This window comes from Ruegeria sp. HKCCSP351, from assembly GCF_017872535.1.
In the GTDB taxonomy this organism is placed as follows: Bacteria; Pseudomonadota; Alphaproteobacteria; order Rhodobacterales; family Rhodobacteraceae; genus Ruegeria.
Window position 1 is genome coordinate 54149 of sequence record NZ_JAEDOV010000004.1, and the last position, 113033, is coordinate 167181.

Consider the following 113033-nt stretch of genomic DNA (forward strand, 5'->3'; position numbering starts at 1 on the left):
GAAATGCGCTTCACCGTCATAATCCGTCACCTTTGTCGTTCGAAAACTACTAAGCTCCCGCTGCCTGACCGCACCGACCCTGATGTGCGAGCGGCGGATCCCCAGCTTCATCTGGCTATAAATATCCCGGGGAGATGCCCGAAGGGCAGCGGGGGCAGAGCCCCCTGAACCGGTTCAACTGAAGTCCCACCGTCGCGGTAAAAAGCCCGGCCTCAACCCGCCGAGGCCGATTCCTTGGCCGCATCGGCATAGATGAACAGCGGCTGCGCGTCGGACATTACCGCCTCTTCGTTCACCACAACCTCGCTGACGTTTTTCATGCCCGGCAGTTCGAACATGGTGTCCAGCAGGATATCCTCGAGAATAGACCGCAAACCACGTGCACCGGTTTTGCGCTCGATGGCTTTCTTGGCAATTGCCTTCAGCGCGTCATCGGTAAAGCCCAGCTCAACATCTTCCAGCTCGAACAGGCGCTGGTATTGCTTGACCAGGGCGTTCTTTGGCTTGGTCAGGATGGTGACCAGTGCTTCCTCGTCCAGATCCTCCAGCGTTGCCAGAACCGGCAGACGACCGACGAATTCCGGGATCAGGCCAAATTTCAGCAGGTCCTCGGGTTCCAGATCTTTGAAGATCTCGCCTACGCCGCGCTCGTCATTGTCGCGCACATCGGCGCCAAAACCCATGGCCGAGCCCTTGCCGCGTTGCGCAATGATCCTGTCCAGACCCGCAAAAGCGCCGCCACAGATGAACAGGATGTTCGTGGTGTCCACCTGCAGGAATTCCTGCTGCGGGTGTTTGCGGCCGCCCTGCGGCGGAACGCTGGCCACGGTGCCTTCCATCAGTTTCAGCAGCGCCTGCTGTACGCCTTCACCGGACACGTCGCGTGTGATCGACGGGTTCTCGGATTTGCGGGTGATCTTGTCGACCTCGTCGATATAGACGATGCCGCGCTGCGCGCGTTCGACATTGTATTCGCTGGCCTGCAAAAGCTTGAGAATGATGTTTTCAACATCCTCGCCCACGTAACCGGCTTCGGTCAGCGTGGTGGCATCGGCCATGGTAAAGGGAACATCCAGTATCCGGGCCAGCGTCTGCGCAAGCAGCGTCTTGCCACAGCCGGTGGGGCCGATCAGCAGAATATTGGATTTCGCCAGTTCTATATCATTGCCTGCTTTCTGGGCGTGGTTCAGACGTTTGTAGTGGTTGTGGACCGCGACCGACAGGACGCGTTTTGCGGTGGCTTGACCGATCACATAATCGTCCAGCACCTCACAGATATCCTTGGGCGTCGGAACGCCGTCCGAAGATTTCAGCCCGCTGGCCTTGGTCTCTTCGCGGATGATGTCCATGCAAAGTTCGACACATTCATCACAGATGAAAACGGTCGGGCCTGCGATCAGCTTGCGCACCTCATGCTGGCTTTTGCCGCAGAAGCTGCAGTAGAGCGTGTTTTTCCCGTCACCGCCTGAATTCGTCGCCATGATCTACCTTTCGGGCCTCATCCCAGCACCCCCGGCGGGAATGCGTTTTCGCCTGTTTGTGCAGCTTAGGCCAGCGCTTTGGCCGCTACAATCTCAAAATGGTTCCTGCACCGGTGGTGCAGGCTCCGAAACTCAGACCTCATCCGCGTCCATTTTTGCGCGGTTTTCCACGATTTCGTCGATGTGGCCCCATTCCTTGGCCTCTTCCGGGCTCATGAAATTGTCACGGTCCAGCGCTTTTTCAACCGCCTTTTTTGTCTGCCCGGTATGACGCACATAGATATCATAAAGGCGATCCTTGAGTTTTTGCGTCTCGGCCGCGTGGATCATGATATCGCTGGCCTGACCCTGATATCCGCCGCTGGGCTGGTGCACCATGATCCGGCTGTTGGGCAGCGAAAAGCGCATCCCTTTCTCGCCGCCGGCCAGCAGAACCGATCCCATCGAGGCCGCCTGACCGATCACCAACGTGGAACATTTCGGCTTGATATACTGCATTGTATCGTAAATCGACAAACCGCTGGTCACCACGCCACCGGGCGAGTTGATGTAGATCGAGATTTCCTTGTTGGGGTTTTCCGCTTCAAGGTGCAGCAGCTGCGCCACGACCAGATGGCTCATGCCATCGTGAATCGGGCCGTTGATGAAGATGATCCGCTCTTTCAGCAGGCGGGAGAAAATATCATACGCGCGCTCGCCCCGGCTGGTCTGTTCAACGACCATGGGGACAAGCGTATTCATGTAGGTATCTACGGGATCGAACATTCGTAACCTGCCTGTTTTGCTGTGGATCGGGACATTATCCCAACAAGTGTTACCTGAGTCTTAGTGTTGGCTCCGGGGGGCTGCAAGGGGGTGTCGGTGAGAACGCGGAATGAATGTGGACCGCCGTCAATAGGATTGTCACACCTGCCGCTGTTCCGCAGCAGCACCCTATCCGTGATTACGCCCTGCCAAATGGGCTGCGGGGAAAACGGCTGCGGGTTCCCCTTTTTTCATCACGGTTTTTTGATTCATACATATAGCAATAATTGATCGAAACATGTACTGAGGTGGCTCGCAGGCGACGAGCTTTACGTAACGGAAACTATGCCCGGTCAACGGGTTCACAAGGAACACATTCGATGGCACTTCCACAGCTGTCCCAGGACATGCCGCAACACGACCTGGATCGTATGGTCGATAACGCGACACGCGCGTCCAACTTCCTCAAGGCAATCAGTCACGAAGGCCGGCTGATGATCCTGTGCCACCTGGTGTCCGGTGAGAAATCTGTCACCGAACTGGAGGAACTGCTGTCCGCCAGACAAGCCGCTGTTTCGCAACAGCTTTCCCGCCTGCGTCTGGAGGGGCTAGTGATACCGCGCAGAGAGGGCAAAACCATCTTTTACCGGTTGGCCGATGATCGCCCGCGCCGGATGCTTGAGGTGGTGTACGAGCTGTTCTGCGGTGACGACAGAGGCTAGCTCTGGCTTGGTGTCGAGAAAGGTGCTACCGAATCCGTATCGAGCACTGAGGAGACACACATGATCCGCGTAATTCTGATTGGCCTGAGCCTGTTTGCACTGACCGCCTGCGAAACCGCCAAAGGCGCGGGCAAAGATATCGAAAAGGCCGGGGATGCAATCCAGAACGCAGCTTCGGACGTGCAGGAAAGCCTGTAAGCGCGCTTATCTTGCGGGCGAGCCGGACATTAACGCAATATATGGTTGAAGATTGCGCCCACACGCAGTAGTCTAGCCCTACAGGTGCATAGACGCGGCATTGCATATCTGACACTAAATCGGGGCTCTTTCGCGCACGCAGAAGAGCCCCGTTCCCGTTCGGCAGGGGTGAGTGGTAGCCTGTATGAAACCGAATTTCGGCAAAGGAAAAGGCGTCAGGTGCGCAGACGCGGTCTTTGCATGTACCCTTTCGGATACGCCCTGACGCCTTACCGGGTCGACGTACCCCGAGGAGCACTCCGATCCAGTCGCCCCAGCCCCCTGAGAGACTGCAGCCGCCGCTTTGTCCCCTAAGGTCCATCGCGACATGCATTGGCCGTCTGAGAAGATGGCCACCCGACCTGGGTCTACGACCCATTTCCGGCTGATCACCTACCGGTAAGCCCTTGCAGCTAAACGCAAATCCTAAGATCCGCCCTTCTCTGCTCAGGCCCCCTTGGCCTTTGCGCCCCGCCCCGGTTCCGAAGACCCTGTGCGGTGAGATGACTGTTGCACCACGCCCTGCATCCGACAAGAAAATAGCACTGCAGCATGAAAATTAGACGGGGATAAGATGTTGATATCCGGCGGGAGAGTTTTGTGGATAACCCGAGAATCCCCGATCCCGCGAAGGGTTGAGGGCGGAAAAAACCGGACGTGACCCCGGCACCCGAAATTCCTGCGATGCTGCGGGTGCAAAACGCTCCGTGCGGACCGTTAGGCCGAAATTGTGCGATTTGTACAACGCTCGGACCCCCAATCTTACGAATCGTACAGACGGAGATTCGCCGATGCGCTGCACCATTTCCTACGCCCGCGCCCATCTGGGGCCGCTGATCACCCGCGCCCAGGACCCGCGCGAGGTGATCATCCTGACCCGGCACGGCAAGCCGCTGGCCGCGCTGGTCTCGATGACCGAGGCCAACCGGATCTGGCAGTTGCAGGATGACGAGGAGATCGGATGGAAACACCCGCTGTCGGGGCTGCGCGGGATGTGGTCAAAAGGGCGCAACATCCCCGGCATGGAACCGGGACCGGACGGCCGCTATGTCACCGCGCGCGAGGCCGCGCTGAAGGTCCGCGAGATCCAGATGACCCGCGCCGAGGAACGCCGCATTCTTGCGCGGGGCGGTCTGGATCCTGTCGCAGGCGGTGAACTGGCCGCCCGGCCTGTCTCCTCACTCTGGAGACGCTGGTTCCGTTTCTGAGAAGCGTTCCGGCCCGGCGGTGGTACCAACACCCCCTCCGCCGCAATCCGTGAGCAACGGCGGCTTATACCCCTTAACAACCCGACCGGGCCGGAAACGCTTCAGTTCACCTGACGTTCCAGAACGGTGCTGTAAGTCGTTCCGTTCCGCAGGCTACGGAAGTCGGCATAGATCTTGCCGTCCGCGTACCGCGCATCAATCAGCGCATTGGCCCCGATCAGCAGAGGGGCGGTTTCGACCATACCGATTTTGCCTGACTCATCGAGGCTGATGGTTCCGGTGGCCTCGTTTTCATACCATTCGGTATCGCCATCGCGGCGCCATTTGCTGGGCCCCCAGAACACATTGCCATCCTGCACCTGGACATCGAGCATCCATTCGGCCTGATTGATCCGGGGTTGATCGCCTTTGTGATAATGGCTGGGTTGAACAGTGGTATAGCTACCCGTCCATGTGCCCCGCAGATCGGGCATGGTATCGGCCAGCGCGGCCGTTCCAAGGGCGAGGGTCGTGGCCAAAGCGGCTGCTCCGGCAGTCATGTATCTGGTCATAGGCTCTCTCCTTTTGAGTTCACGGCCGTTGCTGGCCTGCTGAACAGATTGGGAGGGCGAGAGGCTGTTACAACTTACCTAAGGGAAACTTCATTAAGGGTTTATGCGCGGGAAAGGTGGGCAAGAAGAAAACCCCACCCTGCCCGGTATTGCGCATTGCGTTTTTCCTTCCAACACCGCGCGCCACAACTTAAACAGGGATTTCAAATAACTGCCCTCATCCGGGGGCGTCCGATCCAACTTGAAAAGCCCCAGACAGAACATGCGATTTCCAAAACGACAACATCGAGAGTTCAAGAGCACTGTGCGCAGGTTCCGCAACGAGTTTTCGCTGTTCGTGCTGGAACAAAGCCGCGGACAGGTGCTGTGCGGGCCGATGAAAGGGTTTCGCTTTGTCGAAAACGCGTTCTGGGGCGGGCATTCGGATACGGCCACGAAAATCTTTGGCCTGTATGAGCAGCAGAACCTGAAGGTGCTGAGCAACTCGGACAAGCCGGTGCTGGTGGATATCGGGGCGGCGGACGGCTTTTGGGGCGTCGGGCTGGTGGCCGCCGGGCAGTTCGAAAAAAGCGTGTGCTTTGAGGTTTCGGCAAAAGGCCGGGATGTGATCCGGGAAACGGCGGAACATAACGGCGTGGGCGACCGCGTGGCGGTGTTTGGGGATGCGCTGACGGACACGGTTGAAAACATCGCAAGCGTGGCCCCTGACCCGGCGGACATTTTCTTTCTGATCGATATCGAGGGTGTCGAATTCAGCCTGTTGACCGAAGATTTTCTGACGCATTTCCGCAGATCGGAATTCCTGATCGAACTGCACCCCCAGATGGTGGAGGATGGCGATGCGAAACTGAAAGCGATCGAAGCGTTCTGCGCCGGGTATTTTGATGTCGCCTATGTGGACGGAAGCGTGCGCGACACGTCCGAGATGGATGAGATTATCCGGTTGGGGGATGATTTCAAATGGCCGATCCTGTCCGAAGGTCGCGGTTTTCCGATGCAATGGTTGCATCTGGTGCCGCGCGGGTGAGGTGTGGGTCAGACGGTTGATCCGCAGACCCGAGGGCCGCAAACGGCCAGAACCCCAATGGCGCAAGCGCAGATACCAACCCCACCCCGTAGGGCGGGCTTCAGCCCGCCACCGGATACAGCCTGTCCATGCACGGTGGTTTGGGGTCGGGGAAATGGGGGAGTTGTGGATTGGCGGGCTGAAGCCCGCCCTACGGCATATCAAACCCGGTTGGGCGACAGAACAGAGGGCAGCGCCGGCCCGAGGGGGTGAGGCCCGTCTAGGAAACGGTCCAGTGGACCGTTTCAGGGCCGAACGGGCGGAGCCCCGGGGCGCAAACGCTTTTGCAACGGCTGATCAGCAGAACAGAGGGGCGCGACCGACCCGAGGGGAGGCGCAAACGCGCCGCCCCATGGGGGCGGGTCGGCGCGGCCCGGCGGTGCCGCCGGGCGGGTGGGTTGAGAAACTGGAAACGTGAAACGACGTAAGTTCTATACTTCTTCAACTGCCCCGGCCATCGATTCTACATATAGTGGCAGCACATCACAATTTATCGACATACAGAAAAATTGGGGGTTTCCTGTGGAGGAATCTGTTGACAACCCCCCTATATTGGGGCAAAACATGTTCCAAACGGCACATCTAGGGCGAATACACCGCCAATGGTGATGTTTCTGTTTTTGTTATCTTGCATATTGTAGTGTGTCGAGCCATGCTGATGTATGAGCTACAAACGAATCGCGCCGCCAAGGTGGTCAGACCAAGACGGCGCTTCGTTGTAGTACCGCACCAACCTTGGGGGGTTGCCGCGGTCAGTTTGCAACGCGTGAATCCTGACGGATTCACAAAAAACAGTCAAGGCGCCCCTCGTTGAAACATTGAACGAGGCAGCATTATGCCAAACTACTACGTTAACCAAAACCCACAGCCTGACGGCTATCACGAAGTGCACGTTGATGATGGAACGTGCACACACCCTCCTCTTCTCGCAAATCGCATACCACTTGGGTGGCATTCGACTTGCCAAAGCGCAGTGGCTGCTGCGAGGCAACAATACTTCCTGTCGGATGGTTGTGCTTATTGCGTACCATACTGTCACACTCGATAGGGAGCATGATATGGCTACTAACCCACCATCAGGTGATGGACGTCGAAACGGAATGGTCAAAGGCCGTTCGCAAACCAAGACTCCATCCGGTCACTACGTGAAACGCGACACATCAACTGGTCGCTTCATGGATGTCAAAACTTCCGACAAGAAGCCCTTCAAGGGTGTTCGAAAGGAAAAATAGTAGGTTGAGCGACTGCGGTCGCTCTCCCAACCCACCGTGTGGGCACGCAGGTTGGCTACGCCAACCGCTTTCGCCCACCGTCACTAAAAATGGACAGCCTTAGCTGTCCATTTTTAGTGCTGAAATAAACGCCTCCTGCGGGATATCGACCTTCCCGAACTGGCGCATCTTTTTCTTACCCGCCTTCTGCTTGTCCAGCAGTTTGCGTTTCCGCGTGGCGTCGCCGCCGTAGCATTTGGCGGTCACGTCCTTGCGCAGGGCGGACAGGGTCTCGCGGGCGATGACCTTGCCTCCGATGGCGGCCTGAATCGGGATTTTGAACATGTGGCGCGGGATCAGGTCCTTGAGCTTTTCGCACATCGCGCGGCCCCGCATCTCGGCCCGGTCGCGGTGAACCATGGTCGACAGCGCATCGACCGGTTCGTCATTCACAAGGATCGACATCTTGACCAGCGCGTCCTGCCGGTAGCCGGTCATCTGGTAGTCGAAGCTGGCATAGCCCTTGGTCACCGATTTCAGGCGGTCGTAGAAGTCAAAGACAACTTCGTTCAGGGGCAGGTCATAGACGACCATGGCGCGCTGGCCCGCATAGGTCAGGTCCATCTGGATGCCGCGGCGGTCCTGGCAGAGTTTCAGCACGTCGCCGAGATATTCGTCGGGCACCAGAATGGTCGCCTTGATGCGCGGTTCCTCAAGGTGGTCGACCTTGGACAGGTCGGGCATGTCGGCGGGGTTGTGCAGCTCGATCATCTCACCGTCTTTCATGTAGACGTGATAGATCACGCTGGGCGCGGTGGTGATGAGGTCGATATCGTATTCACGCTCGATCCGGTCGCGGATGACCTCGAGGTGCAGCAGGCCAAGGAAGCCGCAGCGGAAGCCAAAGCCAAGCGCGGCCGAGGTTTCCATCTCATACGAGAATGAGGCGTCGTTCAGCGCCAGCTTCTCGATCGCGTCGCGCAGGTCTTCGAATTCGGCGGAATCCACCGGGAAGAGGCCACAGAACACCACCGGCTGTGCGGGTTTGAAGCCCGGCAGTGCGACTTCGGTGCCGTTGCGGTCATTGGTGATGGTGTCGCCGACGCGGGTGTCGCGGACCTGCTTGATCGAGGCGGTGAGAAATCCGATCTCACCCGGGCCGAGGCTGTCGATCATCTGCATTTGCGGGCGGAAGACGCCGACGCGGTCGACATGGTGCAAGGTGCCGTTCGACATGAACTTGACCCGCATCCCCTTTTTCAGCGTGCCGTCCATGATGCGGACCAGAACGATGACGCCCAGGTAGGCGTCGTACCACGAATCCACCAGCATCGCCTTGAGCGGCGCGTCCAGAGTGCCCTGTGGCGCGGGCAATTTGTGCACGATCGCTTCCAGCGTCTCGTGGATGCCCTGCCCGGTCTTGGCGCTGACCTGAATGGCGTCGCTTGCGTCGATGCCGATCACGTCCTCGATCTGTTCGGCCACGCGGTCACAATCGGAGGCGGGCAAGTCGATCTTGTTCAGCACCGGCACGATCTCATGGTCGGCATCGATGGCTTGATAGACATTGGCCAGCGTCTGCGCCTCAACCCCCTGGGTACTGTCCACAACCAGCAGCGAGCCTTCGACCGCGCGCATCGACCGGCTGACCTCATAGGCGAAATCCACGTGGCCGGGGGTGTCGATCAGGTTCAGCACATATGTCTCGCCATTATCGGCGGTATAGTCGATGCGAACGGTGTTGGCCTTGATGGTGATGCCACGCTCGCGCTCGATATCCATGCTGTCGAGCAGCTGTTCCTTCATGTCACGATCCTGCACTGTCCCGGTCTCTTGAATGAGCCGGTCAGCAAGGGTGGATTTGCCATGGTCGATATGCGCGACGATGGAGAAATTGCGGATATGAGCGAGGTCTGTCATGTTCCGCGTATTAGCGGGTTTTTTAAGGCGGTCAAGGTGGAGAACGACAGCAACCTGAACCTGAGCAAAGAAACAATTGAGGCATGGCAGCTGAACGCCAGCGAATCCGTATTGCGCGATGTACTGCGCCGAAATGCCGTGAGATCAGTACCAGCCGCGACCAGTATTGCCACCCGACTGGCGGACAAAAAAAATGTGCAACGCTTACGCGCTTTCCTATGCGCCTATCTCAACCTGCTTGTCAGTGCCGTCGGAGCCCCGGAAGCACACGCACTCGTTCCCCTGAAGCCGCGGCGCGACGAATTTGATCGTGTCGCCAAAGAAGAATCCGGCGAGTTCGACTTTCGGTTCGGAGTATTGCGGGAAACGGTCTCGGGGCTGACAGGCGAACGTGAACTAAATTCCTGCAGCCGAGCGTCCATCAACAGGCTGAACAGTTATTTTCGAGGGGCCGCCGGTGCAGATGGCGAATTACGAGGAGACGCTACACGTCTGCTTCATCGCGCGGTCAAGGACGATTTCTCTGCCGAAGACCCTTTCGTCTTGAAATTGTGGTCTGAAGAAAACCCATTTGCATCATGGCGTGCCAATCGATTGATGACGATCATCACTCATGAGTTTGGCACTGATTGGTTTCGGGAATGGTACTCGGGGTTCCTTGTTGGTCGCCCGTTGGATTGGGATCAACAACTCCGGGTGGCACAAATCGACGACGCCGTGTGGAACATTGGTCCAAGAGCGGTGGCGGATGCAATTGAACGCATTCGTGCTCGATTTCAGGTCGAGAAAGCCTTGGCGGACCTGGGTAGAAGCTTGACAGTCCAAACCTCAGCACGCCACGGCATCGGGGGGAACAACCCTCCTGAGAGCATCGAAGATGAACGTTTGTCCGGCGCGATAACCTTGATCTGGGAAGCGACCGAAGAACTCTCGACGGCTTTGGAAGAGGAACGCCCTGCTCGCGAGCGGATTGAAGCAATTCTGGGCAAGTTCAAATCTGGATTGGCAGGATTTCTCAAATGGTGTGCAGGCAAAGGCGATCTTGCGGTCGATACTTTGATCAAGTGGGGAATTCCTGCGACAGGAGCAGGGTATGCTGCAAAGTATCCAGAGAAAATTGAAGCGTTGATCAAAGCCATCGAAGACTGGCTGCCGTTCCTGTCCTGACCGGTGCCGGGCTGAAGCCCGGCCTACGGGGGTGGTGGGGATGTATCGTTTCCGGATCGTGCAATCACTTTTTCGCAACGTATGATTGATCCGCGGGCCCGTTTGATTCATACTCCGCCGCAGACCGAGAGGGGCGCAAGACCCGTCCGGGCAGGCAAAAACGAGGCTCGAGTATGAAACAGTTCCTCATTATCGCATTTTGTGCGGCATCGCTGACGGCGGTGGCTCAGGTCGCGGATGCGGCGCAGATCAGGCAGGCGTGCATGGCGTCGGACCGCTCGGCCGCGACGCGGGACCGGTGCAGCTGCATTCAGCGCGTGGCGGATCAGGCGTTGACGCGCAGCGATCAGAAGACCGTGGCGAAGTGGTTCAAGGACCCCCATCAGGCGCAGGTGCTGAAGATGTCGAAAACCGCGCGCGATGATGCGCTGTGGGATCGGTACCAGAACTTTGGCCAGATGGCGCAGGCGATCTGCAGCTAACCCGTTCAGAATGCTTGACCTGATCCACGCTGCGTCCCAGAAAGGCGCAGCGAAAGGTGTGTTGCATGGTAATGAAAGGGCTGACCCTGCGGGGCCTTGAAGTGTTCGAGGCTTTGGCGCGGACGGGATCGGTGGCACAGGCCGCCGAGATCACGGGGCTCAGCCAGCCATCCGTTTCGCAGCAATTGCGCAATCTGGAAAACGCATTGGGGGCCGAGTTGGTCGACCACGGGCGGCGGCCGATGCGGCTGACGCAGGCGGGGCGCAGTTTCCTTGCGCGGGCCGAGGCGGTTCTGGCCGAGCTGCACATGGCCCAGAGCGAGCTGTCGGTCATGGATCTGGGGCACCTGACCACGCTGTCGATCGGGCTGATCGACGATTTCGACAATGACCTGACGCCACGGCTGGCCACCCTGCTGGCCGACAGCCTGACCCGGTCGAAATTCAAGCTGATCACCCTGTCGAGCCTTGATCTGTTCGAGGCGCTGGCCGAGCAGCGCCTGCATATGGCGGTCACCGCCCATAGCGGCGAAGTGCTGGAGGGGGTGGTCGAATACCCGCTGGTCCACGATCCGTTCATTCTGGTGGCGCCGCAGGGATCGGGCGGGGTCGAAGCCGTGCAGGAGCGGCTGCCGTTTCTGCGCTATGCCCGCGAGCAGCTGATCAGCCGCCAGATCGAGGCGCATCTGGCGCGCCGGTCGCAGGTGTTCGAGGAACGGTTCGAGATCGGCTCGCACATGGCGCTGATGGCCATGGTGGCGCGGGGTCTGGGCTGGGCGATCACCACGCCGCTGGGCTTCATGCGCGCGGCGCGGTTCCATGAGGGGCTGGAGGCGCACCCTGCCCCGTTCGGGGAGTTCTCGCGCAACATATCGCTGCTGGCGCGTACCGAGTGGTCCGATCAGGTCCCGCAGGAGGTTGCGGGCATGACCCGGCGTCTGATGCAGAACCAGATCGTGGACCCGGCGGTTGCCAAGCTGCCCTGGCTGAGCGGCCAGTTGCGGGTGACCGGCGGCTAGGTGTCCAGATGGGCGGCAAGCCCGTCAACCGCTGCCTCGATCAGGTCCAGCGCGCCGTCGAAATCCCGCGTGTAATACGGATCGGGTACGTGATCGGCACCGGTCTGAGGGGCGAAATCCGTCAGCAGGCGAACCGGCGTGCCGTTGCCCGGCGGGCGCAGGTCTTCGATATCGGCGATGTTTTGGGCATCCATGCCGATGATCAGGTCGAACCGGTCGAAATCCGCGGCGGTGAACTGGCGCGCGCGCAGGTCGCCGAGGTCGATGCCTCTGCGGATTGCGGCCTTCTGCATCGGGCCATTGGGCGGATTGCCCGCGTGCCAGCCCATGGTTCCGGCACTGTCGGTTGCATGATGCGGTGCGCGGGCGCGAAAGACGCCTTCGGCCGCGGGAGAGCGGCAGATATTGCCCAGGCAGACAAAGAGGATACGGTGTGTCATGGCCAAGGTGTAACGCGCGGAGGGGATATGGGAAAGATCGTCATTCTGACCGGGGCCGGGATTTCGGCAGAAAGCGGGCTGAGCACCTTCCGCGACGAAGGCGGGCTGTGGGCGCAGCACCGGATCGAGGATGTGGCCACACCCGAAGGTTTTGCGCGCGATCCCGCCTTGGTGCAGGGGTTTTACAATGCGCGCCGCGTTCAGGCCGCCGCTGTGCAGCCCAATGCGGCCCACATGGCGCTGGCGCGGTTGCAGCAGGGCTGGCCCGCAGAGGTCGTGATCGTGACCCAGAACGTCGACAGCCTGCATGAAGCGGGCGGTGCGACGGGTGTCATCCACATGCATGGCACATTGGCGGGTGCCTTGTGTTCCGGGTGTGATCATCGCTGGCCCGCCCCGCCCGAGATGGCCGTTGCCGAGCCCTGCCCCGCCTGCGGCCAGCCCACCGCCCGGCCCGATGTGGTCTGGTTCGGTGAGATGCCTTATTGCATGGACGACGTCTACGACCACCTTGCCAGCGCATCGATCTTTGCCGCCATCGGCACCTCGGGTCAGGTCTATCCGGCCGCGGCCTTTGTCCACGAGGCGCAGGCGGCGGGTGCGCGGACGGTCGAGATCAATCTGGAACCGACGACCGGGCCCTCGGGCTTTGACGAGCGCATTGTCGGCAGGGCATCCGAAACGGTTCCGCGATGGGTCGGTCAGCTTCTTGCGGAAAATTCTTAAGCTACAGACAACGCTGGCTTAATTTGTGTACACTATCTGCGATAGCGACTGGAGGATGCGCCATGACTGATCAAGACCCCCGCACCGGTGAAATCCTGGATGACGGCAGCATGGCCGGGCGCGACATGCTGGGGGAACAGCTTTCCAGCCTGTGGTGGACTTTTCTGCTGCGCGGGGTGCTGGCCGGGCTTGTGGGCATCGCGGCGCTGTTCTGGCCATCGGGCAGCATCGCGCTGCTGCTGCGGCTGGTCGGTGTTTTGCTGATCCTCGACGGTGGGCTGACGCTTTTGGGTGTTGGTCGTCGCGGGGTGCTGGGTGGTGCCGCGATCGGCGCGCTTCTGATCGGGCTTATCCTGCTGATCTGGCCGGAAGGCACGGTGAAACTGGCGTTTTTCCTGTTGGGCGCATGGGCGCTGATCATCGGGATCGGATCCCTGGCGGCTGCCGGGCAGATGCATCCAAATGACCCGCAGCGCGGTTCCATGCGCGTCTCGGGATTTGTCGCGCTTGTCGTCGGGCTTGTCCTGATGATCTGGCCAGCGGTGGCGCTGGTTGCGCTGGGATGGGGTATCGCATTCTCGGCGCTGGCCATGGCCGCTGTGATGTTCTGGCTGGCTTCGCGATTCCGGCAGGCGGGCGACCGCGTCGGTATGAAAACCATCAACAAATAGCACTGTCCGCAGCCGCGTGGAAAACAGGCCGGGCAGAGCCCGGCCTGACGCATGGATGAGGGCCGCAGCGCGGCCCAAAGACAGGCGTTGCCCTAGTTCGAATGTGATCCGTGGCCGCCTTTGTCCTGACGTTCCAGATCGACGGGAATCTCGATCTCGACCTCGCCTGCCTTTTCAAAGATCAGCGTGACCGACACCATGGCGTCCTGTTCGAACGGGGCCGTCAGACCCATGAACATCACATGGTCGCCGCCGCGTTTCAGCATGTGGGTTTCACCGGCCGGAATTGCAAAGCCTTCTTCGACATGCACCATCTTGGCCACGCCGTTTTCATCGACCTTGTGGGTGTGCAATTCCACACGCGCTGCCGCGTCCGAGGTTGCACCGATCAGCCGGTCATCGGCGTCGCCCTGATTGTGGATCATCATGAACGCGGCACCGGCGATGGCGGTCTTGCCCGAGGACCGGGCATAGGCGTCGTCAACCTTGATGGGGCCTTCGGCAAAGGCGGGGATGGCCAGCGACACGGCGGCCAGAGTTGCAAGCAGAGTGGTTTTGAGGGACATCGCGCCTCTCCTGTATGAAGGTTTGAAAAGGGTGGGTTTCAAACGCTGACAGGAGGCGCGCGGGCCGGGGTTGCGGGAACCGGCAGGGCGATCTGGTTGCCCAGATGCCGCAGCGGAGCTGGCTGCGCCCGTTCCGGCGCGGCTGGCAGTGCTGGTTGCGCGACAGCAACAGCACCCAACAGGGATATTGCATAGTCCGGGCAGTAATGCGGCGGGGCGGTGGGTTGCCCGTTTTCGTCCATATAGACGACGACCGGTCCGGTGCCCGTACACAGCACCATCTGACCCACGGCCTTGTCCATGCCGCGCGACATGGCCAGCCCCTGCCCGGTCAGAACCAGCAGCAGGGACAGCGCATAAGGCAGAAATCTGGTAACAACAGGTCTCATCCTGACCCAGCTATAGGTCAGCAGCGGGAAAAGCTTCAAGCGCCAAAGGGTCGCGCTTGAAGCTGTTTTTCAGTAATCCAGTCCGGGTCTTTTTACCGTGTCTGCGGTGAAGCTGGTATGGGACCGGTTCACCCAGCGCTGCATCCGCGTGCAGGTTGCAATCGCCTTGCGGAATACCGCGGCCAGAAACAGGAAAAGATAAAAACTTTTTAACGTCATAATGTGGCCCCCGCCTGATGAATGACAGTGACGTTAGGTCAGATTCGAAAACCTGTATGTGAAGAAGTTCACCAATGGCGAAAAATTAGTTCCAGATTGAGAACAATGGGGGCCGAAAGGGGCTGGCCCAACAGAAAAGGCCCCGCACCGAGAGGGTGCAGGGCCTGAAATTCTGTTGGTTGAAAGACCTTAGGCCGAAGCTTGCGCCTTGGCGATTTCTTTCTTCACTTTCAGAGCGTTTGCCGACAGCTCATCATCCTTGGCTTTGGCCAGGAACGCGTCCAGACCACCGCGGTGGTCAACCGAACGCAGCGCAGCCGCCGAGATGCGCAGCTTGACGCCACGGCCCAGAGTTTCGGACTGCAGGGTAACGTCATTCAGGTTCGGCAGAAAACGACGACGAGTTCTGTTTTTGGCGTGGCTGACATTGTTGCCAGTCATCGGGCCTTTTCCGGTCAGTTCGCAACGGCGCGACATGGTTTCTTCCTTTGTTTCTGGAGGCCGGGCTGGATACCCGCGGCCAAATCACAAGGGGCGCAACCCGAAGTCGCGCCCGAAAACTGGTTGGATGCGTGTAGTGGGAATCGCGCGGGGGGTCAAGACGGGCTACGCGAAATCTTTCATTTTGCCTGCCATGCAGGAATGGCCCGGACGGGCCATGCCGTTGGCGAGAGTATTTGGCAAAAGGTGAAACGGCCATGACGGCCCTTCAGCCGAGCGTGTCCAGAAGCTGACCGGCAGCGACCGCCGGGCTGAGTCGCCCTTGCGAGACTTCGTCATTCAGGCGCTCCATCTCGGCGCGGGCCTGCGGTGTGTCGAGGCGGGCGAGAAGGGCGTGGCGGACCTCCTGATCGAACCAGTAGCGGGCCTGGGCGGCGCGGTTTGCCTCCCAGATACCGGTGTCGCGGCGCCATTGGGTCAGGGTTTGCATTTCGTCCCAGGCCTGTTCCAGCCCGTGTTCTTCGACAGCGGAAACGGTCATCGCCTTGGGGAAGCCTTCGGGATCCTGTGGGCGTTTGCGCAACAGCCGCAGTGCGCCGGCATAATCCGCGCAGGTGCGGGTGGCGGTGGCTTTCAGGTCGCCATCGGCCTTGTTGACCAGAATGATATCGGCCATTTCCATGATGCCGCGTTTGACGCCCTGCAACTCGTCCCCGCCCGCCGGGGCCAGCAGAAGCAGAAACAGGTCAGACAGTTCGGACACCACCGTTTCCGACTGCCCCACACCCACGGTTTCGATCAGCACCACGTCATAGCCTGCGGCCTCGCACAGGGCGATAGCCTCGCGGGTGCGGCGGGCGACGCCGCCAAGGTGGCTCTGGCTGGGAGAGGGCCGGATGAAGGCGTTCTGCTCGCGGCTCAGGCGTTCCATCCGGGTCTTGTCGCCCAGGATCGAGCCGCCCGACCGGGCCGAGCTGGGATCGACCGCCAGAACCGCGACCCGCAGCCCCTGCCCGGTCAGCATCATGCCAAAGCTTTCGATGAAGGTGGACTTGCCCACGCCGGGCGTGCCGGACAGACCGATACGCAGCGCCTGACGGCCCGAACCGGCAAGCTGTGCCAGAAGGTCGCTGGCCTGTGCCCGGTGATCGGCACGGTTGCTTTCAACAAGGGTGATCGCACGCGCCAGCGCCCGACGCTCGCCCTTCAGAATTCTGTCGCTCAGGCTGTCTGTCTGCATTCTTGTCCCGATCCTAGAGGCAGGAACAGTTGCCGTGCTTGAGGGGCGTTTGTCCAGACCGGAGGCGGCAGGAATTGCGAAGATCGCGCAGCCTGCGTCATTTCGTGCGGGGCGATTTGCTGATGTGAGCGCGGAAACTGGACGCCACCTGCGGGATCGCGGATAAGGGCCGGATGATCCTACGCCTGCCCATAGACGACGCCATACCCGGCCTGCTGGACACCCTGCGCGCGCAGGGGCGGGCCGTGCTGCAAGCGCCACCCGGTGCGGGCAAGACCACGCGGGTTCCGCTGGCGATGCTGGAGGCGGGTCTGTGCGGCGGCAGGATCGTGATGCTGGAGCCCCGGCGGCTGGCGGCACGGGCCGCGGCAGAGCGAATGGCAGAGACGCTGGGAGAGCGCGCCGGCCAGAGTGTCGGCTATCGCGTGCGGGGCGATGCGAAAGTATCAAAAGACACAAGGATCGAGGTGGTGACCGAGGGCATTCTGACCCGGATGCTGCAATCGGACCCTGACCTGCCGGGCATCGGGGCGGTGATCTTTGATGAATTCCACGAACGCTCATTAAACGCGGATCTGGGGTTGGCGCTGTGCCTTGAGGTCACGGGCGCGCTGCGGGACGATCTGATTCTGCTGGCCATGTCGGCCACGCTGAATGCAGACCCGGTGGGGCGCCTGATGGCCGCGCCGCTGGTTACGTCGGAAGGGCGGAGTTTTCCTGTCGAGATGCGCTGGCTGGATCGGCCATTGGGGCCACAGGCGCGGCGGCTGGATGCATTGGTCGATCTGGTCGTTGAAGCCGAGCGCGAGACCCGCGCCACCGGCGGCGGGATCTTGGTGTTTCTGCCTGGTGAGGGTGAAATCCGGCGGGCTGAGGCAGCTTTGACCGGACGCCTGCCCGCCAGTTGCACGGTGCGCCCGCTGTTCGGGGCAATGCCCTTTGCGGCCCAGCGCGAAGCGATTGCCCCGGTTGAGACCGGGCGCAAGGTGGTGCTGGCGACGTCGATTGCCGAAACCTCGCTGACGATCCCCGATATCCGGGTGGTGGTGGATATGGGACAAGCGCGGCGGGCGCGGTTTGATCCGGGCTCGGGCATGTCGCGGCTGGTGACCGAGCGGGTGACACGGGCCGAGGCCACGCAACGCGCGGGTCGTGCAGGCCGTGTGGCCGAAGGGCTGTGTTACCGGCTTTGGTCAAAGGGGGAGGATGGCGCGCTGGCCGCGTACCCACCCGCCGAGATCGAAGCCGCCGATCTGACCGGGCTGGCGCTGGAGCTGGCCCTGTGGGGCGCGGATGCCGCCGATCTGGCCTTTCTGACCCCGCCACCCGAAGGCGCGATGGCCGAGGCGCGTGCCCTTCTGGCGATGCTGGGCGCGCTGGACGGCAAGGGGCGGATCACCGAACACGGGCGGGCGCTGGCGGCGCTGCCGTTGCATCCCCGGCTGGGGCATATGCTGGTGCGGGCCGGACCGAATGCCGCGCCTTTGGCCGCCTTGATGGCCGAGCGCGACCCCCTGCGCGGCGCGCCGGTGGATATCGCTTTGCGGCAAGAGGCACTGCGGGATGTGCGCACCTTTCAGCGCAACCGGGTCTGGCAGGTGAACTTGGGGGCCGTGAATCGGATCAATGCCGAGGCCAAACGGTTGACGAAACAGGCCGGAAGCAAGACGGATGATCTGAGCGCTGCCGCCATGGCCGCCCTCGCCTATCCCGACCGCATCGGGCAGCGGCGTAAGGGCGATGCGCCGCGTTATGTGCTGTCGGGGGGCAAGGGTGTCGTGCTGGACAGCGGCGATTCACTGGGGGCCGCGCCTTTTCTGGTTGTCACCGACACCGATGGCAACCCGCGCGAGGCAAAGGTGCGGATGGCCACCCAGATTTCGGAACGCGAGATCCGCGAACTGTTCACCGACCAGATCGATTGGGTCGAGGTTTGCGCCTGGTCGAAACGCGAACGGCGGGTCGTTTCCCGGCAGCAGGAGCGGTTCGGGGCGATCACGCTGGACGACCGCATCTGGAAGGACGTCCCGGACGACGCCGTGGCGCGTGCGATGCTGGACGGGGTGCGCGATCTGGGGTTGCGGCTGGACGGGGCCGCCGCACGGCTGGCCGCGCGGGTGGAACTGGTGCGTGCCGACGGGGTGGATCTGCCCGACTTTTCGGTCGAGGGTCTGATGGCCGAGCTGGACGGCTGGCTGTTGCCGATGCTGTCCGGTGTCAAAAGCGCAGAGGACTGGAAACGGTTCGACCTGCTGCCCGCCTTGCGCGCGCGGCTGGACTGGGCCCAGACCCAGGAACTGGACCGGCGCGCCCCGGGATCGTTTGAAACACCTCTGGGGCGCAAGGTGCCGATCGATTATGGCGCGGCGGTCCCCGAAATCTCGGTTCGGTTGCAGGAGCTGTTCGGCGTGACCCGGCATCCGGTGGTTGGCGGACAGCCCCTGAAGATCACGCTGCTGTCGCCGGCGCAGCGCCCGATCCAGATTACCCGCGATCTGCCGGGGTTCTGGGCCGGGTCTTATGCGGATGTGCGCAAGGATATGCGGGCGCAATACCCCAAGCACCCCTGGCCCGAAGACCCGACACAGGCCGACCCGACGCTGAGGGCCAAGCGCAGGCAGGGATAGGCCTATTGCCACGTCACTTTCAGCAAGCGGCTTGGGCTTTCGGGGCTGTTGCACGAAATCTCACAAATCACGGTAAACTTACCGAAGAACCGGTCACAATCAGAAATAAGCGGACATTTCATTGAAGTCTGGCATTATTGTTGTTACGTCACACAGGTTTCGAAGACAGAAACAGGATTTGAAGAACATCACATGAGTGCTTGGCTGCGAAATATCTGGGAAGAGGTCGGACGCCCCTTGTTCCTGCGCCCCCAAAGGGTGCAGTTTGCGGCCCTGTGCACCCGCAGGCATGAGGATCAGGACGAGGTTCTGCTGATCACCAGCCGCGAAACCGGGCGCTGGATCATCCCGAAAGGCTGGCCAGTCAATGGTCTGGACGGGTTGGAGACGGCGCTGCTGGAGGCGTGGGAAGAGGCTGGCGTGCGTGCAGATGCGGTTGACAAGGAGCCCGTCGGCCAATTCACCTATGACAAGATCTTCAAGGGGGGAACGGCCCAATCGGTCCTGACCCGTGTCTACCGGGTTTCCGTGCGCGAGCTGGCCGATGATTTTCCCGAAGTGGACAAGCGCAAACGTCAGTGGTTTTCACCGGCAGAAGCCGCCAAACGGGTTCAGGAGCCCGAGTTGCAGGCGCTGCTGCGACAGATGTAGCCGTTTCGCAACAATTTGATGGCTGCGCGCTTGCCCCTGAACCGGGAAACCGTTAGCTGCGGGCGATCTGCGAAACTTTGACAAAACCCATGTCTGACACAAACTCAAAACCGCGCTGGCAGGCGCTTGACACCGACCTGCAACGTATCTCGCGCGTCGAAATTGCCAATCTTCATGTCGCCCGCCCGCTGCTGGCGCCGGGAATCGCACTGGCGTTCATGGTGCTTGCCGGATTGATGGCGGCGGTGCTGTTCGGACGGGCCGACGGTACCTATATCGTCGTGGCTGCGGCCGCGTTCGGGGCCTATATGGCGATCAATATCGGCGCCAACGACGTGGCCAACAACATGGGTCCCGCGGTGGGTGCGAACGCGCTGACCATGGGTGGTGCCATCGTGATTGCCGCCGTTGCCGAAAGCGCGGGCGCGTTGCTTGCGGGGGGCGATGTGGTCTCGACCATCTCGAAGGGGATCATCGACCCGGCCTCGGTGCAGAACAGCAACGTGTTCATCTGGGCCATGATGGCGGCGCTGATCTCGTCCGCCATGTGGGTCAATCTGGCGACCTGGATCGGTGCGCCGGTGTCGACAACACATTCGGTTGTGGGCGGGGTCATGGGCGCGGGGATTGCCGCTGCCGGGCTGAGCGCGGTGAGCTGGGGCACGATGGGCGCGATTGCGGCCAGCTGGGTGATATCCCCGGTTCTAGGCGGCGTGATTGCGGCGGCATTCCTGGCGCTGATCAAGACCAAGATCCAGTATCAGGACGACAAGATCGCCGCCGCGCGGCGTTGGGTGCCGATCCTTGTGGCGGTGATGGCGGCAGCGTTCGCCACCTACCTGTCGGTCAAGGGTCTGAAGCGGATCGTGAAGATCGAACTGGAGGTGGCGCTGCTGATCGGTCTGGGCAGCGGTGTGCTGGTCTGGGCGCTGACGGTTCCCTGGGTGCGTCGCAAGTCCGAGGGGCTGGAGAACCGGACCCGGTCGCTAAAAACCCTGTTTGGCCTGCCATTGGTGATATCGGCCGCGTTTCTGAGTTTTGCCCATGGCGCAAATGATGTGGCCAACGCGGTCGGCCCCCTGGCGGCGATTGTCCACGCGGCAGAGTTCGGGGATTTCGCCCAAAAGGTTTCGATCCCGTTATGGGTGATGATCATCGGCGCGTTCGGGATATCGTTCGGTCTGTTCTTGTTTGGGCCCAAGCTGATCCGGATGGTCGGCAGCCAGATCACCAAGCTGAACCCGATGCGGGCGTTTTGCGTGGCGCTGTCAGCGGCGATCACTGTCATTGTGGCCAGCTGGCTGGGCCTGCCGGTCAGTTCCACGCATATCGCCGTTGGCGCAATTTTCGGCGTCGGGTTCTATCGCGAATGGCAGTCGGATCGCAGGCGGAAGCAGAACAATGGGCGAAACGCCACAGCGCTGAAGCTGGCCCCCGAAGAGTTCCGGCGGCGCAAGCTGGTGCGGCGGTCGCATTTCATGACGATCGTTGCGGCCTGGGTCGTGACCGTGCCTGCCGCCGCCGCCATGTCGGCCGTGATTTTCTGGACATTGACAAGGTTCGTCTGACGACTGCGATCAGAGCCTGATCTGTTCCGGGGACAGCGGATGATCGGGCGCGTGTTTGATCAGGTCTGACACTTTCGTACAGAGAGGGGTGGGCACCCCGGTTTCATGCCCCAGCCGAATGATATAGCCCTGAAGGCTGTCGATTTCCGTTTGCCGCTCGGCCATCAGGTCATAGGCCATCGAGGTCCGGGCGGTGGGGTCGATGGTGAGCATCCGCGCCGCGATCCGGCTGAACAAAGGTGTCGGCAGCCGCAGGATATGCGGCGTCATCCACGCCGGAAGCGGCGTTGTCGAGGCCACCGGATGCCCCGCCGCCTTGAGAACGGACAGCGCCTCGGCCATCTGATCGGCCATAAGGTTGCGCCAGTCACGGCTGAGCAGCTGATCCACAAGCGGCAGGCCCGACAGCGCGTTCAGCGCGTTGTTGAGGTTGATCACCAGCTTGCCCCATTGCACCGCCTCGATCCGGTCAGTTGCGATAACGGGCAGGTCCGGGCTGCTGAGGGCGGTGGCCAGATCGCCGGGGCCGTTCTGGATGACGATTTCGCCCGATGTGGCCCGGTGATAGCTGGCGGGGCCGTTCGGGACCACGTTGAAGGGGACCATGCCCGCGCGCACATCGCGACCGGGCAGCGCCTTGCACAGGGTTGCCGCATTCTCGATCCCGTTTTGCCAGGACAGGACGGGCGCGTCCCGACAGGCGGCGTCCGCGATATGACCGGCCATATCCGCCGTTGCCCCGGATTTGACGGTGACGATCACCAGTTCGGCCTGATCCAGGCAAGCAGGATCGGTGCTGAGTGTCAGGGCTTCCGCCGCAACATGGGCATTGAGGCCATCGTAATCCGTGACCGTCAGCCCATGTTCGCGTATGGGGTCCAGTACACGGGCACGCCCCAGCAAGGTCACCGCATGCCCTGAGCGGGCCAGTAAACCGCCGCAGTAGCAGCCGATGCTGCCCGCGCCTGCGATGACAAGTTTCATGATACCCCCTCTGGTATACCAGAAAGGATCACCGCAAACGGACGGTTACACAAGCCCACCCGCCCCTGACGCCGCACGCGGGCGGGCCAGCCGGGGCTTTGTACGCTCAAACTGTTCTGAAATGGCGATAAATTCGCGGTCATCCCCTGTCGGAAGGTGGAAGGCGCCATTGACCCAATCGGCGCTTTTCCACTCATGAATCGCCGTCTCGATCTTTTCTTTCGAGGATGAGACGAAGTTCCACCAGATATAGCGATCCTTGTTCAAAGTGGCGCCGCCCAGCAGCATCAGCCGCGCACCCTGCGCCCCTGCCCGGGCCGATAGCCTGTCACCGGGGCGGAACACCATCATGCGGCCTTCGTCGAACGTGTCGCCTGCAATCTCGATCGATCCTTGCGTGACATAAACACCGCGGTCCTCGTGGTCGTCGGGCAGCGGGAAAGACGCACCGGGGGCGAGCTGAACATCCAGATAGAAGGTCTCGGACGGCATCGTCACGGGGCTGGTTTCGCCATAAGCCGTGCCAAGGATCAGCCGTGCGCTGATGCCCTTGTCTTGGATATGGGGCAGCGCAGCCTGTTTGTGATGCTCGAAATCGGGGGCCTTATCCTCCTGCGCTTCGGGCAGGGCAAGCCAGGTCTGGATGCCGAACAGCTTGTGGCCTTTGCCGCGTGTTTCTTGGCTGGTGCGCTCGGAATGGGTCACGCCCCGGCCTGCAACCATCCAGTTGACCTCGCCGGGGTAAATCATCTGGTGGGTACCGAGGCTGTCGCGATGTTCGAATTCGCCCTGATAAAGGTAAGTGACGGTTCCCAGCCCGATATGCGGGTGCGGTCGCACGTCAATGCCGCCTTCGGTGACGAATTCTGCCGGGCCGACCTGATCAAAGAAGATGAACGGGCCAACCAGTTGGCGTTTGACCGAGGGTAGCGCGCGGCGCACCTCGAACCCGCCCAGATCGCGGGCGCGGGGAATGATGAGCGTTTCCAGCGCATTTTTTTCGGAGGCGCATTCGGGGTCATGGGTGGGGTTCCAACTCAATCCTGATCTCCTTTTTTTGATCCTGCGAGACGGGTTCATGTTCGCCCATACTCAAGGTATTGGGAAAGTGTCGCATGAAAAGTGCATTTTTGCACAGTGATCGTGAAGCCCCTGGAACGATTTGCAGATACTCACAAAGGCGTGGAAGGGTGTATTTGGTTTGCTCCTTCGCGGCTCTCGGAATCATGAACAATCGTGCTATCTTTAGACATCGGGTGTCGCCGGTTCAGGGAAGCCAGTCGAAGATGGGATTCAACCGACAGGAGTGGATGCAATGGCCCGACTTGAAATCAACCGCCGCAAGCTTGTTGCGACCGGGATTGGTACAATTGCAGCCGGTATGGCCGGTTTTATCACACCTGCGCACACCGCCGGTCTTGCGCCGACACCGTCGATGCGGGGCGGGTCTAACAATTACAGGCCCGGTGCGCCGATCGTGGAGCGCATCGGCGGTGGCGGGTTCTGGATGACCGGCACCGTGCGGCGTGCGGGCGACGGAGCCCCCCTGCCCGGCCAGCGCATCCAGATATGGGCCCACACGACCGAAGGGCATGAACGTGACCAGCGCAGCCATGGGGCGACACTAACCGATTCGAACGGAGAGTTCCGGTTGGAAATGCCTCAGATTGTGCCTGCTTTTGGTCAACCGCACGGACATCTGGCCTATGACAGCGGTGAATTTGAGACTGTGTTCCTGCGCCCTGTGATGTCGAGCGCGAAGGACAAAACCCTTGCTGCACATTTCGTGCTGCAACCTGTCTGACAGGTGTTAAAGCGCATTGCGATCTGGGCGGCATTGATCGCCGCACTTCTGGTACCGGTCGTAGCAGCGGCTTTCAGCCCCTATCTGGCGTGGCGGGAGCCGATTTACATCGTCGCCGGGTTTGCAGGCATCATCGGGATGTGTCTTCTTCTGCTGCAACCCTTGCTGGCCGGGCGCTGGCTGCTCGGACTTTCTCCGGTCAACAGCCGCCATTGGCACAGGCGGTGTGGCTTGGCCCTTGTTGCAAGCATTATGATCCATGTGACCGGCTTGTGGATCACAAGCCCGCCTGATGTGGTGGACGCATTGCTTTTCGTGTCTGCAACACCTTTTTCGACATGGGGGGTCATCGCCATGTGGGCGGGATTTGCGGCAGCGGCAATGGGGATTTTTCGGCAGCGACTAAACTTGCGGTTTCGGGTCTGGCGCTTGGGCCATGCAGGACTGGCCATGGTAACCATTTTGGGTAGCGTCATTCACGCACTGCTGATCGAAGGTACGATGGAGACGATGACCAAGGTCGCTCTGTGCGCGCTGGTGGTATTGGTGAGCGTGGGAACACTCGCCAGGTTGCGGATTTGGGAGGTGCAACGGCGTTAAACCCCCGAGGCACGCTGCCGGGTCCGCGTCAACCTGCCAGCCGCTTTGCATAGGTGGCGCGAGTCATCTCGACATCCTGCACGGTGATGCTGCCGACCTCGGGCATGGTCTGGGCCAGAACGTCCAGAATGATGGCGTTAAGCTCGGCCCGCGTGGGCTCATCGCGGCCACGCATCAATAGCAGCGTGGCATGCACGAAGGTCTGCGGTTGCGTTCCGATGTAGGAATAGGCAATCGGCGCAGCGCGGATCTTGAGCGCTGAGGCGTCGATTTCATCATGTTTTGCGAGAACGGCGTGCAGCTGCTCGCAAATCATCTGGAAATCATGGGTGTCGTCCAGAGATTTGGAGAATTCCAGCGTTACGTGAGGCATTCAGTGCTCCGGGGGTCATGAGAGAGCCTGATGGCCCTCTCTAAACTGCATGATGATCCTAAACGCCCAGACACCAGCGCATTACGGCCTTTTGTGCGTGCAGGCGGTTTTCGGCCTCGTCGAAGATGACCGAGTTCGGGCCGTCCATGACCTCGGAGGTTGCTTCTTCCTCGCGATGCGCGGGCAGGCAGTGCATGAACAGCGCGTCGGGTTTGGCATGTGACATGAGTTCCGCGTTGACCTGATAGGGGCGCAGCATGTTGTGGCGGCGTTCCTTGGCGGACTGGCTGTCATGCATCGAAACCCAGGTGTCGGCAACCACCAGATCGGCGCCCTCGACCGCTTTGTGCGGGTCCCGTTCGATGACGACTCTGGACCCCTTCTGGCGGGCAAACCCCATGAACTCTTCTTCCGGATCAAGCTGGACCGGGCCGGAGAAGGTCAGATCGAAGCCGAACTGACCGGCGGCGTGCAGGAACGAGGCGCAGACATTGTTACCATCGCCGGTCCAGACCACTTTCTTGCCTGCGATGGGGCCGCGGTGTTCCTCGAACGTCAGCACGTCGGCCATGATCTGGCAGGGATGGGTGCGGTCGGTCAGGCCGTTGATGACAGGCACGTCGGAATATTCGGCCATCTCGGTCAGGATGGTCTCATCAAAGGTGCGGATCATGATCATGTCGACATAGCGCGACAGCACACGGGCGGTATCGGCAATGGTTTCGCCGTGACCCAGCTGCATGTCCTTGCCCGACAGCACCATGGTCTGCCCGCCCATCTGGCGCACGCCCACGTCAAAGGACACGCGCGTCCGGGTCGAGGGTTTTTCGAAGATCAGCGCGACCATGCGGTCTTTCAGCGGCTGTTCGTCATCAGGGGCGGCCTTGGGACGGCCCAGACGCGCCTGTTTCATCGCGCCCGCCTGATCGATCATGGACCGCAGCGCGGTGGCATCGGTTTTGTGGATGTCGAGAAAATGGTTCATATCGCTTCGCTTTTGGCTGGTCGGGCGGTGGGGGCCAGCCCCCACACCCCCGGAGTATTTGGGAAAAGATGAAGCTCAGGCAGTTGCGAGCTGGGCTTCGATCTGATTGGCGGCCTTTTCGAGGCGGATCATGGCCTGGGCGATGTCATCCTCGGTCAGGGTCAGGGGGGGCAGCAGGCGGATGACGTTGTCGGCGGCGGGGACAGTGATGACCAGATTGTCATAGCCCGCATTGACCACGTCGATATTGAGCGCCTTGCATTTCAGGCCGAGCATCAGGCCCGATCCGCGCACGTCTTCGAAGACGTCGGGGTGATCGGCAACCAGGCCTTCGAGTTTCTGGCGCAACAGGCCGGCCTTGCGGTTGACACCTTCGAGGAAGGCGGGTGTGGCGACCTGATCGATCACAGCACAGCCCACGGCGCAGCCCAGCGGGTTGCCGCCATAGGTGGAGCCATGCGTACCTGCGGTCATGCCGGATGCCGCGTCTTCGGTTGCCAGCACGGCACCGAGAGGGAAACCGCCGCCGATGCCTTTGGCAACCATCATGATATCCGGGGTGATCCCGGCCCATTCATGGGCGAAGAGCCTGCCGGTCCGACCAACGCCGCATTGCACCTCGTCCAGGATCAGCAGCAGACCGTGTTCGTCACAAATGCCGCGCAGGGCCCTGAGTTCGGTATCGGGTACGGGGCGGATGCCGCCCTCGCCCTGAATCGGTTCGATCAGGATGGCTGCGGTCTTTTCCGTGATGGCGTTGGTGACACCATCGAGATCGCCAAAGGTGACGTGGACAAAGCCCGGCAAAAGCGGACCAAAGCCTTTGGTCATCTTCTCGGACCCGGCCGCTGCGATGCCCGCCGACGACCGGCCATGGAAGGAGCCGTCGAAGGTGATGATCTCAACCCGTTCGGGCTGGTCTTTGTCATAGAAATACTTGCGGGCCATTTTCACGGCCAGTTCACAGGCTTCGGTACCGGAATTCGTAAAGAATACCGTATCCGCAAAGGTGTGTTCGACCAGCTTGTCTGCCAGTGCCTGCTGTTGCGGGATGTTGTAGAGGTTCGAGACATGCCACAGCGCGTGGGCCTGTTCCGTAAGGGCGGCCACCAGTGCCGGATGGGCGTGGCCCAGCGCGTTCACCGCGATCCCTGCGCCGAGGTCCAGAAAACGTCGGCCATCCGCCTCGGTCAGCCAGGCGCCTTCGCCCTTTACAAATGACAGGGGCGCGCGGTTATAGGTCGGCAGAACGGACGGGATCATGGGATCATCCTTTTCGGGTCGTTTGAGCCTCGTGAGTGATACACGAAGGCCCGGTTCGTCAACAGATTTGGTGAGATTTGTGCCAATTTGGCAGGCACATGGGATCAAACAGGCCGATTACGCAGAGAGGCGTCGGCGTCGGAGCAGCTGGATATGTGCGCGTTTGATCATGGCCGCTCTATAGACGTGAAAAGACAGCCTGAAAACCCTATTATTGCCGCAGGGTCAAAATTGCCGCCGGATCATCCCGCCGAGCGCCAGCGGTCGAGCTTGCCCATACCGCGGGTGAAAGCCCAGGCAAGGATGCGGGGCATGCCTTTGGCGACGAGGGCATCGACGCAATGAGACTGGAACTCTTCCAGCGATGCGTCGGGATGGCGGAATGCACCGTTTTCGTAACACAGTGAGCAGTAACGCGTGCTGCGCCCGCCGTCAGCTTCGGATCCGCCGCCCTGGGGATCTTTTGACAGCGGCATGCCGCAACTTTGGCATTTGGGACCCATGGTGCTTGTCCTTGCAGAGAATGACTGTCTGACATAGGATCGAAACCATGGAGTTAAGTCAACGGTTTTGAAACATGCGGATCGGGGAACTTGCACGGCGCAGCGGGCTGAGCCGTGACACGCTGAGGTTTTATGAACGCCAAGGGCTGATCCGGTCAGGTCCGGGGCCGGACAACACCAACAGCTATCGCGACTATCCCGAAGACGCGCTGATCACGCTGGAACAGGTTGCTGATGCACAGGCGGCAGGCATCAGCATTGCAGAACTGGTCATGTTGCTGGGGCAGTTGGAAGCCGCCGATCCCGACAGCTTTGACGGCGAGGCGTTTCTGCAGGACCGGATCGACGAGGTCGAAGCGCGGATTGTGCGGGCAGAGCGGTTTTTGGACAGCCTCAAACAAGCCAAGGCGGCGCTGGCGGCCCCTCCGGTTTTGCGCTGAGCGCAGAATTGCGTCTTGCCATGGCCCCCGTTTTGGCGCACCGCTTTCGCCCATGTTCACCCCGAAGGCGCAAAATCCTGCTCTGGCCGCAGGGCTGATCTTTGTCGCGACCGCCTTTATCGCGGCGACGACGCTGCTGGCCAAGGCCTTGGGGACGGATACACTCGGGCCACCCTTGCACGCGATGCAGATCAGTCACGGGCGGTTTCTGTTTGCCCTGCTTGCCATCCTGTCGGCGGTCGCGGTGCTTCGTCCCCGGCTGGGGCGGCCCCATTGGGGGCTGCATATCGGGCGAACCAGCTTTGGCTGGGCCGGGGTGACGTTGATGTTCGCGTCTGTTGCGTTCATTCCGATGGCGGATGCGACCGCGATCTCCTTTCTGAACCCGGTCTTTGGCATGGTCCTGGCCATTCCATTATTGGGGGAGCGGGTCGGCCCGTGGCGCTGGCTGGCGGCGGCCGTGGCCCTTGTGGGTGCAGTGATCCTGCTGCGCCCGACAGCTGCAAGTTTTCAGCCCGCCGCCCTTCTGGCGCTGGCGGCGGCGGCGTTTATCGGGATGGAGCTGATCTTTATCAAGAAACTGTCGGGGCGCGAGGCCCCGATCCAGATTCTGCTGATCAACAACACGATGGGGCTGGTGATCGCTTCGGTCGCGGTCAGCTTTGTGTTTCACATGCCGACACCGCAGCAATGGGTTGCGCTGGTGGGGATCGGCCTGCTGATGGCCTGCGCGCAGGTTTGTTTCATCAACGGCATGTCACGGGCGGACGCGTCATTCGTGGCCCCGATCAGCTATGCCACGTTGATTTTTGCCGCGCTGTACGATTTTGCGGTGTTTGATGTGATCCCCGACCGGATCAGCCTGATTGGCGCGGTCACGATTCTGACCGGAGGGCTGATCCTGGTCTGGCGCGAGGCGGTAAACCGCCGGACCTGACAGAAAAAACCGCCCTTGCGGTTCAGGGGCGACCTTTGTGTCGCAAATCCCCATGAATGGCGAGGTGACCGGCGCATTCTGGGCTGAGTTGATTTGCGAGTTTGTTATGCATGAACGCCGAATACCTGAATGGGTACGCCACGCGCCTGCCCCATCGGTGCGCGATTTCGGGATTCTGGCCGGGATTGAAGCCGTGGTGCGCGGTATTCTGATTTCGGTCTTTCCGCTGGCGATGTACCGGGCGCTGGGCGACGCCTCATCCGTGTCATTCCTGTATTTCCTGATTGGCATCCTGTCCCTTCTGGTCGGGTTGATGGTGCCGTTCCTGATCCGTTTTGTACCGCGCAGATGGGCCTATTCCACCGGTTGCGTCATGTTCATCTGTGGCGCATCGCTGGCGATCGTGGGCAGCCCCGAGGCCGTTGTCGGCGCATTGGCCCTGAATACCATGGCCGCGGTTGTCACTTTCATCTGCTTCAACACCTATGTGCTGGATTACATCAGCAAGATCGAACTTGGCCGGTGCGAGACCAGCCGCATGTTCTACAGCGCTTTGGGATGGACGGGCGGCCCAATGGCCGGAGTCCTGCTGATGGAGTTTTGGCGCCCTGCCCCGTTTGTCATCAGTGCCGGTGCGGCGCTGGTCATGCTGGCGCAGTTCTGGCGCATGCGTCTGGGCAATGGCAAGCTGATCACCAAGGCCCGTGGTCCGGCCAACAACCCGTTGGCCTTTCTTCCCCGGTTCTTTGTCCAACCCCGACTGGTTGCCGGATATCTGTTTGCAATGATCCGGTCCTGCGGGTGGTGGATATATGTGGTCTACCTGCCCATTTTCGCCATCCAAAACGGGCTGGGAGAACAACTGGGTGGCATCCTTCTGTCGTGCACAAACGCCATGCTGCTGGCCGCCCCATTAATCCTGCGCTGGGTCCAGACGCGGTCGCTCAGGTCGGCTGTTCGCATCGGGTTTGTTGCCGCGGGGGGCTGCTTTTTCGCAGCCGGATTGGTCGCGGGATGGCCGGTTGCCTCGGTCGCTGCGCTGGTTCTGGGGTCTGTCTGGCTGATCGTTCTGGATATTTGCGCCGGATTGCCCTTCCTAATGGCTGTAAAGCCGTCTGAGCGAACCGAGATGTCGGCGATTTATTCCAGTTACCGCGATGTCTCGGGCATTCTGACGCCCGGTGTTGCATCTCTGGTCTTGCTGGTGGCGCCGGTGGCCGGTGTGTTCGCGGCAGGCGGGATTGCCCTGTTTGGCGCTTGGGCTGTGTCGGCCCGCTTGCATCCGCGGCTGGGCGAATCCAAGCCTTCCCTGCCGCCAGATAGGCTGGCAGAGACCGGTTAAGCCTTTAGCCGATAACCGGTACGCAGCATTTGCCAGGTGATCAGCCCGATGGCCAGCGTGGCAAAACCACAAACCGCCATGCCCAACCACGGTGAGCTGTCGGACACGCCGATCATGCCGTAACGCAGCCCATCGATCAGGTAGAAGACCGGGTTCAGATGGGTCAGGCGGTTCAGGACAGGAGGCAGCGCCTCGACCGAATAGAAGGTGCCCGACAGGAAAGCCAGAGGTGTGACGATGAAGTTGGTGATCGCGGCCATCTGATCGAATTTGTTTGCAAAGATCCCGGCAAAGAGGCCCAGTGCGCCCATGAAGGCACCCCCCAGAACAACAAAGATCAGTGCAATCAACGGATGCTGGGGCGCGATGGACAACAGGACCAGCAACGCAACCGAAATCACCAGCGCGATCATCAGGCCACGGGCGATGCCACCGGCGAGATACCCCAGCAGAATCTCGAGCGGGGACAGCGGCGGCATCAGCGTGTCGACGATATTGCCCTGCACCTTGGCAATCACCATCGAAGAGGAGGTATTGGCAAAGGCGTTCTGGATCACCGTCATCATCAGGATCCCCGGTGCCAGAAACACCACAAACGGCACGCCCATGACGTCAGGGCGGCTGGGCCCAATGGCGATGGTGAAGATCAGCAGGAACAGGCCAGCCGTGACCAGAGGCGCCAGAACGGTCTGGGTCCAGACCGAAAGAAAGCGGCGGATTTCGCGCTGCGCCAGCGTGTAAAGCCCCATCCAGTTGACCGCCCCAAAGCTGCGTGCGGTTTGTTCTGCGGGATTCTGCATGCTTTGCCCTCAACCTGATTCGAAGACAGCTTGTAACTCGGGCTGCAGTGTTTAGAATAGGGGGCTGAGACGAATTCCCAAGGCGGCCCGAATCCGGGGCCGCTTTCCGCTTTTGAAAGGCTGACGATGTCCTGGACAGACGAGCGCGTAGAACTGCTGAAGAAGATGTGGGGCGAAGGCCAATCGGCCAGCCAGATCGCAAAGGAACTGGGTGGCGTGACCCGCAATGCGGTGATTGGCAAGGTCCACCGCCTGGGCCTGTCCAACCGGACAGCAGGCGCAGCCCCGGCCAAGTCCGAACCGAAAGAGAAACCGGCACCCGCGCCCAAGGCCGAAGCCAAGCCCAGGCCCACGCCAAAGACAGAACCGGCGCGCCCGGCTGCTGCTGCCGAGGCGAAACCCGCCGTTCCGGCGCGCCGCCAGATCATCCCGGCCGGCCAGCCGCTGCCACCACAGCCCTCGGCCAACGAGATCAGCCCCGAGGCGCTGGCAAAGGTCAACGAGATCGAGAAGAAAGCCAAGAAGCTGACGCTGATGGAACTGACCGAGAAAACCTGCAAATGGCCTGTGGGCGACCCCGCGACCGAGGATTTCTGGTTCTGCGGCCTGCCGGTTGAAGCAGGTAAACCCTATTGCGAGGCGCATGTGGGCGTGGCCTTTCAACCCATGAGCTCGCGCCGGGATCGTCGGCGGTAATTGCGAACACCAGAACCTAAGTTATTACTATAGAACGTGAAAAGGGCGCAGGCGTTTCGCCACGCCTCTTGCCGGAGGCGTTGTATAGTCAAAAACGACGCAAGACGTGACGAGCTCTTACAAGGAAAACACCCTCGCGGAATGCTGCGAGGATGTTTTAGTTCGGAGCGTCAACTTTGCGGACAAAGTGTTCATTCTCCGTGTTTGAGTTTGTAGCTGCTTTGGTGCGCTTTGCAGACCTTCACTTTGAATTGCGCTAAGTTTGCTCGGCTCCAGTCGTTATGGCACCGATGCCAAAAAACGCCTTTACGATCCGCCATCGCTTCTAAATCGCTCTCAAACGTCCGTGCTGAACCCATGATGGAAGGGACTGGTATCAAACTGTCTACATAGGCGTTTGCCAGACAACCTTTCGTTCGTATTATATACTTACAAGAGGCTAGATCATCCTCCAGATACGTTCAAACTTTCAGAGACTGTGGCAATTCCGTCCAATTGAAGTCGATCTGTAGGTGCGTGAAGAAGGGTGTTGAAGAACAGCCCTCCGCCAATCACAAGAACGCATATTGCACCTGCAAGACGCGCACCTTTAGCGAAGCGTTCTCGCGTTGGCTGATCAGATGCGAAGCGGCGTTCTGCCCAACCACGGCCCCAGAGCGCAGCGACCCCCAGCGCGGACATGGCGACCGCCATACCGGCCGAGATCGCGACCACCATCAGAATAGCCGGCCAGATCAGGTCATTCGCAAGGCCGAACAGCATCACGATCAATGCCCCGGTGCATGGGACGACACCCACGGCAGCCGCGATCCAGCCACCTCCCCCACGCGCCTCGTGCGCATTGCAGCCTGCGCAAGCACCATGGGCGTGATCGGCATGATGATGGTCGTGCTTGTGCTGAACGGCTTCGGGCGTTTGCTGCCGCATGGAGCGAATGGCCTGCCAGAGCATCACGGCACCGATGGCGACAATCAGCGAATAGCTGAGAAGGCGGATCATCCTGTAATCGGAGGGGGCAGCTCCTGTCGTTTGCCGCACAGCGAGATCGAGAAGAAAGACGACCATGATCGCCGACGCGACGTGAAAGATGGCGATGCGTGCCCCCATGGCGAGCCCGCGCCGAAGGCTGCCGCCTGTACCGACGAAGTAAGAGATCACAACCGCCTTGCCATGGCCCGGTCCCAGCGTGTGAAGTGCCCCGTATCCAAAGGCCAGAAGAACAGCAAGGAGGATTGCTTGTGCAGACCCGTCCTTGCCGATTTCTGACATTCCCGATGTGAAGAGCGTGTTGACCCAGATCTGCGCTCTGATAAGGGCCGGAACATCGGACGCGGAGGCCGCAACGATTTCATCCGGCTGACCGGCTAGTGCTGCACCGTCGAGGCCGTATGAGGCGGGGATCTGCCGGCTTCCATCGATCAGGAACAGCGCGTGCTCTGCGGGCCGATGGCGCATCGTTCCTTCCAATCGGACCGCCTCGAACCGCCGCTCCAGTTTCAGTCCCTCGGGGAAGGCGACGTGAACAATCTGATTAGGCGGCGGAGGTGGCGTGTGGATGCAGGCACCGACCCAGGGCACGAGCAGGAATTCGACAACGCGATCGCCGTCCCAAACGAGGGGCAGAACGAAACCGTCGAGAAGGACCCGTTGGTCGAGGAAGGTCGACGTCACGCCGGTCGCCTCTTCGCGGCGCCGTTCCATCACGACCAGCCTCTGAACAAGGAGGTAATCCGGGTCGAGACCGGCAGCTTCGAGCCTGATGCGGGCCGCGCTGGCGGCACCCCTCAGCTCCAGCGAGCCGCTCCCGGCGGTCTCGGCTTCCCGGGAAAGCAGGACATCTCGCAGGTCCCGTTTCTGCTCCAGTGTCATGGCGAGGAAAGGGTCATCGAACGGCTCCACGGTGGGAGCGAGCGCATCCCAACTCGCGAGAGGTGAACTCGTATCCTCAGACGCTGCGGCGGCGAGGGATTGGGTGGCGATGAAAACGATGACCGACAGACTGCGCAGCCAGAGAAGCGACCGAAGCATACCGCACCCCCTACAAGTCGTTCTTGTAGATGGTCCCGCCCTTCATGATCAGGTCGAGCACGGTTTCATAGTCTTCGAGGATGGAAATGTCCTCGAGCGGATTTCCATCGATCAGCAGCAGGTCTGCATGCGCGCCTTCGACGAGCCGGCCGACGATGCCGGTATAGGGGCTGCGATCGCCGGAGAGTTGAAGCAGCTCGCCCGAGTTCGCGGTGGCCTGGGTCAGGATCTCGGCCGGCGTGAACCAGTCCAGGCGGGCCGCGAACTCCCTGTTCTGATCGGCGCAGGCTTCGGGGTTCACGACGACGTCGGTGCCGAAGGCGATCTTGATCCCGTATTCCTTGGCCAGCGTGAACATGGTGTCGAGCCCTGCCTCGACCATGCGCCCCTTGGCCAGACGCACCGGTCCGAGATCAGGCGAGAAGGTGCGGTAGACCAGAACCTGCGGGCTCAGCCAGATGTCGTTGTCGGCCATCATCTGGGCAATCTCATCGTTGATGAGGTTGCCGTGCTCGATGGAGCGGACGCCGGCCTCGATCGCCTGCTTGATGCCATCCACGGTGTAGACATGCGCGGTCACGTAGGTGCCGAAGCCGTCCGCGACCTCGACCGCGGCTTCGATTTCCTCCTTGATGAACTGGCGCCCGTCGATCGGGTCGAACTCGGTTCCCACGCCACCGGCCAGGTGCATCTTGATCTGACTTGCCCCGCGCTTGAGGTTCTCCCGCGCGGCAACGAGCACGTCGTCACGCCCGTTGACGATCCGGCTGTAGCCCAGCCGTTCGAGGTTGTTTTCCGGCCCGCCGAACTCGCGCGGGTTCATGAACCGGGGATTAGCATCCCCATGCCCACCGAACTGGGAAATCGCCCGAAGCGACGGCCAGACGCGCGGCCCGGCAATCTCTCCCCGGTCTGCGGCCAGCTTGGCACCCCATGACGCGCCACCGACGTCGCGCAGGCTCGTGAAGCCGCGCATGAGCGCATCCTCCGCGGCGCCTGCCGCCTTGATCCCAATGTAATCGAGGTCCGGCGCGTAGGATCCGGCCATGTCGGCCACCGGCACCGTGCAGAGGCTGAGATGGTAGTGCATGTCGATGAAGCCTGGGGTCATGACGCGCCCCTCGGCGTCGATGACCGTGGCCCCCTCGGGCACATCGAGTCCGGCCCCGATGGCCGCGATCATGCCGTCCTGAATCAGAACGTCCTGCCCCTCGATCAGGTCGGGACCAAGCCCGTCGAAGATACGCGCCCCAGTGATCACTGTGCCAGGATCGGCGTCGTCCTGGGCGACCGCCGGTGCAGACACGGCCAAGATGGAAAAAGTTGCGGCAAGGAAATACTTTGAAAACATGGAGCTCTCCGTTTTGGGTCGACTGCGGGTCCGGCGGCACAGCCAGAAAAAAGATTCCTTGTCAGTTCAATTCTGACCGCACCGTGACTTTCAATCCAGGTCGAAGAAGTCGCTCTGGGTTCGGGAATTCGCCCCACACCGTGATCTTCTGCGTCTCTTCTTCGAACGTATAGCCGCCCGAGACGAGCCTTCCTTGGTGCGGGTACAGCTCAACATTCGGCAGGACGAGCGAGAGCACGAGCCCTTCGATCAAGACTTCGTCCGAGCCAAACATCTTCTGCCGCGCCGCATATACGTCATAGGGAACCTCACCCATGACCTGGATCGGATCGAGTTGCGTGATGATGGCCATGGTGATGTCGCCGTCGCCGACATCCTGCCACCCGTTTTCACGCACCATCGGCGCACTCATCACTCCCGAGAACGGCGCCTTCTGGGTCATCTGCATCACCCCGAGTTCGGCGAGACCGACATTGGCCTCGGCCTGCGCGACGTGGGCAGAGGCGATATCGCGAAGCGCTTCGGCCTTCTCCAGGTCGACAGCGGAAACGACATCGCGATCCTTGAGTGTCTCGGCACGTTTCACGTCTGCGATCGCTTCCAGCAATTGCGCACGCGCGGCATCGAGCTGCGCCATGGCGAGTTGCAACCGGAACTCCGCAGGCGGTTTTGCGAATACGAACAGGACGTCCCCTTCCTCGACCAACTGACCTGGCGAGAACGTAATCTCCCGTAACCAAGCGCTGACGATTGGCGTAATCTCGGCTTCACGTGCCGGCACGACCGTGCCCTCGAATTCTGCAACATCGAGAGTTTTTTCTTGCGCGCCTGCAATATTGGGAGATGCGATCTCGAGAGAACTCACGAATACGACCATCAACATCGCAAAGAGGCGCGCGCGCCCACCAGATGCATTGTCTTTTGTGCAGGTAAAACTGGATGACTTCATACCGTGTCGTCCTTCTTGAACAATCCAAACAGCGCGATCACATTCAGAACTGTTCCAAAGCCATTGATCAGAACAGCGATCAGAAACGCCGGAACACCCGCGTAGTTCTCCAACCCACTCTGAAAATATCGAAGGACATTCCCGGCAACTCCGCCGCCCCCGAACAGGATGAGCGCCGGGATCATGCCGATCCGGTACCAGCCGATATGCTCCGAACGGCCGAGCCACAGAATGCCCAGATAGGCGATGAACATCGCGATGGAGGGAGCGATGGCCGCCGCGCTCAGCGCCTCGCCCGTGGTCTCGCGACGGATCAGGCTGACGACGAGATAGGTGAGCGAGGCCGCCGCGAAAATCGACTGAAGCAACAGCAGACGGTTTAACGACAGCATCAGTTTGCCCACCTCACTCGATCTCGTTTTTATAGATCACACCATCTTTCATGATGAGATCGAAGTTTTCATGCGGATCGGCGATCAGATCAATGTCCTCAAGCGGATTGCCATCGACAAGGATCAGATCGGCGTAGGCGCCTTCCGCGATGACTCCCAAGGGACCAGCTTGATAGGGGTGCCGCGGGCCAGCGAGTTCCAGCAGTTCCGCATTGTCCGAAGTGGCCTGTTTCAGAACCTCGTAGGGCGTGTACCACCTTTGAAGCTTTGCCAGAAACGCGCCCTGACGCTCGGCAAGCGCGGGGTCGAACAGGATGTCGGTGCCAAAGGCCACCTTGACCCCTACCTCTTTTGCAGTCGTGTAAGTGAAATCGGTGCCGTTCGTGACATCGATCCACTTCTGCTGGCTGACAGGGTCGTCGAAGGTGAACCCGTCCTCATCGTCGAGCAGTGGCTGGACAGAGAGCCAGACATCGTTGTCTCGCATCAATTCCATCGTCTCGCGGCTCATAAGAAAGCCATGCTCGATGGTTTTCACGCCGGCCTCGACCGAGATGCGTACGGCCTCGTCAGTGAAAGTATGCGATGCCACGTAGGTATTGTAAGTATCCGCGACCTCGACGAAGGCCTCGATTTCGGCCCTGGTGTATTGGCGCACGTCCAGCGGATCGTAGGTCGAGGACACACCCCCGCCGGTCGAGATTTTCAGCTGCGTCGCCCCCATACGCATGATTTCGCGGGCGCGCTTGGTCACCTCCGGCACACCATCCGCCATTGCCATGACGCCGACACTGAACCAGTACCACTGCGAATCCGCTGGATTGGTAGGCACCGCCTGGTAAGGACGGTAGTCAAAATGCCCACCAGTCTGCGTCACGGGCGGTCCCGATGGCAGGATGCGTGGACCTTTCAGCTCTCCCCGGTCGATCATGCGCTTGATTGCGAAGGAGTTTCCGCCCACGTCGCGGGTGGTGGTAAAACCTCGCATCAACGTCTTTTCGGCACCTTGTGCGCCCCGGATGGCAATTTCCAGGACGTCGCCAGTCACCACAACACTTTGCGGGTTGCAGCAATAAAGTGTGTGCCAATGAACGTCGATCAGTCCGGGGATCAGCGTGCGACCGCCGCCGTCAATCACGCGACCTCCTGCCATGGCGAGATCGTCGGTCGAGATAGCGGTGATCAAGTTGTCCGTGACGACCACATTGGCGTTTTCGATAAGCGCCTCGTTGACGCCGTCGAAAACATTGACGTTGGTAATCAAAATGGGACCATCCGCATCTTGTGCGCAAACTGCAGAAGCACCTATTGCAAAGATGGCAAGGGCAAAGTGACTAACTTTCATCATTGTCTCCTATCGGTTACCCAAGAGACTATTACCTTTCATTACAGTGTGTGGCCACAAACGTATGCAGAAATTAAAAAAAACAGAATATTTTCTGCAAAAACCGAGATGCTTTCGGTTCTCAAGCAGAATCAATGTTTTGATGAACGAGGGGCTTCTGCAGGGTCAGATCGTGCAGTACTCGCCGGGCGAGGGCATCGATCAGGTGATTGGGTTCAAATCGGACCGCGTCGGACTCGTCCATACACGTTTTCCGCACGAAGCTTGCATACGCACCGGGCAACCCCAAGGCTATGTCACCTTTACGTTACCAGTCATAGATGCAAGTGATTGGAAACTGAACGGTGCCTCCGGCAGCCAACGGACTTTGTTCCTGAACTTCGGCTGGGACGAAACGGAGCTTTTTGCGCCAAGCCGCAATCTCTTTGCGGGCAGCGTGGACACCGAGTTTCTACTCAAAGTAATGGCGGCTCTTGTAGGATACGATCCCGATGAGACTGATATCCCAAAAGGGCCTATATCGCTTGAGCCGAACACATTCGGCACCCTATTATCGGTGCTTGCAAATGCTGTTTACGGTTCAACGGACTTTGATGACCCGGAAGCTGTAGAGCAGTCCGTGGCTGTGGCCTTAGCTACTGCATTAATTGGCGAGAGAACGTCGCATACACCGCAAGTTTGCCGTTCGTATGAAACATTTCGTACCGCGCAGCAGTATCTGATGCAAAGCCAAGGCACCGTAGTTAGCCTGGACGAATTATGCGGTTTATGCGGGGTCAGCGCACCAACATTAACTGCGGTTTTTTATCAAGTAACCGGCCTTTCTCCAGCAAGATTCGCTAGGCACTTAAGACTATCGCGTGTTCACAAAGAACTGTCCTTAGGCGAGGAAGAAAAACTGACTGTGAAGGTAGCTGCCCGACGGGCGGGATTTTCAGAGCTTGGGCGCTTCAGCGGGTTTTACAAACGAGTGTACGGAGAACTGCCGTCGCAGATACTGGTGCGCTAGTGCTCACATTGACTGGCACAGGTCTTCGATCATGTCTTCGTCTCCAACATAGATGAAATCGGACAAAGAACGTCGACCTTCATGCGACCGCCATAATATGGATCTGTCCTTATCGTCGGTAGCAAGTAGCGAATTCTTAGGTTTTTCGAATCAAATGCGACAAGACAGGCGAAGTTATCTTCGAGACTGGTTTCAAACCGTTGCTGAATGTCAGCTAAGCCATTGCCTTCGGAAATTGATGCTATCCGCAGCATTCAGTAGTTTGGGCTCGAACCTGACATTGAAGTGCCGGTGATCTTGGTGTCAGTGGCACATGGTAGCCTTTCACTGCGCGGGATGTGTCGGCAGGTTCGGCATCGCCACCCAGCCCGGCAATTCATCCGGTGCGACCGAGACATGCAGGCGTTCTGACTGGTCCCGCCCGACCTTGCGGTGTTTGCGCAGCAGAAAGATCTTGCCCCAACCGCGCCAGGTTCCAACCGATTGCGCATGGGCATCCGTTGGGAAACGGGTGCGCCAGCCTTCGGGCATCGGCAGCCCGTGCATCTCGGCCTTGTCCAGCATCCAGATCAACGAGATATTGCTGAGCGGTCGGGCCTCTTCATACCCGTTCAGCTGGCCGCCGATATCGCCATGGGTGCCACGGAACCAGACCTGTTCCACATGGCCCTTGAACTCGGGCTTGCATCGCCACAGAACCGGCTCGAACACCTCGCGCGTTTCGTCGAGGGCCAGTGCGTGATAGCCATGGAGCGTTGCCGGGCCCAGCTGGTGGTTGTGAAAGGCATGACGATCCTCGGCCCAGCGCCACAGAAGCGGCAGGCGCAGGCCCAGCGCCTTGACCGTGTCCCAGACACCGACCATCTCGATCTTGACGTTGTCATGGCAGAACTTGCGGCGGAAATCGCGGGCGGCGGTGCCGCTGACATTGCATTCATAGTGGCGGTAGGCTTGCAGGATGTTCCGCTCGGTCGCGTGTTCGGCCTTGAGCAGGCCGATCATGTCGATCACCCCGGCCAAGCTGCGCACGCCGTAGGCGCCACGGGAATAACCGATGAAATAAATGCGGTCACCGGGCTTGTAGCGCGACGCCAGATAGCCATAGGCGCGGCGAATCTGGCGGTTGATGCCCCGGCCCATCATCACGTCCATGGTGGATTTCCAGCTTTCCCACTGCACGCCTGCCTCGTAGAACACCGACACCTTGCTGCCCATTTCGCAGCACAGGCGATAGGTCTGTCCGGCATGGGTTTCGAACCCCGGTTCGAGGGTGGACATGGTGCCATCTAGAATAATGACGTGGCTGATCGGCTCACGGTGCCGCGTTTCGGCGGAGTGCTCGGACCGTAAGGGCCGCCCGAGCCATCCCAGAACCTTCCTACTTAGCCGCGACAGATTCATGCGTCAGCAATTCCCAAACCTTGTGAGGTGTGAAAGGCATATCCGCCTGCCGCACCCCGTGATCCCAGAGCGCGTCCTGAACCGCGTTTGCCACAGCGGCCAGAGCGCCCACCGTGCCGGCCTCGCCGCATCCTTTCATCCCCATCGGGTTGGAAGTTGACGGCACCGGCGCCGAGGTAAACTTTATCATGGGTACGTCCACCGCGCGGGGCAAGGCGTAATCCATAAACGATGCCGTGAGCAGCTGTCCGTGATCATCATGCACCACATGTTCCGACAGCGCCTGCCCGATGCCCTGAACCACCCCGCCATGCACCTGCCCTTCGGCCAGCATCGGGTTGATAAGATTTCCGAAATCATCAACCACGGTGTAGCGGTCCACACGGGTTTCGCCGGTGACGGAATCGATCACGACCTCGGCAACATGCGCGCCGTTGGGATAGCTGCGGGCATCCAGTTGCGCGCGGGACTCATGCGTCAGCAAGTCCAAACGCCCGTCGGCGCGCGCCATGGCCGCGGCTTCGGTCAGGGTTGGCGTCAGGTTCGAGCCCGGTGCGCGGAATGTTTCATGGTCAAATCGCACATCACTGTCCTCGACCCCCATCTTATCGGCCAGATAAGGCGTGAATGCGGCGATCATCTTGTCAATGGTGGCGAGGGTCGCGGTACTTTGCACCGTCACCGAGCGCGAGCCACCGGTTCCGCCGCCATGGCCAAGCCGGTCGGTATCACCCTGAATGACGGTGATCCTGTCCATCGGGACGCCGGTCTGATCGGACAGGAACTGGGCATAAACCGTCTCGTGCCCCTGCCCGTTCGATTGTGTGCCGACATAAAGGTTCACCGTGCCATCCTCGCAAAACTCGACCTTCGAGTTCTCGGAAGGGTCCCCCAAAATACTTTCGATATAGTAACAAAGACCCTGCCCCCGGATCAGACCGCGTTCGGCATCGGCGGCCTTGCGGGCTTCGAACCCGCTGGTCTGGCTGGCCGCGCGGCGCAGGACCATGTCGAAATCGCCGACATCATAGGTTTCACCCGTGGCAGAGGTGTAGGGGAAATCGCCGGGTCTGATGAAGTTTTTGCGCCGCAACTCCCACGGGTCAACGCACAGTTCGCGTGCGGCGCGGTCCATCACGCGTTCCAGCACATAGATCGCCTCGGGGCGTCCGGCACCGCGATAGGCGTCGACCTGTGTTGTCGTGGTATAGAACCCCTCGACCCGGAGATAGGTGGTCTGAACGTCATAGACCCCCATCAGCACCTTGCTGAACAGGCTTGTCTGGATCGCCTGCGCGAAATGGCTGTTATAGGCACCAAGGTTGACTTTGCTGTGGACGCGGTAGGCGGTGATCCGGTGGTCGGCATCAAAGGCCAGCTCGGCCAGAGAGGTCAGGTCGCGGCCGTGGTGATCGGACAGCATTGCCTCGGACCGGTCGGACATCCAGTGCACGGGCTGGCACAGTTTCATCGCAGCCACGGCCACGCAGAAATATTCGGGATATGGCATCACCTTCATGCCGAACCCGCCCCCCACATCCGGGGTGGTGACACGGATCGCATCCGCATCGAGTTTCAGCTTTTGCGCCAGCTGTGCCTTCATCGCCCAGACACCCTGCCCGCCATAGGAAAAGTGCAGACGCCCGCCAGACCAATCGGCCTGACAGCCCCGTGGCTCGAGCGAGCTGATGATGACACGGTTGTCGTGCACGTTCAGCGACACGGTATGGGCGGCGGCCTGAAAGGCGGCCTTGGTCGCGGCCTCATCACCCAGACCCCAGTCAAACGCGCGATTGTCGGGCGCTTGCGGGTGCAGGGCCTCACCCCCCGCTTTCACGTCCAGCTTGGCGGGGCGTTCCCGGATATCCATCCAGATCAGCTCGACCGCGTCCTGCGCCTGTACCAGCGTATCAGCGATGACAACGGCCACGGGTTCGCCCACAAAGCGCACACGGTCCTTGGCCAGCATTTGCCGATCCGGCGCGGCAGAGCCGGTCCCGTCGCGGTTGGTCAAGGTTGCTGCATTCATCACCGTGTCGATGCCCGAGGCGGCAAGATCGTCCAATGTCAGGACCAGCCGCACCCCGTCAGCATCCCGCGCGGATTCAAGATCCAGCGCAGTGATATCGCCATGGGCCACTGGGCTGCGGAAGAAAGCGGCAAACAGCGCATTGTCGGGCACGGCATCGTCCATATAGCGCCCCTGCCCGGTCAGGAACCGCTGATCCTCGGTCCGTTTGACGGGCTGGCTTTTGCCGAATTTTTCCATGGGATGCTCCTGTCGCTGCCTTGATGGCGACACTAGCCCTGTGCTTGCTTATGTCCAGCGCCTTGCTTGAAAGCGTGTGGCGACACCGATGTCGTAAACAGGATTGCGGGAGCCGCAGAGGGATTCGTAGGCTGTTTTAAGATACAGCCTGCCGGAGGTCCCCCATGCCCGAACCCATTTCCCTGTCACAGGGCCGTCTGGACGCCCCATCGGTCGACGCGTATTGGCAAGACGGGTTTGCCTTTCCCATCACTGTCTTCTCGCCGGATGAGACCGCACAGTTCCGGGCCGAGCTGGAGCAGATCGAGGAGACCTGGCGCGTGGCTGACCTTCCGCTGCCGCTGAACATGTACAAGCGCCTGAACGCCCATGTGGTGATGCCGCTGGTCGCCCGTATCGCATTGGATCCAAGGGTTCTGGACGTCGTCGAAGGAATACTGGGACCGGATTTGCTGCTGTGGTCTGCGGAACTGTTCATCAAAGAGCCACGCACGACGCAGGTTGTTGGAATGCATCAGGACCTGACCTATTGGGGGATGGGCGAAACACCGGATCAGATGACCGCGTGGATCGCATTGTCGCCTGCCACGGTAGCAAGCGGCTGCATGGACTTTGTCAGAGGCAGCCACAAAAACCCGATCCTGCCCCATAACGATACGTTTTCAGACAACAACCTGCTGTCGCGCGGGCAGGAGGTGGCTGTCGATGTGGCAGACGAGGACAAAACGCATATCGAATTGCAGCCGGGTCAGATGTCGCTGCACCATGGCCTCACGATCCATGGCTCGGGGCCGAATATGTCGGACGATCGGCGGATCGGGCTGGCAATCCGGTATCTGAACCCGAACGCACAGCAAAAAGTGGCGGACCGCGATTACGCGGTCTTGGCGCGGGGTGAAGACCGTATGGGCAATTTCATCCTCATCGAACCGCCGACCGAGTTGTTCTCGCCGCCAGCCTTGGCGCTTCATGCCCGCATCCGGGAGGATCAGGCCAAGGCGATGACACAAGGCGCGGCGCAAAGCACGCACCTTTACGGAAACGAGGCGACCGGCACGGGGTGACTTCGGCAATCGTCGCCGCACAGGGCCTTCCCCTTCCTGTCTCCATTCGCTATTGCAGGCGCTGACCCGAATTTGTTGACGCAGGACGCATCCCATGGCGATGGAAAAGACATTCAACGCGGCCGAGGCCGAGGCCCGTATCTATGAGGCCTGGGAACAGGCCGGAGCCTTCAAGGCAGGCGCGAACCGTTCGCGCGAGGAAAGCTTTACCATCATGATCCCGCCGCCCAACGTGACGGGCGCGCTGCATGTGGGTCATGCGTTCAACAACACGTTGCAGGATATCCTGATCCGCTGGCACCGGATGCGGGGCTTTGACACGCTGTGGCAGCCCGGTCAGGACCACGCGGGCATCGCCACGCAGATGCAGGTGGAAAAGATGCTGGCCGCCACCCAGCAGCCCAGCCGTCGGGAACTGGGGCGCGAGGCGTTTCTGGACAAGGTCTGGGAGTGGAAAGGCCAGTACGGCGGCACGATCATCGAACAGCTGAAGCGTCTGGGTTCAAGCTGCGACTGGTCGCGCAATGCCTTTACCATGGCAGGCGCGCCGCGCGATCCGCGCACGGGTCACGAGAACTCGGCCAATTTCCATGACGCGGTGATCAAGGTCTTTGTCGATATGTACGAAAAGGGGCTGATCTATCGCGGTAAGCGACTGGTCAACTGGGACCCGCATTTCGAGACCGCGATATCAGACCTTGAGGTCGAGAATATTGAAACGCCGGGCCACATGTGGCACTTCAAGTACCCCTTGGCGGGCGGCGAGACATATGAGTATTTGGAAAAAGATGAAGATGGGAATGTGATCTTTCGCGAAGAGCGGGATTATATTTCCATTGCAACCACGCGGCCCGAAACCATGCTGGGCGATGGTGCTGTGGCCGTGCATCCGTCGGATGAGCGCTACGCGCCGATCGTCGGCAAACTGTGCGAAATCCCGGTTGGACCGAAAGAGCATCGCCGCCAGATCCCGATCATCACCGATGAGTATCCCGATCCCGATTTCGGCTCGGGTGCGGTGAAGATCACCGGCGCGCATGACTTCAACGACAATATGGTCGCCAGGCGCGGCGGTATTCCCATGTACCGCCTGATGGACACCAAGGGCGCGATGCGGGCTGATGGCGCGCCTTACGCCGAAGAGGCGGGCAAGGCGCAGGAATATGCGCGCGGCAAGCCGTTCACCGAGAATGAGATCGACGCAATCAACCTGATCCCGGATCACCTGCGCGGACTGGACCGGTTCGAGGCGCGCGCCAAGGTGGTCGAAGAGATCACCAGCGAAGGTCTGGCTGTCATGTGTCCAGCGGACGATCCGCGTCTTGGATCAAGCCGGGCTGAAGCCCGGCCTACAGAGGACGATGACGGTGGGCCGGGCTTCAGCCCGGCACTTGTCCCATTGGTCGAGAGCAAGCCGATCATGCAGCCGTTTGGCGACCGCTCGAAAGTCGTGATCGAGCCGATGTTCACCGATCAGTGGTTCGTCGACGCCGAAAAGGTCGTCGGCCCGGCGCTGGACGCGGTCAAGGACGGCACGGTCAAGATTATCCCCGAGTCGGGCGAGAAGACCTATTACCACTGGCTGGAAAACATCGAGCCCTGGTGCATCTCGCGCCAGCTGTGGTGGGGGCATCAGATCCCGGTTTGGTATGGACCTAAGAAATCTGAAGACGGCAAATCAATTGATCTGCCAATCTCTGACGATGAAAACCGCAGCAGATTGATAGAGTGGGAGCGCTTCTGCGCATCATCAGAAGAAGAAGCTATTGAATTGGCGCAGGCGTATTATCGTGCTGATGATTGGAACGGCAAAATCGTCATCGTTTCTGATGCAAAGGAAGCATCATCCATCTACGACAACGTTGATTTTGACCCCTCTGCACCACCGCTTCCGCTATTTCGCGACCCCGACGTTCTCGACACGTGGTTCTCCTCCGGCCTCTGGCCCATTGGCACGCTGGGTTGGCCCGAAGATACCGAGGAGATGCGCCGCTATTTCCCGACCAGCGTATTGATCACCGGCGCGGATATCCTGTTCTTCTGGGTCGCCCGGATGATGATGATGCAGCTGGCCGTGGTAAACGAGGTTCCGTTCCACACCGTCTACCTGCACTCGCTCGTCCGCGACGAGAAGGGCAAGAAAATGTCCAAGACTACCGGCAACGTCATCGACCCGCTTGAAATCGTGGACGAATTCGGCGCCGACGCGCTGCGGTTCACCAACGCCTCTATGGCGGCGATTGGCGGCGTGCTGAAACTGTCGCGTGAACGCATCACCGGCTATCGCAACTTTGGTACCAAGCTTTGGAATGCCGTCCGCTTTGCCGAGATGAATGAGGTCTTTACCGACGCTGTGCCGCAGCTGGATGTGGCAGACCTGAAACCTAAGGCCGCCGTCAACCGCTGGATCATCGGCGAAACCGCCCGCGTGCGGGAAGAGGTCGACGCGGCGCTGGAAAGCTATCGCTTCAACGATGCCGCCAACGGGCTTTATGCCTTTGTCTGGGGCAAGGTCTGCGACTGGTACGTGGAACTGTCCAAACCGCTGCTGCAAGGCGACGACGCCGCGGCGCAGACCGAGACCCGCGCCACCATGCGCTGGGTTCTGGATCAGTGCATGGTCCTTCTGCACCCGATCATGCCCTTCATCACCGAAGAGCTGTGGGGCCTGACCGGCAACCGCGCGAAAATGGTCGTCCACGCCGACTGGCCGACCTACGGCACCGAACTGGTCGACGCCGACGCGGATCGTGAAATGAACTGGGTGATCTCGGTGATCGAGAACACCCGCTCGGCCCGTGCCCAGATGCGGGTTCCTGCTGGCCTCTACGTACCGATGCTGGTGACCGAGATCGACGCCAACGGCCAAGCCGCGTGGGACCGCAACGAGGCGCTGATCAAACGTCTGGCCCGCATCGACAGCCTGACCAGAGCAGACACGCTGCCCAAGGGCACCATCTCGATTGCCGCCCCCGGAGCCTCCTTCGGCCTGCCGCTGGCGGATATCATCGACATCGGCGCGGAAAAGGAGCGGCTGGAGAAAGCCAAGGGCAAGCTGGCCAAGGAACTGGGTGGCTTGCGCGGGCGTCTGAACAACCCCAAATTCGTGGCCTCGGCCCCGGACGAGGTGGTCGAGGAAGCCAAAGCCAACCTCGCCGCCCGCGAGGAAGAAGAAGCCAAGCTGAACGAGGCGCTGGCCCGTCTGGCCGAGATCGCCTGATCTTCATCTTTTCAAAAATACTCATACCCCGAACCCCGCCGCTGATCCGGCGGGGTTTTCTTTTGCGCGTTCAGACCTTGCCCGCCCCTGCCGCCGCTTGTTAGCAATCACCAACCCCAACCGCCCGAGGCTGTCATGACCCAGTTTGCCCCACCGCTCCAGACAGTCTCGACCGGGCTGGTTGTCGCCATTGTCGGGTTCTTCAGTTCCTTTCCGATCGTGTTGCAGGGGCTGGCCGCGATGGGGGCGTCTCCGGCGCAGGCGGCCTCGGGTCTGATGATGGCGGCCATCGCAATGGGACTGACCGCCATTGTGCTGAGCCTGTGGTACCGGCAACCGATCAGCGTCGCCTGGTCGACGCCAGGGGCGGCGCTGCTGGCGGTGTCCGCGACACCGGCGCTGGGGTTTGCCGAGGCAACGGGCGCCTTCCTGTGTGCAGGGGCGCTGACGGTGCTGGCCGGGCTCTGGCGGCCACTGGGGCGGCTGGCGGCCGCCATTCCGACGACACTGGCGCAGGCCATGCTGGGCGGCGTTCTGCTGCCGCTTTGCATTCTGCCCTTTCAGGCCGCAGCCGAATTGCCCGCGCAAGCCCTGCCGGTGATCCTGACATGGTTCATCGCGGGCCGGATCAACCGGCTGTTCGCCGTTCCGGCGGCCGTTGTCTCCGCCGCGCTGGTTGTGGTGCTAAACGCAGGCGACGCATCGGTGACCCCGGCGCGATGGCTGGCGGCACCGGTCTGGACCACGCCCAGTTTCTCGCTGGCCTCGACCATCGGGATCGCCATCCCGCTGTTCATTGTCACGATGGCGACCCAGAACATCCCCGGCATCGCGGTGATGCGCAGCTTTGGCTATACCCCGGCTCCGGGCAGGCTGTTTTCATCCGTGGGTGGGGCGAGCCTGTTATCGGCACCATTTGGTGCACCTGCCACCTGCCTTGCGGCGATCACGGCTGCGATGTGTTCCAACGAAGACAGCCACCCCGATCCCGCGCAACGGTACTGGTCGGCCATCATGAGTGGTGTGTTCTATGGTGTATTCGGTATCTTTGCCGTGGCGATTACCGGCTTTGCATCCCATGCCGATCCGCTGTTGATGGGGACACTGACCGGTGTCGCCCTGATCGGCGTGCTGGCCAATTCGATTTTCGCCGCACTTGAGGTTCCGGCCGAGCGTGAGGCCGCGATGCTGACCTTTGCGATCACCGCATCGGGTATCTCGGTCTTTGGGCTGGGCGCGGCGGTCTGGGGCCTGCTGGTCGGCGGGCTGGCCTATCTGGTGAGCACCAGAATACGGTAACCGCTTTCGCATCCCGCCCTTACCGGGACTAATCGCCCCTTGGTTGGCTCGGTAGAACGCAAAGCCGAGATGACGGAAAACGACTATTTTTTAATGCGTTACAACATGTCCCGCGATGCGCGGCGGGCTTTCATGCGGTGATCACTTGAACTCGGGCTTGCGGCCCTGCATCTGCGCCATCACGACCTCCATCTGATGAGGTTTGCCGATCAGCTCTACCTGCTCGGCGGATTCCGCCTTGAGAACATCCGCGCGGGGCTGGGTTTCGGCCACTTCGATCAGCCGCTTGGCGGCACGGATGGCCGAGGGGCTTTGACCGGCGATATTCTCGGCAATGGCCAGAGCTTCGGTCAGCGGATCATCTGAAAGCTGCGTGACCAGCCCCCAATCCATCGCCTGCTGCGCGCCGATGGGCCGGGCCGTGTACGTCAGCAGACGCAGAACGTCCGAACGCACAAGCCGGGGCAACAGAACCATGCCGCCCATATCGGGGATGATACCCCATTTCATCTCCATCACCGCCAGTTTCGCCTCGGGGTGCGCGATACGGATATCCGCGCCCAGCGCGATTTGCAGGCCACCGCCATAGGCGACGCCCTGAATGGCGCAGATCACCGGCACCGGTACGCGACGCCATATCAGCGCCAGCTCCTGCATTTCGTTGGCATCTTCGTGGCTGCGGGTCATCAGCCATTCGGTGGGGTCCATATGGGCCATCTTGGCAAAGCTTGCCATGTCGAGCCCGGCGCAGAAGCTTTTCCCCTCGCCCGACAAAACCACGGCGCGGGCGTCCGAGGCGGCGACCTCTTGCCCGGCTGAGAGCAATGCCTTGACCATCGCGTCATCCAGCGCGTTCATCTTGTCACCCCGGGTCAGGGTGACATGGGCAACATGGTCTTGATAGGTAACGGATACGCGTGACATGGGGGACCTCCCGAAATTCAGTTGCGGCGACCATGCCCGGACGGGACGCCGATTTCCACTGCGACGTCAGGGCATATCGCTGACAGGCATCCGCCCGAACCAGGGGGAATCAAGCGTCATGACATAAAACTGATCGCCCACGATCCGGCCCCCTGTCGTGATGCCAATACGGCCCTGCGGATCCTGTAGCGTGCGCAGGATCGTGCCTTCACCGTCGAACTGCACCAGCATACCCCGGTGGATCGGCGCGGGGCGCACAGCCGGGCCCAGCCGCCAGACCACCTTGCGCAGGAAGGGGTATGGCATCAGCGCCTCGGACGGAACGCGCGGGCTGGCAAAGGCCATCCAGTAGGTGCCATCGCCCTGTGCTTCGAGATTGTCGGGATAGCCCGGCAGGTTGTCCAGCAGGACCTCTTGCTGACCGGCTTTCGGCCCGCTGAGCCACAGCTTGTGCACCCGTGCGCGGCCGGTTTCGGCGATCAACAGGAAATCTGCGTCAGGTGAGAGCGCAATGCCATTGGTATAGACGAACCCAGTGGCAATCTTTTCGGTGCGGCCATCGGGGTTGTGACGCGCGACATAGCCTGTATCGGATTGTTCCCAGATGGTCAGGACCGAGGTCGGCTTGGTTCCGCCCATGGTTTCGGGATCGAACCGGTCAGAGGAGTTCGAAAAATAGATCGTGCCGTCCTGTGCCACGTCCAGTTGGTTTGCATAGACCACGGGCGCACCGTCGATATCGGCCACCACGGATTCAAACGTGCCCGGCCCGGTCCAGCGCATCACCCCGCGAAAGCTGTCGGCTATATAGAGCGCGCCATCCGGCCCGGCCCTGAGGCCCAGAGGACGCCCGCCAAGCTGGTCGACCACAACAGGGTCAGCCCCGTCTATGCGATAGAGCGTGCCGGACCGGCTGGTCGTATAGACCGCGCCGCCGGGCAGGATGGCGATGTCTTCGGGGCCGGTTTCCCCATCCGGCAGGCGGATCAGCTGCGCGGCATCCAGCGCTGTGTTCTCGGCGAAATCTCCTGTGAAACCTGCATCTTCCGGCATCTCAACGGCGACGGGGATAACGGGAACGGGCCAGAACAGAAGATAGGCAAGGCCCAGAAGAACAATGGCAGACAGTATGCGCATCTGCGCTCCTTACTTATGTTTCAATACGCTCTGACGCGCGGAATGAGGTGCGCGCTTGCCCGAAGCCCGGGCTTGGGGTTATCTGCAGGCATGACAGGACCTCGATACACCCCGCTTGCCCAATCCCTGCCCGCCACCGTGCCCTTTGTGGGCCCCGAAACGCAAGAGCGTCAGCGCGGCGCGGCGTTCATTGCCCGTCTTGGGGCCAATGAGAGCGTGTTTGGCCCCTCGCCCCGCGCGATCCGGGCTATGGAGCAGGCCGCGTCTGATATCTGGATGTATGGCGATCCCGAGAACCACGATCTGCGCCAAGCTTTGGCCGAGCATCATGGGGTAACCCCCGAAAATATCGTCGTAGGCGAAGGGATTGACGGGCTTCTGGGTTATCTTGTGCGTCTGATTGTAGGGCCCGGGGATGCGGTTGTGACCTCGGACGGGGCGTATCCGACGTTCAATTATCATGTGGCCGGGTTCGGTGGCGTTCTGCACAAGGTCCCTTATGCCGGGGATCACGAAGACCCGGCGGCCCTGTTTGCGAAGGCGGCCGAGGTGGGTGCAAAACTGGTCTATCTGGCCAATCCGGACAATCCGATGGGCAGCTGGCATTCCGGCGCGGATATCGTGGCGGCGATGGACGCCCTGCCCGACGGTTGCCTGCTGATTCTGGACGAGGCTTATGTGGAATGCGCGCCAGAAGGGACTGCGGCACCTGTCAGCGCAGACGACCCCCGCGTGATCCGGATGCGGACATTTTCCAAGGTCTATGGCATGGCGGGAGCACGGGTTGGCTATGCCATGGGAGCGCCCGACCTGATTGCAGCCTTCAACAAGGTGCGCAACCATTTCGGCATGAACCGCGCGGCGCAGGCCGGGGCGCTGGCCGCGTTGCAGGATGGCGCCTGGCTGGAGCACATTCAAACACAGATCGCAGAGGCGCGTGAGCGGATAGGAACGATTGCCCGCGAGAACGGATTGGAGCCCCTGCCCTCGGCCACCAATTTCGTGGCGATTGATTGCGGGCGGGATGGCGATTTCGCCAAAGCGGTACTGGAGGCTTTGGTTGCGCGGGGCCTGTTTGTCCGGATGCCGTTTGCAGCGCCCCAGAACAGGTGCATCCGGGTAAGCTGTGGTGACACAGCAGATCTGGATGCTTTTGCGGTCGCCTTGCCCAAGGCGCTAGCGGAAGTGCGGGCAAAAACGGGCTAGCGCTGGTCTGTCTTGCCATCGGGTCAAAGGGGGGGCTGTCTGCCCCCCCATCGCGCAAAGCGCGATCCCCCCGAGGATATTTTTGGCCAGATGAAGGGGCGGATCGGTGCTGTTCGTCTGAGGCGTGTCAGGCGGCCAGGACGGCAGCTGCGGCCTCGAGCGCGCCTTTGCCACGGGGGATATCAAGCGCGGTCATGGCCGTTTCCATACCGCCCAGCATCGCCATCACCATCTGCCCGTTGACATGACCCATATGCCCGAGGCGGAAACAGCTGTCGTAGTCCTCCATCCCAAGACCAATGCCCAGTGTCAGACCCAGCTGATGTTCGGTGAACGCGCGCAGGGCCGTGCCGCGGCCTCCGGTCAGGCGCAGGGCAGTGACGGCGTGACTGCGGCGGGCGCGGTCGGCAACGTTCAGATGCAGCGCGCCGCCTTCGGCCCATGTTTCGCAGGCCGCCCAGATGGCGGTGGCCAGACGTTCATGGCGGGCCCAGACCTGTTCGATCCCTTCCGCATGGATCAGGTCGAGCGCAGCACGCAGACCATAGAGGTGATGTGTCGGCGCGGTACCGTCGAAATACTGGTAGAACAGGTCAGGGTTAGCGCGCGGCTGCCAGTCCCAATATCGTGACACACGCGGCATGGCGGCCCGCTTGGCCTGTGCTTTGTCGTTGAAAAAGACAAAGCCTGTGCCTGCGGGGGTCATCAGGCCTTTCTGGCAGGCGGTGACCGTGACATCGACGCCCCATTCATCCATCTCGAACCGGTCGCATCCCAGCGAGGCGATGCAATCGGCCATCAACAGCGCCGGGTGGTCCAGATCGTCGAGAAGTTTGCGCAGCGCCGGGATATCGTTGCGGATCGAGCTTGATGTGTCCACATGAACCGCGAGAACAGCCTTGATCTGGTGGCCTTTATCCGCGCGCAAAGCGTCGGCAATCCGGTCGAGATCCCAGGCAGATGAGGTGCCGAATTCGATCAGTTGCACCTTTGCCCCGATGCCTTCGGCCATCTCGGCCCAGCCATGGGTGAACCGGCCCGAGGCAGGAGCCAGAACGGTTTCGCCGGGGGCGATCACGTTGGACAGAGCGGCCTCCCACGTGCCGTGACCATTGGCAATGTAGATGGCAACGTCATGGCCTGTACGAGCAACCCGGCGCAGATCGCGGGTCAGGTCGGGCATCATGTCGATGAGCGCGCCATCGTAGATATTGGGCGACGGGCGATGCATCGCCTGCAGGACCGCGTCCGGCATCACCGAGGGGCCCGGGATTGCCAAATAAGTTCGCCCCTGGGAGAGGGCAGATGTCTGTGTCATGGGGTCAGCCTGTCTGAGGTGACGCCCACATTACCGAGGGGCTTCGCGGCGTCAATCCGCCAGCTTTGATGCCTCGCGCGCAAGTGTTTCGATCCCGGCCCAGTCACCGCTTTCGACCATCTGCTTGGGCGCGACCCAACTGCCACCGGCGCAGACCACGTTGGACAGGGACAGATAGTCACGGGCGTTGGACGGCGACACCCCGCCTGTCGGGCAAAAACTGATCTGCGGCAGGGGCGCACCGATGGCTTTGAGCGCGGGCGCGCCGCCCGAGGCCTCGGCCGGGAAGAATTTCAGCATGTCATAGCCTTTTTCCAGCAATGCCATCGCTTCACTGGCCGTGGCCGCGCCGGGCAGCAGGGGCAGGCCCTCGGCCTCGCACGCCGCGATGAGCGCGTCGGTTGCGCCCGGAGAGACGCCGAACTGCGCGCCCGCCTCTTTGGCGGCGCGGACGTCTTCGGGTGTGACCAGCGTACCTGCGCCGACCACGCCGCCGGGCACCTTGGCCATCGCGCGGATCGCGTCGAGCGCGGCGGGCGTGCGCAAGGTGACCTCGAGCGCTGGCAGACCGCCGGCGACCAATGCCTCGGCCAGCGGGCGGGCCTGCGCAACGTCATCGACGACCAGAACCGGAACGATCGGCGCCAGTGCGCAGATTTCACGGGTGCGTTGGGATTTGGACATGAGGTTAAACTCCGAAAATGCTGGCACCGGTGTCGGCCGAGCCGACATTCTGGCGGAACGCGCCAAAAAGATCGCGCCCTGCGCCGTGTTGATTGGCGGATAGATCGGTGGTGACGGGCGCGCGGTCCAGAACGCCTGCGGTGAGGATTTCCAGATCACCCCTGACCGCGTCAACACGCAGGATGTCACCGTCCTGAAGGTATGCAATGGGGCCGCGGTCGAGCGCCTCGGGGACAACATGGATGGCGGCGGGCACTTTACCGGAAGCGCCAGACATGCGGCCATCGGTGACCAGCGCCACTTTCTGGCCCCGGCCCTGGAGGATCGACAGCATGGGCGTCAGCGAGTGCAGTTCCGGCATCCCGTTGGCCTTGGGGCCTTGAAACCGGACCACGACGATGACGTCACCGGTGAATTCTCCGGCTTTGAACGCGGCTTTCACCTCATCCTGATCGTGGAACACCCGCACGGGCGCTTCGACGACCTGATGTTCTGGCGCGACGGCTGATACTTTCATGACCCCGGTGCCCAGATTTCCGGTCAGGCGCGACAGGCCGCCGGTGGGCTGGAACGGGTCGCGGGCGGGGCGGACAATCTTGTCATTCAGGCTGTGGCCCGCGCCGTCTTGCCAGGTCAGCTCACCATCGATCAGCTTGGGCTCGCGCGTGTAATTGTGCAGGCCCTGCCCGGCAACGGTCAACGTATCGGGGTGCAGCAAACCTTCTTCGAGCAACGTGCCAATGGTGAACCCAAGTCCGCCTGCGGCGTGGAAGTGATTCACGTCGGCCAGACCGTTGGGATAGACCCGCGCGACCAGCGGGACCACGGCGGAGATATCGGAAAAATCCTGCCAGTCCAGAACGATACCACCAGCGCGCGCCATGGCAATCAGGTGGATCAGCAGATTGGTCGAACCTCCGGTCGCCATAAGGCCGACGATGCCGTTCACAAAGGCCCGTTCGTCGAGCACCTGATAAACAGGGGTATAGCTGTTTCCCAGCGCACTGAGCGACAGGGCGCGGCGCGCGCCCTCTTGTGTCAGCGCGTCGCGCAAGGGCGTGTTGGGATTGACGAAGCTGGAGCCCGGCAAGTGCAGGCCCATGAATTCCATCAGCATCTGGTTGGTGTTGGCGGTGCCGTAGAAAGTGCAGGTGCCGGGACCGTGATAGGCCGCCATTTCGGCGGCCATCAGTTCGTCGCGCCCGACCTCTCCGGCAGCGAATTTCTGGCGGACCTTGGCCTTTTCGTCATTAGGCAGGCCGCTGGTCATTGGCCCTGCGGGCAGGAACACGGCAGGCAGATGGCCGAACGCCTGCGCGCCGATGATAAGACCGGGGACAATCTTGTCGCAGACGCCGAGGAAGACTGCCGCGTCATAGGTGTTGTGGCTGAGTGCTACGCCAGTTGCCAGAGCGATCACGTCGCGTGAAAACAGCGACAATTCCATCCCTGCTTCGCCCTGGGTGACACCGTCGCACATGGCTGGCACGCCACCCGCGACCTGAGCAGTGCCTCCGGCGGCGCGGATCGCGTCGCGGATCAAGGCGGGGTACCGTTCAAAGGGCTGATGGGCGGACAGCATGTCGTTATAGGCGGTAACGATGCCCAGATTGCCCGCCGTGCCGGTGGCCATGGATTGCTGGTCTTCACCCGCACCCGCATAGGCATGGGCCTGACCACTGCAGGACAGGTGCGCACGGGCGGGACCTTTGGATCTGGCCTGTTCCATCCGGTCGATATGGGGACCACGCAGATCGGCGCTGCGGTCGATGATCCGTTTGGTGACGTCGGAAATGACAGAGTGAACCATGATTACCCTCCGATCTGACGCCAGCGACGCCCATCGCGATGCATCAGCATCAGTGCTTCTTCGGGGCCTGAACTGCCCTGATCGTACTTGGCGGGTTTGTCCCCGCGCTGTTCCCAGCCGTGAATGATGGGATCGACCCAGGCCCAGGCGGCCTCGGCCTCGTCCCCACGCATGAACAGGGTCTGATCGCCCCGGATGACATCCATGATCAGGCGTTCATATGCGTCCGGGGATTGCGAGTCATCACCCAACGCGTCGGCAAAACTCATGTCCAGAGCAACATCGGACAGGCGGAACCCGCCCTGCCCCGGTTCCTTTATCGTTGTGCGCAGGGTGATGCCTTCGTCAGGTTGCAAGCGGATCACCAGTACGTTGCCATGCAACGGGCCGACATTGGGAAAGATCGTGTGTGGCGGGTCGCGGAAGAACACCGCGATTTCAGAGGCACGGGCGCGCAGGCGTTTGCCTGTGCGCAGGTAGAACGGCACCCCGGCCCAGCGCCAGTTGCCGATATGGACCTTGAGTGCAATGAAGCTTTCGGTGCGGCTGGCCGGCTTGCCAACGTGATCAAGGTATCCGTCACCGCCCTTGCCCGTGCGATACTGACCACGGGCGATGTCCCTGGGTTCGACTGGTTCCAGCGCCTCGATCACCTTGACCTTCTCGTCACGCACTGCATTGGGAGAGAACTTTGACGGAGGTTCCATCGCGGTCAGGCACAGCAATTGCACCAGATGGTTCTGGATCATGTCCCGCATCGCGCCGGATTGATCGTAATAGGCCCCGCGCCCTTCGACCCCGACGGTTTCCGCCACTGTGATCTGCACATGATCGACATGGGTCGAGTTCCAAAGCGGCTCGAACAGGGAATTCGCAAAGCGCAGCGCCATCAGGTTCTGCACGGTTTCCTTGCCCAGATAATGGTCGATCCGGTAAATCTGGTGTTCCTTGAAACACGCCCGCAAGCCTTCGTTCAGCGCCTTGGCCGAGGCCAGATCATGGCCGAAAGGCTTTTCGACAACGATGCGGCTGTCCGGCGTAGCCAGACCGGCATCATGCAGGCGCTGCGCAATGCCCGAAAATAGGCTGGGACCCACTGACAGGTAAAAGGCCCGCACCACGTCGGGGCGCAGCACCTTGGACAGATCGGACCATCCGGCATCGCCCAGTGCATCTACCGGCACGTATTCAACATGGGACAGAAACCGGTCCAGCGTGTCCTTTTTGAACTTCGGTGCGAATTCCTGCATCGACGCGCGGACCTGATCGCGAAACCCGTCGCTGTCGATATGCGAGCGCGCCGTGCCGATGATCCGCGCCCCATCGGGCATCTGGCCGACCTCGAACCGGTGGTACAGGCCCGGCAGGATCTTACGTTGCGCCAGATCCCCGGTCGCGCCGAACAACACAAGATCGAACGGCTCTACCGGAATTACGCGTGAAACCATCACAGGCTCCTTCTCGAGTTTGCCGATATCAGTCAGCACGGCATGAAACGGCTCTGCGGCACACTGTTACCGCTAACATTGCCTGCGTGATAAAAAGCCCGCGCGAAAAAATCAAGCATAGTTTCCCAAAAAGCGAGGTTTTGCGGGCTATACCTGACTGCGCAGCCATTCCATCACGGCCGGGCGCACGGATTGTTCGCCACGATGGCGTGCGTCCGCGATGATTTTGCGTACCTCCATCAGGTCACACCGCAGCAACAGGCTTTTGACCGGACCAATCGACGCCGGGCGCATCGACAGGGTGCGAATACCCATGGCCGCAAGGCACAGCGCCTCGACCGGGCGGCCCGCATCCTCGCCACAGAAGCTGAGCGGGGTGTCCGAAAGCCCGCACCGTTCGACAATGCGTTCCATCAGGCTCAGGAAACTGACATTCAACGTGTCATAGCGCCGGCGGACCAGTTCATTTTCGCGGTCAGCCGCAAAAAAGAACTGCTTGAGGTCATTCCCGCCGATCGAGATGAAATCGACCTCGTCAAAGAACTTTTGCGGCGCAAAGGCCAGAGATGGAGTTTCCAGCATCGCGCCGACTTCAAGCGTTTCGGGCAGAACATGGCCCAGTCGCTTTTCGCGTTCGATGGTTTTGTTCACCTCCCAGCGGGCTTCGCGATATTCCTCGGCCTGCGCGACAAAGGGGAACATGATGGTCAGCGGGCGGCCATTGGCGGCGCGCAGAAGGGCCTGCAACTGCATCCGCATCACACCGCGTTTGTCCAGACCGACTCGAATGGCGCGCCAACCCAGGGCCGGGTTGGGTTCGGCCACGTGTTTCATATAGGGCAGCACCTTGTCGGACCCGATATCCAGTGTGCGGAACACCACCCTTTTGTCACCTGCCGCATCCAGAACCCGCTGATACTGGGTGACAAGCTCGGACCGTTTGGGCATCTGATTGCGGATCAGGAATTGCAGCTCGGTTCGGAACAGGCCAACACCTTCGGCACCTGATGTTCCCAGCGACGGCAGGTCGGCCATAAGGCCTGCGTTCATCACCAGATTGATGCGCGTTCCGTCGCGTGTGATACAGGGCGTTTCGCGGATCGAGGCATAGCGTTCCTGCGCTTTGGCCTGCATCGCGATCTTGTCGCGGAAGGCGCCGACCACGCTGTCTTCGGGGCGCAGGTGAACAACGCCCTGATCGCCATCCACCAGCACGTGGTCGCCATTCAACGCTTCGGTCGTGATCCGGCCCACATGGACCACCAGAGGGATCGCCAGCGCACGGGCCACAATGGTGGCGTGACTGCCGACTGAACCTTCTTCGAGGATGATCCCCTTCAGCGCCCGCCCGTATTCCAGCAAGTCGCCGGGGCCGATATTGCGTGCGACCAGAATCGGGTCGGGCGGCAGATCGGCGCTGTCGGTTTTTCCCTGCCCGGTCAGAATGCGCAACAAACGGTTGCTGAGATCGTCAAGATCCGCCAGCCGTTCGCGCAGATAGGGATCAGACACCTGCCCCATCCGGGCGCGCGCCTGGGATTGTTCTTTCTCGACCGCGGCTTCGGCGCTTAGCCCCAGGGCAATGTCCTCTTCCATCCGGCGCATCCAGCCTTTGGAATTGGCAAACATCCGGTAGGCTTCCAGCACCTTGAGCTGTTCAGTGTCACCATCCCGGGAAATCTCGAGCATCTTGTCGACGCCGACGCGCAGCTCTTCCACCGCCTCATTCAGTCGTTCGCGTTCCCGGTGCGGGTCCTCGGCGATCGGATTGGTGACAACCACGCGGGGTTCATGTAGCCAGACATGGCCTTCGGCGGAGCCTTCCTGCGCCGGGCCGCCGCGCAGCAGGACCGATTGCTGGTGCCGTGGCGACAGGGCCGCGCCTTCGCCGACAAAGGCGCCCAGTTCGGCCATTTCGGCCAGCACCATGGCCACCACTTCCAGCGCATAGATCTCGTCGGCGGAAAATTCACGCGCTTTGCGGGACTGGACAACCAAAACACCCAGCTTTTCCCCAAGGCGCTGCACCGGCACGCCGAGAAAGGACGAAAACCGCTCTTCCCCGGTTTCCGGCATATACCGGAACCCTTTTTCAGACGGCGCGTCCGGGGTGTTGACCACCTTGCCGGTCTTGGCGACCCGGCCCACCAGCCCCTCGCCCATGCGCATCCGGGTCTGGTGTACCGACTCAGGCGCAAGTCCCTGGGTCGCGCAGAGTTCCAGGGTCTCATCATCGCGGAACAGATAGATCGAGCACACTTCGCTGCGCATGCTGTCAGCGATCAGATGGGTGATCTGATCAAGACGCTCCTGCCCAGCGGCTTCGCTGGCCATCGCCTCGCGCAACCGCCCCAGCAGCTTGCGGGATTCTGTTTCCGTGCCGTCTGCCATGGCCCAACCAATTCAGTGCGTCAGGCGAAACCCTTGGCCGATCAGCTCAGGCCGCCTTGTCCAGTTCAAAGGCATCATGCAGTGCCTGAACGGCAAGTTCCATGTATTTCCTGTCGATAAGAACGGAAATTTTGATCTCGGAGGTTGTGATGACCTTGATGTTGATCCCCTCATCCGAGAGTATCTTGAACATTTTGGCTGCGACACCCGATTGCGAACGCATACCGATTCCCACCACCGAAACTTTGCAGACACCGGTATCAGCGACCAGTTCAGCATAATTGAGCTCGCCCTTGTCCTTGATCGCCATCAGCGCTTTTTCGGCGCGGACCACCTGATCGGTGGGGCACGAGAAGGTCATGTCCGTGCGCCCCTCGTCCGAGATGTTCTGCACGATCATATCGACATTGACGCCCTCATCGCTGAGCGCGGTGAAGATGGTCGAGGCGATACCGGGACGGTCCGCCACTGAAACGACGGTCATCTTGGCCTCGTCACGGGAATAGGCCACACCGGCCACAACATTGGATTCCATGATATCCTCCTCGTCAACGACCAGCGTACCGGCCTCGTCGGATTGTTCTTCGAAACTTGAAAGAACGCGCAGTTTCACCTTGTAGCGCATTGCCAGTTCGACCGAGCGGGTCTGTAGCACCTTGGCGCCCAGCGACGCCAGTTCGAGCATTTCCTCGAACGAGATCCTGTGCAGCTTGCGCGCCTTTTCGCAGATGCGCGGATCGGTGGTATAGACGCCATCCACGTCAGTATAGATATCGCAGCGTTCCGCACCAAACGCGGCGGCAAAAGCCACGGCAGTGGTGTCCGAGCCGCCCCGGCCCAGCGTGGTGATGCGGCCTTCGGGGCTGAGCCCCTGAAACCCGGCTACAACGGCCACTTTCATGCCTTCGTCAAATTTCTGGGTGATGTTCGTGGTCGGGATATCTTCGATCCGCGCCTGGCTGTGCGCACTGGTTGTCAGCAGCGGCACTTGCCAGCCCTGCCAGCTGCGCGCAGGAACATCCATTTCCTGCAATGTCAGCGCCATCAGCCCAGCGGTGACGTTTTCTCCCGAAGATACAACAGCATCGTATTCGCGTGCATCAAACAGCGGCGAGGTCTCGTTCACCCAGCCCACCAGCTCGTTGGTCTTGCCCGACATGGCCGAAACGATGACAATCACGTCATAGCCCTTGGCAACTTCGACGCCAACACGCTTGGCTGCGCGGCGGATGCGGTCCAGGTTGGCAACCGAAGTGCCGCCGAATTTCATAACGAGTACGGGCATGGGGGCAAAAGTCTCCGCGCCTTGGATTAGAGGTCCCGAGCCTCATAAGCGAGGGGCACCCCAAGAGCAAGAGCGCAAACAGGACCCGCCTGTGGCACAGGGCCGCTTTACATTGCGCAGGTGCAGTGTCAGCCTGCGAGTAACAACCAAATCAAGAGGTTCCCCATGTTTCGCCTAGCCCTTGCCGTTACTTTGTTGTCGTCGCCTGCATTGGCGCAGGTTGCCAGTGTGGCAGGCACGGACGGAAAGAATGCACTGGGCAAGGTGCCCTGCGCCGCAAATGCCGGCGACCCGATGCAAAGCTGCAATGCAGAGCTGCGCCACCATGACGACGGCACCACGACGCTGGCCGTGGCTTTGGGGGGTGGCAAGGTGCGCAACATCTATTTCAAGGATGGTGCGCCGGAGTCCAGCAGCTCGACCTCGAAGATGACCTATGAAACGCTGGGTGACCTGCTTGTGGTCTATATTGAACCCGGTGAGGTCTATGAGATTCCCAAAGCGGCACTGACCCGTCAGTAAACGTGCGCCTGACCGTCATAGGTTTCGAAACAGCCGGTTGAGCTGATCGACAGGGCCTCAAAGCGTTCCATCAGGCCGGAGGCGGCCTGATCGACATCAATATCAGCAGCGCCACCGCCCATGTCGGTTTGTACCCAGCCCGGATGATAGATGCCCACGGCGATCCCGTCGGCTTTCAGATCCGTCGCCAGGTTTCGCCCCAGATTCAGCGCCGCCGCTTTGGAGGCGCGGTAGATATAGCTGCCCCCCGGCGCCCGCGTATGGGACGCCATCTGAGACGAGATGATCGCGACCTTGCCGCCTGCGGCGCGCAGATTGGGCAACAACGCCTGAACAGTCAGGAAAACGCCGGTCACGTTGGTGGCAAAGCTTTGCGCCCACATATCGGCGGGGTAGTCGTTGAGCGTGTGCCCCTTGTCCAGATAGACCCCGGCATTGCAGATCAGCAGATCAACGGGCTGGTCTTGCAACTGTTCGGCCATTGCCGCCTGTTGGGCCGGGTCCGACACGTCCAGACGCACCTTTGCGCTGCCATCTCGCGCAGTTCCGGTGACCACGTCACCGCGGGTGCCGTAGCGCACGGCAAGGGCGCGACCGATACCGCGATTGGCACCGGTGATTACGACATGCATGGATCAGTTGGTCTTTCTGCTGGGCAGAAACGGCAGTGGCGCCACCGGCACGCCATCTTCGATCAGCGATTTCGCCTCATCCGGTCTGGCTTCACCGTAGATCGAGCGCTCTGGCGCCTCTCCCAGATGCATCTTGCGTGCTTCGCTTGCAAAATCCTTGCCGACGTAGTCCGAGTTCTTTTCTACATGGCGGCGCATCTCGGCCAGAACTTTCTCGATCTCGGGCGAAGGGGTGGCAACGTTGATCCGTTCGTTGGAAACAGGCGCGTTTTCGGTTTTTCCTTTTGCATTCCGGGCCGGACGGACACGCGGTGTCATGATCGCCTTCGCAACCTGCGCACATCCGCAGATCGCGCAGGTCACCATCTTTGCAGAAGCCAGCTTGTCAAAGGCTTCGGCAGATTGAAACCAGCTGTCGAATGTGTGGCCTTCACTGCATTTCAACGCGTATTGAATCATGTTCAGTCCAAAATTGCGATTGGCGAATAGATACCGACCAGACTGACAATATCAAGCCTCTCTGGTACTATCTTAATGTGTATGGGTCTTAAAGTCGCGTAACAATTCGGCAAGCTCGGGTGATCTGACCTTTTGGGCCGCGTTTTCAGGCGCAAACCACTTGCGCCTGCGCTCGTGCTTTTCGGGGAAGTCCTGCGACATTGTCTGTACATGCAGCGCAAAAACATCAACCAGAATCAAGGTCGGAGGCTGATTTGGGCGGTGCTTGACGTGCAGAAACTGCCCCAGCCCCGCTTTGCTGCATCGCCCCGTCACGCCCGCTTCTTCCCAGGCTTCCTGCACTGCGGTTTCTGATGGGGTCAGCCCGGGGATAAGCCACCCTTTAGGGATAATCCAGCGCTGGGCCTGACGCGTTGTAATCAGCAAAACCTCTGGCTGGCCATGCCGTATCCGGTAACACAGGGCAGCGGATTGCCGCAAAACAGGGTGTTCCGAAGTCTCAGGTAATTCACGCAGCACCGGCCTTGCATTCATCGCGTGACGCACCTTTTGTTCACGTAACGGGTTTGCCCTCCATATAGGCAGGCATGACCCACCTATTTAGCGGCAGCTGCTTTACAAACTACCACATGGAGTGGCATCCGCCAAGTCTGGTGCTTCCGTGCATCTGTTGGCTACATGCGGGTCGACAGCTGTTTCACCAGCTCGTCATGCGGGATATCGGCATCAACCGCCAATCTTCGCAGGCCGAAATGCACGCGCGCAATTTGCTGGTAATAGCGCGAATAGACATAGTTCGTTCCACCACCGGCCAACGCGCCGAGCACCGGGACAGACTGTGCCGCCAGTTTTTGCCCCAGCACGATTGAAAAGCGTGGTGCCACGGCAGCAATCAGACGCTGCATGGCCGGTCCGGTCAGTGTCAGGCGCACCGAGAAAAAGCCAAGATCCGCACCGTCATCATGCGACAGTGGGCCCGATGCGGACAAAACCCGCACACAGTCGAACTTTACGTTCTCGGCAGACGGATCGAAACCTTCGCGTGCAGCGGCCCCCTGAATGGCGCGCAACAGCATGGCGGTTGTTGCAGGCAGCTCCATCAGGGCTGTCGAAACACCGCCCAGTCCACCGGCCGCACCCATGGCCGTAGTAAGCGCGGTATTGACCCAGGGCTGCTGATCAGGGATCGCACGCCGGGACCCTTGAGCCGCGTGCATCGCAAGCCACAACGCCTGCTCGGTGGCCCCTGTCAGGCCGTTCCGAACCGGTTCGGGCAGTTGCTCGAGCAGGGACTCGGCTGATCCGCCCAGCTTGTTCAGCAATTTGACACCGGCCCCTCCGGCAGATCGGTAATAACCCGCCAAACGATCCAGTTCAGCCTCGGCATCCACGTTTTCGACAAGAACCACGTTCTGCATGTGCGTCCTCCTGCCTATCAACATCGGCGTTAAGCCACGCCGATTCAATAGGTCAGCGGGTCCAGCGGGTGACGGCCCCCTGAACTCCGGACCAGACGCCGGGTGTCAGTTCCAACCCCAAAACCCGGTCAGGGTTGGTGGGCGGCGGCATCTCGACACCTTGCAGCCGCGCAAAACCAAATCGCCTGTAATAGGGTTCGTCACCGACCAGCATGACCCGCTGCCATCCGAGTTTGCGCCCGGCTTCAACACCGGCATGGATCAGATACGCGCCCAGACCCTCACCTTGGTGCGTCGGGTGCACGGCAACTGGCCCCAGCAGCAATGCATCGTGTTCGCCCACATGGGCCGGCCAGAAGCGGATCGCCCCAGCCAGAATGCCCTGACCGTCGCGCGCGACCAGAGACAGGCCAGAAACCGGTGGCACATCATCGCGCAACCGGTAGGACGACAACGCCTCACGGCCCGGCGCAAAGCACAGGTCATAGAGGGCCTCGACCTCCCACCAATCGTCCGGCTCTTCCGGCCTGATCCCGAATTGCTGCACACCCGCCCTCTTTTCCTTGCTGGAAATCGCCCTAGCACTTCGTTACGCCTTGGGCAAACGCTTGGAGATATGATGTTCTACCGCCCCGAAGACGGCCACGGCCTGCCGCACAACCCGTTCAACGCCATTATCACGCCCCGCCCGATCGGCTGGATCTCGACCCGTGATGCGGATGGGATCAACAATCTGGCACCCTACTCCTTTTTCAACGGGGTTGCTTACACACCGCCACAGGTGATGTTTGCCACAACCGGCACGAAACACGATCAGGTCGGCGGCAAGGACAGTATCGCCAATATCGAGGCGACTGGCGTATTCTGTGTGAATGTCGTGGCCCATGCGCATCAGGACGCGATGAATGCCAGCTCGGCCAGTCTTCCGAAGGAGGTGGACGAGTTTGCCCATGCCGGATTAACCCCGGTCGAATGCGAAACCATCCCCTGCGCTCGTGTACAAGGCGCCCCGGCGGCGTTGGAATGCAAGCTCACCCAGATCGTGACCCTGCCCGGCGCGGCCAACCGCGTCGTGTTTGGTGAAGTGACAGGCGTGCATCTGCTCGACGACCACATCCGGGAGGGCAAGTTCGATGTAACCTCGTTCAAACCTCTGGCACGTCTTGGGTACCGGGATTATTCGGTCGTGTCCGAGTTGTTCTCGCTCAATCGCCCGGATGATTGAGATTGTCGGGGGGCTCTGCCCCCACCGCCCGTTCCGGGCGGCTCCCCCGGGATATTTTTTGGCCAGATGAAGCAGGGATCCTTCATTCATCTGGCTTCAAATATCCCGGAGCGCGAGGCAGAGCCTCGCAAAAGGATCAGTGGCCGCCCAGAATGCCGGTACGGACAGAATAATCAACCGCCAGTTCGTAATCCGGGTCATCATCACTGTCGACCATCAGGTGGCCTGCCTTGTTCAGCAGCTTGTGGCAATCCCGGCTCAGGTGGCGCAGCATGACGCGTTTACCTGCTGCCTCGTATTTGGCCGCGATGTTTTCGATGGCTTGCAATGCCGACTGGTCCACCACACGGCTTTCAGCGAAATCGACGATGACGGTTTCCGGGTCATTCGGCACATCGAAGAGTTCGATAAAGCCGTCCGATGACCCAAAGAACAGCGGCCCCTGGATTTCATAGACCTTCGCCCCTTTTTCGGTCGCCGAGTCGCGGGTGACTGCGTGGATGCGCTTGGCGTTGTTCCAAGCATAGGCCAGAGCCGAGACAATGACGCCGACAACAACGGCGACCGCGAGGTCTTCCATCACTGTCACCACAGTGACCAGAACGATGACAAAGGCGTCGGTCAGTGGAACCTTGCGCAGGATCTTGAACGAGTTCCACGCAAAGGTGCCGATCACCACCATGAACATCACCCCGACCAGCGCGGCCAGCGGAATCTGCTCGATCAGCGGTGAGGCAAACAGGATGAAGGTCAGCAGAAACAGCGCCGCGGCGATCCCGGCGATACGGGTCCGGCCACCGGATTTCACGTTGATCATCGACTGACCGATCATCGCGCAGCCACCCATGCCACCGAAAAAGCCGGTCGCGATATTCGACGCACCCTGCGCGATACATTCCTGAGAGGCTCCGCCGCGCTTGCCGGTAATCTCGCCCACAAGGTTCAGGGTCAGAAGGGATTCGATCAGGCCAATTGCGGCCAGAATGACGGCGTAGGGCAGGATGATCTCAAGCGTGCCCCAGTTCAGCGGAACCATGGGGATGTGGAAGGCAGGCAGACCACCTTCGATCGAGGCTAGATCACCGACGCGTGGGACATCCAGCCCCAGACCGATCACCAGCGCAGCGACAACCAGAATACCGGCCAGAGGCGCAGGAATGATGCGCGTGATGCGCGGCACCGCCCAGATCACCGCCATGGTCAGTGCCACAAGGCCCAGCATGGTGTATAGCTGCACACCCGAGAGCCATTCTCCACCGCCCATGCCGTGACCGGTGTTTTCCATGGTACCCGGCACCTTGAACTGGCCCATCTGGGCCAGAAAGATCACGATGGCCAAGCCATTCACAAAGCCCAGCATCACCGGGTGCGGCACCAGTCGGATGAAGCGGCCCCAATGCATCGCCCCGGCGATAACCTGGAGTATCCCCATCAGAACCACCGTTGCGAACAGGTATTCGACGCCATGCTCGGCCACCAGCGCCACCATGACGACCGCCAGCGCGCCGGTCGCGCCCGAGATCATGCCGGGTCGCCCGCCGATCAGCGCGGTGATGAGCCCCACAAGGAACGCGGCATAAAGGCCAACCAGCGGATGCACGCCTGCCACAAAGGCAAAGGCCACGGCCTCGGGCACCAGTGCGAGGGCCACAGTCAGGCCGGACAGCAGCTCGATCCGCAGACGAGAGAAGGTCAACCCCTCATCCGGCACCCAGCGCAGATCGGGTATGGCGATACGGTTGGCAAAACTTGCCAGCAAGGCTCGGGGCATTGGACAGTCCTATAGGATTTTATGTTCGCGCGAAGGGGTCGTTGTAGCGGGGGAGCGGCTGTTAAGCCACCGCAGCAGGTGGGATGCAGCCATGCACACAGCGCATAACTTGCCTCTCAGCAACGTGATTTGCGGCGCCGGGGCCAAGTACCCAAATGTGAGTTCATGCGTTGGATAGCCCTCATATTTCTATCGGCCCTGCCCGCTTTTGCCCAGGATTTGCAAGGGAATGACACGGCTGGAAACTGGCGCGTCACGCACCATGAGATTTTCGGTATCTGGAATTCGATTTGTGATGAACGTGACGAAAACGACGCTTTGGTGCAGCGCTGTTACTTACGGCGCGCCGAGGTATTTTCCTCGCGTCCGAAATTTGCGGCCCAATTCATGTTCATCACACCCGAGCCAGATGGTTTCAAAATCGAATTCGGGATTGAGGCGGGTACCTTCTTCAACCCTTCTGGATTCCGCATCGAGAAAGAACAGGATGTGATCTGGCGCACGCGGCGTCCCGGTTGCCTGACAGGGTTAAGCTGTACGTTCGAGGAGCATCGCGCCGACGGCCTGCTGGAAGCCATGCTGAACGGGGATGCGTATCGTTTTGAGTTTCGTGACAGGCATGGTCAATCGCAGGACCTGACGTGGCCGCTGGATGAGTTTGGAGCCGCCTGGGCGGATTTCAACACCCAATCTCAACAGCGTAACCTGCTGGCGAAACAGGAATAGACCTCTTGTCAATTTCGGGTCGAACCCGCACAAATTCAATATCAGTATCTCAGGCGGAGCAGGACAGTGACCCAAACCAGGATTGCCGTTATCGGCGGATCAGGCATCTATGACATCGATGGGCTGGAAAATGCGGAATGGGTCAGTGTCGATACCCCTTGGGGGGCACCTTCGGATCAGATCCTGACCGGGTCGCTGGACGGTGTCGCCATGGCCTTTCTGCCCCGTCATGGGCGCGGACATGTGCATTCGCCCACCGATGTGCCTTATCGCGCCAATATCGACGCGCTGAAACGGATTGGTGTGACGGATGTGATCTCGGTCTCGGCCTGCGGGTCGTTTCGCGAAAACATGGCGCCGGGCGATTTTGTCATCGTCGATCAATTCATCGACCGGACATTTGCGCGCGACAAGAGCTTTTTCGGAACAGGCTGCGTCGCCCATGTCAGCGTCGCGCACCCGACCTGCCCGCGCCTGTCGGACGCCTGTGAGACCGCAGGCAAGGCTGCCGGTATCACGATCCATCGCGGCGGCACCTATCTGGCGATGGAAGGGCCGCAGTTTTCGTCTCTTGCGGAATCGAAGATGTATCGCGAGCAATGGGGCTGCGACGTGATCGGCATGACCAACATGCCCGAAGCCAAGCTCGCCCGCGAAGCCGAGCTTTGTTATGCCTCAATCGCGATGGTCACCGATTTTGACAGCTGGCACCCGGATCATGGCGAGGTGGATGTGACCACCATCATTGCGACCCTGACCGGCAATGCCGATAAGGGCCGTGCACTGGTCAAAGGCCTTCCCGCCCTGCTGAGGACCAACCGCGCGCCCTGCCCGCATGGCTGTGACCGGGCGCTGGAATATGCCATCCTCACCGCGCCCGAAAAGCGCGATCCGGCGTTGTTGGCCAAGCTGGACGCGGTTGCGGGTCGGATTCTGTAGGTTCTGCGCGACGCGTCGGGCATTGCAGCCGACAGCAGATCGGTTTTCCGGATCACGTTGTTCAAGCGTCCAAGCATGGCATCGACCCTTGCGCTCGAAACTGTCCGGGCACAGGGGATGCGGGTACTTTCTGCCGGGATACTCGCCGCAAGAATGCGACGGTTGTGACGGATCGCACTCGTATCAGTTTTCGTGCAAGTCTCGGCCTGATCCGACCGATTTGAAGGGCCCGAAAGCTGGTCGCCATGAAAATTGTCAAGCACTGGTAGTTTGGCTATAGCGGTACCAAAGGAACGTATTGCGAGCAGACCCTTATGTCTCTGGAACTCTGGCTGGCCTTTGTTGCCGCATCCACCGCCTTGCTGCTGATCCCTGGCCCAACCGTGCTGTTGGTGCTGAGCTATGCGCTGTCCAAGGGGCGCAGCGTTGCCGTGGCCTCGGCCACAGGGGTCGCTGTGGGGGATCTTGTGGCAATGACCGCGTCTTTGTTGGGACTGGGCGCGCTTGTTCTGGCCTCGGCCACCTTGTTTTCCGTCCTCAAATGGGTCGGAGCGGCCTATCTGGTCTGGCTTGGGGTTAAACTGCTGCGCAGCGCCCCGGCAAGTGGTTTGGGAACGGTCGCGACCGGGCGGGATGTCACCCCCCGCAGCGTGTTTGGACATGCGGCCGCAGTCACGGCACTGAACCCGAAATCCATCGCCTTTTTCATCGCCTTTGTGCCGCAGTTCCTGCGCCCGGCTGAACCGCTGGGGCCGCAATTTGCCATCCTGATCGCCACTTTCGTCGGACTGGCCTGGCTGAATGCGCTGGCTTATGCGTTGCTGGCCGACCGGTTGCGGCGGCTGATTGGCCGCGCCAGCGTGATCACCGGCATGACGCGGTTTGGCGGGCTGACTCTGATCGGGATGGGTTTCGCCACGGCAGTTCTGCGCCGCCCGGCCTAACCCTTTTTTCAGTTTTCGGCGTTTTCCTTCATGAACCCGCGGATAAACCGGCGGATTTCGCGGGCAGCTGACGTATCCAGCTCCCTGCACAACTCGACAAACGCGTCGCGCTCATCCTTGTCCAGACGCAGAACCAGCTGACTGTTTTTCTTCGTCGATCCCTTGCCGTCTTTCTTTGGCACGCGCGTTGCTCCTACCAAATGCTCGTTAATTCAGGCGATGCATTGTGTATACATAGCATAGTGATTGTCGTTATCGGACACTTAACAGCACCGGAACGGAAATGGCAATGAACCTTCGAAACACACAAGCCTTTCTTTTGCGGAATCAACGCAATTGAGTAAGCCGCACCTGTCATGTTTGCCTGCCAGACTTTACCGATAAGTCAGATTGCCCAAGGCCCGGGTTTCGCACCGCTGGTGATCGCGCAAATGAATTGTTCCTTGCATGGCTAACCCTCTTGGGCCAAACACGTTTTGGTAATTGAAGCGGAAAAGGGTTGGTTCATGTCAAGGAACAAGACTGTCAAAGACTACATCCGGACGATTGTCGACTTCCCGCATGAAGGAATTCTGTTTCGCGATGTGACGACGCTGTTTGCCGATCCGCGCGGATTTCGGATGGCCATTGACCAGATGCTGCACCCCTATGCCGGGGAACGCATCGACAAGGTTGTCGGCCTTGAGGCGCGGGGCTTTATCCTTGGCGGCGCGATTGCGCATCAGTTGAGCCTGGGTTTCGTGCCGATCCGCAAGAAAGGCAAACTGCCCGGCACAACGATCAGCCAGGACTACAAGCTTGAATATGGTGAAGCGATTGTCGAGATTCACGACGACGCTATCCAACCGGGCGAAAAGATCCTTGTCGTTGACGACCTGCTGGCCACAGGCGGCACTGCGGCGGCGGGCATCAAACTGATCGAGCGTTTGGGCGGTGAGATCGTCTCATGCGCGTTCATTATCGACCTGCCTGACCTCGGCGGGCGCAAAGTACTGGAAGATATGGGCATGGACGTGCATGTCCTGTGCGAATTCGAAGGGCTTTGACGCGACAAGCTTCGGATAGCGAAACAAGAGTCTGAGCCGGGTTCACGCCTTCAGCACCGCGCCGGGATTCATGATGCCATAGGGGTCCAGCGCCGCCTTGATGGCCCGCATCGCGTCCAGCTTTACCAGATCGCCATAGCGTTCCAGATCGTCCGTTTTCATGCGGCCCACGCCGTGTTCCGCGCTGACCGAACCATCAAAGGCGTGGACCAGATCATGCACGGCCCGCTTGACCACAGCGCTCTGACCCTCAAAATCCGACCTGCCCTGCCCTTTGGGGGGAAAGACGTTGTAATGCAGATTGCCATCCCCCAGATGGCCAAAGCAATTGATCCGGAATGCCCCGAGACCGGAAATCACCTTTTCCCCTTGGCGTACAAATTCCGGAATTTCTGAGATCGGTATCGAGATATCATGGCTCGACACCGAGCCGATCAGGCGGTTGGCCTCGGGAATACGCTCGCGCACGGCCCACAACTCACCGCGCTGCGCCTCGCTTTGAGCAATCACGCCATCCTGCACCAGCCCAAGCGCTTGCGCGTGGACAAAGATATCCTCGAGCGCGTCGGACGGAGACTGCCCCGTGGCCAGCCCCAATTCGATCAGAACGCTCCACTCCGGCGGTGTTTCAAACGGTTGCCGGGCATCCGGCAGAACCTCGGACAAGAACTCCAACCCCTGCCGGTGGATCAGTTCGAAAGTGCTGACAGCCTCGCCCACGCGATCACGCGCCAGCGCCAGCAGGGAAATGGCAGCCTCGGGTGACGCCACCTGAAACATCGCCGTCCCGATCGCGGAAGGCCGGGGAAACAGCTTGAGCGCTGCTGCGGTGATGATCCCCAGCGTGCCCTCGGCCCCAATCAGCAGATTGCGCAGGTCATAGCCTGTGTTGTCCTTTCGCAACCGGCTGAGACCCTGCCAGATTTGACCATTGGGCAGAACGACCTCGAGCCCAAGGCACAGGTCGCGCGCATTGCCATAGCGCAAGACGTTGACGCCCCCGGCATTGGTGGACAGGTTGCCCCCGATCCGACAGGATCCCTGCGCCGCCAGCGTCAAAGGAAACAGGCGGTCTTGCGCCTCGGCCGCGGCTTGGACGTCCTGCAAAATGGCGCCGGCCTCGACAATCAGTACATTTTCGGTGGGATAGACGGACCGGATGGCCGTCATCCGTTCCAGCGAAATCACAAGGGGCGCTGGCCCGTGCGGCATCACCTGCCCCCCGACCAGACCGGTTCCGCCGCCATAAGGAACCACCGGAACACGCATTTCGGACGCCACCTGCACCAGCACCGAAACCTCTTCGGTTGTGCGGGGCAAGGCCAGCAGGCCAGCCCGCCCGGCAAATCGCCGGCGCGGTTCTTCCAGATACCGGTCGGCCACCGGGCGCATCACCTGATCGCCCAGTTTCGAGCGGATCAGCGTGGCAATGCGGTCATCAGCGGGGTTCAGACTCATACGTTTTCAATGCCCAACCGGTTCCGCCACGGCAAGCCTTATTCCAGATCAATCAGATAGCGCGGCTCCAGCACGACAACCGTTGGCCGGTCCGGCAAGTCACGCAGAGAGACGGTGATCTCGGACACGCCGTCACGTTCAACCGGGAACTCATCCCGGATATCCACGAGGAAGCGATCCAGCGAAAACTCCGAGAACCAGTGCATCGGAATGATCACCGAGCTTTTCAGCCGCTTCAGAACCGAGATCATGTCAGGCAAGGGCATGGTCGTTCCGCCATCGACGGCGGCCATGACCACATCCAACCGACCCAGCGCAGCAAACTGTTCATCTGACGGTACATGATGCAAATGTCCCAGATGACCGATACACAGCCCTTCGACCTCGAACACGAAGATAGAATTGCCGCGTTCCTCGATCCCGCCATAGGCCGAGCGGATATCAGTCGGGACATTGCGTATCAGCATCTCGCCCAGATCCAGGTGATGTTCGATCCCCTGCCCGAACTCGCCCCATCCCGGCAGGACATGCGGGATCGCCGGGTCGGGATGTGCCGTCCAATGGGTGTCGTGCGCATGGTTCATTGTCACCACGTCGGGAATCAGATCGGCACTGCCGATGAACCCGGTAAAGTCTGTCACCACATTCAACCCGCCACGGGTCTGGATCATAAAGGCGGCATGCGCGATATAGCTGATGCGCACCGAAAACTCCGGCACCGGGTCCTGCCATGCAGCTTTGTGCAGATATTCGATCCCCGGCGCCGCCTCGGCGATGGCGATACAATGGCTCGGCCGCCGCTCCTGCGCCACGGCCCCGCCCGAAATCACCATCAATGCTGCAACCAACCAGCGCATACCCGAAGTGTAGCGCAGATCGCCACCAAGTCATGCCCCTTGTTCATCTGGCCAAAAATATCCCGGGGGAAGCGCGGCTTGCCGCGACGGGGGCAGAGCCCCCTAGCCCGCGTCCGTCTTGCCGCGCCGGTCGGACCGCAGGCTGGCATAGAGAACATGCGTCCGCCATCGCCCGTTGATCTGTAGATAAGACTGCGCCACGCCTTCATATTTGAAGCCCGAGCTTTCCAGCAAACCGCGCGACGCCCGGTTTTCCGGCAGACACGCGGCTTCGATCCTGCTCAGATCCAGACGGGTAAAGGCGTGATGTACCATCGCGCCAATCGCTTCGCGCATGTATCCCTGACGGGCAAAGGATTCACCGGTCCAGTAACCCAGGGTTCCGGCCTGCGCAGGGCCGCGCCGGATATTGTCCAGCGTGATCGCCCCGACCAACACATTGTCTTCACGGCGAAAAAGGAAAAGTGGAATTGCTGTGCCACTCGCGACTGAGCGCTGAGCCCAGTAGACCCGATTGGTAAAGGATTTGCGGCTCAGGTGATCCTTGGCCCAGATCGGCTCCCACGGGGTCAGGTAACCTTTTGAGGCGCGCCGCAACGCCGCCCAATCGTTGAAATCGGAATGTACAGGCGGACGCAAGCTAAGCCGCGCGGTCTCGAGTTTCAGCTTGCGTCTGCCCAACAGCATCACGCTGCACGCCTCTCCTGCAAGTCCGCCAATGTCGGTGCGTCTGCGACCGGTCCGTAAAGCGCCAGCGCCGCCGGGGCCTGAACGGCCATGGTTTCGGCAAAGGCGCGCACGTCCTCGGTGCTGACCGCATCGATCTTGGCAACTGTGTCCTCCAGTGAGGGCACCCGTCCCCAGATCTGCACCAGCCGCGCCAGACGCTCGGCCCGATTCGACGGGCTTTCCAGCCCCATCAGCATCCCGGCCTTCATCTGGGCACGGGCTCGGGCGACCTCTTCGGGGCTCATGTCCTCGGCGGCGCGCTTCATCTCATCGATGGTGATCGTCGCCAGTTCGGCCACCTGATTGGCCGAGGTTCCGGCATAGATCGTGGTTGTTCCGGTATCGGCATAGGCACCGGTCTGCGCAAAGATCGTGTAGCAAAGCCCACGTGCTTCACGCACTTCCTGAAACAGGCGCGAGGACATGCCACCGCCCAATGCGGTCGAATAGATCTGCGCCGTATAGATCGCATCGTCGCGATAGCCGGGACTTTCCAGCGCCAGGGCGAAATGTGCCTGTTCCAGCTCTTTTACCTGACGGGCTTCGCCGCCGGTAAAGCGTGCGATCTCGGGGATCAGACCTTTACGGGATTGCAGATGGCCAAACATTTCTTCGGCCAGTTTCATCAGCATGTCGTGATCCACAGCACCTGCTGCGGACAGGATCATCTGTTCGGGGCCATAATGTTCGGTCACAAAGCCCGACAAATCTTCGCGCGAAAAGGCACTGACCCGCTCGGACGGGCCCAGGATCGTCCGGCCCAGGGGCTGGTCGTGATAGCTCTGCTCTTGCAGCCAGTCAAAGATCACATCATCGGGTGTGTCATGGGCCTGACCGATTTCCTGAAGGATCACGCCCCGCTCGACCTCGATCTCACGTGGATCAAACACCGGGTTCAAAACGATGTCACCGATCACATCCATCGCCAGTGCCACGTCGTCCTTCAAGACGCGTGCGTAATAGGCCGTTACCTCGCGCGAGGTATAGGCGTTGATATAGCCGCCCACATCCTCAATCGCCTCGGCAATTTGCAAGGCCGAACGGCGCTCGGTTCCCTTGAACGCCATATGTTCAAGGAAATGCGCAATACCGTTCTGTTCGATCCGCTCATGCCGCCCACCGGCGGTTACCCAGATGCCGATGGCCGCAGATTGCAGCCCCGGCATATGTTCACTGACGATACGAAACCCGTTCTTCAGTTGGTCTTGTCTGACAGTCACTCAGCGATGTGCCTTTTAATATGATCCTCGAGGGCACCCAGATCATTGGCGATGCGGGTCACCCGTTCCGGACGTTCATACAGATCAGACATGCGGGAGGGAAGAGGCGGATGTTCACCACTCGCCTTCTCGACCGCGGCCGGGAATTTCGCCGGGTGCGCAGTGGCCAGCGTGATCATTGGCACGTCGGCCGCGCGGTGCTCTTCTGCGACCTTGATGCCCACGGCGGTGTGCGGGCAGACCAGTTCTGCGCTGTGCACCAGCGTGGATTTGATCGTGGCCAGCGTTTCCTCTTCGGACACCCGGCCCGAATCGAAATTCTCACGCAGCGCTTCCATCGCCCCCTGACTTATATTGAAGCCACTCTGTTTCAGCTCATCCATCAATTGTGCGATGGCCCCGCCATCTTCGCCATAGGCATAATAGAGCGCGCGTTCGAAATTCGAGCTGACCTGAATGTCCATCGACGGGCTGATCGAGGGGATGGTTTCGCCCTTGAAATACCCCTCGCCCGAGAGGCAGCGATGCAGAATGTCGTTCTGGTTGGTCGCCACCACAAGGCGATCAATCGGCAGCCCCATTCGCTTGGCCAGATAGCCTGCGAAGATGTCGCCAAAGTTGCCGGTTGGCACCGTGAAGCTGACCTTGCGATGCGGCGCGCCAAGGCTGACGGCAGCCGAGAAGTAATAGACGATCTGCGCCAAAACGCGGGCAAAGTTGATCGAGTTCACACCCGCCAATTTCACGCCGTCGCGGAATTCGAAATCGTTGAACATGTCTTTCAGCGCGGCCTGGCAATCGTCGAAATCGCCATCTACTGCCAGAGCATGCACGTTGCTGTCCGCAGGCGTCGTCATCTGGCGGCGCTGCACTTCGGACACGCGGCCATGCGGGAACAGGATGAACACATCCACAGCGTCCAGCCCGCGGAACGCCTCGATCGCGGCTGAACCGGTATCCCCGCTAGTCGCGCCGACGATAGTCACACGGTCGCCACGGCGTTTCAGCGCCACCTGGAACAACTGACCGATCAGCTGCATGGCAAAGTCCTTGAAGGCCAGCGTGGGGCCGTGGAACAGTTCCAGCAGGAAGTGGTTCTCGTTCAGCTGCTTCAATGGCGCGCGAGCATCGTGGCCGAAACCTTCATAAGCGCGGGCGATGATCGCCTTGAACTCATCCTCGGCAAACGAACCGCTGACATAGGGCCACATCACGCGGAATGCGATTTCTTCATAGCTCAATCCGGCCAGCGCCGCGATCTCGTCCTGCGACATCACCGGGATTTCGGCGGGCAGATAGAGGCCACCGTCGCGGGCAAGCCCGGTCAGCATCGCCTCTTCAAACGTCAGTTCGGGCGCCTGCCCGCGGGTCGAGATATATTTCATGTCGCGTCACTTTCAGAATTGGCACGGCTGCGCCACAGGAAGTATCCGGTCATCGCAGCCCAGACCAGAGCCAGGCCAAACCAGGTGATTGCATATTGCAGGTGATCGTTTGGTATGCCCACCGTGTCCACCGGCAGCGGTGTCACATTCGGGTCGGTCTGCGAACGGGCGATCAGCAGAACGGGCTCTGCGCCCAGGGCAGCCGCAAGCGCGGACACATCGCGGGCAAACCAGATGTTGGCGTCGAGATCAGGTGCGGGCGTGTAACTGTCGATTTCATCTGGCCAATGCAGATTGCCGGCGATCTCCATCGGACCGTTTCGCCGCCCGGCCTGTTTGGCCGTGGTCGGGGTGAACCCCCGGTCAATCAGAATGGTCCGGCCCCCGGTGCGAAACGGCTGAATGATGCGATACCCTGCACCGACCTGCTTGAGCGAAACAAGAACGTGGACTTCCGCAGGCTCCATCTCGCCCGACACTGTTACCGGCAGGTATTTGTCCTGATCCGCCGAAACCTGCAGCGGCAGGGAAACCGGCGCAGCCGAGATCCGATCTTCGATCTCGGCCAGAACGTCCTGCTTCCACGCCAGGCGCTGCACCTGCCAGATGCCCAGCGACAGCAGCACGCCCAAACCGGCGAGGCCGAAGATCAGCAGGAACAGGAAACGGCGCATGTCAGGACCAAACTTCTTTGCAGGAACCGGCGTCTTGTTAAGGGGCACGCGGGCTGAATTGCAACCACGCAATTGTATGGGACGCAATCTTGCGCCCCTCATAGAGAAAAAGCCGCCCATTGGGGCGGCTTTTGCAATTGATCAGCCTGACCGGCGTTACATCAGCGGGGCCTGACCCCAAATGTAAACGGCAAAGAACAGGAACAGCCAGACAACGTCGACGAAGTGCCAGTACCAGGCGGCAGCCTCAAAACCGACATGTTTCTCGGGTGTGAAGTCCCCCTTGAGCGCGCGGATCAAGCAGACGGTCAGGAAGATCGTCCCAATGATCACGTGCGCACCGTGGAACCCGGTCGCCATGAAGAAGTTGGAATAGAACTGGTCGCCGCCAAATTCCCAGCCTTCATGCTTGAGAAGTTCGGCGTATTCATAGCCCTGCAGGAAGGTAAAGGCGATGCCCAGAACGATACCGATGGCCAGACCATTGATCAGCGCCTTGCGGTCATTGTCATGCACCAGTGCATGGTGCGCCCAGGTGATCGCACAGCCTGACAGCAGCAGAACCAGAGTGTTGATCAGCGGCAGGTGGAACGGGTCAACGGCATGAATATCCGGCTGAATGTATTCGGTGCCGGCATAGTCGTACATCGGGTACATGCGATGCTTGAAGAACGACCAGAACCAGGCGAAGAAGAACATCACCTCGGACATGACGAACAGGATGAAGCCGTAGCGCAGACCGATGCGGACAACAGGCGTGTGATCACCCTGACGGCTTTCCGCAACCACATCCGACCACCAGGCGAACATCGTGTAAAGCACAGCTGCCAGACCGGCCCAGAACATGAAGGGCGTGATGCCTTGCATCCAGAGAACAGCTCCGAACAGCATGACAAAGCCGCCGACGGCGCCGATCAGAGGCCAGATCGACGGGGCCAGAATGTGATAATCGTGGTTTTTAGCGTGTGCCATCAGCGTCCCTCACCTACAGGCGTTAGTTCGTGTTTGTATCTGCCTGCGCATCGAGGGCGGCATAGCCCTCGGGCAGGTCAATTTCGTAGAATGTATACGACAGCGTGATCGTATGAACATACCTGGCTTCAAGATCCTCGACCATTTCCGGGTCGACGAAGAAAGTCACCGGCATCTCAACGCGCTCGCCGGGTTGCAGCACCTGCTCTTCAAAGCAGAAACAGGCAATCTTCTGGAAATACCCACCCGCAGAATAGGGCGCCACGTTGTAAGACGCCTGCCCGGCAATGGGGCGGTCAGTCGGGTTATAGGCCTCGTAAAAGGCGAGGCCTGTTTCGCCGATGCGCACATCCATCTCACGCACGACCGGCTTGAACTCCCATTGCATGTCCTTGGCCTTGGACGCGTCAAAGCGGATGGTAACGGTGCGATCCAGAATGGTATCGGGGGCGGTTTCGGCAACACCAGTGGTGCCGCCAAATCCGGTCACCCGGCAGAACCAGTTGTAGAACGGCACCGACGCCCAGGCCAGACTGCCCATCAGGACAACCACGCCGACGGTCTGGACAACCGTTTTCTGAGGACCGGACAACGCCATCAGTTCTGAACCTCTTGCGTCGCCCTGTTGAAATCAGTGCCCGAGACCTTGACGATGGTCAGGCCGAAGATGATCACGATAAAGGCAGCCAGCGTCAGGCCGACACCCAGATTGCGGCTGAACCGGCGCTGATGTAGCTCGTGACCTTTGCGAAGGCTCATGACCATCCCCCCAGACCATAGGGTTTCAGCAGGGCTTCGGCCAGAACGGCGCCGAAATGCAGGAACAGATACAGCAGTGACAGCTTGAAAAAACCGCGTTCAACCTTGAAGTTATCGGCCTCGGAATCGTCTTCGGTCCGGCGCGAGATTTTCCACGCGCCCCGCAGGAACAGGATGTTCAGAACCAGTGCAACGGTCAGATAGATCGGGCCGCCAATGCCCGAAAACGCAGTTCCGACGGCCAGCAGGGCCAGCAGAGCTGTATAGACAAGAATATGGACACGTGTCGCGCGGCGACCGTGGGTGACGGTCAGCATCGGCACGCCTGCGTCGTCATAGTCCGAGCGCATGAACAGGGCCAGCGCCCAGAAATGCGGCGGCGTCCACATGAAGGTCAGGGCAAACATCAGCCAGGGCTCGACCGACATCGATCCCGTGGCCGCCACCCAGCCGATCACCGGAGGAAACGCGCCCGCTGCGCCACCGATCACGATGTTCTGTGGCGTCGAACGCTTCAGCCACATCGTGTAGACGACAACGTAGAAGAAGATGGTGAAGGCCAGAAACGCGCCTGCAAACCAGTTGGTCGCAAGGCCCAGCATGATCACCGACAGACCCGACAGAGCCAGACCAACTGCCAGCGCCTCACCTTCCTCGACCTTGCCCGAAGGGATTGGGCGGGATTTGGTGCGTTTCATGACACGGTCGATATCCGCGTCCCACCACATGTTCAGCGCACCTGATGCTCCGCCGCCGATGGCGATGAACAGGATGGCGCAAAATCCGACGAAGGGATGGACAGGAACAGGGGCCGCCAACAGGCCGACCAATGCCGTGAACACGACCAACGACATCACGCGCGGCTTCAGCAGGGCGAAGTAATCGCCAAAGCCGGCCTCGTCCGCTCGGGCGGTCGCAGTGCTGGCATTGATGCTTGCGTCGGTCATTTCCGGTCCTTTTGGGGCGAAAACTGCGCGGATCGCCCGCGCAGCCTGAAATTTGTGTCAGGCGGGGTTGAACCCGCCCCATCGTACTCAGTTCGAGGCGACCTGATAGCTTTGCGGCAGGCCCGCATATTCTTCGATCGCACCTTGCAGCCATTCGTCATAGACTTCCTGGCTTACGACCTTGACGGTAATCGGCATATAGGCGTGGTCCTTGCCGCACAGTTCCGAACACTGACCAAAATAGATGCCTTCCTTGTCGGCCTGGAACCACAGTTCGGCCAGACGTCCGGGCACACCGTCCTGCTTTACGCCAAAGGCCGGGATGGTCCACGAGTGAATCACGTCGGATGCAGTCACCTGCATCACGATGACCTTGCCGACCGGAACGACAACAGCGGTGTCGGTGGCCAACAGCCATTCATCATCGCTGTAGCCTGCATCGATCAGCTTGGCGCGCATTGCGTCATCCAGAACAAACGGCGTCACGTCCGCGTCCGCAGGGCGTGCGCCCTCGTCCAGGGTCGCCGGGTGGCCCAGCAGATAGCTGTCAAATGCGAAATCGTGATCAACATACTCGTAGGTCCAGTACCACTGGTTGCCGACGACTTTGATGGTAATGTCACCTTCCGGGATTTCCTGCTGTTTGAAAAGAACCGGCAGCGAGAACGCGCCAATAAACACCAAAATCAAGATCGGACCCAAGGTCCAGGCGATTTCAACAGGGGTATAGTGCGAGAAACGCGCCGGGGTCGGGTTTGCGCGCTGATTGTAGCGCACGATGCAATAGACCAGCAGAGCTGCAACCAGCAGACAGACTGCGGTGATGATCACGAGAATCATGCCGTCCAGCTTCTGGATTCCTGTGGCAAGGCTGGTGGCCGCGGGCTGAAAGCCCATGCCGCCGTCTACCGGCTTGCCGATAATCTCAAGCTCCTGAGCCATGGCGGGTAGGCTGGAGAGGGCTGTCATAAACCCTGAAAGCATCAAAGCATTCTTCATGTTCTGTCCTGATCGTTTGATCTTTGCGTCCCTGACGGAAAGGTGTGAATCGGTCGCACCTCTCCCGTTGTCTTTGGCCGCGTTAAAAACCATATTCCAGCGGGTAGATAAAGCAAAATGCTTGCGTCAAACAGACGCTATTTTTGATCTGGATCAAACCCGAAAGGTCGCAACCCATGCCTGAAGCCCCGTTTCGCCCCTTTGAGAGCGCCCTGCCGCAAGATGAAGCACTGGCCATATTGCGCTCGGCAACGGACGGGGCCGAGGATGGAGAGCTGTTTGTCGAGCGTCGGAAATCCGAATCTCTGGTGTTTGACGACGGGCGTCTTCGTACCGCGTCTTATGACGCATCCGAAGGGTTTGGCCTGCGTGCCGTTCAGGGCGAAGTGGCCGGGTACGCGCATTCCACTGACGTATCGATTGCCGCACTGAAACGTGCTGCCGAGACCGCGCGACTGGCGGTTGGCGATGGAGGCGGAACGCTCGCTGAAGCCCCCCGCCCCACGAATACGCGCCTGTACACGGACGAAGACCCAATCGAATCTGCCGCCTTCCCGGTGAAAATCGAAACCCTGCGGGAGATTGACGCCTTTGCCCGCGATCTGGATTCGCGGGTGGTTCAGGTCAGCGCAATGATCGCCGCCGCCGTTCAGGGGGTGGAAATTCTGCGACCCGATGGTGTGATTGTGCGTGACGTGCGCCCCATGACGCGCGTGAATGTCTCGGTCATTGTTGAACAGGACGGGCGGCGCGAAAGCGGATCGGCCGGCGGCGGCGGGCGGGTTGGCCTGAGCGGGCTGATCGACCCGGCCGATTGGCAGGCCAAGGCGCGCGAAGCCCTGCGCATCGCATTGGTCAATCTGGACGCGGTTCCCGCCCCTGCCGGCGTGATGGAGGTTGCACTTGGCCCCGGCTGGCCCGGTATTTTGCTGCACGAAGCCATCGGTCACGGGCTTGAGGGCGATTTCAACCGCAAGGGAAGCTCGGCCTTTGCCGGGCTGATGGGACAACAGATTGCATCCAAGGGCGTGACCGTGGTGGATGACGGCACAATCGCCGACCGTCGCGGCTCGATCACTGTGGATGATGAAGGCACGCCCAGCTCGCGCACCGTGTTGATCGAGGATGGCATCCTGACCGGCTACATGCAGGATCGGCAAAACGCCCGGCTGATGGGCGTTGCGCCCACGGGCAACGGGCGGCGGCAAAGCTATGCGCACAAACCCATGCCCCGCATGACAAATACGATCATGTTGGGGGGCGACGCTGATCCGGCAGCTTTGGTGGCAGATATTAAAGACGGCATCTGGGCGGTTGGATTCGGAGGCGGCCAGGTCGACATCACCAACGGTAAATTCGTTTTCTCGTGCACCGAGGCGTATCGGGTCGAAAACGGCAAGATCGGAGCGCCTGTCAAAGGGGCCACGCTGATCGGCGACGGGCCTTCGGCGTTGAAACGCATCCGCGGCCTTGGCAATGATATGGCTTTGGATCCGGGTATGGGCACCTGCGGCAAGGACGGTCAATGGGTGCCCGTGGGTGTAGGTCAACCGACAGTGCTGATGGACGGGTTGACTGTCGGCGGGTCTGCAGCCTGAGTCGGAAGAGAAGCGCAAAGGCAGGCGTAGGGTTAACCATGCGCCACTTTGATTCGACAGCATTCCAACCAGCGCCATTAATTTGAGCGCCGGCTTGAAAATATTATTTGTTTATTTTCAGAGACTTAATCGTCGCATTCCCCAAGAAATACAGATAAATCGCCGCTAATTATCTGCGATTCAGAGGCTGTTAACCCCCTGTCCCGTAAACCAGTTCTGCAATCAGGCGGAGCAACGGATGACCGAAGAGCAGCTTTCTTCCAATCACCCCCCACTCCCACCCACCACGGAAGAGGACCGGTTTTCGTGGCTTCGTCTGTTGCGCTCTCGCAAGGTCGGCCCGGCGACATTTCGTAGGCTGCTGCGTGAACATGGCTCGGCGCAGAACGCGCTGGCCGCGCTGCCTGAAATGGCACGCGCCGCCGGAATAGAAGGGTATGAAACCTGCCCCCCCGGCGTGATCGAGGCGGAACTCAGGGCCGCAGAAGCCGCCAAAGCGCGGCTTTTGTGCCTTGGGGCCGCGGATTTCCCCGGCGCATTGAACGACCTACCCGATGCCCCGCCCTTGCTTTGGGCCATCGGGGAAGTGTCGCTGTTGCAGAAACCGGCGATTGCGATGGTTGGCGCGCGCAACTGTTCGTCGCTGGGCGCGCGGATGGCGCGTGGTCTGGCGCGCGCCTTGGGCGAAAAGGGACATGTGATTGTCTCGGGTCTGGCGCGCGGCATTGATACGGCGGCGCATATGGCGTCGCTGGACACCGGCACAGTTGCCGTCATGGCTGGTGGTGTCGATGTCATTTACCCGGCCGAGAACACGGAACTGGCGCATAATATCGCGACCAAGGGACTGCGGCTGTCGGAACAACCGATGGACGTGACGCCTCAGGCCAGGCATTTTCCGCGCCGCAACCGGATCATCTCGGGCCTGGCCCAAGCTGTTGTGGTGGTCGAGGCTGCAGCAAAATCCGGCAGCCTGATCACGGCGCGTGACGCCCTGGATCAGGGGCGCGAGGTTCTGGCCGTGCCCGGCCACCCGTTTGACGCCCGCGCTGCCGGGTGCAACCTTTTGATTCGGGACGGTGCGACGCTGGTCCGTTCGGCAGACGACGTTGTCGAGGCGCTGCCACAACAAGGCGATCTGATCTTTGCAAAACCCGAGGAGCCGCCCGCCAAGCAACCACGGCCCGCCGCACTGGATTTGCAGGCGCAAATCCTTGAGCGGTTGGGACCTTCCCCCATCGCCGAAGACCAGTTGCTGCGCGACATTGCGGCCTCGGCCGGGGATCTGGGGCCAGCGCTGGTCGACCTTGAACTGGACGGACGAATCCAGCGCCAGCCGGGCGGGTTGTTGTCTCTGGCAAGCTGATTAGGATGGAAGGCAAGATTGCATAGTCGAATGCTCTGCCTGCAATCCGGCGCGGGTATCACGCTGAAATCACGTCGCTTTTCCGCCTGCCAAAGGAACGCATTGACAATCCCCGCTTGCCCCACACATTTTGCACCACCATAAAAGGCGCCAAATTCGTCGAGCGAGGTTTCCCCTTAAATGCCTGTAGTTGTTGTAGAATCTCCGGCCAAAGCAAAAACAATCAATAAATATCTCGGCCCTGACTACACCGTTCTGGCCTCTTACGGCCATGTGCGGGACCTGCCACCAAAGGACGGATCGGTCGATCCGGACCATGGATTTTCCATGACATGGGAAGTGGGCAATGACAGCCGCAAACATGTAAAGGCCATCGCCGACGCGCTGAAAGAAGACAACGCGCTGATCCTCGCCACTGACCCTGATCGTGAGGGCGAGGCGATCAGCTGGCATTTGCAGGAAGCCCTGACCAAGCGCCGCTCGATCAAGAAAGATACACCGGTCAGCCGGGTGACCTTCAACGCCATCACCAAAGAGGCGGTGACTGAGGCGATGAAGAACCCGCGCGACGTCGATATGCCCCTGGTCGAAGCGTATCTGGCACGCCGCGCCTTGGATTACCTTGTTGGCTTCAACCTGTCACCGGTTCTGTGGCGCAAACTGCCCGGTGCAAAATCCGCAGGTCGGGTGCAATCGGTCTGTCTGCGCCTGATCGTCGAGCGCGAGATGGAGATCGAAGCGTTCAAGCCGGTCGAGTATTGGTCGGTTCGGGCCCTGTTCGAGACACCGCGTGGTCAGACCTATGAGGCGCGGCTGGTCACGTTGGCGGGCAAGAAACTGGACAAGCACGATCTGGCCAACGCGACACAAGCCGAACTGGCGGTTCAGGCCGTCACCAGCCGCGCGCTGCGTGTGACTTCGGTCGAAGCCAAGCCCGCCGCGCGCAACCCAAGCGCGCCGTTCATGACCTCGACCCTGCAACAGGAGGCTAGCCGCAAATTTGGCATGGGCGCGCGCCATGCAATGCAGGTTGCGCAGCGCCTCTATGAGGCCGGATACATTACTTATATGCGAACCGACGGGATCGACATGGCACCCGAGGCCGTGACGGCAACGCGCGACACCATCGCGGACCGGTACGGTGCAGAATATGTGCCGGACAGCCCGCGCATGTACAAGAACAAGGCCAAGAACGCGCAGGAAGCACACGAATGTATCCGCCCCACGGATATGACGCGCGATGCCAAGGCGCTGAAGGTCACGGATGAAGATCAGCGCAAGCTTTATGATCTGATCTGGAAACGGACCATTGCCTGCCAGATGGCGGCAGCACGGTTGGAGCGCACCACGGTCGAGATTGGCAGTGACGACGGTCAGGTCGGTCTGCGAGCCACCGGTCAGGTGGTAATGTTCGACGGGTTCATGCGCGTCTACGAAGAAGGCCGCGATGATGTCGCCGATGATGACGAAAAGCGCCTGCCACAGATCATGGAGGGCGACCCCGCGCGCTTTTCCAAGACCACGCTGCGCGATCAGTTTGCCAAGGCCACCAGCGAGTCGGACAAAGCCGCAATCATGGCCGATAACGAAGCCGTTCTGGCGTTGCAGCATCACACGCAACCGCCCCCGCGCTATACCGAGGCCACTTTGGTCAAGCGGATGGAGGAGTTGGGGATCGGACGTCCTTCGACCTATGCCTCGATCGTGACCACGATTCAGGACCGCGAATATGTGCGCAAGGACAAGAACCGGCTGATCCCCGAGGAAAAGGGCCGGATCGTCACCATCTTTCTGCTGAACTTTTTCCGTCAATACGTTGGATACGAATTCACCGCGAATCTGGAAGAGCAACTGGATGACGTCAGCGCCGGTGATCGTGACTACAAGGATCTGCTGGGCAAGTTCTGGCGTGATTTCTCGGCAGCGATTGGCGAAACATCCGAACTGCGCATATCGGAAGTGCTGGACAAGCTGGACGAGGCATTGGCGCCACAGCTTTACCCCCCGCGTGAAGACGGGTCCGACCCGCGTATCTGCCCGAAATGCGGGTTGGGACAATTGCACCTGAAAACCTCACGCACCGGCGGGTTCGTGGGCTGCGGAAACTATCCGGAGTGCACTTATACGCGGCCTATCGCCGGTGAAGGCGCGGAAGGCGACGAACAATTGCTGGGCGAAGACGCCGGGGATGAGATCTGGCTGAAGTCCGGCCGATTTGGGCCGTATGTCCAGCGAGGCGAACCCACGCCCGAGAACAAGAAGCCTCCGCGCGCCTCGCTTCCACGCGGCTGGAGCAAGGATGACATGGATCTGGACAAGGCGCTGACGCTTCTGTCCCTGCCGCGCCAGATCGGTGAGCACCCCGAAGGCGGCATGATCACCTCGAACTTCGGGCGTTTTGGCCCCTATCTGATGCATCAGTTGGCCGATGAAGCCAAGCCGGTCTATGCCAACCTCAAAGACCCAAACGATGTGTTCGAGATCGGTATGAACCGCGCCGTAGAGCTTTTGGCGGAAAAACGAGCCAATCCCGGTGGGCGCGGGCGCGCAGCGGCAAAAGCTTTGAAAGACCTGGGCGAGCATCCCGATGGCGGCGCGATGCAGGTTCTGGACGGACGGTACGGGCCATATGTGAAGTGGGAAAAGGTCAACGCGACCATCCCGAAAGACATCAAGCCCGAAGACGTGACGCAGGAAATGGCCATCGAACTGGTCAATGAGCGCGCATCCAAGAAGGGCACCAAGAAAAAGGCTGCACCCAAAAAGAAGGCTGCCGCCAAGAAGACAGCAAAGAAAGCGGCTGAATAAACCGGACTTTTGACCGGGACATGTCACCAAACGCGCGGGCCGGTTTCTGAATAAAGGAACCGGCCCGCGTGTTTATGGACTGACGCGATACAGGATAGCGTTGTTCAGTAAAGGAGTTGAGACATGTTCAGAACCGCCATTCTTGTTGCGGCGATAAGCGTTGCGGCTGCCACGCAGGGCCAGGCCGCGCATCACGTCAAGTCCGCCACAGCCGAAATCATCAACGCGCAAGGCGACGTCATTGGTCAGGCGAAGGCGACGCAAGGGCCCAATGGTGTTCTGCTGCACGTGCGCGTCACAGACCTGCCGCCGGGAAAACATGGGTTGCACCTGCACAGCCATGGTGTCTGCGAGGCCGGCGAAGGGTTCAAGACGGCCCAAGGCCATGTTGGCAAAGTTGAAGGCGCACATGGTCTGCTGAACCCTGAAGGCCCCGAGCCCGGCGATCTGCCCAATCTATATGTGGGACAGGATGGTGTGGGCGAGATGGAGGCCTTTACAAACCTTGTTTCGCTTGAGGGTAATGGAGATGTATTGCTGGATGCGGACGGGTCAACTTTCATCATCCACGAAGCTGGCGACGATCACATGAGCCAGCCCATTGGCGGCGCAGGTGGGCGCATCGCCTGCGGGATCCTGATCGCAGACTGACACTATTGTCAGCTGAACTACCGTAGAAATACCTGAACCTTCTGGTTTCATTGACTTCCCCATGACGTGGCGGCAAAACCTGCCCATCACCATGTCATTGGGGGAGTTTTCCATGAAGAAAGTCTATGCCAATGCCGCCGAGGCACTCGATGGGGTGCTGACGGATGGCATGCTGATTGCCGCGGGCGGGTTTGGCCTGTGCGGCATTCCCGAACTGTTGCTTGCTGCCATCCGGGATTCGGGCGTCAAGGACCTGAGCTTTGCGTCGAATAACGCCGGTGTGGACGATTTCGGTATCGGCATCCTGTTGCAGACCAAGCAGGTCAAAAAGATGATCAGCTCGTATGTCGGCGAAAACGCCGAATTCATGCGTCAGTATCTGAGCGGCGAGTTGGAACTGGAATTCAACCCGCAAGGAACACTGGCCGAACGGATGCGCGCCGGTGGGGCCGGTATTCCCGGTTTCTACACCAAGACGGGCGTCGGCACCGTGATTGCGGAAGGCAAGGAGCACAAGGATTTCAACGGCGAGACCTATATCCTTGAGGAAGGCATTTTTGCCGATCTGGCTATCGTCAAGGCCTGGAAGGCTGACGACACCGGCAATCTGGTATTCCGCAAGACTGCCCGCAACTTTAACGTGCCCGCTGCCACCTGCGGCAAGATCTGCGTGGCCGAAGTGGAAGAGATTGTTCCGCGCGGCTCACTGGACCCGGACAAAATCCACCTGCCCGGCATCTATGTGCATCGCATCATTCAGGGCGATCACGAAAAGCGCATCGAACAGCGCACCACCCGCAAGAAGGAGGATGCATAATGCCCTGGGACCGCAATCAGATGGCCGCACGCGCGGCAGAGGAACTGGAAGACGGCATGTATGTGAACCTCGGCATCGGGATTCCGACGCTGGTGGCGAACTATGTGGGCGACAAGGACATCACTCTGCAATCCGAAAACGGAATGCTGGGTATGGGCCCTTTCCCGTATGAGGGCGAAGAAGACCCGGACCTGATCAACGCGGGCAAACAAACGATCACCGAACTGTCCCGCACTGCCTATTTCGACAGCGCCACATCCTTTGCGATGATCCGGGGCGGCAAGATTGCTGCTGCGATTCTGGGTGCCATGGAAGTGGATGAGAAAGGCGACCTGGCAAACTGGATGATTCCCGGCAAGCTGGTGAAAGGCATGGGTGGCGCCATGGACCTGGTTGCGGGCGTTGGGCGCGTGATCGTGGTTATGGACCACACCAACAAGCACGGTGAAAGCAAAGTCCTGAAGGAATGCACTCTGCCACTGACCGGCAAGGGCGTCGTAGATCGCATCATCACCAATCTCGGCGTTCTGGACGTGGTCGAGGGCGGATTGAGGATCGTTGAGCTGGCAGAGGGTGTCAGTGAAGACGAAATGCGCGCCGCGACCGAAGCGACAATCGTCGGCTGAACAAAAGAAAAGGCCCGCCGGATCGAGGCGGGCCTTTTCAGTTTGAGGTCTGGAACACGCATCCATCTGAAATCAGATCCGGCGGCGTCGCGCACAAAGCCCGCGCGATCTGGAAAGCGGCCAGAACTTTGGGGACATAATCCCGGGTTTCGGCAAAAGGCGGCACGCCGCTGTGTTTACGTACGGCCCCTTCGCCCGCGTTGTAACCGGCCAGAACCAAAATCGGGTCGTTCCCGAACTCTTCCATCAACCAGTTGAGGTATTTCACGCCCCCGGCGATGTTCTGCGAGGGTTGCAGACTGTCCTTAACACCGAAGCGGGCAGCTGTAGCGGGCATCAACTGCATAAGCCCCTGCGCGCCGGCCGAACTGACGGCATCTGCGCGACCGGCCGATTCAACCGAAATGACGGCCAGCACCAGCGCTGGCGACACATTGGTTCCCACGGTTGACCGCAAAATCTCGATCCCGCGTTCTTTTGCTATGTTTTGCAGCGATTGCAGCCGGGGCGATCTTACATTCGTCGCCGCCAGCGCGTTTATCGCAGCATCAAGCCGCCCGGCCCCGCCTTCATCAATGTGCGGTGAAATGCGGTCCCAGAATGCCTTGTACGACCCTTTAGGGTCAGGCGCGGCACCGATTCCCGGCACTGTGGGCTGAACCACTTTGGTTCTTGCTATGATTTCTGGAACCACCAGTTCCACCCCTGTGCTGGGCGCTGAGGGCTTGGCCGCGTGTTCCTCGGGGGTGATCTGAATCGTCACGCGAGGACGCTCACCCGGCTTGGGGGCTTTGATCCGCTTGTAAACTCCGCGCGGCTCAACCTCGGTCGCATACCCGGGTGCGACACCAGATAGTAGAAACGCCAGTACACCGGCGCATTGAAGTGCGTTCCGGAGAGTCATGTGCCTGCCTCATGTATTCTTTTTACGCGATTTGAACCGCGAATCTTCGCCCAAAGCCAGAAAAACAAAGCGAATTGGGGCAATTTCGCCTCATTTGGCGTAAATTTGCACCGCTACAGAGCGCTTGGCATCAATCAAAGAATTTTTTTTTGTCTTATTTACAAATGCTTACGCATTTAGTGACCAAAAAGTTAAGCCGCGCGAAAAAAAATCTGTGTTTGGCCCAATTCCTGCCACGCACAACAGGCAAACATTAATCCATACCGAGACGGACATGAGCGGACTGAGAGAGAAAGCTCTGAAGAACGCCGAGGTTTGTTAAACTCTTTTTGATCCTTTAGGAGGGACGTAACATGATCAAGTTCATCAAGAACTTCCGCAAAGACGAAGACGGCGCAGTAACAGTTGACTGGGTTGTTCTGACCGCAGCAGTCATCGGCCTGGCAGCCGTTGCATACCAGCAGATCTCGGCTGGCGCGACCGGCCTGGCAACAGACGTGAACACTGCGCTGAACGCATCGACAATCAGCACCGGCAGCAACACCGCAACAGGTGGTATCACAACTGCAGGTTCCAACTAAGCCACTGGCTTAGAGAGATTTCGAGACCGCGCCTTTCAGGCGCGGTCTTTTTTGTTTCAGGAGCACCGACATCTTCTGAGACTAAAATACAGGCCAGCAAACATAGCCTGCGCGCCGCGCTGCGAGCACCGCCGAATTAATCGCGCCCCTTGTGCAGGTCTCTTCGCAACAAGAACACGTGAAAAAGTGTGGGATCTTAGATGTTTCCACCGAAATCAATTTTTGGCCTGATTTCTGCCATCCGAACGAACCACTTTTAGGCAACGTTAAGGAAAACACCGAATTTTCGTATTGGAGATAAGTAGATGCTAAAGTTCCTTAATCGGTTCAAATTGGACGAAACGGGAGCGGTGACCGTTGACTGGGTGGTTTTGACCGCAGTGCTCATTGGTCTGTCAGGCGCGACCTACCTCGTCATCAGCTCAAGTGTTGATGGTATCGGCGGTAATATCAACCAAGCCATGAGTTCCTCTGTTGTTAGCACCGGCTCAAACACCGCCCCTGGCGGCCTCGTCACAGCGGGAACCAACTGAACCGCAGCGAGTTTTCACATTCACCCGCTTTCCTGAGCGTAGTGGTGAACATGTAGCGCAAATAAACGCGGCGACCCTTTTGGGCGCGGCGTTTGTTTTGTTGTTCCTGGTCCAGCCTGCTGCAAGGAAATGACAGCAGTTTTTTTGTGGATTTGTGCGAAAGCTGACGCAGAATCTAACAAGCAGACATTTTTGTCCCACATTTCGACACAATTTACATTTAACACTTGGGCTGTTTCAAAGCGGCCCTTTGGCCGCTTAGTATTCGACTAAATAAGAAAGAGGTGCATGTATGCGAGCGGTATTCGGACTTGTCCTGATTGTCGGCGTTGCTCTGGCTGGGGGCGCCGTTTACATGGCGCGCAACTATATTGCGGCTTACCAAAGCGAACTGGCGCGACAGAAACAAGCGGCGGAAGAAGCGCTGGCCAATGCCAAAGTCGATGTCATTCCAACGGTAACTGTTTACGTTTCAAATCGTGCACTGAAATACGGTGAACGCCTGACCCAGGAAGACGTTCGCGCCGTAGACTGGCCAGAAAACGCGATTCCCGCAGGTACATTCTCTGATCTCACTGTGCTGTTTCCCGAAAGTGGTGCCAATGAGCGTTATATTCTGAGGACCATGGAAAAGGATGAGGCGATTATGGAGGTCAAGATTACACGGCCTGGCGAATCGGCTGGCCTGACCTCGCGACTTGAAAAAGGTATGCGCGCCTTTGCGATTAGCGTCGACGTGGCCTCCGGTGTTTCAGGGTTCCTGCGCCCCGGCGACAATGTTGACATCTACTGGACCGGATCGAGCGGCACCGTCGAGGGCAATACCGGCGGCATCACCAAACTGATCGAAGCCAACGTTCAGCTCATCGCCGTCGACCAGACCGCTGGTTCGGACGTCGCAAGCGCAACGATTGCGCGCACAGTCACGGTCGCAGCCACGCCGGAACAGGTTGCTGCGTTGGCGCAGGCCCAAAACACCGGTCGCCTGTCACTGGCTCTTGTAGGGGTGCAGGATGACTCAGTTGCGTCGACAATCGAGGTGGATCAGCGCAAACTGCTTGGAATTACGGCAGCCGCACCGGAACCCGAAAAAGAAGTTGAACAGGTCTGCACGACGCGCATCAGACGCGGTGGCGAGATTGTCAACGTGCCTATCCCCTGCACAAATTGACGCCAATTCAGAGTGTTACAAGATCGGAGCCGCATCACAGATGCGGCTCTTTTCTTGTTGTTGTTGCCAATTCTCCACATAAGGAAAATTCCAGAAACCATTGATTATTGCAATAAATTCGGATTTCGCGCAGTCTCTTTGCACATAGGGCATAAGACCCAAAAAACGAGGCGTGATCGGAGAGGCAGGTCACATGACAATACGTTCCTGGATCAGCGCAACCCTGCTGGGGTTGTCGCTTGTTATGGGCCCGGTCGGCGATGCCGCCTGGGCTGAAACCCTTCGCGTGGTAAAAAAGGGCACGGTGGAAACACTGGATGTACCAATGAATCGCGCGATTGTTGTGGAAAGCGAACAACCGTTTGCAGAGCTCAGCATTGCCAACGCAGGCATTGCGGATATCTCGTCGCTTTCGGATCGCACAATCTATGTTTTGGGTAAGGCCCCTGGCCTGACCACGCTGACACTGTTCGATGGCGCGGGAAATCTGCTGGCCAACGTACGTGTCCGGGTTGCGCCCGATGTAACCGAATTTAAAGAGCGCCTGCGTCAGATCCTGCCAAACGAGCAGGTGGAAGTGCGCACCGCCAATGATGGGATTGTGCTATCCGGCACGGTTTCAAGCGCAGCCAAACTGGCCCGCGCACTTGAATTGGCTGAACGGTACGCGCCGGAACGTGTTTCGAACCTGATGTCCGTTGGTGGCGTGCAGCAAGTTATGCTGAAGGTACGCTTCGCCGAGATGAACCGCACCGTCGCCAAAAACCTGACAGCCTCGCTTGGCTTCGGTGGCAGTGACATTACTGGTGGTTTCAACACGCTCAACAACCAGCTTTCGCTGAATAACGCTATCGCAAACAATATCCCTAACGTTCAAACAAACACAGGTGCGATCTTGTTTGGGTTTGGCGCGGGTTCAACGCAGGTCCGTCTGTTGCTGGAAGCGCTTGAAAGCAAGGGGTTGGCCCGTAGCCTGGCCGAACCGAATCTATCTGCTCTGTCTGGGCAAGAAGCAACGTTCCTGGCAGGCGGCGAAGTTCCGATTCCAGTACCACAGGATGACGGCGTCGTAGCTATTGAATATAAGGCCTTCGGTGTCGAGATGGACTTCATCCCACGTGTTGTGGATGGTAACCTGATCAACCTTGAAATGGGAACTGCCGTTTCCAGCATCGATCAAAGCTCGGACTTTACGATCAACGGCGATTCTGTTCCCAGCTTCATCACTCGTCGTGCCACGACTACAATTGAACTGCGCGATGGGGAAAGCTTTGCCATTGCGGGTCTGATTCAGGATGATTTTGCTGATCTCAGCAATCAGGTCCCGTGGCTAGGAGATGTTCCGGTGCTGGGCGCTTTGTTTCGCAGCGCGAACTATCAACGCGCTCAAAGCGAACTTGTGATCATCATCACGGCGCATCTTGTAACGCCGACACGCGGCGAGGCGCTAGCCCTTCCCACCGATCGTGTCAAACCGCCCAGCGAATTTGACCTGTTCGTGAACGGTCGGGTCGCACGCACTCAGCGTCCCGGGGCTGGTGGAGCATCCGAAGTTGCCAAACAGGATTTCGGCAGCTCGTACGGCTACGTCCTAGATTGATCAGGAGGATAGGACCAATGCAGAAGTGGATCATCACACTGGGTCTTACGGTCGCCGTTGCCGCATGTACGCGCGAGGCCGGATACGAGATCGATGCCGGAACCTTCGGAAACGCGACATTGAACAATATACAGGTTCAAAACGGCGAGTTGACATATGCTCAGATTCTCGGTCGCAGATTTGCCGCAGATGTGCCCAGTCAAGTGAACTTTGCCTTCAACAGTTCGCAACTGGACGCTTCAGCTCAACGCATTCTGCTGCAGCAGGCTGACTGGATCAAACAGTTCCCCGAAGCCAGGTTCCGGGTTTACGGACATACGGATGCCGTAGGCTCAACAAGCTACAACAAGAGCCTTGGGATGCGCCGCGCACAAGCGGTGGTCACATTCCTTGAACGGCAAGGAATCTCGCGTTCACGTCTTGAAGCCGTTGTATCCTTTGGAAAAACGCAGCCGCTAATTGCAACGCCGAATCGGGATCGCCGCAACCGCCGCACCGTAACGGAAGTTTCCGGCTTTGTTGACCGTCACCCGCAACTGCTTGATGGCAAATACGCCAACGTCATTTACCGCGAATACGTTGAAAGCGCGACGTGGAAGAGCACGATTGAACAGGTGACCGCGACAGACGCCTCTGATGCGGGTGAATAATATATGCGAAATGGGCGACATCGTCGCCCATTTCCCTACAATTGGTTCTTTTGCGCCCAATTCTTGCCCAACTTCAGAGCAACTTTGTGAACAATAGGGTGACCTGCGGCCAAATTTGACCGTATTGGGGCGACAGCACATCAATCTGGCGGAATTCGTTCATATGACATGCTGAGCCCTCACGACGAGGATAGTGTTTATGACCAGCGCAACGCCGCAAGACGAAAATTCTGCAATCCTGGCCTGCACCATAAGCCGGGATGTCCAGAACTTTGACCTTCTGATTGAAGACATGGAAACCATTCTGGGCGAGCGCTGGGGCGACCTGGGCTTTGCCGAAGCGCTGGCCTTTTTCAGCCAGCCAGAAGCCGAAGCGCTTGAATTCGTTGCATTGGCAATCGACGGGGAAGATGAAGACAACCTGTCATTGATGGGTGAAATCATCACGCGGGCCAAGGAAAAGAAGATCAAGGTCGTCCTGATCGCCGAAGACGTCACACCAGCTTCGCTCCACCAATTGCTGCGCAAGGGCGCGGACGAATTTGTCCCCTACCCGCTGCCGGAAGGTGAATTGCAGGAAGCGGTCGAACGAATGAAGCAGCCCGATCCGGTTGTCATGGCGCAAGCAGCAGCTGTTCCATTGGCGAATGGCGAATCGAAAGAAGGCGCGCTGTTCGTTGTTCAGGGACTGGCCGGTGGCGTTGGATCCACGACTTTGGCGGTAAACCTGGCTTGGGAACTGGCCTGTGCATCGGACAAGGATGCCCCGTCCGTCTGTCTGATCGATCTAGATCTGCAATACGGCACGGTTTCAACCTATCTGGACCTCGCACGCCGCGAGACGGTGTTCGAAATGCTGTCGGATACGGATTCGATGGACAGCGAGGTTTTCTCGCAAGCCCTTCAAACGTATGAAGAAAAACTGCAAGTTCTGACCGCGCCATCCGACATGGTGCCGTTGGATCTGATTACCCCCGAAGACATCCAGCGCGTAATCGACATGGCGCGCACGCATTTCGACTATGTGATTGTGGATATGCCCAAGACGTTGGTCTTGTGGTCGGAAACGGTCTTGCAGGCGGCGCATGTGTATTTTGCGGTGATCGAGCTAGATATGCGCTCGGCTCAGAACGCCCTGCGCCTCAAGCGCGCATTGCAGGCCGAAGAACTGCCCTTCAACAAGCTGCGCTTTGCGCTGAACCGGGCCCCCAAATTCACCGATTTGAATGGAAAAAGCCGCGTGAAACGTATGGGGGAAAGCCTTGGCATCTCAATTGACCTGCTGCTGCCTGATGGGGGCAAACCTGTCATGCAAAGTGGCGATCATGGCCTGCCGCTGGCAAATTCGGCCGCCAAGAACCCGCTTCGCCGGGAAATCGCGAAGCTGGCAAAATCACTTCACAGCCTTGGCAGCAGCAGCGCTGAAGCTGCGTAACATCATCCCAAGGGGGGATCGCCGTGTTCTCAAGATATAAAAAACAGCCAGCAGCGCAGCCGGTAAAAGCAGCTGCGCAGCCAGCCGAGACAGCGGCACCCGCCGCACAAGCTGCCCCCACCCCCGCAGCAACTGCCGTCGCACGCAGACCTCAGAAGAAAGCCGCCGAGGTTGCTGGGGCCGACCGTGATCGAAAGCGCAAAGAGCGGTTGAGTGAGATCAAGATCGAACTGCACCGCGAGTTGCTGGAAAACCTGAACCTCGCGGCTTTGGAGACCGCAGCAGAAGCGGAACTGCGGGCTGAAATCAGCGCGATCGCCAGCGAAGTTCTGGAAACCAGGAACATCGTTCTGAATCGCGACGACCGATCGCAGCTGAACAAAGAACTTTATGATGAAGTAACAGGCCTTGGCCCGCTTGAGACGCTGCTGCAGGACGATACGGTCAACGATATTCTGGTCAACGGACCGCATCAGATATTCGTGGAACGTGCCGGCAAGCTGGAAATCAGCGACATCACGTTCAAGGATGAAAAGCACCTGATGCGGATCATCGATAAAATCGTGTCAGCGGTAGGCCGTCGAGTCGATGAATCCAACCCCTATGTTGACGCCCGACTGGCCGATGGATCGCGTTTCAACGCCATGGTGCCCCCTATCGCGGTTGATGGGTCTCTGGTTTCGATTCGTAAGTTCAAAAAAGACAAGCTGGGTATTGATGATCTGGTCAACTTCGGTGCGTTCACCGAAGAAATGGCCGCCTACTTGCAAGCTGCCGTGTCGACCCGCCTGAACGTCATTGTGTCGGGCGGTACCGGTTCTGGTAAAACGACCACACTCAACGCTCTGTCCAGCTTTATCGACGATGCCGAACGCATCCTGACCATCGAGGATACAGCGGAACTCCAGCTGCAACAGACGCATGTGGGCCGGATGGAAAGCCGCCCGCCCAACGTGGAAGGCAAAGGTGAAGTCAGCCCGCGCGACTGTCTGAAAAACGCCCTGCGTATGCGTCCTGACCGCATCATCGTGGGCGAGACACGCGGCGCCGAGGTGATCGACATGTTGCAGGCCATGAACACTGGTCACGACGGTTCGATGACCACGATCCACGCGAACTCGGCCCGTGACGGGATTTCACGTTTGGAAAACATGATCGCGATGGCGGGCATCGAAATGCCCATCAAGGCAGTCCGCAGCCAGATCGCAAGCGCTGTGAACCTGATCGTTCAGGCCAGCCGATTGCAGGATGGTTCACGCCGGATGACCTCGATCACCGAGATTACCGGCATGGAAGGTGACGTGATTTCGATGCAGGAAATCTTTCGTTTTCAACGTGTTGGCCTTACACCTGACAACAAGATCATCGGTCACTTTACGGCTACTGGTGTGCGCAGCCACTATTCGGAACGCTTCCGTCTGTGGGGTTTTGATCTGCCCGCATCCATCTACGACCCAACCACAATGTAGGAGAACCGGGTATGCAATTGCCTATGGAGGCGATTATCTATGTCGCCATCTTTGTGGGGGTTCTTGCCCTGGTCGAGGGCATCTATCTGGTTGCGTTCGGCAAATCCATCAGCCTGAACAGCCGGGTAAACCGGCGTCTGGACATGCTGGAAAAGGGTGCCGGGCGCGAACAGGTTCTGGAGCAGCTGCGCAAGGAAATGCAGCAGCACATGAAATCACAGAGCATCCCTCTGTATTCGCTGCTTGCTGACAAAGCTCAAAAAGCCGCGATTGCGTTTTCTCCCCGTCAGCTGATCATGATCATGGCGCTGGTCTCGGCCATGGCGTTTGTCGGTCTGAGCATCGGTACCGCGACAGAAACGGCGCTGCGCGCCGCGATTTCAATCGCCATCGGTATTGGCGGTGTTTACGCGTGGGTGAACCACAAGGCCAAGAAACGTATGGGCATGATCGAAGAGCAACTGCCTGACGCGGTTGAGCTGATGGTGCGTTCGCTGCGTGTGGGTAATCCCTTTGTTTCGACAATTCAGGTTGTTTCGAACGAAGTTCAGGATCCGCTGGGTACCGAGTTTGGCGTTATCGCGGATGAATGCGCCTATGGTCGCGATGTGGGCGAGGCGCTGAAGGATATGGCTGAACGTCTGGATATGCAGGATTTGCGGTTCCTGGCGGTTGCAGTGGGTATTCAGCAGCAGTCCGGTGGTAACCTAGCCGAGATTCTGGCTGGATTGGCACAGGTGATCCGCGCGCGGTTCCGCCTGTTCCGACGCGTCAAGGCCATCACGGCCGAAGCACAGTGGTCCGGCAAGTTCCTGTCTGGCTTCCCAATTGCGTGTCTGATTTTCATCCTGGTCAAGGATCCGGGGTATTATGACGAAGTGTTGGATCACCCCTGGTTCATCCCTGCGTGTTTCGTTGTCGGCATTTTGCTGACACTGAACCTGATCGTTATGAAGATCATCACCAACATCAAGGTCTGAGGGCAGCACAATGGAATTTCTGACTAACATCAATGACCTGCTGACCCAACACCTGGGTGAGTTCGGCCCCCTTATCGTAGTGGGTGTACTTGGCCTGATCATGGTTCTTGTCGCTGTCTCACTGATCATGAGCCAGCCAGAAGATCCTCTGAAAAAGCTTCAGCGGTCGAATGCGGCCCCCCGGGCAACGAAAAAAAGCAAGAAAGAGCAACTGCGTAACTCTAGCCGCAATGAGCAGCTTGAGAAATTCGCGACCTTCCTGGAGCCAAAAAACGAAGAAGAGTATTCGGCGGTTGAGCTGAAGCTGCGTCAGGCGGGTTACCGGTCAAAAGATGCGGTCCGGTTCTTTCACTTTGCGCAATTTTCGCTGGGTATCATTGGTATCGTTGTCGGTGTACTGCTGATTACGATCCTGTCAAACGGCCAGGAATTCACCGGCCAGCAAATGATGATCCGGGTGTTCGTGCCAGCCGCAATTGGTTATTTCGCCCCGAAATACTGGATCACGCGCCGGGTCGAAGCACGCAAAGAGGCAATTACCGCAGGTTTTCCGGATACGCTTGACCTGATGCTGGTCTGCGTTGAGGCCGGGCAGTCACTGGACCAGGCCATCGTGCGCGTGTCCGGTGAAATGAAATCCTCCTACCCCGATATCGCTCAGGAATTCGAAACCGTCGCACACGAGATGAAAGCCGGTAAGGACAAAGACACTGTTTTGCGCGATTTCGGAGTGCGCTGCGGCGTACAGGACGTGAACTCATTCGTCACCGTGATGATCCAGTCGGCGACTTTCGGTACATCCATTGCCGAGGCATTGCGGGTATACGCCGCTGAAATGCGCGACAAACGCGTGATGCGGGCCGAAGAGGCTGCGAACAAGTTGCCTACCAAGATGACTCTTGTCACAATGATGCTGACAGTTCCGCCTCTGCTGATCATTCTGGTCGGCCCGTCGGCGAACGTCATTTCGACTTTCGGACGTGCAGGATGATAAAACCCTATGAAAGCTGAATTCTGGTGCTTCCCATCCGGGTTTCGCCGAATACTTAAGGCCACCGTGGTTTGCGCCATGGTGGCTTCTTGCACAGAAGGCCTGACACCAAACGGCCTGGATGCGCCGGGAGTTGATCCCAGGGCACAAGCAGAAGACAATATCGAGGTTGGAAACCGGCTGATGGCTGCCGGTGAATACGAACTGGCGCTTGAGACCTTTACCCGTGCCGCGTTGGATCAGGGCATGACGACACAGGTCCTGACTTCTCTGGGTACCGCCAATCTTGGGTTGCGGCGTTTAGGGCAGGCCGAAGAACTGCTGCGCCGCGCCGTGGAAGACGATCCGGATTGGCCTGTTGCATGGAATAATCTGGGCGTTCTGCTGATCGAGAAACAGGAATACCCCGAAGCGGCGCAGGTCTTTCAACGGGCTTATGCGCTGGACAATGGCGAAAGTGACGCAATCCGCGACAATCTGCGCTTAGCGCTCGCAAAAATGGAAAATCCTGTTAATAATATCCCGCAAGAACAACAAGAATTTACACTGGAGCAGCTTGGCGACGGGCAATTCGCGCTACGCAAGATCCAGTAATCGAGGCAAGAGCAGTAAAGGACGCAAAAATGCGCCAGCAATTCTTGATTCCGACTGTTATTATCAGCGGTTTGATCCTTTCGGCCTGTGCAAAGGAAACCGAAGAGGAAAAGGTGGAACGGACGTTTCAGGAAGTGAACGTCATTGACGAAACCAACCTGAACGATGTGTTGTTGAATGCCGCCGACCCGAACGAGGCGGTGACCTATTTTCACGGTGCCGCACTCAAAAACCCTGATCGCATCGACCTTCAGCGCGGGCTGGCAATATCCCTGGGTCGCGCAAAACGCACCACCGAAGCGGCAGCAGCGTGGAAGCGCGTGACGACAATGAAGGGTACGAACGCCGCGGACAAGGTCGAGTACGCCGATGCGCTAGTGCGAAATGGCGACTGGTCTCAGGCCAAAACCATTCTGGATTCGGTTCCTCCAACTTTCGAAACCTTCAAACGCTACCGCCTTGAGGCGGTGGTCGCGGATTCCCGGAAAGAATGGAAGCGGGCTGATCATTTCTATGAAACGGCCGTAGGGCTAACCACCCGCCCGGGCAGCGTGATGAACAATTGGGGGTACTCGAAGCTGACCCGCGGCCAGTATGCCGAAGCCGAACGCCTGTTCACCGACGCAGTTCGCCAGGACAGCTCTCTGTTCACTGCCAAGAACAATCTGGTGTTGGCCCGGTCAGCGCAGGGCAACTACAGCCTTCCGGTGGTTCCAATGACCCAGGTCGAACGGGCCCAACTGTTGAACACGATGGGGATTTCCGCAGTCAAGCAGGGCGACGTAGAAACCGCGAAAAACCTGTTCCGCGAGGCCATTGCCACCCATCCGCAGCATTTCGATGAAGCGGTCCGCTCGCTTCGTGCACTTGAAGAGGCCTGACACATGCAAATCCCCGCTGCGGCGGCGGCATGGTTCCTGCCCTTCGTGCTGCCGATCTGCTTTTACGTGGCCTTTACGGATATGCGTGAGATGCGGATCAAGAACCACGCAGTAGTTGCCCTAGCACTGATTTTTGTCGTGGTCGGGCTGATTGCTATCCCGCCGTGGTCCACCGGCGCGGTTAGCGGCCATCTGCTGCTGATCAATGTGTCGATGCCGATCTATTTCTGGCACCTTCTACATATCCTCGTGGTGTTGATTTTCGGCATTCTCCTGAACGCTTCGGGAGCGATGGGTGCGGGCGACGCGAAATTTCTTGCCGCATCCGCGCCGTTTGTCTGGCTTGGCGATCTGAAGCTGGTTCTGCTTATTCTGACCGCCTGTATTCTGGCCGCTGTGGTCACGCACCGTTTGGCGAAAATCACAAGGTTGCGTACCATTGCTCCACATTGGGAAAGCTGGGATCGGGGCAAACAGTTCCCCATGGGGTTCGCACTGGGTGGATCGTTGGCCATGTATCTGATTCTGGGTACTGTTCTCGGTTCGTAAACTATCATCAGCGCGCCTTGCCGCTGCCTTTGTCCCGCCACAAAGCTGGGTCACTTTTCCTTCAAGTCGCCCTTATTCGGGCAGTTGGCGTTACAATTTGACGAACGAGCACCGCGCATGAATATGCAGACTTCCTCTGTTATGGCCCCCCCTGCCCCGAAGGGGTTAGGCGAAATGAAGCTTCCGCTGGTGATGATGCGGGACATCTTGCTGAAGACCATATTCCGCAAGAATGCGAGCACGGTGTCAGAAGTTTCAGCAGCCATATGTCTGCCCGGCGCAGTCACGCAGGAACTGATCGATATCGCGCGCGAGCAAAAGCTGCTTGAGGCTACGGGGACGCTGAACGCCAACAGTGGCAACGAGATGGGATATCAGCTGACTGATGCCGGCAAGGCCCGCGCATTGGATGCCCTCAGCCAGTCCGAGTATTTCGGTGCGATGCCCGTGCCGCTGGACGTCTATCGGGAGCAGGTCAAGCGCCAGTCGATCCGCAACATTCAGGTCACGCGCGACCAGCTGACCAATGCGATGGGGCACCTGGTTCTGCCCGACAGCCTGCTGGATCATCTGGGCCCGGCGGTCAGCGCAGGCCGGTCGATCCTGATGTATGGCCCGCCGGGCAACGGTAAGTCGTCCATCTCGAACGGCATTCGCGATGCGTTGGGGGACAATGTCTATGTCCCCTATGCCATCGAATATGCGGGGCAGGTGATCACGGTCTACGACCCGATCGTGCATACCGCGATCGAGCAGGAAGCCGACGACCCGAACAGCCTGCGCCGCCGCAAGCGGTTCGACTCACGCTATGTGCAGTGTGAACGCCCAACCGTTGTCACCGGCGGCGAACTGTCGCTTAGTATGCTGGACCTTGTCTACAACCCCACGGCAAGAACCTATCAGGCACCGCTACAGCTGAAATCCACGGGCGGCATCTTTATCGTGGACGACCTTGGCCGTCAGGCCGAACCGCCGCAGGCGCTGGTCAACCGCTGGATTGTTCCACTGGAAGAAAACAAGGATATCCTGGGCCTGCAATCGGGTGAGAAATTCGAAGTTCCGTTTGATACGCTGGTCATCTTCTCGACCAACTTCCACCCGAACGAGATCTTTGACCAGGCAGCCCTGCGCCGGATTTTCTTCAAGATCAAGATCGACGGTCCGAATCAGGAGAACTTCCTGAAGATTTTCGCCATGGTTGCGCGTAAACGCGGGATGCCGCTGGATGAGGCGGCGCTGGTGCATCTGCTGAAGGTCAAATACCCGACCATCAACAACATCTACGCCAACTATCAACCGATCTTTCTGATCGACCAGATGATCTCGATCTGCGAGTTCGAAGGCATCCCCTATCAGATGAGCCCGGAACTGATCGACCGGGCCTGGGCCAACATGTTCGTCAAAGACGAGAAAATCGTCAAATAACGCCGTGCCATTACCACTCCGGGGCGGGTAGTCTGCGTTCATGACGCAGATTCCCGCACGGATTGCCGCGTGGTTTTCCACCAAAGGCTGGTCCATCCACCCGCATCAGCAAGAGATGTTCGACCGCGCATGCAGCCCGGCGACACTGTTGATTGCACCCACCGGTGGCGGCAAGACCATGGCCGGTTTTCTGCCGTCGCTTGCCGAACTTGCGGACGCTGGTCACAATGGATTGCACACGATCTATGTCTCGCCGCTCAAGGCGCTGGCCGCCGACATAAAACGCAATCTGCGTACCCCGGTGGATGAGATCGGCCTGCCTGTCAGGATCGAAGACCGAACCGGTGATACCTCGGCCACGCAAAAGAAACGCCAGCGGGCCGATCCGCCGCATATCCTGTTGACCACGCCGGAAAGTCTGGCGTTGCTGACCTCGTACGAGGATGCCCCGCGTATGTTTGAAGGGGTGCAGCGGATCATTGTCGATGAAATCCACGCACTGGCTGAAAGCAAGCGCGGAGATCAGTTGATGCTGGCGCTGGCGCGTCTGCAACACCTCAATCCCGATCTGCGCCGCGTCGGGTTGTCGGCGACGGTGGAAGATCCTGCTGCGGTTGCCCGCTTTCTGACCCGCCACCCTGATCCCTGCCAGATTGTACAGGCCGACCCCGGCCCGGACCCGGATATCCGAATGCTGGAAACGTCACAGATGCCACCCTGGTCTGGTGGTGGCGCGGCTTATGCGATTCCAACTGTGCTGGAGCAGATCAAGCATCACAAGACCACGTTGATCTTTCACAATACGCGCGCCCAGGCCGAGATTTTCTTTCACAATCTTTGGCTGGCCAATGATGACGGTCTGCCCATCGGCATCCATCACGGCAGTCTGGACCGGCAGCAGCGCGAGCGGGTCGAGGCGGCAATGGTTCGAGGTGACTTGCGCGCGATCGTCTGCACCGGTTCGCTGGATCTGGGCATCGATTGGGGGGATGTCGATCTGGTAATCCAGATCGGCGCGCCCAAGAATGTCAAACGGCTGGTGCAAAGGATAGGACGGGCCAACCACCGCTATAACGCACCTTCCAAGGCGCTTTTGGTGCCTGCCAATCGCTTCGAAGTGGTCGAATGCGTCGCCGCGCTAGAGGCCGCCAAAGCCCATGAATTGGATGGGGAACCCCGCGGTCGCGGCCCGCGCGATGTTTTGTGCCAGCATATCCTGATTGCCGCCTGTGCCGGGCCGTTTAACGCAGATGATCTATATGCCGAGATGACATCCGCCGGGCCTTACGCTCAGCTGAAGCGGGCAGAGTTTGACGCCTGCCTGAATTTCTGCGCCACCGGCGGCTATGCTCTGCAAGCCTATGATCGCTGGCAAAGGTTGCAGCAGCGTACCGACGGGAAATGGCAGTTGCGCGACCCACGCGCCGCATCGCGCATTCGTATGAATCTAGGCACTATTCAGGACACGGATACGCTCAAAGTTCGTCTGAAACGTAACCGGGGCGGCAAACCTCTGGGTGAGGTTGAAGAAGCATTCGCTGCCTCGCTGACGCCCGGCGACACCTTCCTGATCGGCGGGCAAATCGTGCGGTATGAGGGACTGCGCGAGATGGTGGTCGAAGTCTCGCGGCGCGCAGACCGAAAGCCAAAGATTGCGACCTTTTCGGGCACGAAATTCGCAACCTCCACGCAACTCAGCGACCGCATTCTGCGCATGTTTGCCCAAACTGACTGGCCACAGCTTCCCCCTCATACGGCTGAATGGCTGGATTTGCAGCGCCAGATGTCCCGCCTGCCCCAGCGTGATCGTCTGCTGATCGAGAGCTTTCCCAGCGATGGGCGTGAACATCTGTGCGTCTACGGATTTGCTGGTCGCAACGCGCAACAAACACTGGGCCTGCTGCTGACCAAACGGATGGAGGAAACCGGACTGGCCCCGCTGGGGTTTGTCGCCACGGACTATGCCACGCTGATCTGGGGTCTGGACGCGGTTACCGATCCCCGCCCGTTGCTTCAACCCGATGCGCTGCGCGACGGACTGGACACCTGGCTGGCAGGTAACGCCGTTATGAAGCGCACGTTTCGTGCATCGGCCACCATTGCGGGTCTGATCGAACGCAACATGGCAGGGCAACGCAAAAGCGGGCGGCAGGCTACGTTTTCGTCAGATATCCTGTATGACACCTTGCTGAAATACGATCCCGATCACCTATTGATGCAGATCACCCGCGAAGAAGCCATGCGCGGGCTTGTCGATTTCGGTCGGATCGAAACAATGTTGGTCCGAATTGGCGACAGAATCGATCTGGTGCGGCTCGAGCGTGTCTCGCCCTTGTCAGCACCACTGTTTCTTGAGGTTGGCAAAGTGCCGGTGAAAGGCAGTGCCGAAGAAAGGCTTCTGGCGGAAGAAAGCGCGCGTCTGCTGCAAGAGGCGGGGTTGGAACAGCTTTGATCTGCTTGCGCCGGGTGCTGAAACAGGTCAAGAACGTATCATGAACGAACTTGAGTTTCCGTTTGCGGATCAGTGCTTGTGTGCTTTGCCGTCCGGTGCGCTTTGGTGGCCCGACGAAAACTTGCTGTGCGTGTCGGACCTGCACTTGGGCAAATCCGAGCGCGTGGCGCGGCGTGGCGGGCCTTCGCTTCCGCCTTATGACAGCCGTGAAACGCTGGACCGCCTGAAGGATGATCTGGCGCACACGAACGCCAAAACCGTTGTATGTCTGGGCGACAGCTTCGATGATCTTGAAGCTGCCCGAGCGCTGCCAAAATCAGAAATGCAGAGGATCGCGACCTTACAATCCGGACGTCAGTGGATCTGGATTGAGGGGAATCACGATCCCGGTCCTATTGAGCTGGGTGGAACCCATCTGTTCGAATGGCACCGTGGTCCGCTTGTTTTCCGTCATATCGCGCAGGATCCCGCGCGAGGAGAAGTTTCCGGCCATTACCATCCAAAAGTCCGGGTCAGGGTCAAGGGGCGTCATATTTCACGGCCCGCCTTTCTGCTGAACGATCATCGCCTGATACTTCCGGCTTATGGCACCTTTACCGGGGGGCTGCGCAGTACGGATAATGTGCTGTCGGCACTCATGGGTTCGCAGGCGATGGCGATCCTCACAGGCCCGCTTCCTCACTTGATGCCAATGCCGCGATAGGTTCAGATCAGGCCGTCCTCTTCCAGCATGGGTTTGTATTTCCGGCTGACCGGAACCAGATCGTCATTGACCAGTTTCAGAAAGATTTTACCACCTTTTCTTTCGACACTTACAATGGACGCGTCGGTAACCCAATGCGAACGGTGCGAACAATGACCCGGGACAGGTTCCATTTCGGCAATGGCATCCGTGAAACGCGACCTAAGCGTGAAGGTGCCTTCTGAGGTGACAACATCTACATTGTGATCCCGAACGGTCAGGCGATAGATTTTCCCGTTGAACCCGGGTGGCAAGCGTTTGACAAGGCGTGGTTTTTCAGGATCAGATTCAGTATTTGCCGCAGCGTTCAGATCGTTGCGCTGAACAAGCATCAAGCCAGTCGCGAACAAAGCGCCATAAACCACAACCCTTTCGGCGTCCGGTGCCATATATCCACCACAGGTGAAAAGAACCCAGGCCAACATCCAAAGTGAGGGCGTGAACAATGCCAGGGTCAAAGTAACAAATGCCAGGTCCCGCGCCGGAACATTCAGGAAAACGGGATTCTTCCGCATCAGCTTTCTGGCAAGCCCGGTCACCGTCAAAGCAAGGACCATCACTCCGGCCCAGAATACAAGCCGCAATCCAAATGACAGGTCAGAATCATGGAAGGGTGGAAACGCATATGCAAGTAAAGGAAGAAAGACCAAACCCGCTACGACACGCTGCGGCGAAAATGCCTTCTGGATTATACTTATTTTAGACGTCATACCGCTTTTGTGCATGAATTAGCATAGCTCAACCCGAACGCGTCAGACACAAAAGTGTCTTCACCTGTAACCAACTGGGATTACAGGGATATCACGATTCATTCGGCTGTCAAACCCATTCAGGGCGCTTTGCCCATGCAGTCAGGGGGCGGTCAGGGAGCAATATGGCTGGAACTTTGCCTGCCAAAAAAAGGGGGCCGGTCCGAAGTGTCCGATCCGGCCCCCGCGTATATCACGCGGTCAGGCCTTCTGGTTCGGGGAGTTTGTTTGCGCGGCAGCAGGCGGTGAGGGTGTTGGCCAGCAGGCAGGCGATGGTCATGGGGCCGACGCCGCCGGGGACGGGGGTGATGGCGCCGGCGCGTTCGGCAGCGCTGGCATAGTCGACGTCGCCGACCAGCTTGGTCTTGCCATCCCGCTCGATGCGGTTGATGCCCACGTCGATCACGGTGGCGCCTTCCTTGATCCAGTCGCCAGGCACCATTTCGGGGCGGCCAACAGCGGCCACGACGATATCGGCGCGGCGGACCACATCCGGCAGATCTTTGGTGCGCGAATGCGCGATGGTCACGGTGCAGCTGTCCCCCAGCAGCAGCTGCGCCATCGGCTTGCCCACGATGTTCGAGCGACCGATGACAACCGCATCCATGCCCGACAGCGAACCGTGGTGATCGCGCAGCATCATCAGGCAGCCCAGCGGTGTGCAGGGCACCATCGACTTCTGACCAGTGCCCAAAAGACCCACATTCGAGATGTGAAACCCGTCCACATCCTTCGCCGGATCGATCGAATTGATCACCAGATCCTCGTTCAAGTGCTTGGGCAGCGGCAACTGGACCAGAATGCCATGCACCGCCGGATCAGTGTTCAGTTTGTCGATCAGTGCCAGCAGCTCCGCCTCCGAGGTCTCCGCATCCAGCTTGTGCTCGTAGCTGTTCATGCCGACCTCGACGGTCATTTTGCCTTTCGAGCGGACATAGACCTGGCTGGCCGGATCCTCGCCCACCAGAACCACGGCCAGGCCGGGGGTGATGCCGTTTTCCTCTTTCAGCTTTGCAACCTGATCGGCCACCTGCGCGCGCACTTTGGCGGCAAAGGCCTTCCCGTCGATAACCTGCGCTACCATCCTTTGGTTCCTTCTTTCAAAACCCAAACGGGCGCAGAACGCGCCCGGTCTTTACTCGGGGCCGAGCACACGTTCCTCACGTGCAATCGACCAGTCAATCAGAATGCGCCAGAGCGTTTCGGACAAATCGGGGTCCATCCCCGCCGCCTGCGAACTGTCGCGCACCTTTTGCACCACATCCTCGACCCGGTCCGGGATGCGGGCGGGCAGGCCCTCACCCGGCTTCAGCTCAGTCGCGCGGTCGATATAGCTTGCGCGCCTCACCAGCATCCCGATCAGCTGGCGGTCCAGCCTGTCGATCTGAACCCGCAGATCCCGCATCGATTGGCAATCCTGCGGCGGTGTCAGAGTGGGCATCATCGTCTCCTCATGGCCCGGGGGTCCCGGACCACGAGATGTCTTATTCAGCGGCTTAGAACAAGCCCTCAATCTCACCTGCGTCATTGAGGCAGATGGTTTCCGCGGCCGGTTTGCGGGGCAGGCCCGGCATGGTCATGATCTCACCGCAGACAACCACAACAAAGCCCGCACCCGCGCTCAGGCGGACCTCACGAACCGGAACCGAATGGCCGGTGGGCGCGCCCCGCAGGCTCGGGTCGGTCGAGAAGCTGTACTGGGTTTTCGCCATGCAGACCGGCAGGATGCCATACCCCGCAGCTTCCCATTCTTTCAGCTGGGTGCGGATCTTGTTGTCGGCCAGAACCTCGTCGGCGCGGTAGATGCGCTTGGCGATGGTTTCGATCTTCTCAAACAGCGGCATCTCGTCGGGGTAGATCGGCGCGAAGTTCGCAGAGCCCCCTTCGACGATTTCCACAACCTTGCGGGCCAGATCGGCGGAGCCCTCCGAGCCCAGCTCCCAATGGCGCGACAGAACCGCCTCGACCCCATGAGAGGCGCAATAATCCTTCACCGCCTGAACCTCGGCATCGGTGTCGGTGACAAAGTGGTTGATGGCGACAACAACCGGCACACCGAACGACTTCACGTTCTCGATATGGCGGCCCAGGTTGGCGCAGCCCGCCTTGACCGCAGCGACATTCTCGGCACCCAGATCGGCCTTGGCGACACCGCCATTCATCTTCATCGCGCGCACGGTGGCAACCAGAACCACGGCAGAGGGCGCAATGCCCGCCTTGCGGCACTTGATGTTCATGAACTTCTCGGCACCCAGATCGGCGCCAAAGCCCGCCTCGGTCACCACATAGTCAGCCACTTTCAGCGCAGTCTTGGTCGCGATCACCGAGTTGCAGCCATGCGCAATGTTCGCGAACGGGCCACCGTGGACAAAGGCCGGGTTGTTTTCCAGCGTCTGCACCAGGTTCGGCTGCATTGCGTCTTTCAGCAGAACGGTCATCGCGCCTTCGGCCTTGATGTCGCGGCAATAGACCGGCGTCTTGTCGCGGCGATAGGCCACGATGATATCACCCAGACGCTTTTCCAGATCCTTCAGGTCGTTTGACAGGCACAGGATCGCCATGACCTCGGACGCCACGGTGATGTCAAAACCTGTTTCGCGCGGGAACCCGTTCGACACGCCGCCCAGGCTGGCGGTGATCTGGCGCAGGGCACGGTCGTTCATGTCGACCACACGACGCCATGCGACCCGGCGGGTGTCGATCTCGCATTCATTGCCCCAGTAGATGTGGTTGTCGATCATCGCCGACAGCAGCGAATGGGCCGAGGTGATCGCGTGAAAATCGCCGGTGAAGTGCAGGTTCATCTCTTCCATCGGAACAACCTGCGCATAGCCGCCCCCCGCTGCGCCGCCCTTCATGCCGAAGTTCGGGCCCAGCGAGGCCTCGCGGATACAGATCATCGCGTTCTTGCCGATGCGGTTCAGACCGTCACCCAGACCAACCGTTGTGGTCGTCTTCCCCTCACCCGCAGGCGTCGGGTTGATCGCCGTCACCAGCACCAGCTTGCCGTCCTCACGACCCTGCACCGAGTTGATGAACTCCTGGCTCACCTTCGCCTTGTCATGCCCATACGGCAACAGATCGTCACTGGATATTCCAAGCTTCGCGCCGATCTCCTGGATCGGCTTCTTATTCGCTTCACGCGCAATTTCGATGTCGGATTTATAGCTCATTGGCCGGGGTCCTTGATTGAATACCGTGCAAAACCGACGTCCAACGTCGGCGCTACGCATTCCATACCCTTGTGTACAATCTGATTAGCCATGGATTCCGACATTCTGGCGTCGCGAAGCGTCGTCAGGTCACTTCATCGGTAACTAATCGGAAACCTGCATATTTTCAGGGCTCCAGGCAGGCTGGTCTGGAACAAAGAGCTTGAGGTGATCGCCCAGTTGAATGCGCCCAGGACGTTCGACCCAGCCCGTGACACCGCGGCGCCCGACGGCAGCAGGTTTGAACCCTGCACCATACCCCTGATGATCCGCTTCGATTTCGCGACCGGGCAATACGCAGGGCGCGTTTTCCATATCCACAGTGATCGTCAGCCCGTTGACCGTCTGAAGACGCGAGGACGGCGGAATGTGCGAGAAATCCGGTATACCTTTCAGCACTATGGATGCGCCCAGATAAGACGGGTCAAGCTGGTCCAGCCCCATGTTCTGCGCGATCTGCTGCAACTCTTCCAAGGACAGCACCGACAGTTGACGAACATTGCGGATTTCAGTGCCCTTGGGATAGAGGTTCGAGACCCGAACACAGGACGCACGGCTCAGACCTTCGTGCCGTTCGCCTTTCGCGCCCTCAAACCCAAGATCCAGCAACTCAACGGGCTTGGCACGAAGCGATCCGCCGGCAGAAACAAGACCCAGCCAAACGACTTCGGCTGCAAATTCGGTTTCCCGAAAAAACGGCATACGCGCTTCCCTTCCCATTGGTGTCTGCCAGCGCATAATGCCCAGTAACGCTCTGATGGAAAGAGAAAAACCCGGGTCAGAGCCCGGGTTCTTGCTGGTTATGCTGTCGGTTCAGGTTCCATCCCGCCCTCAGGCGGTGATTTCTTGGCCTTGGTCTTGGGGATGGCTGTCACGCTGGGCGCACTGCCCTCGTCCGACTTGTCATTCTGGTCATCGCTGTCGCCGGGCGACTCCCCGTTCATGACGCGTTTGATTTCGTCACCGGTCAGCGTTTCGTATTCCAGCAAACCTTGGGCCAAACGCTCCCATTCCTCGTTCTGATCGGTCAGAATCTTGTGCGCCTGTTCATAGCCCTGCTGGATCAGGCGCTTTACCTCTTCTTCAATCAGCTCCTTGGTATGAGCCGATACCGAGAACCCGGCAGTATTGCCCTGGTATCCCTCATGCGCCTCGGCATAGTCGATATTGCCAACCTTGTCTGACATACCCCAGCGCATCACCATGGCACGTGCCAGTTGGCTGGCCTGCATAATGTCCCCGGCAGGACCGTTCGACACGTGATCTTCGCCATACTTGATGACTTCGGCAGCTTTACCCGCCATGGTCATCGCCAGCTTCTGTTCGCATTCATCACGGTGATAGTTCAGGCGATCCATTTCCGGCAGCGAAACCACCATACCCAGCGCGCCTCCGCGCGGTATGATTGTCGCCTTGTAGACCGGATCGCACATGGGCAGAGACAGACCAACAACAGCATGACCCGCTTCGTGATAGGCTGTTTTTTCCTTCTGATCCTGCGTCAGCACCATCGAGCGGCGCTCGGCCCCCATCATCACCTTGTCCTTGGCGTTTTCAAAATCTTCCATGGTGACAAAGCGACGGCCCACGCGCGCGGCCATCAACGCAGCCTCGTTCACGAGGTTGGCCAAATCCGCACCCGAAAAGCCCGGCGTACCGCGCGCGATGATGCGCAGATCAACATCCGGGCCCAGCGGCGTCTTACGTGCGTGAACGCCCAGAATTTTCTCGCGGCCCTTGATGTCCGGGTTGCCGACTGTGACCTGACGGTCGAACCGGCCCGGTCGCAGCAGCGCAGGGTCCAAAACGTCCTTGCGGTTTGTCGCCGCCAGAATGATTACACCTTCGTTGGCCTCAAACCCGTCCATTTCGACCAGCAACTGGTTGAGCGTTTGTTCCCGCTCGTCATTGCCACCGCCATATCCGGCGCCACGATGGCGGCCCACAGCATCAATCTCGTCGATAAACACGATACAGGGTGCATTCTTTTTCGCTTGCTCGAACATGTCGCGCACGCGGGACGCACCGACACCAACGAACATTTCGACAAAATCCGAACCCGAGATGGTGAAGAACGGCACGCCTGCCTCACCCGCAATGGCACGGGCCAACAGCGTCTTACCGGTACCCGGAGGGCCAACCAGCAGCGCGCCCTTGGGAATCTTGCCACCAAGGCGGCTGAACTTCTGCGGGTTGCGCAGGAATTCGACAATCTCCTCCAGCTCTTCCTTGGCCTCGTCGATACCGGCAACATCGTCAAAGGTCACGCGGCCATGCTTTTCAGTCAGCATCTTGGCCTTGGATTTGCCAAAGCCCATCGCGCCCCCTTTGCCACCGCCCTGCATCCGGTTCATGAAATAGACCCAGACACCGATCAGTAACAGGAAAGGCAGCAGCGTGATCAGGAATGACTGAAAGCCTGATTGCTGTTGCTTTACAGCCTGAACGGGGATGTTTTCCTCGATCAGAAGCTTGGTCACTTCGGCGTCGCCGGGTTTGATCGTGACATAGCTTGCACCGCTTTGCATGGTATAGCGAATCTGTTCACCATCCAGGGTCACGTTCTTGACTTCACCGCTTTGGACGGCACCGACAAAGTCGGAATAGGTTTTCTCGTTGCTCTGAAGCGTTCCGCCCGGTCCACTGAACAGATTGAACAGTGCAAGAATGAGCAGGAACAAAACGACCCAAAACGCGATATTGCGAGCGTTGCCCAAGGAAATTCTCCTAAAAGTTCCGGCAGGTGAGACGCTGCCAAGTTACCTCTTAAAATAGAGAGGATTGTCGTATGTTCAATGCGATAAAAAAGATGCGTGGAACTCGGGCCAATCTGACGCAAACCTAGCCTGCCAACCATTCGCAAGACCCGCAAGCGGGGCGGCCAGCACCCTGTCCGCATTCCAAACCGCAGGCGTCGCCGTCAAAGCTATCCTGGGACGTCCGGTTGCACGCCACTCGGGCACCTGTTGCAACCCTTCACCCCCCAAAGCACGGATTTCTGCGCCCATTGTTGCGGGTCCACTGACCCGCCATTTGCCATCCCACACAGCACCGGGCGCCGCCATCTGAGATTTCACGGCATTAAATTCCCTGCAAATCCAAACACTCCCGCCTTGTGGAACAATCAGACAACCGCCTACTGACGCCGGTTGCCCATTCGCAACTGCATCCATCGCCCGATCCACTGCCGCCTGACGCGGGGGATAACCCGACCCGGCAATCCATGAGAGGATTCCCAGCAGGACACGACGCCGAATCTCAAGGGGCAACGCGGCAAATCCGGCCCGGTTCACCCTCACGTCACTTTGATCGACCTGCGCCACGGACCGTGCGGATTCTTGCGCACAGACGCCAAGTGCCGTGTGTGCCTGCGCCAGATTGTCCGCCACGCGGGACAATGAAAGCGCATCAATTCCCAAAGGTTCCAGCCCACCCAAAGCTTCGCGCGCCTTGATCCGGTCGAAACTGGCATCCTGATTCGAAGGATCGTCCACCCATGCCACGCCAGTCTCAGTCAGATAGGTGCGCAGCTGTTCACGGGTGATCCCCAGCATCGGACGCAGCAACGCCAGCCTCCGCTGTTTCCGAATAGCCGACATGCCGGACAGGCCCGTGACCCCGGATGATCGGCCCAACCGCATCAGCAGTGTTTCCGCCTGATCATCTGCGGTGTGGCCCAGCGCAATGGCGTCGATTCCTCGGCCCTTTGCCCATTCGGATAACAAATCATATCGCGCCTGACGTGCCCGGTCCTGCAAGTTGCCGGTACCGTCCCATCCCGACCAACGCAGCGTATCATGAGACATCCCCAACGCAGCCGCCTGCCGGGATACGGTTTCGGCCTCGCACGCGGATTCGGGTCGCAAACCGTGGTCGACCGTGGCAACGAAAAGAGTGATGGCCTCATCTTGCGCCACCTGATGCAAAAGATGCATCAAGGCGACGGAATCCCCGCCTCCCGAAA

The 113033-nt window shown here is 59.7% G+C and carries 109 protein-coding genes (2 of these 109 running past the window's edge); 50 read left to right on the forward strand and 59 right to left on the reverse strand.

From position 1 onward, the window contains the following. The 3 genes from I9182_RS09905 to I9182_RS09915 all read right to left on the reverse strand — a co-directional run. Positions 1 to 20: the start of a RidA family protein gene (locus I9182_RS09905; RefSeq protein ID WP_209598128.1), read on the reverse strand. It extends 343 nt beyond the left edge of the window; only the first 20 of its 363 coding nucleotides appear in the window; it begins with the start codon at positions 18 to 20; its stop codon lies beyond the left edge, outside the window. Positions 21 to 212: 192 nt separating this feature from the next. Then, entirely contained in the window at positions 213 to 1481 is a 1269-nt protein-coding gene (clpX, locus tag I9182_RS09910; RefSeq protein WP_209505741.1) for an ATP-dependent Clp protease ATP-binding subunit ClpX, read from the reverse strand. A 132-nt stretch (positions 1482 to 1613) separates the two neighbouring features. Next, positions 1614 to 2246: an ATP-dependent Clp protease proteolytic subunit gene (locus I9182_RS09915; protein ID WP_209505739.1), complete on the reverse strand. Its 633-nt coding sequence runs from the start codon at positions 2244 to 2246 to the stop codon at positions 1614 to 1616. A 359-nt stretch (positions 2247 to 2605) separates the two neighbouring features. Between I9182_RS09915 and I9182_RS09920 the strand changes: the two genes are divergently transcribed. The 3 genes from I9182_RS09920 (at position 2606) to I9182_RS09930 (ending at position 4392) form a co-directional block, all read left to right on the forward strand. After that, positions 2606 to 2947 carry a metalloregulator ArsR/SmtB family transcription factor gene (locus tag I9182_RS09920; RefSeq protein ID WP_209505737.1) on the forward strand — a complete coding sequence of 114 codons (342 nt, stop codon included), beginning with the start codon at positions 2606 to 2608 and terminating at the stop codon, positions 2945 to 2947. A gap of 60 nt (positions 2948 to 3007) precedes the next feature. Next, a complete protein-coding gene (locus tag I9182_RS09925) occupies positions 3008 to 3145 on the forward strand; it encodes an entericidin A/B family lipoprotein (protein ID WP_209505735.1) in 138 nt (45 codons plus the stop codon). An 830-nt stretch (positions 3146 to 3975) separates the two neighbouring features. Beyond that, positions 3976 to 4392 carry a type II toxin-antitoxin system Phd/YefM family antitoxin gene (locus tag I9182_RS09930; RefSeq protein WP_209598129.1) on the forward strand — a complete coding sequence of 139 codons (417 nt, stop codon included), beginning with the start codon at positions 3976 to 3978 and terminating at the stop codon, positions 4390 to 4392. 101 nt (positions 4393 to 4493) lie between these two features. On the opposite strand, the gene I9182_RS09935 is transcribed toward I9182_RS09930, so the two are convergent. Then, positions 4494 to 4943, reverse strand: a complete 450-nt coding sequence (locus I9182_RS09935) for a hypothetical protein (RefSeq protein ID WP_209598130.1) — start codon at positions 4941 to 4943, stop codon at positions 4494 to 4496. 304 nt (positions 4944 to 5247) lie between these two features. On the opposite strand from I9182_RS09935, the gene I9182_RS09940 reads away from it, so the two are divergent. Then, positions 5248 to 5970, forward strand: a complete 723-nt coding sequence (locus tag I9182_RS09940; RefSeq protein WP_209598131.1) for a hypothetical protein — start codon at positions 5248 to 5250, stop codon at positions 5968 to 5970. Positions 5971 to 7340: 1370 nt separating this feature from the next. Here the strand turns inward: I9182_RS09940 and lepA are convergent. Beyond that, a complete protein-coding gene (gene lepA / locus I9182_RS09945; RefSeq protein WP_209598132.1) occupies positions 7341 to 9140 on the reverse strand; it encodes a translation elongation factor 4 in 1800 nt (599 codons plus the stop codon). Here lepA and I9182_RS09950 point away from each other — a divergent pair. The 3 genes from I9182_RS09950 to I9182_RS09960 all read left to right on the forward strand — a co-directional run bounded on the left by I9182_RS09950 (position 9087) and on the right by I9182_RS09960 (position 11808). After that, a complete protein-coding gene (locus I9182_RS09950; RefSeq protein WP_209598133.1) occupies positions 9087 to 10307 on the forward strand; it encodes a hypothetical protein in 1221 nt (406 codons plus the stop codon). The genes lepA and I9182_RS09950 overlap by 54 nt on opposite strands. Before the next feature lie 173 nt (positions 10308 to 10480). Beyond that, positions 10481 to 10789: a hypothetical protein gene (locus I9182_RS09955; RefSeq protein ID WP_209598134.1), complete on the forward strand. Its 309-nt coding sequence runs from the start codon at positions 10481 to 10483 to the stop codon at positions 10787 to 10789. A gap of 65 nt (positions 10790 to 10854) precedes the next feature. After that, on the forward strand, positions 10855 to 11808 hold the full coding sequence (locus I9182_RS09960) for a LysR family transcriptional regulator (RefSeq protein ID WP_209598135.1): 954 nt from the start codon (positions 10855 to 10857) through the stop codon (positions 11806 to 11808). Here the strand turns inward: I9182_RS09960 and I9182_RS09965 are convergent. After that, the gene (locus I9182_RS09965; protein ID WP_209598136.1) at positions 11805 to 12248 is read right to left on the reverse strand and encodes a low molecular weight protein-tyrosine-phosphatase; all 444 of its coding nucleotides are present in this window, start codon (positions 12246 to 12248) and stop codon (positions 11805 to 11807) included. The two genes, I9182_RS09960 and I9182_RS09965, sit on opposite strands and share 4 nt — an antisense overlap. Before the next feature lie 27 nt (positions 12249 to 12275). Between I9182_RS09965 and I9182_RS09970 the strand changes: the two genes are divergently transcribed. Next, a complete protein-coding gene (locus I9182_RS09970; protein ID WP_209598137.1) occupies positions 12276 to 12974 on the forward strand; it encodes an NAD-dependent deacylase in 699 nt (232 codons plus the stop codon). 62 nt (positions 12975 to 13036) lie between these two features. After that, positions 13037 to 13645: a DUF308 domain-containing protein gene (locus I9182_RS09975; protein ID WP_209598138.1), complete on the forward strand. Its 609-nt coding sequence runs from the start codon at positions 13037 to 13039 to the stop codon at positions 13643 to 13645. A 92-nt stretch (positions 13646 to 13737) separates the two neighbouring features. Here I9182_RS09975 and I9182_RS09980 read toward each other — a convergent pair whose 3' ends face one another. The 5 genes from I9182_RS09980 to meaB form a co-directional block, all read right to left on the reverse strand. Beyond that, positions 13738 to 14211, reverse strand: a complete 474-nt coding sequence (locus I9182_RS09980) for a copper chaperone PCu(A)C (RefSeq protein WP_209598139.1) — start codon at positions 14209 to 14211, stop codon at positions 13738 to 13740. Positions 14212 to 14249: 38 nt separating this feature from the next. Further along, positions 14250 to 14639 (reverse strand): hypothetical protein, encoded by a 390-nt coding sequence (locus I9182_RS09985; RefSeq protein WP_245222580.1) that lies wholly within the window; start codon positions 14637 to 14639, stop codon positions 14250 to 14252. A 30-nt stretch (positions 14640 to 14669) separates the two neighbouring features. Beyond that, entirely contained in the window at positions 14670 to 14819 is a 150-nt protein-coding gene (locus tag I9182_RS09990; protein ID WP_209505706.1) for a hypothetical protein, read from the reverse strand. 189 nt (positions 14820 to 15008) lie between these two features. Further along, positions 15009 to 15296 (reverse strand): 50S ribosomal protein L28, encoded by a 288-nt coding sequence (gene rpmB, locus I9182_RS09995; RefSeq protein ID WP_008756960.1) that lies wholly within the window; start codon positions 15294 to 15296, stop codon positions 15009 to 15011. Between the two features lie 232 nt (positions 15297 to 15528). Beyond that, positions 15529 to 16500, reverse strand: a complete 972-nt coding sequence (gene meaB / locus I9182_RS10000) for a methylmalonyl Co-A mutase-associated GTPase MeaB (RefSeq protein WP_209598140.1) — start codon at positions 16498 to 16500, stop codon at positions 15529 to 15531. A gap of 176 nt (positions 16501 to 16676) precedes the next feature. Between meaB and hrpB the strand changes: the two genes are divergently transcribed. The 3 genes from hrpB to I9182_RS10015 all read left to right on the forward strand — a co-directional run bounded on the left by hrpB (position 16677) and on the right by I9182_RS10015 (position 21346). Then, complete coding sequence (gene hrpB / locus I9182_RS10005; RefSeq protein WP_209598302.1) at positions 16677 to 19127, forward strand: ATP-dependent helicase HrpB; 2451 nt, start codon at positions 16677 to 16679, stop codon at positions 19125 to 19127. 192 nt (positions 19128 to 19319) lie between these two features. Further along, the gene (locus tag I9182_RS10010) at positions 19320 to 19778 is read left to right on the forward strand and encodes an NUDIX hydrolase (RefSeq protein WP_209505701.1); all 459 of its coding nucleotides are present in this window, start codon (positions 19320 to 19322) and stop codon (positions 19776 to 19778) included. A gap of 89 nt (positions 19779 to 19867) precedes the next feature. Continuing rightward, positions 19868 to 21346 carry an inorganic phosphate transporter gene (locus tag I9182_RS10015; protein WP_209505699.1) on the forward strand — a complete coding sequence of 493 codons (1479 nt, stop codon included), beginning with the start codon at positions 19868 to 19870 and terminating at the stop codon, positions 21344 to 21346. A gap of 9 nt (positions 21347 to 21355) precedes the next feature. Here the strand turns inward: I9182_RS10015 and I9182_RS10020 are convergent, their stop codons facing one another. Beyond that, positions 21356 to 22330 (reverse strand): 2-dehydropantoate 2-reductase, encoded by a 975-nt coding sequence (locus I9182_RS10020; RefSeq protein ID WP_209598141.1) that lies wholly within the window; start codon positions 22328 to 22330, stop codon positions 21356 to 21358. Positions 22331 to 22375: 45 nt separating this feature from the next. Then, complete coding sequence (locus I9182_RS10025) at positions 22376 to 23371, reverse strand: pirin family protein (protein WP_209598142.1); 996 nt, start codon at positions 23369 to 23371, stop codon at positions 22376 to 22378. 274 nt (positions 23372 to 23645) lie between these two features. Here I9182_RS10025 and I9182_RS10030 point away from each other — a divergent pair, with 274 nt between their 5' ends. Further along, positions 23646 to 24134, forward strand: coding sequence for a twin-arginine translocation pathway signal (locus tag I9182_RS10030; RefSeq protein WP_209598143.1), 489 nt, complete (start codon positions 23646 to 23648; stop codon positions 24132 to 24134). Between the two features lie 3 nt (positions 24135 to 24137). Further along, positions 24138 to 24734, forward strand: a complete 597-nt coding sequence (locus I9182_RS10035) for a ferric reductase-like transmembrane domain-containing protein (protein WP_209598144.1) — start codon at positions 24138 to 24140, stop codon at positions 24732 to 24734. Between the two features lie 28 nt (positions 24735 to 24762). On the opposite strand, the gene I9182_RS10040 is transcribed toward I9182_RS10035, so the two are convergent. The 4 genes from I9182_RS10040 to I9182_RS10055 form a co-directional block, all read right to left on the reverse strand. After that, entirely contained in the window at positions 24763 to 25107 is a 345-nt protein-coding gene (locus I9182_RS10040; RefSeq protein WP_209505689.1) for a 5-carboxymethyl-2-hydroxymuconate isomerase, read from the reverse strand. Positions 25108 to 25165: 58 nt separating this feature from the next. After that, positions 25166 to 26092: an ornithine carbamoyltransferase gene (gene argF / locus I9182_RS10045; protein WP_209598145.1), complete on the reverse strand. Its 927-nt coding sequence runs from the start codon at positions 26090 to 26092 to the stop codon at positions 25166 to 25168. Between the two features lie 75 nt (positions 26093 to 26167). Beyond that, on the reverse strand, positions 26168 to 27355 hold the full coding sequence (locus tag I9182_RS10050) for an aspartate aminotransferase family protein (RefSeq protein WP_209598146.1): 1188 nt from the start codon (positions 27353 to 27355) through the stop codon (positions 26168 to 26170). A gap of 242 nt (positions 27356 to 27597) precedes the next feature. After that, on the reverse strand, positions 27598 to 27858 hold the full coding sequence (locus I9182_RS10055; protein ID WP_209598147.1) for a zinc ribbon domain-containing protein: 261 nt from the start codon (positions 27856 to 27858) through the stop codon (positions 27598 to 27600). Between the two features lie 74 nt (positions 27859 to 27932). On the opposite strand from I9182_RS10055, the gene I9182_RS10060 reads away from it, so the two are divergent. From I9182_RS10060 to I9182_RS10070, 3 genes are all read left to right on the forward strand, one after another. Continuing rightward, positions 27933 to 28298, forward strand: coding sequence for a MerR family transcriptional regulator (locus tag I9182_RS10060; RefSeq protein ID WP_209505680.1), 366 nt, complete (start codon positions 27933 to 27935; stop codon positions 28296 to 28298). Between the two features lie 52 nt (positions 28299 to 28350). Continuing rightward, positions 28351 to 29235 carry a DMT family transporter gene (locus tag I9182_RS10065; RefSeq protein ID WP_209598148.1) on the forward strand — a complete coding sequence of 295 codons (885 nt, stop codon included), beginning with the start codon at positions 28351 to 28353 and terminating at the stop codon, positions 29233 to 29235. 106 nt (positions 29236 to 29341) lie between these two features. Further along, positions 29342 to 30577: an MFS transporter gene (locus tag I9182_RS10070; RefSeq protein WP_209598303.1), complete on the forward strand. Its 1236-nt coding sequence runs from the start codon at positions 29342 to 29344 to the stop codon at positions 30575 to 30577. Here the strand turns inward: I9182_RS10070 and I9182_RS10075 are convergent. Further along, entirely contained in the window at positions 30574 to 31377 is an 804-nt protein-coding gene (locus I9182_RS10075; RefSeq protein WP_209598149.1) for an ABC transporter permease, read from the reverse strand. The two genes, I9182_RS10070 and I9182_RS10075, sit on opposite strands and share 4 nt — an antisense overlap. A gap of 126 nt (positions 31378 to 31503) precedes the next feature. Between I9182_RS10075 and I9182_RS10080 the strand changes: the two genes are divergently transcribed. Next, complete coding sequence (locus tag I9182_RS10080) at positions 31504 to 32073, forward strand: GcrA family cell cycle regulator (protein ID WP_209505674.1); 570 nt, start codon at positions 31504 to 31506, stop codon at positions 32071 to 32073. A gap of 444 nt (positions 32074 to 32517) precedes the next feature. On the opposite strand, the gene I9182_RS10085 is transcribed toward I9182_RS10080, so the two are convergent. The 5 genes from I9182_RS10085 to I9182_RS10105 all read right to left on the reverse strand — a co-directional run bounded on the left by I9182_RS10085 (position 32518) and on the right by I9182_RS10105 (position 38138). Then, positions 32518 to 34101: a DUF3299 domain-containing protein gene (locus I9182_RS10085; RefSeq protein WP_209598150.1), complete on the reverse strand. Its 1584-nt coding sequence runs from the start codon at positions 34099 to 34101 to the stop codon at positions 32518 to 32520. Between the two features lie 10 nt (positions 34102 to 34111). Beyond that, positions 34112 to 35452 (reverse strand): amidohydrolase family protein, encoded by a 1341-nt coding sequence (locus I9182_RS10090; protein ID WP_209598151.1) that lies wholly within the window; start codon positions 35450 to 35452, stop codon positions 34112 to 34114. A 61-nt stretch (positions 35453 to 35513) separates the two neighbouring features. Then, positions 35514 to 36401: an efflux RND transporter periplasmic adaptor subunit gene (locus I9182_RS10095; protein ID WP_209598152.1), complete on the reverse strand. Its 888-nt coding sequence runs from the start codon at positions 36399 to 36401 to the stop codon at positions 35514 to 35516. Next, positions 36398 to 36793 carry a hypothetical protein gene (locus tag I9182_RS10100; RefSeq protein WP_209598153.1) on the reverse strand — a complete coding sequence of 132 codons (396 nt, stop codon included), beginning with the start codon at positions 36791 to 36793 and terminating at the stop codon, positions 36398 to 36400. Before I9182_RS10100 ends, I9182_RS10095 begins: the two co-directional genes overlap by 4 nt. A gap of 13 nt (positions 36794 to 36806) precedes the next feature. Next, a complete protein-coding gene (locus I9182_RS10105; protein ID WP_209598154.1) occupies positions 36807 to 38138 on the reverse strand; it encodes an amidohydrolase family protein in 1332 nt (443 codons plus the stop codon). Between the two features lie 64 nt (positions 38139 to 38202). On the opposite strand from I9182_RS10105, the gene I9182_RS10110 reads away from it, so the two are divergent. Next, the gene (locus I9182_RS10110; protein ID WP_209598155.1) at positions 38203 to 39147 is read left to right on the forward strand and encodes a helix-turn-helix domain-containing protein; all 945 of its coding nucleotides are present in this window, start codon (positions 38203 to 38205) and stop codon (positions 39145 to 39147) included. A gap of 324 nt (positions 39148 to 39471) precedes the next feature. On the opposite strand, the gene I9182_RS10115 is transcribed toward I9182_RS10110, so the two are convergent. Beyond that, positions 39472 to 40548 (reverse strand): DUF2235 domain-containing protein, encoded by a 1077-nt coding sequence (locus tag I9182_RS10115; protein ID WP_209598156.1) that lies wholly within the window; start codon positions 40546 to 40548, stop codon positions 39472 to 39474. Next, positions 40526 to 42817 (reverse strand): xanthine dehydrogenase family protein molybdopterin-binding subunit, encoded by a 2292-nt coding sequence (locus tag I9182_RS10120; RefSeq protein ID WP_209598157.1) that lies wholly within the window; start codon positions 42815 to 42817, stop codon positions 40526 to 40528. Before I9182_RS10120 ends, I9182_RS10115 begins: the two co-directional genes overlap by 23 nt. Before the next feature lie 164 nt (positions 42818 to 42981). Between I9182_RS10120 and I9182_RS10125 the strand changes: the two genes are divergently transcribed. The 3 genes from I9182_RS10125 (at position 42982) to I9182_RS10135 (ending at position 48400) form a co-directional block, all read left to right on the forward strand. Continuing rightward, positions 42982 to 43881: a phytanoyl-CoA dioxygenase family protein gene (locus I9182_RS10125; RefSeq protein ID WP_209505666.1), complete on the forward strand. Its 900-nt coding sequence runs from the start codon at positions 42982 to 42984 to the stop codon at positions 43879 to 43881. Positions 43882 to 43975: 94 nt separating this feature from the next. Further along, positions 43976 to 47101: a valine--tRNA ligase gene (locus I9182_RS10130; RefSeq protein ID WP_209598158.1), complete on the forward strand. Its 3126-nt coding sequence runs from the start codon at positions 43976 to 43978 to the stop codon at positions 47099 to 47101. Between the two features lie 135 nt (positions 47102 to 47236). Continuing rightward, the gene (locus I9182_RS10135; protein ID WP_209598159.1) at positions 47237 to 48400 is read left to right on the forward strand and encodes a benzoate/H(+) symporter BenE family transporter; all 1164 of its coding nucleotides are present in this window, start codon (positions 47237 to 47239) and stop codon (positions 48398 to 48400) included. Positions 48401 to 48541: 141 nt separating this feature from the next. Here I9182_RS10135 and I9182_RS10140 read toward each other — a convergent pair whose 3' ends face one another. Further along, the gene (locus I9182_RS10140) at positions 48542 to 49324 is read right to left on the reverse strand and encodes a crotonase/enoyl-CoA hydratase family protein (protein WP_209505660.1); all 783 of its coding nucleotides are present in this window, start codon (positions 49322 to 49324) and stop codon (positions 48542 to 48544) included. Between the two features lie 66 nt (positions 49325 to 49390). After that, a complete protein-coding gene (locus I9182_RS10145) occupies positions 49391 to 50461 on the reverse strand; it encodes an SMP-30/gluconolactonase/LRE family protein (protein WP_209598160.1) in 1071 nt (356 codons plus the stop codon). A gap of 90 nt (positions 50462 to 50551) precedes the next feature. On the opposite strand from I9182_RS10145, the gene I9182_RS10150 reads away from it, so the two are divergent. Beyond that, entirely contained in the window at positions 50552 to 51667 is a 1116-nt protein-coding gene (locus I9182_RS10150) for a pyridoxal phosphate-dependent aminotransferase (protein ID WP_209598161.1), read from the forward strand. A gap of 127 nt (positions 51668 to 51794) precedes the next feature. Here the strand turns inward: I9182_RS10150 and I9182_RS10155 are convergent, their stop codons facing one another. The 6 genes from I9182_RS10155 to I9182_RS10180 form a co-directional block, all read right to left on the reverse strand. Further along, positions 51795 to 52985 carry an aminotransferase class V-fold PLP-dependent enzyme gene (locus tag I9182_RS10155; protein ID WP_209598162.1) on the reverse strand — a complete coding sequence of 397 codons (1191 nt, stop codon included), beginning with the start codon at positions 52983 to 52985 and terminating at the stop codon, positions 51795 to 51797. Positions 52986 to 53036: 51 nt separating this feature from the next. Beyond that, a complete protein-coding gene (locus I9182_RS10160; RefSeq protein WP_209505652.1) occupies positions 53037 to 53669 on the reverse strand; it encodes a bifunctional 4-hydroxy-2-oxoglutarate aldolase/2-dehydro-3-deoxy-phosphogluconate aldolase in 633 nt (210 codons plus the stop codon). 4 nt (positions 53670 to 53673) lie between these two features. Continuing rightward, the gene (edd, locus tag I9182_RS10165; RefSeq protein WP_245220531.1) at positions 53674 to 55479 is read right to left on the reverse strand and encodes a phosphogluconate dehydratase; all 1806 of its coding nucleotides are present in this window, start codon (positions 55477 to 55479) and stop codon (positions 53674 to 53676) included. A 2-nt stretch (positions 55480 to 55481) separates the two neighbouring features. Further along, entirely contained in the window at positions 55482 to 56927 is a 1446-nt protein-coding gene (gene zwf, locus I9182_RS10170) for a glucose-6-phosphate dehydrogenase (protein ID WP_209598163.1), read from the reverse strand. A 147-nt stretch (positions 56928 to 57074) separates the two neighbouring features. Further along, positions 57075 to 59318 (reverse strand): phosphoenolpyruvate--protein phosphotransferase, encoded by a 2244-nt coding sequence (ptsP, locus tag I9182_RS10175; RefSeq protein ID WP_209505648.1) that lies wholly within the window; start codon positions 59316 to 59318, stop codon positions 57075 to 57077. A gap of 46 nt (positions 59319 to 59364) precedes the next feature. Then, positions 59365 to 60603 (reverse strand): aspartate kinase, encoded by a 1239-nt coding sequence (locus tag I9182_RS10180; RefSeq protein WP_209505646.1) that lies wholly within the window; start codon positions 60601 to 60603, stop codon positions 59365 to 59367. 165 nt (positions 60604 to 60768) lie between these two features. Between I9182_RS10180 and I9182_RS10185 the strand changes: the two genes are divergently transcribed. Beyond that, the gene (locus I9182_RS10185; protein ID WP_209505644.1) at positions 60769 to 61125 is read left to right on the forward strand and encodes a hypothetical protein; all 357 of its coding nucleotides are present in this window, start codon (positions 60769 to 60771) and stop codon (positions 61123 to 61125) included. Here I9182_RS10185 and I9182_RS10190 read toward each other — a convergent pair. The 5 genes from I9182_RS10190 to I9182_RS10210 all read right to left on the reverse strand — a co-directional run bounded on the left by I9182_RS10190 (position 61119) and on the right by I9182_RS10210 (position 64181). Next, entirely contained in the window at positions 61119 to 61757 is a 639-nt protein-coding gene (locus I9182_RS10190; protein ID WP_209598164.1) for an SDR family NAD(P)-dependent oxidoreductase, read from the reverse strand. The two genes, I9182_RS10185 and I9182_RS10190, sit on opposite strands and share 7 nt — an antisense overlap. A 3-nt stretch (positions 61758 to 61760) precedes the next feature. After that, the gene (locus I9182_RS10195; RefSeq protein ID WP_209598165.1) at positions 61761 to 62216 is read right to left on the reverse strand and encodes a DUF1178 family protein; all 456 of its coding nucleotides are present in this window, start codon (positions 62214 to 62216) and stop codon (positions 61761 to 61763) included. Between the two features lie 72 nt (positions 62217 to 62288). Continuing rightward, on the reverse strand, positions 62289 to 62750 hold the full coding sequence (locus I9182_RS10200) for an NUDIX hydrolase (RefSeq protein ID WP_209598166.1): 462 nt from the start codon (positions 62748 to 62750) through the stop codon (positions 62289 to 62291). 140 nt (positions 62751 to 62890) lie between these two features. Further along, positions 62891 to 63634, reverse strand: a complete 744-nt coding sequence (locus tag I9182_RS10205; RefSeq protein ID WP_209505635.1) for an EcsC family protein — start codon at positions 63632 to 63634, stop codon at positions 62891 to 62893. A 52-nt stretch (positions 63635 to 63686) separates the two neighbouring features. After that, entirely contained in the window at positions 63687 to 64181 is a 495-nt protein-coding gene (locus I9182_RS10210; RefSeq protein ID WP_209598167.1) for an N-acetyltransferase, read from the reverse strand. Positions 64182 to 64253: 72 nt separating this feature from the next. Between I9182_RS10210 and I9182_RS10215 the strand changes: the two genes are divergently transcribed. After that, complete coding sequence (locus tag I9182_RS10215; protein WP_209598168.1) at positions 64254 to 64859, forward strand: flavin reductase family protein; 606 nt, start codon at positions 64254 to 64256, stop codon at positions 64857 to 64859. A 136-nt stretch (positions 64860 to 64995) separates the two neighbouring features. Here the strand turns inward: I9182_RS10215 and I9182_RS10220 are convergent, their stop codons facing one another. Next, positions 64996 to 66630: a SulP family inorganic anion transporter gene (locus I9182_RS10220; protein ID WP_209598169.1), complete on the reverse strand. Its 1635-nt coding sequence runs from the start codon at positions 66628 to 66630 to the stop codon at positions 64996 to 64998. A gap of 165 nt (positions 66631 to 66795) precedes the next feature. Here I9182_RS10220 and I9182_RS10225 point away from each other — a divergent pair, with 165 nt between their 5' ends. From I9182_RS10225 to I9182_RS10235, 3 genes are all read left to right on the forward strand, one after another. Continuing rightward, positions 66796 to 67356 carry a hypothetical protein gene (locus I9182_RS10225; RefSeq protein ID WP_209598170.1) on the forward strand — a complete coding sequence of 187 codons (561 nt, stop codon included), beginning with the start codon at positions 66796 to 66798 and terminating at the stop codon, positions 67354 to 67356. Positions 67357 to 67422: 66 nt separating this feature from the next. Further along, the gene (locus I9182_RS10230) at positions 67423 to 68295 is read left to right on the forward strand and encodes an S-methyl-5'-thioadenosine phosphorylase (protein ID WP_209598171.1); all 873 of its coding nucleotides are present in this window, start codon (positions 67423 to 67425) and stop codon (positions 68293 to 68295) included. 314 nt (positions 68296 to 68609) lie between these two features. Continuing rightward, complete coding sequence (locus tag I9182_RS10235; protein ID WP_209598172.1) at positions 68610 to 69239, forward strand: LysE family translocator; 630 nt, start codon at positions 68610 to 68612, stop codon at positions 69237 to 69239. Positions 69240 to 69247: 8 nt separating this feature from the next. Here the strand turns inward: I9182_RS10235 and I9182_RS10240 are convergent, their stop codons facing one another. Further along, entirely contained in the window at positions 69248 to 69421 is a 174-nt protein-coding gene (locus I9182_RS10240; protein ID WP_209505622.1) for a hypothetical protein, read from the reverse strand. A 324-nt stretch (positions 69422 to 69745) separates the two neighbouring features. On the opposite strand from I9182_RS10240, the gene I9182_RS10245 reads away from it, so the two are divergent. Then, complete coding sequence (locus I9182_RS10245; RefSeq protein WP_209505620.1) at positions 69746 to 70285, forward strand: adenine phosphoribosyltransferase; 540 nt, start codon at positions 69746 to 69748, stop codon at positions 70283 to 70285. Between the two features lie 42 nt (positions 70286 to 70327). Here I9182_RS10245 and I9182_RS10250 read toward each other — a convergent pair whose 3' ends face one another. From I9182_RS10250 to coxB, 11 genes are all read right to left on the reverse strand, one after another. Next, on the reverse strand, positions 70328 to 71743 hold the full coding sequence (locus I9182_RS10250; RefSeq protein WP_209598173.1) for an FAD-binding oxidoreductase: 1416 nt from the start codon (positions 71741 to 71743) through the stop codon (positions 70328 to 70330). Positions 71744 to 71781: 38 nt separating this feature from the next. After that, entirely contained in the window at positions 71782 to 72600 is an 819-nt protein-coding gene (locus I9182_RS10255; RefSeq protein ID WP_209598174.1) for an MBL fold metallo-hydrolase, read from the reverse strand. A gap of 102 nt (positions 72601 to 72702) precedes the next feature. Next, the gene (locus I9182_RS10260; RefSeq protein WP_209505614.1) at positions 72703 to 73287 is read right to left on the reverse strand and encodes a GNAT family protein; all 585 of its coding nucleotides are present in this window, start codon (positions 73285 to 73287) and stop codon (positions 72703 to 72705) included. Beyond that, the gene (locus I9182_RS10265) at positions 73287 to 74549 is read right to left on the reverse strand and encodes a pitrilysin family protein (protein ID WP_209598175.1); all 1263 of its coding nucleotides are present in this window, start codon (positions 74547 to 74549) and stop codon (positions 73287 to 73289) included. Before I9182_RS10265 ends, I9182_RS10260 begins: the two co-directional genes overlap by 1 nt. After that, positions 74546 to 75934, reverse strand: coding sequence for a threonine synthase (gene thrC / locus I9182_RS10270; RefSeq protein ID WP_209598176.1), 1389 nt, complete (start codon positions 75932 to 75934; stop codon positions 74546 to 74548). Before thrC ends, I9182_RS10265 begins: the two co-directional genes overlap by 4 nt. Further along, entirely contained in the window at positions 75931 to 76608 is a 678-nt protein-coding gene (locus tag I9182_RS10275) for an SURF1 family protein (protein WP_209598304.1), read from the reverse strand. The genes thrC and I9182_RS10275 overlap by 4 nt, the downstream gene beginning before the upstream one ends. A gap of 156 nt (positions 76609 to 76764) precedes the next feature. Next, the gene (locus I9182_RS10280) at positions 76765 to 77580 is read right to left on the reverse strand and encodes a cytochrome c oxidase subunit 3 (protein WP_209505605.1); all 816 of its coding nucleotides are present in this window, start codon (positions 77578 to 77580) and stop codon (positions 76765 to 76767) included. Positions 77581 to 77602: 22 nt separating this feature from the next. After that, positions 77603 to 78178, reverse strand: a complete 576-nt coding sequence (locus I9182_RS10285; RefSeq protein ID WP_209598177.1) for a cytochrome c oxidase assembly protein — start codon at positions 78176 to 78178, stop codon at positions 77603 to 77605. Beyond that, a complete protein-coding gene (locus tag I9182_RS10290) occupies positions 78178 to 78339 on the reverse strand; it encodes a hypothetical protein (protein WP_209505601.1) in 162 nt (53 codons plus the stop codon). The genes I9182_RS10285 and I9182_RS10290 overlap by 1 nt, the downstream gene beginning before the upstream one ends. Then, entirely contained in the window at positions 78336 to 79286 is a 951-nt protein-coding gene (gene cyoE / locus I9182_RS10295) for a heme o synthase (RefSeq protein WP_209505591.1), read from the reverse strand. The genes I9182_RS10290 and cyoE overlap by 4 nt, the downstream gene beginning before the upstream one ends. An 87-nt stretch (positions 79287 to 79373) precedes the next feature. Then, positions 79374 to 80285, reverse strand: a complete 912-nt coding sequence (gene coxB / locus I9182_RS10300) for a cytochrome c oxidase subunit II (protein WP_209505589.1) — start codon at positions 80283 to 80285, stop codon at positions 79374 to 79376. 176 nt (positions 80286 to 80461) lie between these two features. Between coxB and tldD the strand changes: the two genes are divergently transcribed. From tldD to I9182_RS10330, 6 genes are all read left to right on the forward strand, one after another. Beyond that, the gene (gene tldD / locus I9182_RS10305) at positions 80462 to 81883 is read left to right on the forward strand and encodes a metalloprotease TldD (RefSeq protein ID WP_209598178.1); all 1422 of its coding nucleotides are present in this window, start codon (positions 80462 to 80464) and stop codon (positions 81881 to 81883) included. 238 nt (positions 81884 to 82121) lie between these two features. Beyond that, entirely contained in the window at positions 82122 to 83249 is a 1128-nt protein-coding gene (dprA, locus tag I9182_RS10310) for a DNA-processing protein DprA (RefSeq protein WP_209598179.1), read from the forward strand. Positions 83250 to 83429: 180 nt separating this feature from the next. After that, positions 83430 to 86057, forward strand: coding sequence for a type I DNA topoisomerase (topA, locus tag I9182_RS10315; RefSeq protein ID WP_209598180.1), 2628 nt, complete (start codon positions 83430 to 83432; stop codon positions 86055 to 86057). Between the two features lie 123 nt (positions 86058 to 86180). Further along, positions 86181 to 86708, forward strand: coding sequence for a superoxide dismutase family protein (locus I9182_RS10320; RefSeq protein WP_209598181.1), 528 nt, complete (start codon positions 86181 to 86183; stop codon positions 86706 to 86708). A 112-nt stretch (positions 86709 to 86820) separates the two neighbouring features. Continuing rightward, entirely contained in the window at positions 86821 to 87525 is a 705-nt protein-coding gene (locus I9182_RS10325; protein ID WP_209505579.1) for a CoA transferase subunit A, read from the forward strand. Continuing rightward, entirely contained in the window at positions 87525 to 88151 is a 627-nt protein-coding gene (locus I9182_RS10330) for a CoA transferase subunit B (protein WP_209505577.1), read from the forward strand. Before I9182_RS10325 ends, I9182_RS10330 begins: the two co-directional genes overlap by 1 nt. Before the next feature lie 37 nt (positions 88152 to 88188). Here the strand turns inward: I9182_RS10330 and I9182_RS10335 are convergent, their stop codons facing one another. Beyond that, entirely contained in the window at positions 88189 to 89055 is an 867-nt protein-coding gene (locus tag I9182_RS10335) for a lytic transglycosylase domain-containing protein (protein WP_209505575.1), read from the reverse strand. Between the two features lie 353 nt (positions 89056 to 89408). On the opposite strand from I9182_RS10335, the gene I9182_RS10340 reads away from it, so the two are divergent. From I9182_RS10340 to pdeM, 15 genes are all read left to right on the forward strand, one after another. Next, positions 89409 to 89636 carry a hypothetical protein gene (locus I9182_RS10340; protein ID WP_209505573.1) on the forward strand — a complete coding sequence of 76 codons (228 nt, stop codon included), beginning with the start codon at positions 89409 to 89411 and terminating at the stop codon, positions 89634 to 89636. A gap of 305 nt (positions 89637 to 89941) precedes the next feature. Continuing rightward, on the forward strand, positions 89942 to 90169 hold the full coding sequence (locus I9182_RS10345) for a hypothetical protein (RefSeq protein WP_209598182.1): 228 nt from the start codon (positions 89942 to 89944) through the stop codon (positions 90167 to 90169). Between the two features lie 292 nt (positions 90170 to 90461). Beyond that, a complete protein-coding gene (gene cpaB / locus I9182_RS10350; RefSeq protein WP_209505569.1) occupies positions 90462 to 91340 on the forward strand; it encodes a Flp pilus assembly protein CpaB in 879 nt (292 codons plus the stop codon). 193 nt (positions 91341 to 91533) lie between these two features. Continuing rightward, positions 91534 to 92940, forward strand: coding sequence for a type II and III secretion system protein family protein (locus I9182_RS10355; RefSeq protein ID WP_209505566.1), 1407 nt, complete (start codon positions 91534 to 91536; stop codon positions 92938 to 92940). A 17-nt stretch (positions 92941 to 92957) separates the two neighbouring features. After that, positions 92958 to 93590 (forward strand): OmpA family protein, encoded by a 633-nt coding sequence (locus I9182_RS10360; protein WP_209505564.1) that lies wholly within the window; start codon positions 92958 to 92960, stop codon positions 93588 to 93590. 199 nt (positions 93591 to 93789) lie between these two features. After that, on the forward strand, positions 93790 to 95025 hold the full coding sequence (locus tag I9182_RS10365) for an AAA family ATPase (RefSeq protein ID WP_209598183.1): 1236 nt from the start codon (positions 93790 to 93792) through the stop codon (positions 95023 to 95025). Positions 95026 to 95048: 23 nt separating this feature from the next. Then, entirely contained in the window at positions 95049 to 96494 is a 1446-nt protein-coding gene (locus I9182_RS10370) for a CpaF family protein (protein WP_209505559.1), read from the forward strand. 11 nt (positions 96495 to 96505) lie between these two features. Continuing rightward, the gene (locus I9182_RS10375; protein ID WP_209505557.1) at positions 96506 to 97474 is read left to right on the forward strand and encodes a type II secretion system F family protein; all 969 of its coding nucleotides are present in this window, start codon (positions 96506 to 96508) and stop codon (positions 97472 to 97474) included. A gap of 10 nt (positions 97475 to 97484) precedes the next feature. Further along, positions 97485 to 98465 carry a type II secretion system F family protein gene (locus tag I9182_RS10380; RefSeq protein WP_209505555.1) on the forward strand — a complete coding sequence of 327 codons (981 nt, stop codon included), beginning with the start codon at positions 97485 to 97487 and terminating at the stop codon, positions 98463 to 98465. A 78-nt stretch (positions 98466 to 98543) separates the two neighbouring features. Further along, a complete protein-coding gene (locus I9182_RS10385; protein WP_245222597.1) occupies positions 98544 to 99059 on the forward strand; it encodes a tetratricopeptide repeat protein in 516 nt (171 codons plus the stop codon). Positions 99060 to 99088: 29 nt separating this feature from the next. Beyond that, entirely contained in the window at positions 99089 to 99940 is an 852-nt protein-coding gene (locus tag I9182_RS10390; protein WP_209505551.1) for a tetratricopeptide repeat protein, read from the forward strand. Positions 99941 to 99943: 3 nt separating this feature from the next. Next, a complete protein-coding gene (locus I9182_RS10395; RefSeq protein WP_209505549.1) occupies positions 99944 to 100489 on the forward strand; it encodes a prepilin peptidase in 546 nt (181 codons plus the stop codon). A gap of 117 nt (positions 100490 to 100606) precedes the next feature. Further along, a complete protein-coding gene (locus I9182_RS10400; protein ID WP_209505546.1) occupies positions 100607 to 101914 on the forward strand; it encodes an ATPase in 1308 nt (435 codons plus the stop codon). A 40-nt stretch (positions 101915 to 101954) separates the two neighbouring features. Continuing rightward, positions 101955 to 104366, forward strand: coding sequence for a ligase-associated DNA damage response DEXH box helicase (locus tag I9182_RS10405; protein ID WP_209598185.1), 2412 nt, complete (start codon positions 101955 to 101957; stop codon positions 104364 to 104366). A 40-nt stretch (positions 104367 to 104406) separates the two neighbouring features. Continuing rightward, the gene (pdeM, locus tag I9182_RS10410; protein WP_209598186.1) at positions 104407 to 105069 is read left to right on the forward strand and encodes a ligase-associated DNA damage response endonuclease PdeM; all 663 of its coding nucleotides are present in this window, start codon (positions 104407 to 104409) and stop codon (positions 105067 to 105069) included. Between the two features lie 2 nt (positions 105070 to 105071). On the opposite strand, the gene I9182_RS10415 is transcribed toward pdeM, so the two are convergent. The 7 genes from I9182_RS10415 to tilS all read right to left on the reverse strand — a co-directional run. Then, complete coding sequence (locus tag I9182_RS10415; protein WP_245222583.1) at positions 105072 to 105623, reverse strand: LytTR family DNA-binding domain-containing protein; 552 nt, start codon at positions 105621 to 105623, stop codon at positions 105072 to 105074. A gap of 427 nt (positions 105624 to 106050) precedes the next feature. Next, entirely contained in the window at positions 106051 to 106941 is an 891-nt protein-coding gene (gene folD, locus I9182_RS10420; protein WP_209505538.1) for a bifunctional methylenetetrahydrofolate dehydrogenase/methenyltetrahydrofolate cyclohydrolase FolD, read from the reverse strand. A 51-nt stretch (positions 106942 to 106992) separates the two neighbouring features. After that, entirely contained in the window at positions 106993 to 107298 is a 306-nt protein-coding gene (locus tag I9182_RS10425; protein WP_209598188.1) for a chorismate mutase, read from the reverse strand. Positions 107299 to 107353: 55 nt separating this feature from the next. Continuing rightward, a complete protein-coding gene (locus tag I9182_RS10430; RefSeq protein ID WP_209598189.1) occupies positions 107354 to 109030 on the reverse strand; it encodes a formate--tetrahydrofolate ligase in 1677 nt (558 codons plus the stop codon). A gap of 144 nt (positions 109031 to 109174) precedes the next feature. Further along, positions 109175 to 109771, reverse strand: coding sequence for a sulfurase (locus tag I9182_RS10435; RefSeq protein ID WP_209598190.1), 597 nt, complete (start codon positions 109769 to 109771; stop codon positions 109175 to 109177). A 98-nt stretch (positions 109772 to 109869) separates the two neighbouring features. Next, the gene (gene ftsH, locus I9182_RS10440) at positions 109870 to 111786 is read right to left on the reverse strand and encodes an ATP-dependent zinc metalloprotease FtsH (protein WP_209505530.1); all 1917 of its coding nucleotides are present in this window, start codon (positions 111784 to 111786) and stop codon (positions 109870 to 109872) included. A 75-nt stretch (positions 111787 to 111861) separates the two neighbouring features. Continuing rightward, a protein-coding gene (gene tilS, locus I9182_RS10445; RefSeq protein ID WP_209598191.1) for a tRNA lysidine(34) synthetase TilS crosses the window boundary here: on the reverse strand, positions 111862 to 113033 show its 3' portion. It continues 88 nt past the right edge of the window; the window shows 1172 of its 1260 coding nt (coding positions 89-1260); its start codon lies beyond the right edge, outside the window — the gene reads right to left on this strand; it ends in the stop codon at positions 111862 to 111864.

Excerpts from the sequence above, each read along its gene's own strand:
- clpX (WP_209505741.1), bottom strand. The coding sequence starts at position 1,481 with ATGGCGACGAATTCAGGCGGTGACGGGAAAAACACGCTCTACTGCAGC.
- I9182_RS09915 (WP_209505739.1), bottom strand. The coding sequence starts at position 2,246 with ATGTTCGATCCCGTAGATACCTACATGAATACGCTTGTCCCCATGGTC.
- I9182_RS09920 (WP_209505737.1), top strand. The coding sequence starts at position 2,606 with ATGGCACTTCCACAGCTGTCCCAGGACATGCCGCAACACGACCTGGAT.
- I9182_RS09925 (WP_209505735.1), top strand. The coding sequence starts at position 3,008 with ATGATCCGCGTAATTCTGATTGGCCTGAGCCTGTTTGCACTGACCGCC.
- I9182_RS09930 (WP_209598129.1), top strand. The coding sequence starts at position 3,976 with ATGCGCTGCACCATTTCCTACGCCCGCGCCCATCTGGGGCCGCTGATC.
- I9182_RS09935 (WP_209598130.1), bottom strand. The coding sequence starts at position 4,943 with ATGACCAGATACATGACTGCCGGAGCAGCCGCTTTGGCCACGACCCTC.
- I9182_RS09950 (WP_209598133.1), top strand. The coding sequence starts at position 9,087 with ATGGTCGATATGCGCGACGATGGAGAAATTGCGGATATGAGCGAGGTC.
- lepA (WP_209598132.1), bottom strand. The coding sequence starts at position 9,140 with ATGACAGACCTCGCTCATATCCGCAATTTCTCCATCGTCGCGCATATC.
- I9182_RS09955 (WP_209598134.1), top strand. The coding sequence starts at position 10,481 with ATGAAACAGTTCCTCATTATCGCATTTTGTGCGGCATCGCTGACGGCG.
- I9182_RS09960 (WP_209598135.1), top strand. The coding sequence starts at position 10,855 with ATGGTAATGAAAGGGCTGACCCTGCGGGGCCTTGAAGTGTTCGAGGCT.
- I9182_RS09965 (WP_209598136.1), bottom strand. The coding sequence starts at position 12,248 with ATGACACACCGTATCCTCTTTGTCTGCCTGGGCAATATCTGCCGCTCT.
- I9182_RS09970 (WP_209598137.1), top strand. The coding sequence starts at position 12,276 with ATGGGAAAGATCGTCATTCTGACCGGGGCCGGGATTTCGGCAGAAAGC.
- I9182_RS09975 (WP_209598138.1), top strand. The coding sequence starts at position 13,037 with ATGACTGATCAAGACCCCCGCACCGGTGAAATCCTGGATGACGGCAGC.
- I9182_RS09980 (WP_209598139.1), bottom strand. The coding sequence starts at position 14,211 with ATGTCCCTCAAAACCACTCTGCTTGCAACTCTGGCCGCCGTGTCGCTG.
- I9182_RS09990 (WP_209505706.1), bottom strand. The coding sequence starts at position 14,819 with ATGACGTTAAAAAGTTTTTATCTTTTCCTGTTTCTGGCCGCGGTATTC.
- rpmB (WP_008756960.1), bottom strand. The coding sequence starts at position 15,296 with ATGTCGCGCCGTTGCGAACTGACCGGAAAAGGCCCGATGACTGGCAAC.
- meaB (WP_209598140.1), bottom strand. The coding sequence starts at position 16,500 with ATGCAGACAGACAGCCTGAGCGACAGAATTCTGAAGGGCGAGCGTCGG.
- I9182_RS10010 (WP_209505701.1), top strand. The coding sequence starts at position 19,320 with ATGAGTGCTTGGCTGCGAAATATCTGGGAAGAGGTCGGACGCCCCTTG.
- I9182_RS10015 (WP_209505699.1), top strand. The coding sequence starts at position 19,868 with ATGTCTGACACAAACTCAAAACCGCGCTGGCAGGCGCTTGACACCGAC.
- I9182_RS10020 (WP_209598141.1), bottom strand. The coding sequence starts at position 22,330 with ATGAAACTTGTCATCGCAGGCGCGGGCAGCATCGGCTGCTACTGCGGC.
- I9182_RS10030 (WP_209598143.1), top strand. The coding sequence starts at position 23,646 with ATGGCCCGACTTGAAATCAACCGCCGCAAGCTTGTTGCGACCGGGATT.
- I9182_RS10040 (WP_209505689.1), bottom strand. The coding sequence starts at position 25,107 with ATGCCTCACGTAACGCTGGAATTCTCCAAATCTCTGGACGACACCCAT.
- argF (WP_209598145.1), bottom strand. The coding sequence starts at position 26,092 with ATGAACCATTTTCTCGACATCCACAAAACCGATGCCACCGCGCTGCGG.
- I9182_RS10050 (WP_209598146.1), bottom strand. The coding sequence starts at position 27,355 with ATGATCCCGTCCGTTCTGCCGACCTATAACCGCGCGCCCCTGTCATTT.
- I9182_RS10055 (WP_209598147.1), bottom strand. The coding sequence starts at position 27,858 with ATGGGTCCCAAATGCCAAAGTTGCGGCATGCCGCTGTCAAAAGATCCC.
- I9182_RS10060 (WP_209505680.1), top strand. The coding sequence starts at position 27,933 with ATGCGGATCGGGGAACTTGCACGGCGCAGCGGGCTGAGCCGTGACACG.
- I9182_RS10065 (WP_209598148.1), top strand. The coding sequence starts at position 28,351 with ATGTTCACCCCGAAGGCGCAAAATCCTGCTCTGGCCGCAGGGCTGATC.
- I9182_RS10070 (WP_209598303.1), top strand. The coding sequence starts at position 29,342 with ATGCATGAACGCCGAATACCTGAATGGGTACGCCACGCGCCTGCCCCA.
- I9182_RS10075 (WP_209598149.1), bottom strand. The coding sequence starts at position 31,377 with ATGCAGAATCCCGCAGAACAAACCGCACGCAGCTTTGGGGCGGTCAAC.
- I9182_RS10080 (WP_209505674.1), top strand. The coding sequence starts at position 31,504 with ATGTCCTGGACAGACGAGCGCGTAGAACTGCTGAAGAAGATGTGGGGC.
- I9182_RS10085 (WP_209598150.1), bottom strand. The coding sequence starts at position 34,101 with ATGCTTCGGTCGCTTCTCTGGCTGCGCAGTCTGTCGGTCATCGTTTTC.
- I9182_RS10090 (WP_209598151.1), bottom strand. The coding sequence starts at position 35,452 with ATGTTTTCAAAGTATTTCCTTGCCGCAACTTTTTCCATCTTGGCCGTG.
- I9182_RS10095 (WP_209598152.1), bottom strand. The coding sequence starts at position 36,401 with ATGAAGTCATCCAGTTTTACCTGCACAAAAGACAATGCATCTGGTGGG.
- I9182_RS10100 (WP_209598153.1), bottom strand. The coding sequence starts at position 36,793 with ATGCTGTCGTTAAACCGTCTGCTGTTGCTTCAGTCGATTTTCGCGGCG.
- I9182_RS10105 (WP_209598154.1), bottom strand. The coding sequence starts at position 38,138 with ATGAAAGTTAGTCACTTTGCCCTTGCCATCTTTGCAATAGGTGCTTCT.
- I9182_RS10110 (WP_209598155.1), top strand. The coding sequence starts at position 38,203 with ATGCAGAAATTAAAAAAAACAGAATATTTTCTGCAAAAACCGAGATGC.
- I9182_RS10115 (WP_209598156.1), bottom strand. The coding sequence starts at position 40,548 with ATGAATCTGTCGCGGCTAAGTAGGAAGGTTCTGGGATGGCTCGGGCGG.
- I9182_RS10120 (WP_209598157.1), bottom strand. The coding sequence starts at position 42,817 with ATGGAAAAATTCGGCAAAAGCCAGCCCGTCAAACGGACCGAGGATCAG.
- I9182_RS10125 (WP_209505666.1), top strand. The coding sequence starts at position 42,982 with ATGCCCGAACCCATTTCCCTGTCACAGGGCCGTCTGGACGCCCCATCG.
- I9182_RS10130 (WP_209598158.1), top strand. The coding sequence starts at position 43,976 with ATGGCGATGGAAAAGACATTCAACGCGGCCGAGGCCGAGGCCCGTATC.
- I9182_RS10135 (WP_209598159.1), top strand. The coding sequence starts at position 47,237 with ATGACCCAGTTTGCCCCACCGCTCCAGACAGTCTCGACCGGGCTGGTT.
- I9182_RS10140 (WP_209505660.1), bottom strand. The coding sequence starts at position 49,324 with ATGTCACGCGTATCCGTTACCTATCAAGACCATGTTGCCCATGTCACC.
- I9182_RS10145 (WP_209598160.1), bottom strand. The coding sequence starts at position 50,461 with ATGCGCATACTGTCTGCCATTGTTCTTCTGGGCCTTGCCTATCTTCTG.
- I9182_RS10150 (WP_209598161.1), top strand. The coding sequence starts at position 50,552 with ATGACAGGACCTCGATACACCCCGCTTGCCCAATCCCTGCCCGCCACC.
- I9182_RS10155 (WP_209598162.1), bottom strand. The coding sequence starts at position 52,985 with ATGACACAGACATCTGCCCTCTCCCAGGGGCGAACTTATTTGGCAATC.
- I9182_RS10160 (WP_209505652.1), bottom strand. The coding sequence starts at position 53,669 with ATGTCCAAATCCCAACGCACCCGTGAAATCTGCGCACTGGCGCCGATC.
- edd (WP_245220531.1), bottom strand. The coding sequence starts at position 55,479 with ATGGTTCACTCTGTCATTTCCGACGTCACCAAACGGATCATCGACCGC.
- zwf (WP_209598163.1), bottom strand. The coding sequence starts at position 56,927 with ATGGTTTCACGCGTAATTCCGGTAGAGCCGTTCGATCTTGTGTTGTTC.
- ptsP (WP_209505648.1), bottom strand. The coding sequence starts at position 59,318 with ATGGCAGACGGCACGGAAACAGAATCCCGCAAGCTGCTGGGGCGGTTG.
- I9182_RS10180 (WP_209505646.1), bottom strand. The coding sequence starts at position 60,603 with ATGCCCGTACTCGTTATGAAATTCGGCGGCACTTCGGTTGCCAACCTG.
- I9182_RS10185 (WP_209505644.1), top strand. The coding sequence starts at position 60,769 with ATGTTTCGCCTAGCCCTTGCCGTTACTTTGTTGTCGTCGCCTGCATTG.
- I9182_RS10190 (WP_209598164.1), bottom strand. The coding sequence starts at position 61,757 with ATGCATGTCGTAATCACCGGTGCCAATCGCGGTATCGGTCGCGCCCTT.
- I9182_RS10195 (WP_209598165.1), bottom strand. The coding sequence starts at position 62,216 with ATGATTCAATACGCGTTGAAATGCAGTGAAGGCCACACATTCGACAGC.
- I9182_RS10200 (WP_209598166.1), bottom strand. The coding sequence starts at position 62,750 with ATGAATGCAAGGCCGGTGCTGCGTGAATTACCTGAGACTTCGGAACAC.
- I9182_RS10205 (WP_209505635.1), bottom strand. The coding sequence starts at position 63,634 with ATGCAGAACGTGGTTCTTGTCGAAAACGTGGATGCCGAGGCTGAACTG.
- I9182_RS10215 (WP_209598168.1), top strand. The coding sequence starts at position 64,254 with ATGTTCTACCGCCCCGAAGACGGCCACGGCCTGCCGCACAACCCGTTC.
- I9182_RS10220 (WP_209598169.1), bottom strand. The coding sequence starts at position 66,630 with ATGCCCCGAGCCTTGCTGGCAAGTTTTGCCAACCGTATCGCCATACCC.
- I9182_RS10225 (WP_209598170.1), top strand. The coding sequence starts at position 66,796 with ATGCGTTGGATAGCCCTCATATTTCTATCGGCCCTGCCCGCTTTTGCC.
- I9182_RS10235 (WP_209598172.1), top strand. The coding sequence starts at position 68,610 with ATGTCTCTGGAACTCTGGCTGGCCTTTGTTGCCGCATCCACCGCCTTG.
- I9182_RS10245 (WP_209505620.1), top strand. The coding sequence starts at position 69,746 with ATGTCAAGGAACAAGACTGTCAAAGACTACATCCGGACGATTGTCGAC.
- I9182_RS10250 (WP_209598173.1), bottom strand. The coding sequence starts at position 71,743 with ATGAGTCTGAACCCCGCTGATGACCGCATTGCCACGCTGATCCGCTCG.
- I9182_RS10255 (WP_209598174.1), bottom strand. The coding sequence starts at position 72,600 with ATGCGCTGGTTGGTTGCAGCATTGATGGTGATTTCGGGCGGGGCCGTG.
- I9182_RS10260 (WP_209505614.1), bottom strand. The coding sequence starts at position 73,287 with ATGCTGTTGGGCAGACGCAAGCTGAAACTCGAGACCGCGCGGCTTAGC.
- thrC (WP_209598176.1), bottom strand. The coding sequence starts at position 75,934 with ATGAAATATATCTCGACCCGCGGGCAGGCGCCCGAACTGACGTTTGAA.
- I9182_RS10275 (WP_209598304.1), bottom strand. The coding sequence starts at position 76,608 with ATGCGCCGTTTCCTGTTCCTGCTGATCTTCGGCCTCGCCGGTTTGGGC.
- I9182_RS10280 (WP_209505605.1), bottom strand. The coding sequence starts at position 77,580 with ATGGCACACGCTAAAAACCACGATTATCACATTCTGGCCCCGTCGATC.
- I9182_RS10285 (WP_209598177.1), bottom strand. The coding sequence starts at position 78,178 with ATGGCGTTGTCCGGTCCTCAGAAAACGGTTGTCCAGACCGTCGGCGTG.
- I9182_RS10290 (WP_209505601.1), bottom strand. The coding sequence starts at position 78,339 with ATGAGCCTTCGCAAAGGTCACGAGCTACATCAGCGCCGGTTCAGCCGC.
- cyoE (WP_209505591.1), bottom strand. The coding sequence starts at position 79,286 with ATGACCGACGCAAGCATCAATGCCAGCACTGCGACCGCCCGAGCGGAC.
- coxB (WP_209505589.1), bottom strand. The coding sequence starts at position 80,285 with ATGAAGAATGCTTTGATGCTTTCAGGGTTTATGACAGCCCTCTCCAGC.
- tldD (WP_209598178.1), top strand. The coding sequence starts at position 80,462 with ATGCCTGAAGCCCCGTTTCGCCCCTTTGAGAGCGCCCTGCCGCAAGAT.
- dprA (WP_209598179.1), top strand. The coding sequence starts at position 82,122 with ATGACCGAAGAGCAGCTTTCTTCCAATCACCCCCCACTCCCACCCACC.
- topA (WP_209598180.1), top strand. The coding sequence starts at position 83,430 with ATGCCTGTAGTTGTTGTAGAATCTCCGGCCAAAGCAAAAACAATCAAT.
- I9182_RS10320 (WP_209598181.1), top strand. The coding sequence starts at position 86,181 with ATGTTCAGAACCGCCATTCTTGTTGCGGCGATAAGCGTTGCGGCTGCC.
- I9182_RS10325 (WP_209505579.1), top strand. The coding sequence starts at position 86,821 with ATGAAGAAAGTCTATGCCAATGCCGCCGAGGCACTCGATGGGGTGCTG.
- I9182_RS10330 (WP_209505577.1), top strand. The coding sequence starts at position 87,525 with ATGCCCTGGGACCGCAATCAGATGGCCGCACGCGCGGCAGAGGAACTG.
- I9182_RS10335 (WP_209505575.1), bottom strand. The coding sequence starts at position 89,055 with ATGACTCTCCGGAACGCACTTCAATGCGCCGGTGTACTGGCGTTTCTA.
- I9182_RS10340 (WP_209505573.1), top strand. The coding sequence starts at position 89,409 with ATGATCAAGTTCATCAAGAACTTCCGCAAAGACGAAGACGGCGCAGTA.
- I9182_RS10345 (WP_209598182.1), top strand. The coding sequence starts at position 89,942 with ATGCTAAAGTTCCTTAATCGGTTCAAATTGGACGAAACGGGAGCGGTG.
- cpaB (WP_209505569.1), top strand. The coding sequence starts at position 90,462 with ATGCGAGCGGTATTCGGACTTGTCCTGATTGTCGGCGTTGCTCTGGCT.
- I9182_RS10355 (WP_209505566.1), top strand. The coding sequence starts at position 91,534 with ATGACAATACGTTCCTGGATCAGCGCAACCCTGCTGGGGTTGTCGCTT.
- I9182_RS10360 (WP_209505564.1), top strand. The coding sequence starts at position 92,958 with ATGCAGAAGTGGATCATCACACTGGGTCTTACGGTCGCCGTTGCCGCA.
- I9182_RS10365 (WP_209598183.1), top strand. The coding sequence starts at position 93,790 with ATGACCAGCGCAACGCCGCAAGACGAAAATTCTGCAATCCTGGCCTGC.
- I9182_RS10375 (WP_209505557.1), top strand. The coding sequence starts at position 96,506 with ATGCAATTGCCTATGGAGGCGATTATCTATGTCGCCATCTTTGTGGGG.
- I9182_RS10380 (WP_209505555.1), top strand. The coding sequence starts at position 97,485 with ATGGAATTTCTGACTAACATCAATGACCTGCTGACCCAACACCTGGGT.
- I9182_RS10385 (WP_245222597.1), top strand. The coding sequence starts at position 98,544 with ATGGTGGCTTCTTGCACAGAAGGCCTGACACCAAACGGCCTGGATGCG.
- I9182_RS10390 (WP_209505551.1), top strand. The coding sequence starts at position 99,089 with ATGCGCCAGCAATTCTTGATTCCGACTGTTATTATCAGCGGTTTGATC.
- I9182_RS10395 (WP_209505549.1), top strand. The coding sequence starts at position 99,944 with ATGCAAATCCCCGCTGCGGCGGCGGCATGGTTCCTGCCCTTCGTGCTG.
- I9182_RS10400 (WP_209505546.1), top strand. The coding sequence starts at position 100,607 with ATGAATATGCAGACTTCCTCTGTTATGGCCCCCCCTGCCCCGAAGGGG.
- I9182_RS10405 (WP_209598185.1), top strand. The coding sequence starts at position 101,955 with ATGACGCAGATTCCCGCACGGATTGCCGCGTGGTTTTCCACCAAAGGC.
- pdeM (WP_209598186.1), top strand. The coding sequence starts at position 104,407 with ATGAACGAACTTGAGTTTCCGTTTGCGGATCAGTGCTTGTGTGCTTTG.
- I9182_RS10415 (WP_245222583.1), bottom strand. The coding sequence starts at position 105,623 with ATGCGGAAGAATCCCGTTTTCCTGAATGTTCCGGCGCGGGACCTGGCA.
- folD (WP_209505538.1), bottom strand. The coding sequence starts at position 106,941 with ATGGTAGCGCAGGTTATCGACGGGAAGGCCTTTGCCGCCAAAGTGCGC.
- I9182_RS10425 (WP_209598188.1), bottom strand. The coding sequence starts at position 107,298 with ATGCCCACTCTGACACCGCCGCAGGATTGCCAATCGATGCGGGATCTG.
- I9182_RS10430 (WP_209598189.1), bottom strand. The coding sequence starts at position 109,030 with ATGAGCTATAAATCCGACATCGAAATTGCGCGTGAAGCGAATAAGAAG.
- I9182_RS10435 (WP_209598190.1), bottom strand. The coding sequence starts at position 109,771 with ATGCCGTTTTTTCGGGAAACCGAATTTGCAGCCGAAGTCGTTTGGCTG.